At 53.9% G+C, this 115,343-nt stretch carries 104 protein-coding genes and 4 tRNA genes; 68 read left to right on the plus strand and 40 right to left on the minus strand.

Translation table 11 applies throughout. The features are described from left to right. Window positions 1-25: 25 nt before the first annotated feature. The 4 genes from MLE19_RS12705 to flgA form a co-directional block, all read right to left on the minus strand. Entirely contained in the window at window positions 26-766 is a 741-nt protein-coding gene (locus MLE19_RS12705) for an SDR family NAD(P)-dependent oxidoreductase (RefSeq protein WP_240718556.1), read from the minus strand. Window positions 767-836: 70 nt separating this feature from the next. After that, on the minus strand, window positions 837-1,286 hold the full coding sequence (locus MLE19_RS12710) for a flagella synthesis protein FlgN (RefSeq protein ID WP_240718557.1): 450 nt from the start codon (window positions 1,284-1,286) through the stop codon (window positions 837-839). A 12-nt stretch (window positions 1,287-1,298) separates the two neighbouring features. Further along, a complete protein-coding gene (flgM, locus tag MLE19_RS12715) occupies window positions 1,299-1,565 on the minus strand; it encodes a flagellar biosynthesis anti-sigma factor FlgM (protein WP_240718558.1) in 267 nt (88 codons plus the stop codon). A gap of 86 nt (window positions 1,566-1,651) precedes the next feature. Next, entirely contained in the window at window positions 1,652-2,251 is a 600-nt protein-coding gene (gene flgA, locus MLE19_RS12720) for a flagellar basal body P-ring formation chaperone FlgA (protein ID WP_276322440.1), read from the minus strand. Between the two features lie 314 nt (window positions 2,252-2,565). On the opposite strand from flgA, the gene flgB reads away from it, so the two are divergent. The 11 genes from flgB (at window position 2,566) to flgL (ending at window position 13,286) form a co-directional block, all read left to right on the plus strand. Next, window positions 2,566-3,000 (plus strand): flagellar basal body rod protein FlgB, encoded by a 435-nt coding sequence (gene flgB / locus MLE19_RS12725; protein ID WP_240718560.1) that lies wholly within the window; start codon window positions 2,566-2,568, stop codon window positions 2,998-3,000. Between the two features lie 32 nt (window positions 3,001-3,032). Then, window positions 3,033-3,443 carry a flagellar basal body rod protein FlgC gene (gene flgC, locus MLE19_RS12730; RefSeq protein WP_240718561.1) on the plus strand — a complete coding sequence of 137 codons (411 nt, stop codon included), beginning with the start codon at window positions 3,033-3,035 and terminating at the stop codon, window positions 3,441-3,443. Window positions 3,444-3,446: 3 nt separating this feature from the next. Continuing rightward, window positions 3,447-4,136, plus strand: coding sequence for a flagellar hook assembly protein FlgD (locus MLE19_RS12735; protein ID WP_240718562.1), 690 nt, complete (start codon window positions 3,447-3,449; stop codon window positions 4,134-4,136). Window positions 4,137-4,188: 52 nt separating this feature from the next. Then, window positions 4,189-5,421 carry a flagellar hook protein FlgE gene (gene flgE / locus MLE19_RS12740; RefSeq protein ID WP_240718563.1) on the plus strand — a complete coding sequence of 411 codons (1,233 nt, stop codon included), beginning with the start codon at window positions 4,189-4,191 and terminating at the stop codon, window positions 5,419-5,421. A gap of 31 nt (window positions 5,422-5,452) precedes the next feature. Beyond that, entirely contained in the window at window positions 5,453-6,211 is a 759-nt protein-coding gene (locus MLE19_RS12745; protein WP_240718564.1) for a flagellar basal body rod protein FlgF, read from the plus strand. Between the two features lie 50 nt (window positions 6,212-6,261). Beyond that, window positions 6,262-7,044: a flagellar basal-body rod protein FlgG gene (gene flgG / locus MLE19_RS12750; protein ID WP_240718565.1), complete on the plus strand. Its 783-nt coding sequence runs from the start codon at window positions 6,262-6,264 to the stop codon at window positions 7,042-7,044. Between the two features lie 37 nt (window positions 7,045-7,081). Further along, window positions 7,082-7,771, plus strand: coding sequence for a flagellar basal body L-ring protein FlgH (locus MLE19_RS12755; RefSeq protein WP_240718566.1), 690 nt, complete (start codon window positions 7,082-7,084; stop codon window positions 7,769-7,771). Between the two features lie 153 nt (window positions 7,772-7,924). After that, a complete protein-coding gene (locus tag MLE19_RS12760) occupies window positions 7,925-8,992 on the plus strand; it encodes a flagellar basal body P-ring protein FlgI (RefSeq protein WP_240718688.1) in 1,068 nt (355 codons plus the stop codon). Then, window positions 8,992-10,020 (plus strand): flagellar assembly peptidoglycan hydrolase FlgJ, encoded by a 1,029-nt coding sequence (gene flgJ, locus MLE19_RS12765; RefSeq protein ID WP_240718567.1) that lies wholly within the window; start codon window positions 8,992-8,994, stop codon window positions 10,018-10,020. Before MLE19_RS12760 ends, flgJ begins: the two co-directional genes overlap by 1 nt. A 73-nt stretch (window positions 10,021-10,093) precedes the next feature. Next, entirely contained in the window at window positions 10,094-12,025 is a 1,932-nt protein-coding gene (gene flgK, locus MLE19_RS12770; protein ID WP_240718568.1) for a flagellar hook-associated protein FlgK, read from the plus strand. A 16-nt stretch (window positions 12,026-12,041) separates the two neighbouring features. Then, window positions 12,042-13,286, plus strand: a complete 1,245-nt coding sequence (gene flgL / locus MLE19_RS12775) for a flagellar hook-associated protein FlgL (protein WP_240718569.1) — start codon at window positions 12,042-12,044, stop codon at window positions 13,284-13,286. A 62-nt stretch (window positions 13,287-13,348) separates the two neighbouring features. Here flgL and fliR read toward each other — a convergent pair whose 3' ends face one another. The 13 genes from fliR to fliF all read right to left on the minus strand — a co-directional run bounded on the left by fliR (window position 13,349) and on the right by fliF (window position 24,697). Beyond that, complete coding sequence (gene fliR / locus MLE19_RS12780; protein ID WP_240718570.1) at window positions 13,349-14,140, minus strand: flagellar biosynthetic protein FliR; 792 nt, start codon at window positions 14,138-14,140, stop codon at window positions 13,349-13,351. A gap of 4 nt (window positions 14,141-14,144) precedes the next feature. Next, a complete protein-coding gene (gene fliQ / locus MLE19_RS12785) occupies window positions 14,145-14,414 on the minus strand; it encodes a flagellar biosynthesis protein FliQ (protein ID WP_027958744.1) in 270 nt (89 codons plus the stop codon). A gap of 35 nt (window positions 14,415-14,449) precedes the next feature. Next, on the minus strand, window positions 14,450-15,211 hold the full coding sequence (gene fliP / locus MLE19_RS12790) for a flagellar type III secretion system pore protein FliP (RefSeq protein WP_240718689.1): 762 nt from the start codon (window positions 15,209-15,211) through the stop codon (window positions 14,450-14,452). A gap of 59 nt (window positions 15,212-15,270) precedes the next feature. Continuing rightward, the gene (fliO, locus tag MLE19_RS12795) at window positions 15,271-15,714 is read right to left on the minus strand and encodes a flagellar biosynthetic protein FliO (RefSeq protein ID WP_240718571.1); all 444 of its coding nucleotides are present in this window, start codon (window positions 15,712-15,714) and stop codon (window positions 15,271-15,273) included. Continuing rightward, the gene (gene fliN / locus MLE19_RS12800; RefSeq protein WP_240718572.1) at window positions 15,711-16,238 is read right to left on the minus strand and encodes a flagellar motor switch protein FliN; all 528 of its coding nucleotides are present in this window, start codon (window positions 16,236-16,238) and stop codon (window positions 15,711-15,713) included. The genes fliO and fliN overlap by 4 nt, the downstream gene beginning before the upstream one ends. Then, the gene (fliM, locus tag MLE19_RS12805; protein ID WP_240718573.1) at window positions 16,235-17,290 is read right to left on the minus strand and encodes a flagellar motor switch protein FliM; all 1,056 of its coding nucleotides are present in this window, start codon (window positions 17,288-17,290) and stop codon (window positions 16,235-16,237) included. The genes fliN and fliM overlap by 4 nt, the downstream gene beginning before the upstream one ends. A 21-nt stretch (window positions 17,291-17,311) precedes the next feature. Next, entirely contained in the window at window positions 17,312-17,788 is a 477-nt protein-coding gene (gene fliL / locus MLE19_RS12810) for a flagellar basal body-associated protein FliL (protein ID WP_240718574.1), read from the minus strand. 161 nt (window positions 17,789-17,949) lie between these two features. Continuing rightward, the gene (locus MLE19_RS12815; RefSeq protein ID WP_240718575.1) at window positions 17,950-19,269 is read right to left on the minus strand and encodes a flagellar hook-length control protein FliK; all 1,320 of its coding nucleotides are present in this window, start codon (window positions 19,267-19,269) and stop codon (window positions 17,950-17,952) included. A gap of 19 nt (window positions 19,270-19,288) precedes the next feature. Continuing rightward, entirely contained in the window at window positions 19,289-19,741 is a 453-nt protein-coding gene (gene fliJ / locus MLE19_RS12820) for a flagellar export protein FliJ (protein ID WP_240718576.1), read from the minus strand. Beyond that, entirely contained in the window at window positions 19,738-21,132 is a 1,395-nt protein-coding gene (gene fliI / locus MLE19_RS12825) for a flagellar protein export ATPase FliI (RefSeq protein WP_240718577.1), read from the minus strand. Before fliI ends, fliJ begins: the two co-directional genes overlap by 4 nt. An 11-nt stretch (window positions 21,133-21,143) precedes the next feature. Beyond that, the gene (locus MLE19_RS12830; protein WP_240718578.1) at window positions 21,144-21,917 is read right to left on the minus strand and encodes a flagellar assembly protein FliH; all 774 of its coding nucleotides are present in this window, start codon (window positions 21,915-21,917) and stop codon (window positions 21,144-21,146) included. After that, window positions 21,910-22,917 (minus strand): flagellar motor switch protein FliG, encoded by a 1,008-nt coding sequence (fliG, locus tag MLE19_RS12835; RefSeq protein ID WP_240718579.1) that lies wholly within the window; start codon window positions 22,915-22,917, stop codon window positions 21,910-21,912. Before fliG ends, MLE19_RS12830 begins: the two co-directional genes overlap by 8 nt. Continuing rightward, the gene (gene fliF / locus MLE19_RS12840) at window positions 22,910-24,697 is read right to left on the minus strand and encodes a flagellar basal-body MS-ring/collar protein FliF (RefSeq protein ID WP_240718580.1); all 1,788 of its coding nucleotides are present in this window, start codon (window positions 24,695-24,697) and stop codon (window positions 22,910-22,912) included. Before fliF ends, fliG begins: the two co-directional genes overlap by 8 nt. A 255-nt stretch (window positions 24,698-24,952) precedes the next feature. On the opposite strand from fliF, the gene fliE reads away from it, so the two are divergent. Continuing rightward, window positions 24,953-25,285, plus strand: a complete 333-nt coding sequence (gene fliE / locus MLE19_RS12845) for a flagellar hook-basal body complex protein FliE (protein ID WP_240718581.1) — start codon at window positions 24,953-24,955, stop codon at window positions 25,283-25,285. Between the two features lie 38 nt (window positions 25,286-25,323). On the opposite strand, the gene MLE19_RS12850 is transcribed toward fliE, so the two are convergent. Beyond that, window positions 25,324-25,689: a flagellar protein FlaG gene (locus tag MLE19_RS12850; protein ID WP_240718582.1), complete on the minus strand. Its 366-nt coding sequence runs from the start codon at window positions 25,687-25,689 to the stop codon at window positions 25,324-25,326. A gap of 248 nt (window positions 25,690-25,937) precedes the next feature. Between MLE19_RS12850 and MLE19_RS12855 the strand changes: the two genes are divergently transcribed. From MLE19_RS12855 to MLE19_RS12980, 26 genes are all read left to right on the plus strand, one after another. Next, window positions 25,938-27,626: an HD domain-containing phosphohydrolase gene (locus tag MLE19_RS12855; protein ID WP_240718583.1), complete on the plus strand. Its 1,689-nt coding sequence runs from the start codon at window positions 25,938-25,940 to the stop codon at window positions 27,624-27,626. Between the two features lie 220 nt (window positions 27,627-27,846). Then, on the plus strand, window positions 27,847-28,263 hold the full coding sequence (gene fliS, locus MLE19_RS12860; protein WP_240718584.1) for a flagellar export chaperone FliS: 417 nt from the start codon (window positions 27,847-27,849) through the stop codon (window positions 28,261-28,263). A 7-nt stretch (window positions 28,264-28,270) separates the two neighbouring features. Beyond that, complete coding sequence (gene fliT, locus MLE19_RS12865) at window positions 28,271-28,681, plus strand: flagellar protein FliT (RefSeq protein ID WP_240718585.1); 411 nt, start codon at window positions 28,271-28,273, stop codon at window positions 28,679-28,681. Further along, a complete protein-coding gene (locus tag MLE19_RS12870) occupies window positions 28,678-29,922 on the plus strand; it encodes a flagellar hook-length control protein FliK (RefSeq protein ID WP_240718586.1) in 1,245 nt (414 codons plus the stop codon). Before fliT ends, MLE19_RS12870 begins: the two co-directional genes overlap by 4 nt. Then, a complete protein-coding gene (locus MLE19_RS12875) occupies window positions 29,906-30,196 on the plus strand; it encodes an EscU/YscU/HrcU family type III secretion system export apparatus switch protein (RefSeq protein ID WP_240718587.1) in 291 nt (96 codons plus the stop codon). The genes MLE19_RS12870 and MLE19_RS12875 overlap by 17 nt, the downstream gene beginning before the upstream one ends. A 109-nt stretch (window positions 30,197-30,305) precedes the next feature. Next, window positions 30,306-30,638, plus strand: a complete 333-nt coding sequence (gene flhD, locus MLE19_RS12880) for a flagellar transcriptional regulator FlhD (RefSeq protein WP_240718588.1) — start codon at window positions 30,306-30,308, stop codon at window positions 30,636-30,638. Next, window positions 30,635-31,177 carry a flagellar transcriptional regulator FlhC gene (gene flhC / locus MLE19_RS12885; protein WP_240718589.1) on the plus strand — a complete coding sequence of 181 codons (543 nt, stop codon included), beginning with the start codon at window positions 30,635-30,637 and terminating at the stop codon, window positions 31,175-31,177. The genes flhD and flhC overlap by 4 nt, the downstream gene beginning before the upstream one ends. 252 nt (window positions 31,178-31,429) lie before the next feature. After that, window positions 31,430-32,299 (plus strand): flagellar motor stator protein MotA, encoded by an 870-nt coding sequence (gene motA, locus MLE19_RS12890; protein WP_240718590.1) that lies wholly within the window; start codon window positions 31,430-31,432, stop codon window positions 32,297-32,299. Further along, a complete protein-coding gene (motB, locus tag MLE19_RS12895; RefSeq protein WP_240718591.1) occupies window positions 32,296-33,243 on the plus strand; it encodes a flagellar motor protein MotB in 948 nt (315 codons plus the stop codon). The genes motA and motB overlap by 4 nt, the downstream gene beginning before the upstream one ends. Before the next feature lie 52 nt (window positions 33,244-33,295). Then, entirely contained in the window at window positions 33,296-35,365 is a 2,070-nt protein-coding gene (cheA, locus tag MLE19_RS12900) for a chemotaxis protein CheA (protein ID WP_240718592.1), read from the plus strand. Beyond that, window positions 35,362-35,859 (plus strand): chemotaxis protein CheW, encoded by a 498-nt coding sequence (gene cheW / locus MLE19_RS12905; RefSeq protein ID WP_240718593.1) that lies wholly within the window; start codon window positions 35,362-35,364, stop codon window positions 35,857-35,859. The genes cheA and cheW overlap by 4 nt, the downstream gene beginning before the upstream one ends. Window positions 35,860-36,240: 381 nt before the next feature. Beyond that, a complete protein-coding gene (locus MLE19_RS12910) occupies window positions 36,241-38,412 on the plus strand; it encodes a methyl-accepting chemotaxis protein (protein WP_240718594.1) in 2,172 nt (723 codons plus the stop codon). Continuing rightward, window positions 38,409-39,281, plus strand: coding sequence for a CheR family methyltransferase (locus MLE19_RS12915; RefSeq protein ID WP_240718595.1), 873 nt, complete (start codon window positions 38,409-38,411; stop codon window positions 39,279-39,281). The genes MLE19_RS12910 and MLE19_RS12915 overlap by 4 nt, the downstream gene beginning before the upstream one ends. Before the next feature lie 91 nt (window positions 39,282-39,372). Beyond that, the gene (locus MLE19_RS12920; protein WP_240718596.1) at window positions 39,373-40,434 is read left to right on the plus strand and encodes a protein-glutamate methylesterase/protein-glutamine glutaminase; all 1,062 of its coding nucleotides are present in this window, start codon (window positions 39,373-39,375) and stop codon (window positions 40,432-40,434) included. 81 nt (window positions 40,435-40,515) lie between these two features. Next, window positions 40,516-42,207 carry a methyl-accepting chemotaxis protein gene (locus MLE19_RS12925; protein WP_240718597.1) on the plus strand — a complete coding sequence of 564 codons (1,692 nt, stop codon included), beginning with the start codon at window positions 40,516-40,518 and terminating at the stop codon, window positions 42,205-42,207. A 69-nt stretch (window positions 42,208-42,276) separates the two neighbouring features. Beyond that, window positions 42,277-42,666, plus strand: coding sequence for a chemotaxis response regulator CheY (cheY, locus tag MLE19_RS12930; RefSeq protein ID WP_009097747.1), 390 nt, complete (start codon window positions 42,277-42,279; stop codon window positions 42,664-42,666). 42 nt (window positions 42,667-42,708) lie between these two features. Further along, window positions 42,709-43,404 (plus strand): protein phosphatase CheZ, encoded by a 696-nt coding sequence (gene cheZ / locus MLE19_RS12935; protein ID WP_240718598.1) that lies wholly within the window; start codon window positions 42,709-42,711, stop codon window positions 43,402-43,404. A 104-nt stretch (window positions 43,405-43,508) separates the two neighbouring features. Continuing rightward, a complete protein-coding gene (gene flhB, locus MLE19_RS12940; RefSeq protein WP_240718599.1) occupies window positions 43,509-44,675 on the plus strand; it encodes a flagellar biosynthesis protein FlhB in 1,167 nt (388 codons plus the stop codon). Then, a complete protein-coding gene (gene flhA, locus MLE19_RS12945; protein ID WP_240718600.1) occupies window positions 44,672-46,759 on the plus strand; it encodes a flagellar biosynthesis protein FlhA in 2,088 nt (695 codons plus the stop codon). The genes flhB and flhA overlap by 4 nt, the downstream gene beginning before the upstream one ends. 59 nt (window positions 46,760-46,818) lie before the next feature. Next, window positions 46,819-49,005: a flagellar biosynthesis protein FlhF gene (flhF, locus tag MLE19_RS12950; RefSeq protein ID WP_240718601.1), complete on the plus strand. Its 2,187-nt coding sequence runs from the start codon at window positions 46,819-46,821 to the stop codon at window positions 49,003-49,005. Next, a complete protein-coding gene (locus tag MLE19_RS12955) occupies window positions 49,002-49,568 on the plus strand; it encodes a hypothetical protein (protein ID WP_240718602.1) in 567 nt (188 codons plus the stop codon). The genes flhF and MLE19_RS12955 overlap by 4 nt, the downstream gene beginning before the upstream one ends. Before the next feature lie 25 nt (window positions 49,569-49,593). Continuing rightward, the gene (locus tag MLE19_RS12960; protein ID WP_240718603.1) at window positions 49,594-50,022 is read left to right on the plus strand and encodes a flagellar protein FlhE; all 429 of its coding nucleotides are present in this window, start codon (window positions 49,594-49,596) and stop codon (window positions 50,020-50,022) included. 26 nt (window positions 50,023-50,048) lie between these two features. Continuing rightward, on the plus strand, window positions 50,049-50,750 hold the full coding sequence (locus MLE19_RS12965) for an RNA polymerase sigma factor FliA (protein ID WP_240718604.1): 702 nt from the start codon (window positions 50,049-50,051) through the stop codon (window positions 50,748-50,750). A gap of 41 nt (window positions 50,751-50,791) precedes the next feature. Next, window positions 50,792-51,613: a motility protein A gene (locus MLE19_RS12970; protein WP_240718605.1), complete on the plus strand. Its 822-nt coding sequence runs from the start codon at window positions 50,792-50,794 to the stop codon at window positions 51,611-51,613. A 5-nt stretch (window positions 51,614-51,618) separates the two neighbouring features. After that, entirely contained in the window at window positions 51,619-52,290 is a 672-nt protein-coding gene (locus MLE19_RS12975; RefSeq protein WP_240718606.1) for an OmpA/MotB family protein, read from the plus strand. Window positions 52,291-52,318: 28 nt separating this feature from the next. Next, window positions 52,319-54,328: a sensor domain-containing diguanylate cyclase gene (locus MLE19_RS12980; protein ID WP_240718690.1), complete on the plus strand. Its 2,010-nt coding sequence runs from the start codon at window positions 52,319-52,321 to the stop codon at window positions 54,326-54,328. 13 nt (window positions 54,329-54,341) lie between these two features. Here the strand turns inward: MLE19_RS12980 and MLE19_RS12985 are convergent, their stop codons facing one another. After that, the gene (locus tag MLE19_RS12985; RefSeq protein ID WP_240718691.1) at window positions 54,342-54,869 is read right to left on the minus strand and encodes a hypothetical protein; all 528 of its coding nucleotides are present in this window, start codon (window positions 54,867-54,869) and stop codon (window positions 54,342-54,344) included. A 281-nt stretch (window positions 54,870-55,150) separates the two neighbouring features. On the opposite strand from MLE19_RS12985, the gene MLE19_RS12990 reads away from it, so the two are divergent. Next, on the plus strand, window positions 55,151-57,262 hold the full coding sequence (locus MLE19_RS12990) for an adenosylcobalamin-dependent ribonucleoside-diphosphate reductase (RefSeq protein WP_240718607.1): 2,112 nt from the start codon (window positions 55,151-55,153) through the stop codon (window positions 57,260-57,262). A gap of 59 nt (window positions 57,263-57,321) precedes the next feature. Continuing rightward, entirely contained in the window at window positions 57,322-58,101 is a 780-nt protein-coding gene (locus MLE19_RS12995; protein ID WP_240718608.1) for a ribonucleoside-diphosphate reductase, read from the plus strand. Between the two features lie 56 nt (window positions 58,102-58,157). Here the strand turns inward: MLE19_RS12995 and MLE19_RS13000 are convergent, their stop codons facing one another. Next, on the minus strand, window positions 58,158-58,901 hold the full coding sequence (locus MLE19_RS13000) for a Crp/Fnr family transcriptional regulator (protein ID WP_240718609.1): 744 nt from the start codon (window positions 58,899-58,901) through the stop codon (window positions 58,158-58,160). Window positions 58,902-59,060: 159 nt separating this feature from the next. After that, window positions 59,061-61,907 (minus strand): excinuclease ABC subunit UvrA, encoded by a 2,847-nt coding sequence (gene uvrA / locus MLE19_RS13005; protein WP_240718610.1) that lies wholly within the window; start codon window positions 61,905-61,907, stop codon window positions 59,061-59,063. Window positions 61,908-62,111: 204 nt separating this feature from the next. On the opposite strand from uvrA, the gene MLE19_RS13010 reads away from it, so the two are divergent. The 4 genes from MLE19_RS13010 (at window position 62,112) to MLE19_RS13025 (ending at window position 65,886) form a co-directional block, all read left to right on the plus strand. Continuing rightward, the gene (locus tag MLE19_RS13010) at window positions 62,112-63,491 is read left to right on the plus strand and encodes an MFS transporter (protein WP_240718611.1); all 1,380 of its coding nucleotides are present in this window, start codon (window positions 62,112-62,114) and stop codon (window positions 63,489-63,491) included. Between the two features lie 70 nt (window positions 63,492-63,561). Next, on the plus strand, window positions 63,562-64,200 hold the full coding sequence (locus tag MLE19_RS13015; protein ID WP_240718612.1) for a single-stranded DNA-binding protein: 639 nt from the start codon (window positions 63,562-63,564) through the stop codon (window positions 64,198-64,200). A gap of 52 nt (window positions 64,201-64,252) precedes the next feature. Then, window positions 64,253-65,143 (plus strand): sugar nucleotide-binding protein, encoded by an 891-nt coding sequence (locus MLE19_RS13020; protein WP_240718613.1) that lies wholly within the window; start codon window positions 64,253-64,255, stop codon window positions 65,141-65,143. Further along, a complete protein-coding gene (locus MLE19_RS13025; protein ID WP_240718614.1) occupies window positions 65,140-65,886 on the plus strand; it encodes a lysophospholipid acyltransferase family protein in 747 nt (248 codons plus the stop codon). Before MLE19_RS13020 ends, MLE19_RS13025 begins: the two co-directional genes overlap by 4 nt. Before the next feature lie 111 nt (window positions 65,887-65,997). Here the strand turns inward: MLE19_RS13025 and fabB are convergent, their stop codons facing one another. Further along, window positions 65,998-67,215, minus strand: a complete 1,218-nt coding sequence (gene fabB / locus MLE19_RS13030; protein WP_240718615.1) for a beta-ketoacyl-ACP synthase I — start codon at window positions 67,213-67,215, stop codon at window positions 65,998-66,000. A 13-nt stretch (window positions 67,216-67,228) separates the two neighbouring features. Then, on the minus strand, window positions 67,229-67,744 hold the full coding sequence (gene fabA / locus MLE19_RS13035; RefSeq protein WP_240718616.1) for a 3-hydroxyacyl-[acyl-carrier-protein] dehydratase FabA: 516 nt from the start codon (window positions 67,742-67,744) through the stop codon (window positions 67,229-67,231). Window positions 67,745-68,025: 281 nt separating this feature from the next. On the opposite strand from fabA, the gene MLE19_RS13040 reads away from it, so the two are divergent. Further along, window positions 68,026-69,867 (plus strand): putative bifunctional diguanylate cyclase/phosphodiesterase, encoded by a 1,842-nt coding sequence (locus MLE19_RS13040; protein ID WP_240718617.1) that lies wholly within the window; start codon window positions 68,026-68,028, stop codon window positions 69,865-69,867. 18 nt (window positions 69,868-69,885) lie between these two features. Here MLE19_RS13040 and MLE19_RS13045 read toward each other — a convergent pair whose 3' ends face one another. From MLE19_RS13045 to MLE19_RS13085, 9 genes are all read right to left on the minus strand, one after another. Further along, entirely contained in the window at window positions 69,886-70,401 is a 516-nt protein-coding gene (locus tag MLE19_RS13045; protein WP_240718618.1) for a DUF2878 family protein, read from the minus strand. Between the two features lies 1 nt (window position 70,402). Beyond that, window positions 70,403-71,671, minus strand: a complete 1,269-nt coding sequence (locus MLE19_RS13050; RefSeq protein WP_240718619.1) for a class I SAM-dependent methyltransferase — start codon at window positions 71,669-71,671, stop codon at window positions 70,403-70,405. Further along, window positions 71,668-72,432, minus strand: coding sequence for a DUF1365 domain-containing protein (locus MLE19_RS13055; protein WP_240718620.1), 765 nt, complete (start codon window positions 72,430-72,432; stop codon window positions 71,668-71,670). The genes MLE19_RS13050 and MLE19_RS13055 overlap by 4 nt, the downstream gene beginning before the upstream one ends. Next, window positions 72,429-73,796 carry an NAD(P)/FAD-dependent oxidoreductase gene (locus MLE19_RS13060; RefSeq protein ID WP_240718621.1) on the minus strand — a complete coding sequence of 456 codons (1,368 nt, stop codon included), beginning with the start codon at window positions 73,794-73,796 and terminating at the stop codon, window positions 72,429-72,431. Before MLE19_RS13060 ends, MLE19_RS13055 begins: the two co-directional genes overlap by 4 nt. Beyond that, window positions 73,793-74,578 (minus strand): SDR family NAD(P)-dependent oxidoreductase, encoded by a 786-nt coding sequence (locus MLE19_RS13065; RefSeq protein WP_240718622.1) that lies wholly within the window; start codon window positions 74,576-74,578, stop codon window positions 73,793-73,795. Before MLE19_RS13065 ends, MLE19_RS13060 begins: the two co-directional genes overlap by 4 nt. A gap of 64 nt (window positions 74,579-74,642) precedes the next feature. Further along, window positions 74,643-75,074, minus strand: coding sequence for a nuclear transport factor 2 family protein (locus MLE19_RS13070; RefSeq protein ID WP_240718623.1), 432 nt, complete (start codon window positions 75,072-75,074; stop codon window positions 74,643-74,645). 78 nt (window positions 75,075-75,152) lie between these two features. Next, a complete protein-coding gene (gene phrB / locus MLE19_RS13075; RefSeq protein ID WP_240718624.1) occupies window positions 75,153-76,565 on the minus strand; it encodes a deoxyribodipyrimidine photo-lyase in 1,413 nt (470 codons plus the stop codon). Window positions 76,566-76,659: 94 nt separating this feature from the next. Then, window positions 76,660-77,580, minus strand: coding sequence for a MerR family transcriptional regulator (locus MLE19_RS13080; RefSeq protein ID WP_240718625.1), 921 nt, complete (start codon window positions 77,578-77,580; stop codon window positions 76,660-76,662). A 208-nt stretch (window positions 77,581-77,788) separates the two neighbouring features. Then, window positions 77,789-78,850, minus strand: coding sequence for an NAD(P)/FAD-dependent oxidoreductase (locus tag MLE19_RS13085; RefSeq protein WP_240718626.1), 1,062 nt, complete (start codon window positions 78,848-78,850; stop codon window positions 77,789-77,791). 146 nt (window positions 78,851-78,996) lie between these two features. Here MLE19_RS13085 and MLE19_RS13090 point away from each other — a divergent pair, with 146 nt between their 5' ends. Further along, window positions 78,997-79,899 carry a TIGR01777 family oxidoreductase gene (locus MLE19_RS13090; protein WP_240718627.1) on the plus strand — a complete coding sequence of 301 codons (903 nt, stop codon included), beginning with the start codon at window positions 78,997-78,999 and terminating at the stop codon, window positions 79,897-79,899. Between the two features lie 9 nt (window positions 79,900-79,908). On the opposite strand, the gene rapA is transcribed toward MLE19_RS13090, so the two are convergent. Next, entirely contained in the window at window positions 79,909-82,854 is a 2,946-nt protein-coding gene (gene rapA / locus MLE19_RS13095) for an RNA polymerase-associated protein RapA (RefSeq protein ID WP_240718628.1), read from the minus strand. Between the two features lie 113 nt (window positions 82,855-82,967). Further along, on the minus strand, window positions 82,968-83,771 hold the full coding sequence (locus tag MLE19_RS13100) for a TlpA disulfide reductase family protein (protein ID WP_240718629.1): 804 nt from the start codon (window positions 83,769-83,771) through the stop codon (window positions 82,968-82,970). A 117-nt stretch (window positions 83,772-83,888) separates the two neighbouring features. Here MLE19_RS13100 and MLE19_RS13105 point away from each other — a divergent pair, with 117 nt between their 5' ends. The 3 genes from MLE19_RS13105 (at window position 83,889) to MLE19_RS13115 (ending at window position 87,016) form a co-directional block, all read left to right on the plus strand. Continuing rightward, a complete protein-coding gene (locus MLE19_RS13105) occupies window positions 83,889-84,131 on the plus strand; it encodes a hypothetical protein (RefSeq protein WP_240718630.1) in 243 nt (80 codons plus the stop codon). Further along, complete coding sequence (locus MLE19_RS13110; RefSeq protein WP_240718631.1) at window positions 84,118-85,665, plus strand: phospholipase D family protein; 1,548 nt, start codon at window positions 84,118-84,120, stop codon at window positions 85,663-85,665. The genes MLE19_RS13105 and MLE19_RS13110 overlap by 14 nt, the downstream gene beginning before the upstream one ends. Before the next feature lie 142 nt (window positions 85,666-85,807). After that, a complete protein-coding gene (locus MLE19_RS13115; protein WP_240718632.1) occupies window positions 85,808-87,016 on the plus strand; it encodes an ABC transporter substrate-binding protein in 1,209 nt (402 codons plus the stop codon). 260 nt (window positions 87,017-87,276) lie between these two features. Here MLE19_RS13115 and MLE19_RS13120 read toward each other — a convergent pair whose 3' ends face one another. The 6 genes from MLE19_RS13120 to typA all read right to left on the minus strand — a co-directional run bounded on the left by MLE19_RS13120 (window position 87,277) and on the right by typA (window position 94,805). Continuing rightward, complete coding sequence (locus MLE19_RS13120) at window positions 87,277-88,602, minus strand: branched-chain amino acid ABC transporter permease (RefSeq protein WP_240718633.1); 1,326 nt, start codon at window positions 88,600-88,602, stop codon at window positions 87,277-87,279. Further along, on the minus strand, window positions 88,602-89,606 hold the full coding sequence (locus tag MLE19_RS13125) for a branched-chain amino acid ABC transporter permease (protein WP_240718634.1): 1,005 nt from the start codon (window positions 89,604-89,606) through the stop codon (window positions 88,602-88,604). Before MLE19_RS13125 ends, MLE19_RS13120 begins: the two co-directional genes overlap by 1 nt. A gap of 16 nt (window positions 89,607-89,622) precedes the next feature. Next, the gene (locus MLE19_RS13130; protein WP_240718635.1) at window positions 89,623-90,342 is read right to left on the minus strand and encodes an ABC transporter ATP-binding protein; all 720 of its coding nucleotides are present in this window, start codon (window positions 90,340-90,342) and stop codon (window positions 89,623-89,625) included. Window positions 90,343-90,419: 77 nt separating this feature from the next. After that, a complete protein-coding gene (locus MLE19_RS13135; protein ID WP_240718636.1) occupies window positions 90,420-91,190 on the minus strand; it encodes an ABC transporter ATP-binding protein in 771 nt (256 codons plus the stop codon). A gap of 49 nt (window positions 91,191-91,239) precedes the next feature. Next, window positions 91,240-92,685 carry a sodium-dependent transporter gene (locus MLE19_RS13140; protein ID WP_240718637.1) on the minus strand — a complete coding sequence of 482 codons (1,446 nt, stop codon included), beginning with the start codon at window positions 92,683-92,685 and terminating at the stop codon, window positions 91,240-91,242. Between the two features lie 269 nt (window positions 92,686-92,954). After that, on the minus strand, window positions 92,955-94,805 hold the full coding sequence (gene typA, locus MLE19_RS13145) for a translational GTPase TypA (protein WP_240718638.1): 1,851 nt from the start codon (window positions 94,803-94,805) through the stop codon (window positions 92,955-92,957). A gap of 235 nt (window positions 94,806-95,040) precedes the next feature. Here typA and MLE19_RS13150 point away from each other — a divergent pair, with 235 nt between their 5' ends. The 19 genes from MLE19_RS13150 to rpsJ all read left to right on the plus strand — a co-directional run bounded on the left by MLE19_RS13150 (window position 95,041) and on the right by rpsJ (window position 115,184). After that, entirely contained in the window at window positions 95,041-96,036 is a 996-nt protein-coding gene (locus MLE19_RS13150) for a biotin--[acetyl-CoA-carboxylase] ligase (RefSeq protein WP_240718639.1), read from the plus strand. Then, window positions 96,033-96,872 (plus strand): type III pantothenate kinase, encoded by an 840-nt coding sequence (locus MLE19_RS13155; protein WP_240718640.1) that lies wholly within the window; start codon window positions 96,033-96,035, stop codon window positions 96,870-96,872. The genes MLE19_RS13150 and MLE19_RS13155 overlap by 4 nt, the downstream gene beginning before the upstream one ends. Window positions 96,873-97,023: 151 nt before the next feature. Then, window positions 97,024-97,107 (plus strand) — tRNA-Tyr (locus MLE19_RS13160). A 134-nt stretch (window positions 97,108-97,241) separates the two neighbouring features. Beyond that, a tRNA-Gly gene (locus MLE19_RS13165) sits at window positions 97,242-97,315 on the plus strand. 13 nt (window positions 97,316-97,328) lie between these two features. Beyond that, window positions 97,329-97,403 (plus strand) — tRNA-Thr (locus tag MLE19_RS13170). Window positions 97,404-97,637: 234 nt separating this feature from the next. Continuing rightward, window positions 97,638-97,713: transfer RNA gene (locus MLE19_RS13175), tRNA-Trp, on the plus strand. 73 nt (window positions 97,714-97,786) lie between these two features. Beyond that, entirely contained in the window at window positions 97,787-98,170 is a 384-nt protein-coding gene (gene secE / locus MLE19_RS13180) for a preprotein translocase subunit SecE (protein WP_008959179.1), read from the plus strand. Window positions 98,171-98,178: 8 nt separating this feature from the next. Beyond that, a complete protein-coding gene (nusG, locus tag MLE19_RS13185) occupies window positions 98,179-98,712 on the plus strand; it encodes a transcription termination/antitermination protein NusG (protein WP_101147119.1) in 534 nt (177 codons plus the stop codon). Between the two features lie 146 nt (window positions 98,713-98,858). Further along, window positions 98,859-99,290 carry a 50S ribosomal protein L11 gene (gene rplK, locus MLE19_RS13190; RefSeq protein WP_027958795.1) on the plus strand — a complete coding sequence of 144 codons (432 nt, stop codon included), beginning with the start codon at window positions 98,859-98,861 and terminating at the stop codon, window positions 99,288-99,290. Between the two features lie 2 nt (window positions 99,291-99,292). Beyond that, on the plus strand, window positions 99,293-99,985 hold the full coding sequence (gene rplA, locus MLE19_RS13195; protein ID WP_240718641.1) for a 50S ribosomal protein L1: 693 nt from the start codon (window positions 99,293-99,295) through the stop codon (window positions 99,983-99,985). Between the two features lie 325 nt (window positions 99,986-100,310). Further along, entirely contained in the window at window positions 100,311-100,817 is a 507-nt protein-coding gene (gene rplJ, locus MLE19_RS13200) for a 50S ribosomal protein L10 (RefSeq protein ID WP_240718642.1), read from the plus strand. Between the two features lie 112 nt (window positions 100,818-100,929). Next, on the plus strand, window positions 100,930-101,298 hold the full coding sequence (gene rplL, locus MLE19_RS13205; RefSeq protein ID WP_008959176.1) for a 50S ribosomal protein L7/L12: 369 nt from the start codon (window positions 100,930-100,932) through the stop codon (window positions 101,296-101,298). A 332-nt stretch (window positions 101,299-101,630) separates the two neighbouring features. After that, entirely contained in the window at window positions 101,631-105,707 is a 4,077-nt protein-coding gene (gene rpoB / locus MLE19_RS13210) for a DNA-directed RNA polymerase subunit beta (protein ID WP_240718643.1), read from the plus strand. 10 nt (window positions 105,708-105,717) lie between these two features. Continuing rightward, window positions 105,718-109,932: a DNA-directed RNA polymerase subunit beta' gene (rpoC, locus tag MLE19_RS13215; protein ID WP_240718644.1), complete on the plus strand. Its 4,215-nt coding sequence runs from the start codon at window positions 105,718-105,720 to the stop codon at window positions 109,930-109,932. Between the two features lie 211 nt (window positions 109,933-110,143). Further along, window positions 110,144-110,518 (plus strand): 30S ribosomal protein S12, encoded by a 375-nt coding sequence (gene rpsL, locus MLE19_RS13220; protein WP_008959173.1) that lies wholly within the window; start codon window positions 110,144-110,146, stop codon window positions 110,516-110,518. A gap of 162 nt (window positions 110,519-110,680) precedes the next feature. Further along, entirely contained in the window at window positions 110,681-111,151 is a 471-nt protein-coding gene (gene rpsG, locus MLE19_RS13225) for a 30S ribosomal protein S7 (RefSeq protein WP_008959172.1), read from the plus strand. Window positions 111,152-111,366: 215 nt separating this feature from the next. Beyond that, window positions 111,367-113,490 (plus strand): elongation factor G, encoded by a 2,124-nt coding sequence (gene fusA / locus MLE19_RS13230; protein WP_240718645.1) that lies wholly within the window; start codon window positions 111,367-111,369, stop codon window positions 113,488-113,490. Between the two features lie 29 nt (window positions 113,491-113,519). Continuing rightward, window positions 113,520-114,713, plus strand: coding sequence for an elongation factor Tu (gene tuf, locus MLE19_RS13235; RefSeq protein ID WP_101147113.1), 1,194 nt, complete (start codon window positions 113,520-113,522; stop codon window positions 114,711-114,713). Between the two features lie 159 nt (window positions 114,714-114,872). Next, window positions 114,873-115,184 carry a 30S ribosomal protein S10 gene (gene rpsJ / locus MLE19_RS13240; protein ID WP_007112007.1) on the plus strand — a complete coding sequence of 104 codons (312 nt, stop codon included), beginning with the start codon at window positions 114,873-114,875 and terminating at the stop codon, window positions 115,182-115,184. Window positions 115,185-115,343: the final 159 nt, after the last annotated feature.

Genomic DNA, 115,343 nt, shown 5'->3' on the forward strand with positions numbered 1-115,343 from the left:
TGAAAGAAAATATCTTACCTTTCACTTACCATTCGATAGGTTCGCCTGCCCAGTCCCAGAAGCTACCTGTATCGTCGGGTGTGCGCTTAGCTATGACCTTGATTAATTGTTCAGCAACAAAGCCGGTAGCGAATAGTTTCTCGGAGGGGACGCGGGCTTGAAACGGCTTTGATAGAGTGGTGTCAGTAGTGCCTGGGTGTAAACAGAGCACAATAGATTGCTTATTAAGTCTAGAGAGCTCAATGGCTGCCGTTTTCATCAGCATATTATGTGCAGCTTTACTGGCACGATAGCTGTACCAACCGCCATATCCATTGTCAGTGATAGACCCAACACGTGCGGAAAGAAAGGCAATAATGGCAGGATGCTTGCCTTGTAGGGATGGCTTTAGAGCGGCGAGTAGCAGGGCTGGAGTTGCCGCATTTATATGCATTACTTGAGCAAAGGCTGTTTCATCCAACTGCTCTAAGCGCTTTTCTGGCTGTACGCCCTGGGCCTCTTCATGAAGCAGCCCTATCGCATTAAAAAGCAGATGAACAGGTTGGCCATCTACTCTTTTACTAAGCGTTTCGCGCCCCGCGCTGGTAGTGATATCTGCCACTATCGTGTCGAGTTTGGGGTGTTCGAAAGCTATTGGGGAGCGGCTGACCGCAATCACATTCCCTGTTTGTGAGGCTGAAAGCAGGCTTTGCAGTATAGCGCTGCCAATCCCGCCGTTGGCGCCTGTCACAATGGCAATGAAGTTTTTAGGAAGATGAGGCAGCATTAAAACTCCAATAATGGACGATCTTGTCCTCATTGAAGCGCTTTGTACAGAGTTTGTCTATGATTGATTGTTAGGCAGAGGCGTTAATACGACCCGGCTGAGCGCTATTACGGCCATCGGGCTTGTAGAGTGTTTTTTCTGCAATTTGACGAATGTAATCAAGCATGGCCTGATTATGTTTCATTCGCACTGACAGCATTTGTCCCGTTAGCTCGTTCATGCGTGAAGCGCGCTCACTTTTTTCAAGTAAGCTTTCCCATGCTGTTTGACAGCCAGCATCCTGAGCTGCTGATCTAGCGCCGATCGCACCTTCATCATAACCGAGACGTGTTTGTACATTGCGTCGCACGGTTTCAATTCGCTCTAGCTCGGATAATATTGACTGCTTATCGAGTGCGATTTGAGTTAACGCATCACCGTCAATGTCGCCATGCGTCAAAAGGTTTTGCTCGTTGGACAACAGTGAAATCAACGCATCAAGGCGCTGCTGTTGGTCAGTAAGCAAAGATGCAAGGCTCATTTAAAGCGCCCCTTATAAATCTTTAAGATTGGCAATTAGACCCTCAGCAATTCGGTCTGCGCGCATTTCCAGCCGCCCTTCGCGAATAGCATCGCGGATCTCGTCAACTTTTGCGGTATCGATATCTTGAGACTCATCAATACTTGATTGACTTAGTTGGGTCGATTCACGTGCAGTACCGCCCGGTGTTGCTGGCGTTACGCTGTCAGCTTTTTGGGTTTCATCCCGCTGCTGAGTTTGGTTCGAGCGTAATAGCGAATTAATGTTATCAATTTTCACGTTGTCTGCCTCATCGTCAACGTCGATGCGCTTGGCGCTTAGTATAGTAACTATCGGCAGTGCTGGAGAGAACTTTAGGCGGTGAGCTAGAAATCCACTACTAAAATACCTTCGCTAGCAACGCGCGCTGTCATGATTTCCCGTGAACCGAAACGAACCCTTACTTGGTCACCAAGAGCACCGCTTTCCAGAGCTTCGCCTTCTCGTGAAACACGGAAAGCGGATCCTTGGGCTATGACAGTAACGCGCTGGCCGCGTTCAATTAGGTCAGGCGCTTGTAAGTACTGAGCCAAAAAAGCGCTGCCGCTACGAATTGAGCGTTGAGCTACTTTACCAACGATGTCCTCTTCCGCAGTCAATGCTTGAGCTGAAAGGTCGCCCAGGTTGCCACCCCGCTCGCTGAGCATGTTAGAGGTAATTAGCGTACCTCGCTCAATATCTCGTGCGGCCACCACATAATTGCCAATGACATCGATTTGAGCTTGTAAATAGCGGACTTGTCGACTGCCTTCACCGCATCGTACACCAACAGAAACTCTTCCCAAGGGGGCCTGATTCGCATTAGGTAAGAAAGGTTCTGGTTGAACGCATTCAGGTAAGTGCGGCGACGGGGGGCGAAGGTCAATGACGACTTCCTCGCCTAACGTCTGAGTTTCTTCATACAAAAATTGATGTACCTGCTGCATAAGGTAATCATCATTTGCATTGGCGTTATATGAAGCAGTTATGCCTGCAAAAATGATCAACACAGCCCAGAAAGGGTGTTGGCTTAGCTGAGTAAAGCGATTGCGTCGCATGGGATGAGGCCGCTTGCTGGGGAGCAAAGAAAGGAGAGTCATTAGAATAACCGCTCAACAAGTGTAACGAAAAGGTAGCAGTCGTATCACGCGAAATGCTGGTAGAAACGCCAGCTGTTCCATGCTTTAGGCTGACAGCTACGGACGTATTCTTCATCATCAACAAAATCCATTTTATTTTTTGCCTCAACGCGAGGGTCGGCATGATTGATCAACTGGAATCTGCCTTTAATTTTCACCAGCAGGCCGTGAGTTTACGACAATCACGACATGAAGTGTTGGCTGCTAATATCGCCAATGCCGATACGCCAAACTATAAAGCGCGTGATATTGATTTTGCTAGTGAGTTAAAAAAAGCAGTAGACGGTGCTCAGAGTGTATCGAGTAATGCCGGGGGTGGTCTCACACTGGCAAGAACCGCAGGAAGCCATATTGCTGGAGAAGGCCCTGCATGGCGCGGAACTGGCAATACAGATTTACTTTACCGCATCCCCGATCAGCCTAGTTTGGATGGTAATACGGTTGATATGGATCGTGAGCGCACGCAGTTTGCTGATAACGCAGTACGTTATCAGGCGGGGCTCACTATGCTCAACAGTCGTATTCAGGGGCTGAAAAACGCCATGCAGCCTGAATAACCTAGGCCTGATTCGTGAGGAGTTAACAAATTATGTCGATGTTTTCTGCGTTTGATATTGCCGCTTCGGCAATGAGCGCCCAATCTCAGCGAATGAACGTTACCGCTAGCAATATGGCGAATGCCGACAGCGTTGCCGGACCCGATGGTGAAACCTACCGGGCAAAACAGGTCATGTTTGAGACTCAGGCACAAGGCAATCGCTATGGCGTTGGCGGTGTACGAGTCACCGAAGTGGTGGAAGACGACTCACCACTGCGTATGGAATACATGCCTAACCATCCGGCAGCGGATGAGGAGGGCTACGTGGCAAAACCCAATGTTGAGCCCGTACATGAAATGGTCAATATGATTTCGGCCTCACGCTCCTATCAGGCCAACATTGAAGTCTTTAATACCAGTAAGCAAATGTTAATGCAGACGCTTTCGCTGGGTGAGGGGTAAACCATGAATATCGATACTAGCGTATTGAGTAACGTAAATGGCGGCGGCGCTAATGGTCTTTCCGCGCGTCAATCCGATGAGCTGCGTGAAAGCTTTATGACGCTGTTGATCACCCAGCTGCAGAACCAAGATCCGCTCAATCCGATGGAAAACTCGGAGATGACTTCGCAGCTAGCGCAGATCAATACAGTAAGCGGTATTGAAGAGTTAAATAGCACGCTGGAAGGCATTACTAGCCAAATGGATGCCAATCAAGCTCTGCAAGCGAGCGGCCTAATCGGCAAAGGCGTTATGGTGTCTGGTAAGGATATTTTAGTAGAGCAGGATGACGAAGGGAATTCCTATACGACGCCCTTTGGTATAGAGCTGACCCAACCTGCAGCGAATGTTAAAGCGACCATCGTGGGTGAAGGTGGTCAAGTCATTAAAACTCTTGACCTAGATGGACTAGATGAAGGTATTCAATCTTTCCAATGGGATGGAAAAAATGATCAGGGCGAATCGGTTGCCAGTGGCCGCTATTCGGTTCAATTAGAAGCGACTGACGCTGAAGGCGAAAAAATCGAATCTACAGCCTTGCAGTACGCCGTAGTAAACAGCGTTACGCCTAATGATAGCAGTGGCAGCGTTCGGCTGGATTTAGGCGCTATCTACGGCCAAATCAGCCTGAATGACGTTAAACAAATTCTTTAACTATTAATTAAAACCTGTATTTAATTAAACACAGCTTTCTTAGGGGAACAGCATGAGTTTTTCACAAGCACTCAGTGGTCTAAACGCTCAGCAGCAAAAATTAGGCGCCGTTGGTAATAACATTGCCAACTCGCAAACAGTCGGTTTTAAAAGTTCTAACGTACAGTTTGCCGATGTGTATGCTGAGTCCCGCATAGGGCTCGGTGTTCGCACCGCTGCCGTGCAGCAGAATTTTGGCCAAGGTAATGTTGAGTCAACTAACCGCAATATGGATTTGGCGATTTCGGGCGAAGGCTTCTTCCGTTTTCAACAGCCTAATGGCGAAGTGGGTTATTCGCGTAATGGCCAGTTGACCATGACGGCTGATGGACGCTTAGTGAATGCCCAGGGTGCCCAGATCATGGGTTATGGGGCCGATGCTGAGGGCAACGTACAGGCCGGTGGCAATGTTCAGCCGTTGAACGTTCCAGCGGGAGACTTGGCCGCTAATGCAACCACTGAACTAGCTGTATCTTTAAATTTGGATTCAGGACAGCCTGTTATTGGTGCTGCTTTTGATGCAAATAACGCCAATACCTATAACTACTCTACTAATGCAACCGTATTTGATTCACAAGGTAATGCACGGAACCTCTCTTTGTATTTTACCAAAACGGGCGAAAATCAGTGGGCCGTGAATGGGCGCATGTCGGGTGGGCCTGCTGATGGTAATACCTATGACGTTGGTCTAGGCACCTTATCATTTAATCAGAATGGTACATTAGCTACCGATGGTTCGGATGATGCTGTATTTGATGACGTTACTTTTCCGGCTGGTGAGTTTGGGGACGGCAACCCGTTCGAAGCGTTAAATATTGCAATGAGCTTTGAGGGCTCGACGCAATTTGCAAATGACTCAACCGTTAACGATACGACTCAAGACGGCTATACCTCTGGATCATTAGTTGGCGTCACCATCGAAAATGATGGAACCGTCATGCGTAACTACTCCAATGAACAGTCGCTTGCAGCAGGCCAGATAGCACTGGTTAGCTTCCGTAATCCTGAAGGATTGAAGCCTGAAGGCGATAACCTTTGGACCGCCACTGGTGCCTCAGGCCAAGAATTGGTAGGCGCAGCAGGTACGGGTCTGCGTGGCATGATTGAGGCGAGTGCCGTTGAAACCTCCAATGTCGATATGGCCCGTGAGCTAGTCGATATGATTGTTGCCCAGCGCGCGTATCAGGCTAACTCACAAACGATCAGTACTCAGGACGAGCTCCTGCAGACCATTATTAACCTTTAATAATCGGTCATTGGGTTAAGGAGTAAGTACCGTGGATCGAATGCTCTATACCGCCATGAGTGGTGCCAAGAACAGTATGGATCAACAGTCGGTGGTGAGTAATAACCTATCGAATGTCACTACTACTGGTTTTCGTGCGCAGCTACAGGCCGCTCGCTCCGTGCCCGTGCAGGGAGAAGCTTTGCTGGCCACGCGTACCTCAGCAGTGACCACCACGCCCGGCAGTGATTTCTCTCAAGGGCCTGTTGAATATACGGGGCGAACGCTTGATGTAGCTATGCAGGATGATGCATGGATGGCCGTCCAGGCTGATGACGGTACTGAAACGTATACACGGCGTGGCGACTTACAAATTGACAGTGATGGTGTTCTGCTTAATGTTGGGCGCCCTGTGATGGGTGAAGGTGGCCCTATCGCTATTCCCCAAGGCGCGCAAGTCTCCATCGGCGCTGATGGTACCATCAGCGCTATACCCGAGGGTGTAGGCCCAGAAGCATTGGTTGAGGTTGGCCGGATCAAGTTGGTGACACCTGTGGAAGGAGCGCTGACGCGCGGTGAGGATGCCCTTTTTCGTGCCCAACCGAATGAAGAAGGTGAGCCTGGCGCCCTGCCCGCTGACGAAAATGCCAAGCTAGTTAGCGGTGCGCTTGAAGGGAGTAACGTTAGCGCTGTTGATGCGATGGTCTCGATGATTGATGTTGCGCGCCGTTACGATATGCAGATGAAAGTGCTCAGTACCGCTGACGAAAATGCCCAGCGAGCCAATGGCATTCTTTCTATTCAAGGCTGATATTGGCCATTCATTGCTGATGATGCTCAGTCGGTAAAGGGAAACTATTCATGATTAAGTCGTTGTGGACAGCTAAAACTGGTTTGGAAGCTCAGCAAACCAAACTAGACGTGATTTCAAACAACCTGGCCAACGTTAGCACCAATGGTTTTAAGCGCTCACGGCCTGTATTTGAAGATTTGCTGTATCAAAATATGCGTCAACCAGGCGCGCAGAACAATATTCAGGATCGCCTGCCCTCTGGAATGCAGGTGGGTACCGGTGTGCGTGCTGTAGCCACTGAGCGCTTGCATACCCAGGGCGGGCTAGAGCAAACAGAAAATTCACGCGATCTAGCTATCAATGGCGAAGGTTTCTTTCAGGTGTTGATGCCAGACGGTACTACTGCTTACACCCGTGACGGTAGTTTCCAGTTGAATGAAAACGGCCAAATGGTAACTGCTAATGGTTATCCAGTAGAGCCTGCTATCTTTTTACCGGCTAACGCGCTGTCAGTAAATGTGGGTGAAGATGGCACGGTAAGCGTTCGCCAGCCAGGTATTGCGTTGGATAATGAAGTGGGACAAATCACTGTCAGTACCTTTATTAATCCAGCAGGCTTACAAAGTATTGGTGGCAATCTCTACCAAGAAACAGGCGCCTCAGGCGCACCAAATGAAAATATGCCGGGAATGAATGGTGCTGGACGTTTGTTTCAAGGCTATGTAGAAACCTCTAACGTCAATGTGGTTGAAGAAATGGTCAATATGATTCAGACCCAGCGAGCCTATGAAATTAATAGTAAAGCCGTATCAACTAGCGATGAAATGTTGGCGCGGTTGAGCCAGCTGTAACGATCGTTACTCATCAGGCTTACTTATAGGTTGCGTTATGCTGGAGTTGCACCACATGTCACGTCGTATTGCGCTAGCGGGTCTGGCGCTTCTAATACTGGTTATCGCCGGGTGTGCTCAAGTTCCAAGAGCCTCCGTGGTGGGTGAGCAGGAGCAGATCAGTATCGTTGATCGTCCTCCACCCATTCCCAATGGGTCTATTTATCAGGCAAGGCAGGGCTATCAACCGCTTTTTGAAGATCGGCGTCCACGCTCGATTGGCGATATTCTGACCATCGTCCTAGATGAAGAAGTTAGCGCGAGTAAAAATTCGCAATCTAATGCAGGTCGAAGTGGCAGCGCTAGCCTTGAATTGGCTCAACTGCCAGACATACTCGATGTACTCGCAGAGTATGGCTACGATATTGCCGGTGCAAATGACTTTACGGGCAGTGGTGGCTCGCAGGCCAACAACTCTTTTACCGGGACGATTACAGTATCGGTATTAGAAGTTATGAATAATGGCAACTTGCGGGTGCGGGGTGAAAAGCAGATTGCCATTAATCAGGGAACCGAATTTATCCGTTTTTCTGGTGTGGTTAATCCTCGCACCATTACCTCGCAAAATACTGTGCCATCTACTCAGGTGGCGGATGCGCGCATTGAGTATGTGGGCGATGGCTATATTAATGAAGCGCAGCACATGGGTTGGTTACAACGTTTCTTCCTAAACGTGTCGCCCTTTTAGTCCCATGTGGAGTGAACTATGACGAGGCTATTAATGGTAAGCCCTTCAAGCATGAGTCGTTCAATATCCCCGCGACTGCGGCCAGTGGTGATGCGTGTATATGGACTCCGTTCATTTACCACCTGGTTTCGCCAGTTGGGCGTGCTAGTACTAATGTGTTTGTTAGCCTTTCCCGCCCAGGCTGAGCGTATTCGCGAGCTGGCCAGTTTTGCCGGGGTACGGGATAACCAACTCGTAGGTTATGGGTTAGTGGTAGGGCTTGACAGCACGGGCGATCAGACGACACAAGCACCCTTCACCAGCCAAAGCCTGACCAATATGCTTTCCCAGCTTGGGGTGACCATACCGGCAGGCACCAATTTACAATTACGCAACGTGGCAGCTGTTATGGTTACAGCTGACCTGCCGCCGTTTTCAAGGCCAGGCCAGCGTTTGGATATTGTTGTTTCCTCAATCGCTAATGCGCGCAGTTTGCGGGGCGGTACACTCTTGATGACACCTTTAAAAGGTGCTGATGGCGATACCTATGCCATTGCCCAAGGCAACATGTTAGTTGGTGGGGCGGGTGCTCAGGCGGGGGGCAGTAGCGTACAAATTAATCAGCAGGCCTCAGGGCGGATCCCCAACGGTGCCTTGGTTGAAAGGGAAGTGCCACTCAATTTGGGGGGCAATGGGGGCATGCTAGAACTGCAGCTCAACGATTCTGATTTTGGCACTGTTCAGCGCATGGTGACGGCAATCAATAATGAGTTTGGTCAATCGGTTGCTTATGCACGTAATGGTCGAGTGATCGCCCTTGATGGTCCTACCGATGACAATGCGCGTGTCAACTTTATGGCCCGTATCGAAAATGTTCAGGTAACGCCCATGGATGCGCCTGCGCTTGTGGTTCTGAATTCACGAACCGGCTCCGTAGTGATGAATGGTGCGGTCACATTACGTCAGGCGGCAGTGGCACATGGTAGCCTATCGATTATGATCGATACTCAATTTGGCGTTAGTCAGCCTGCCCCCTTTGGCCAAGGTGAAACAGTGGTAGTGCCTGATGCGGATATCGAAATTGATCAGCAAGAGGCCTATTTACAAATTGTAGAAGGGGCGCAGCTTAACGAAGTGGTCAATGCATTGAATGCGTTAGGCGCTACACCGCAGGATTTAATGTCGATTTTGGAAGCATTAAGAGCATCAGGTTCACTGCGCGCTGAGTTGGAGGTCATTTAATGAGCGCTAATGACATGACCAGCCAGTTCGCCTTAGACATGAGCGGCTTTCAGCGGCTTCAGCACACTGCTCGGGTCGACCCGGAAGCGGGCGTACAAGGTGCTGCCCAGCAGTTTGAAGCGCTCTTTATTCAGATGATGATGAAGAGTATGCGTGATGCGACGCCTAGCTCAGAGCTAATGAACAGTAGCGCGACGGATACCTATCAATCGATGCTGGATCAACAGTGGTCGCAAGTGATGGCCTCGCGTGGAATGGGGCTTGCTGATGTCCTCGTCGAGCAACTTGAGCGCCAAGGTGCCATCTCAAAAACGCAACCAGATGCAGATCAAGAGCTGCAAGCATTGATAGCTGGCATTCCGCGTGGCACGCCACGGGTGCTCGATGAATCCTATGCGGCTAATTCAAATGCCATAGGAACAGAAAGACAGCAAGGCAGTGGTCGCTTCTTGTCCGAGCTAGAAGCCATTCGCCAAGGTGTGGAAGCTAGCATAAAAGTAGATGAACCAATACTGCCACAGCAAGGGCCAAACGCGTCGGGTCAGGTAGGCCAATTCATCCAAACACTTGCTGCACCGGCCCAGGCTGCCAGTAATAATACTGGTGTTCCTGCCGAGTTGATTTTAGCCCAAGCGGCGCTTGAAACAGGCTGGGGGCGGCACGAAATCGCCACTCCAAATGGTAATAATAGCCATAATTTATTTGGTATCAAAGCGGGTCGCCATTGGCAGGGCGAAACAACCGATATAGTGACTCATGAATATATCAATGGTCGACGTACACAGGTTGTCGATACTTTCCGAGTCTATGAGTCCTATGAGCATGCCTTTACCGACTACGCTGGCTTAATTGGTAATAATCCTCGCTATGCCGGTGTTGTCCAGGCGCCGAATGCCGAGCAAGCGGCACGCGAGCTGCAGCGGGGTGGATACGCCACGGATCCGCGCTATGCGGACAAGCTAGTGGCCGTAATGAAGACAATGGGTCCGATTAGTGCCGGGAGTAACTTCCTGGCAGATTCTCGCTAGCCCTTTCCTCAAGTTTTTCTGCGCAGTGCCGATAATTATAGAAGATATAGGTATCGGCCTAAGGAATTGAACCATGAGCATGTTTTCGATCGGGTTAAGCGGCCTTAATGCTGCGCAGAATGCCCTGAATACAAGCAGTAATAATATCAGTAATGTGTACACGCCCGGCTATAATCGTGAGCTTGCGCAGCTTGGCGAAGGTAGCTCTGGTAGTGGCGGCGTTAAGGTCAACGATATTGAAAGGCAATTCAATACCTACGTTGCCAATCAATTAAATAGCGCAAAGACGCAGTCGAGTGCATTAAATATTTACTATAATCAAGTAACGCAAATTGATAATCTGTTGGCAGACCGCGCAGCAGGCTTAGCGCCTCTCATGCAGGGTTTTTTCTCATCCTTAGAAGACTTGGCCAGTTCGCCATCTGATCCGGCGGCTCGTCAGGGCGTGCTGGGTACAGCTAATACGCTGAGCTCTCAGTTCCGCTCCTTCGATGGCTATCTGCAAGATATGCAGAGCAACATAAACAGCCAGATTAAAGATGAAATTACCCAAATCAATAATACTGCTCAGCAAATTGCAGGATTAAACAAAGAGATTTCTTTAGCGCGTGCGCGTACTGGCGAGGCCCCCAATAGCCTGCTAAACCAGCGTGATCATATGGTTTCCGAACTCAACGAGCGCATGGATCTTCGCCTGAATGTGCAGGATGGCAAAACTTATAACATCAGTTTGCCCAATGGTCAGCCGCTAGTCACAGGTACTAACTCATTTCAGTTGGAAGCGATGCAGGCCGATTATGACCCCCAGCGCACAGTGGTCGGATATCGCGATGGTGGTGGCAATTTAGTCCAATTAGACGAATCGACACTGACAGGTGGCTCATTAGGCGGACTGATGTCTTTTCGTTCAGAAACCTTAGATAAAACCCAGAACCAAATTGGTCAACTGGCGGTTTCTCTGTCCATGGCTTTTAACGAGCAGCACAAATTAGGCGTGGATTTGGACGGCGCACAGGGCGAAGACTTCTTTAATGTACGTACCCCACAAAGCTACGCCAATAGTAATAATACTGGTGATGCAGAGCTCTCGGTAGCTTTTGACGCTAACAGCATTGATCAGCTTAAAGCGACCGACTACACGGTACGCTTTGAGGCGGATGAGCCACAGATCTTTCGTAAAGATAGCGGTCAACAACTAGGAGCCGAGGATTTTACCTGGGATGGCGCAGAGAGCACGCTGTCATTTGGTGGTGTAATACTGAGCTTCAATGAACAACCGGATAATGGCGACAGTTTTGAAATCCAACCGGTGCGGCGTGCCGCTAATGGCATGGAAACCAACATTGCTGATGTAGATAAAATAGCCGCTGGTGACGCAGGATTTGACGGTGAAGAGGGTAGCCCGCTTAATTCATTTAAGAGTACGGGGAATTTAGATGTCAGCAACTTAAGTACTTCTCCAGTGGCTTTTTCTGAGAATAAGAAATATCAACTGGCGGTGGATTCAGAAGGTACGTTAACACTCACGCCTGCAGCAACGATCAGCGTTAACGGCGACCCCTTCGATCCGGCTGAAGATAAGTTGGCCGCTGGGGAGACGGTTGTTATTGATGGTATCAGTTTTACTCTTGATGAACTCCCAGACGAGGAGGCGACCCTAACTGTCACCCAAAATATCATAGCTGCCTCTGGCGATAACCGAAACGCCCTGGCGTTGCAAAACCTGCAAACTCAATCGATTGTTGGCGGTAGTGCTTCGGTAACTGGTGCCTACGCGTCGATAGTTAGTGATGTAGGTAACCGTACTAATATCACACAAGTTAACTTAGACGCTCGCCAAGGTCTCACGGATCAATTACGTGCGGTGCAGCAGTCAGAGTCAGGGGTTAATCTTGACGAAGAAGCCGCAAACTTGATTCGTTACCAACAATACTATCAGGCCAATGCGCGTGTGATTGACACCGCAGGAACGCTGATGGACACCATCTTGAACCTGCGCGGTTAATTCGGGAGCTTAAGTGATGCGTATTAGTACCGTTACCATGTTCGAGCAAAGCACGGCGTCTATGAATCGCCAGCAGAGTGACCTGATGAAGGTCAGTCAGCAGATAGCTAGCGGTCGACGCGTAGTGAATCCATCTGACGATCCGCAAGCAGCATCGCGGGCAGTTGGCGTTGATCAGGCCAAAGCGGTTACCGAGCAATATTCTGACGCACGGATTTCGGCGCGTAATTCGCTATCGCAGAGCGAGAGCATTTTAAACAGCGTTAGTGATGCAGTAACCAGTGCCAAAACTTTGTTGATCCAAGCATCAAGTGACACCTTAAGTGACGTGGATCGTGAATCAATCGCCAGCGAGCTCAAAGGCGTTTATGAAACGATGTTAGGCCAGGCTAATGCCACCGATGGCAATGGTCGGTATTTGTTTGGTGGTTATAAAGATAATGCGCCCCCGTTTGTTAAAGATGCCGAGGGCAACGTGCAGTATCAGGGCGATAGTAATACTCGCGAGCAACGCGTGGATGCCTCGCGGCTGCTGCCGGTTAACGATAATGGCGAGACTATCTTTAAGAGTGTTCCTAGTGGTGCTGGGTACGTAGCGGAAGCCAAGCGTGAAGATGGTTCTCTTAACGAGGGTAATGTGACGTTCGGAGGCCCGCAAATACGCGATGTAGGCGACGCAAACTATGGAGAAGACTTTCGTGTCACCTTTACAAGCGATAACGAATTCAATATTGAAACATTCGATGGTACGGACTGGAATGCTGTTCAAACAGATGTTTACACTGGCGATCAGGACGGCTCAGCTCAGCAGGTGAGCTACGCTGGCGTAACGCTTACTCTTCAAGGAGCGCCTGTCGCTGGCGATTCAATTCTTGCGTCGCAAGCGGGTAGTGATCAGCGTGAGCCTGATCTTTTCCGTACTATGGAAGAGGCTATCCGCGTATTGGAAAACCCTGCTGACACTGCCACCAAGAAAGCGGATCTGCGTAATACCCTAAACACGGCCATGCGCGATCTGGACAACAGCCTAGACAACGTACTGACCGTACGCGCCTCAGCAGGCGCTCGTTTGAATGAGCTTGATGTGATTGATGCGGTCGGTAGCAATCGTATGCTGAACTATGAACAGACGCTGTCTGATTTAGTCGACCTTGATTACGCCGAAGCTATCTCTGAGTACAGCTTGCGCCAAGTAGGCATGCAGGCGGCGCAAAAAGCGTTTGTCGATATTAAAGGTTTATCGCTGTTTAACTATATGTAAAAAACATTTAGTTCTTACACGATTTACGGAAATCCCCATGCTTCTTATAAAGCATGGGGATTTTAGGTTAAGGGGGCCATTGTTTCGATGAGAGTTTGGAGAAAATCCAATCCTTGAGTAAATAACCGCTGCAGAAATCGGCTGATGTCGGTCATTAGTACCATCATTAATATCAGCCCCACAATAAGAGAGGTAGGAAAGCCGATATTAAAAACCGTGAGCTGAGGAGCGGAGCGGTTCAGTATGCCCAGTGCCAGGTTAATCGTCAGCAGTGAGCCTACTAGAGGGAGTGCCAATAACATGCCGGAAGCAAAAATCGTCCCCCCATAGCGAGCTAGTAAAATAAACGCATCTGGGTTAAGTGTACCAATGCCGATGGGCAGCGTTTGGAAGCTCATAATCAACGTTTCAAGCACCATTAAATGGCCGTTCATCGCTAAAAACATGAGCAGTGTAATCATGTACAGAATACGCGATAGCACCATAATATTGGTGCCGCTCGAGGTATCAAAAAAGCTCGCAAATGCCAGGCCCATTTGCAGGCCGATAAAATCCCCCGCCGCTTGAACAACCGCAAACATAATGTGCATAACGAGACCCATTGCCAAGCCTATCAGGATCTGTTCGATTATAATCCCGACGCCCGCCCAGGACATGACGGCGATCTCTGGCATGGCCGGAAGAATGGGCGCAATCACAATGGCAACGAGGGCAGCAAGGCCCACTTTGGCTTGATTAGGAACACTGGAGTGTCCCCATAGGGGCGAAGCTGCCATAAAGGCAGTAATGCGAGCAAACGGCCACAAAAAAGCCACCAACCACCCTTGCAGCTGCGCGAAAGTGACTTCGACCATAACGCTACATCACCATGCTGGGGATGTTAGTAAATAGCCGGTGAGTAAAGTCGGTTATCAAACCAATCAGCCAAGGCCCAGCTAACACCAGAACGGCAAACACGGCCAGAATTTTAGGAATAAAGGTTAGCGTCATTTCATTTATCTGGGTCGCGGCTTGAAACAGGCTGATGATAAGTCCGGTAAACAGGGCCGCCAGCAGCATAGGGCCAGCAAGCAAAAGTGTTACACGCATGCCTTGGTAAGCAATGCTCATCACCATTTCGGGGGTCATAGCGAAATCCTCTGTGCCGTATAAAACGACGCGGCCTATATCATGTAAAAGCTTTCTGCCATTGAGCCAATAATAAGCTGCCAACCATCCACCAAAATGAACAGCATTAGCTTAAACGGCAAGGAGATAGTGATAGGGGGAACCATCATCATCCCCAGCGCCATAAGGGTACTCGCGACGACGAGATCGATGATCAAGAACGGAATAAAAATAGTAAAACCAATTTGAAAAGCGGTTTTCAGTTCGCTAGTAACAAAGGCAGGCAGCAAAACACGCATAGGCAACTCTTCTGGTCCTTGCATAGGGCCAACATCCGCCAAGCGAACGAACAGAGCCAAGTCCGGCTCCCGGGTTTGGGCAAGCATAAATTCTCGAAATGGATCTTGGGCAAGTAGCAAAAACTCTTCAAAATTAATCGTTTCGTTAGTTAGTGGTACCCAGGCATTGTCATATACTTGTGCTAGTACTGGCGACATAATAAAAAAAGTTAAAAATAGCGCGATTCCTAACAGTACTTGATTAGGCGGCGTAGCCTGTGTGCCCATTGCCGTACGCAGAAGGCTCAATACGATGATGATGCGGGTAAAGCTCGTCATCATCAGTAGCATGGAAGGTAAAAATGCTAACGAGCTTAGAAACAGCAGCGTTTGCAAAGAGAGCGACCACTGCTGCCCACCGTCGTCTAATGGCTGTGAAACAAACCCGGGTATTTGTTGAGCATGCGCTGGGAAAGCTATGAAGCAAACCACAATCGCGCAAATCAGCCATAGCCATCGCTGGCCATCGCGCTTAAACATAGAGTGCTTAGAAATAGGCTGCTGAATAGAACAGGGCCAAGAAAGGTGCATCCATTGCCTCATGGCGTCTGATGTGGATCGGAGGGAGGGGATGGCTCTTTACGCTTGCTAGCGGCTATCGCTTTGGATAGACGTCGTGCAAAGCGGGAAGATGAGGGAGAGGAAGCTATGGATTGGCGCTCTTCTGGCGCTGGACGTTCGTGTAGCTTAGTAATCCGCCCCCCTCCAACACCCACGACTAACCAAGTATCCTCCACTTCAACAATCACAATACGCTCACGATTGCCCACCGCCGTACTACCTACGATACGCAAATGGGCGCCATGGCGAGTGCTATGATTGCTCCACCGCTTTAAAAGCGCTGTACAGAGTAAGATAATTGCAATAACAAGTGCCAAGGCGGCCGCCGTCTTGCCAAGTACAGCCATCCCTATCAATGCTTCGCCACCATTACCTAGCGCATCTAAAGAGCCGTTCTGAGACGCCGTGGTTGTAACACTCATCGGTTCAATTTGTGGATACGTTCGGAAGGTGTGACAATTTCCGTAATGCGAATCCCATATTTATCTTCAATAACAACGACTTCCCCTTGGGCGATTAAGTAGCCATTAATTAAGATATCCATCGGCTCACCGGCGAGGCCTTCAAGCTCAATGACTGAGCCTTGCGCTAACTCAAGCAATTGTTTAATGGTTAGCTTGGTGCGACCTAATTCCACGGTGAGTTTCACCGGGATATCCATGATCATCTCAAGCTCACGCGCCTGCGAGGAACCGCTATCAGGGCTTAACGGGCGGAAAACATCATCACTCGCTACTTTGGCATCGGGCGCTTTAGATTCTGGCTCGGAAGCTGCCGCAGCCTCTTCGCTCTCTTCAGCCGCTTCCTGCTCTGCCATGGCGGCCGCCCACGGATCTTCCTCTTCGCTGGCAGCATCGGCACTGGAGGTGGTGTCTTCTTGCTCGGACATGGCATCCGCCCAATCGTCTTCAGAGACGTTCTGATTAGGCTTATTGGGATCAGTCATGCTTTGGATTCCTTGGCTTTCTGTCGCGTAGGCACTTTAACGAATTCTTTAGAAGATGCATTGTTCATAGCAGCATGGTCGATCAGATGTAATACCCTCAGCGCATGCTGCTTACGTTGACTGCCGTACTCACACTGCATAACGGGCACACCATCAACACTGGCAGTGATAGAGCTCGGGATGTCTAGTGGAAGTACGTCGCCTTTCTTCAACCCCATGACATGGGCGATGCGGCTAGGTATCTGAGCAAATTCTGCGATTAACTCTACTTCTGATTGGCGTAGCTCGCTAGCCATGCGGCGCGACCAGCTGCCATCTTGGTCGTGGTTGCTGTCATTGATCGGGTTGGCGAGTAGGTCACGCAACGGCTCGATCATGGCGTAAGGCATACATATCTGGAAATTGCTTGATAGGTTGCCAACTTCAATATTGAACTTAGTATTTACCACAATTTCATTGGGTGAATTGGTGATGTTGGCAAATTTGGACTGTACCTCTGAGCGCAAAAAGCTCACATCTAGTGGATAAACCACTTTCCACGCTTCTTGATAAGCATCGATAGCAAGATTCAGTAGGCGTTGGATAATACGCTGTTCAGTATTGGTAAATTCGCGACCATCTGATTTAGTGACAAAACGGCCATCACCACCAAAAAGGTTATCAACCACCATAAAAACGAGGTTAGGTGGGAAAACCACAAGCGCAGAACCCCGCAGTGGCTTCATTGACACAATATTTAAGTTGGTCGGTACGGGGACATTGCGAGAAAACTCGCTAAAGCTTTGATAGCGTACTGACTCTACTGTGATGTCGGCACTACGGCGTAACAGGTTAAACAGCCCGTTACGGAAGTAACGAGCGAAACGCTCATTAATGAAATCTAGCGCATGTAAGCGCTCACGAATCACGCGATGCTGGGTCGCCGGATCGTAAGCGCGGATGCGCGGTTCATCTTGTGGTTGGGAAGATGAAGACGATGGTTCATCGTCTCCGCTAACGCCCTTTAGCAGGGCATCAATTTCTTCCTGGGACAGTAGATCGTCCTGTGACATGAACGGCTCCAGTTCCCGAGGTTATTGCACAATAAATTCAGTGAATAAAACTTCACGCAAATCAAGCGGCGGCTGATTTTCCGTTAACGGCACGTTTAGGCGATCAACAATTGCCTGAGCAAGCTGCTGTTTACCTTCCGTTGAGGTCAGTTCATCTGCCTGCTTGCCGGATAGCAACATGAGCAAACGGCTACGCACTTGAGGCATATGCTCTTCAAGAATAGCTCTACTTTCATCGTTCCCGACGCGAAGGGTTACGCCTGTATAGAGCAAGCGTGAGCCATAGCTGTCATCGGCGAGATTGACGGTAAAGGGGTCAATACGCATAAAAATAGGCGGCTCACGCTCCATTGCTTGCTGTAACTCCGCGTTTTCTGTACTGCCATCACGCTGGTCGATAACCATATAAATAGCTGCCGCTGCGCCTGCTGACGACAGCAGTACCAAGATAATCATTATCCAGAGCAGCTTTTTAGACCCACCGCTTTTTTCTGCCATTTGCGATTCCTGTGAACTCCATGCGTATCACTAACAAAGCATTATGCCTAAAGCGCATGCTGGTGATGAAATGAACAGGCTCGTTTGGCAAGCCTATCTTTTGGTTTAGTTATCTGGTGTGCTCGGAACCAGAATAATCATATAAATCTTGCTGGCGATGATTAAGCGTAGAGATCGACCCGCCCGTCCATTATCAGAGGGCTGCTTTCAGAGTCTAGGGGAAGTGCTTCTCCCAGGGTCTCATCACCACCGTTACTGCGTGCCCCTGTGCCTCGGTTACCACCTGATTGAGCAAAAGCTTGCGCATTAGGGTTTTGTTGCTCGCCTACCGATGTTTCGCCTAACGAAACACCTTGCTCAGCCAACGCTTCCCTTAGTTGAGGTATTGCTTGTTCAAGTACTTGGCGAACCTGAGCATGGGCAGACAAAAAGTGTGCTTGTGCACCCTGCTCACCAAATTTGAGAGAGATAGAGAGTGGCCCTAGCTCGGCAGGGTTCAATTGCATTTGGACATGTTGTTCGCCCCCGCGCTGGGAAATTTGCACTAACTGCTGACCTAGTTGTTGTGGCCAGGCAGTACTGGTAAAGGGCGTTGATAAGGTAGCGGGTGTCGGCGAAACCGAAGGCGTAAACCCTTGTGCAGATGGCGCTGATGCTAGCGGGCCACTGCCAGTCGCTAGTGAGAATCCAGTAAGTAAGTGCTCGCCAGCCTGAGTTCCTTTAGGTGCTCCCTCCTGTGTCATTAGAGCCCCCATCAGAGCTTCGCTGCTGATCTGTGGCGCAGCGCCGACAGAAGTATTACCCTGAGCATACAAAGTATCAGGCTGTGCTTTTGGTGCTACCTGAGCCTCAATGGTGGGTGTGCTGGCACTGCTCAAGCGAACGTTATCTACAGGTAACGGTTGAGATTTCTGTTGCTGACTTACTACTACATGAAGCGCTGTAACAAGTTGCGCGGCTTCCGTTTGATTAATATCTAGATGTTGGGTGATGGCTTCAAGCAAAGCCGGGTTGATTGGTGTCGCAGTGCCGGTCTGTGTGTCGCCCTCGGCGAAAGATGCCATTAGAGCAAGGCGAGCGGCTATTTCGTCGAGAGGCGAATTACCCCCCTCGCTTAGCGTAGGCGTATTTAATCCGGCATCTGATGTCGGCGATTGGAGCTGTGCCAACAGTTCAGATAAATCACTCGCACTGACGTCAAGACCCAGTGCTTCTAGGGCAGCACTTAAACCCTCAACGTCTCCGCCTAATGCATCCGCTAAGAGGTCGCTGAGCGCTTCTTGCCCCAGCTGTGCTGGCTGTGAAGTCGTTTGTGGAGAACCCACCTCTCCAAGCATGGAGGCTGAGAAGCGTTGGGCATCAGAGGCTTGTAAAAGCGCCTGCTGAAAAAAACCGTTGGCTGAGTCTTGCCGGCTGAAGGTGCCTTGAGACTGTGTCTGAGGCGAACTTTGGCTGGCCGTAAGCAACTGGTGAATGTTCATATTCAGTTCCCTGGCACCGCTAATGCGGAGTGTCGTTATGCTGACGAGCCATGCGGCTCGTCACCAAATCATCGTTAGTTTTTTGTTCATGACGCTCGCTGCGGCGGTGCTCTTCTAACAGTCGACGCGACGCCAGTGTATCGTAGGAAGAGAGCTTGCGCTGCTCTTGTTGCCAGTTCTTTTGACTCTGCTGAACGCTTGCCTGCTGCGCTGCTAATGCTTGGCGGGCACGACTCAGCGCGGCATCTAAAGAGGCTAGAAACTGTTGATAATTGTACATGGTGGCAGGATCAATGCCGTCACTCATGGCCTTCTGCAAGCGCTCAGCGTACTCCGCTCGGTAGTTCAGCAGTGACTGTAGTTGAGCGGTAGTTTGTTGCTCTGTTTGTCTTTCTTGGGCCAGTACTTTGCCCGCTTGGTCGCGTGCGCCTCTGGCTAAGTCAGTTAGCATTTCGAGTTGCGATGTACTCATGTGCGCCCTCCAACCAGCGAGTGCAGCGCTTGGCGAGACTCTGCAAGCGTTGCGCTCTCATTAATATTTTGCTGTAGAAAACGTTCAAGAGAGGGGAAGCGGTTTACCGCTTCGTCTAGCTGCGGGTCGTGGCCTGGGCTGTAGGCTCCGACGCTGATAAGGTCACGGTTACGCTGATAGCGCGAAAATAGCTGCTTGAAGGCTCGCGCCTCCTGAAGCTGTTCCGTTGAGGTAATAGAGGTCATTGCCCGGCTGATAGACGCTTCAATATCGATTGCCGGATAATGACCGGCTTCCGCTAATGCTCTTGATAGCACAATGTGTCCATCTAGGATGGCGCGAGCAGCATCCGCAATAGGATCCTGTTGATCATCACCTTCAGTAAGCACGGTATAAAAAGCCGTTATGGAACCACCTCCACGTTCAGCGTTACCTGCGCGCTCGACTAAGCTTGGAAGCTTGGCAAACACTGATGGTGGATAGCCTTTGGTGGCGGGTGGCTCACCAATGGCCAGGGCAATTTCCCGCTGGGCCATGGCATAGCGAGTCAGTGAATCCATAATCAATAAGACATTGCGACCCTCATCGCGGAAGCCTTCCGCCAAACGGGTCGCATAAGCAGCGCCCTGCAAGCGTTGCAGTGGGGATGTATCGGCGGGTGCCGCAACCACAACGGCACGCCTTCGACCCTCAGGCCCTAAAATATTATCGATAAAGTCCTGTACTTCCCGGCCCCGCTCACCAATCAAGCCAACTACAATCACATCGGCCTTGGTATAGCGTGCCATCATGCCCAACAATACCGATTTACCCACCCCAGAGCCTGCAAAAAGACCCATCCGCTGCCCTCGACCCACGCTAAGCAACGCATTGATAGCGCGTATGCCAACATCAATTTGTGCCTCAATAGGCGCGCGCGAAAGTGGGTTAAGAGAGGGCGTGCTGAGTGTCGCACGCGGGATTTCTTCGATATTTTCGCGGTCGTCAAGCGGGTTGCCGTTACCATCAAGCACACGGCCAAGCAAACCTTCGCCCATGGGGAAACGTCGTGCACTGTTGCTGCCGCCTTCATCCAATGGAGATACGCGTGCGCCAGGCATGAGTCCTGAAACTTCTTCCAGCGGCATCAAAAACAATTTGTCTCCGGCAAAGCCAACCACCTCGGCTTCCGCATGCTTGTCGCTATCGGCTAGCCGTCCATCACTACCGGGCAGTTCAATTCGGCATGCGCTACCAACGGCTACCCGCAAACCAACCACCTCTATCACCATGCCCGTCGCACGAATGACGCGGCCGCTATTGCGGTAGCGTGGCAAATGGCTGACGCGTTGTTGCGTGCGTCGCACTGCCTTACTCCAGCGATGTCGATGGGGACAGGTGGTATCTGCCATAGCGTATCCGCCTAGGATGAAGGTACGTTAGAAGTGGCTGGTGAATTAATGCCGCGTTTGCGCAATTGAGCTTGAATAGCCTGCCAGCGGCTTTCAAAAGTAGCGTCAATTTCGCCCTGAGCGCTGGTCACACGGCAGCCGCCACGGGCCAGCTGATCATCAGGCTGCAGTTTCCAGTTGGCCGCCCTAAGCTCATTGCCTAAGTGCTCCTCAACCAAGGTGTGATCATGTGGATTGAGCCAAAGGCGTTGTTGACCCACTAAAGGCGGCTCGGTATGCAGCAGCTCGCGCACAATCGCTAAAATCTGCTCAGGCGTTTCATGAAGTGCATCGCCGGCAAGCTGTTTGCCGGTCGCTAGGGCTAGCTCAACAAGGTCGTGAGCGATGGTGTCATCAATACGTTCCAGCGCATCAGAAAACTGTTTACTGAGTGTTTGCAGCGGCGTAACGGTTAAGCGTATTTGCTCTTGTAATTCCAGGTGTGACTTTTCGGCGGCTTCTGCTAAGCCTTTTTCCATTCCCTCTTCATGGCCCTTCTGAAAGCCTGCTTTATAGCCTTCTTCTTCAGCCTGTAGACGAATGCGATCATGGAGTTCCTGGCGCTCACTCTCTTCACGCTGGCGCGCGAGCTCAGCCGCTTTTTGGGCCGCGTGCACCTTGCGCTGATGTGCCGTGGGCACATCGCGTTCAGCAGTGTGCTCACTGGGCTTAGTCGCTAACTCATCCATTTGCCAGCGGCGCCAATCGCCATGGCGATCAAATTTGGGCGAGTGAGTATTAGACATACTCGTCATCTCCGCCCGCCAGAACGATTTCACCTGAATCGGCTAAACGACGCACGACCTGCAAAATTGCTTTCTGCTCGGTCTCAACTTGAGAGACGCGAATAGGGCCTCGGGCTTCCATGTCTTCACGGACTAAGTCCGCGGCGCGCTGGGACATATTGCGCAAGAATTTGTCCACCAAAGCGTCCTGAGCGCCTTTAAGCGCCACCACCAGCGAGTTGGTGTCGACTTCTTGAAGCACCATCTGAATAGCACGGTTGTCGAGGTCGAGTAGATTCTCGAACAAGAACATTTCGTCGATGATTTTCTGCGCCAAGTCTTCGCTGTGAGCTCGCACAGTCTCGATAGCGGTCTCCTCTTGGGAGGAATTCATCAAGTTGAGGATCTCTGCCGCGGTTCTAACGCCGCCCATTTTGCTGCGCTTGAGATTCTGGCCATCCAGCATGCTGGTGAGCACTTCAGTCAGCTCTTGCAGGGCGGCGGGCTGAACGCCGCTGAACGTAGCGATACGAAGCACCACGTCATTTCGCAGTTTCTCTTCAAATAGTTCCAGAATATCAGACGCTTGATGGCGATCCAGGTGAACCAGGATCGTCGCAATGATTTGCGGGTGTTCGTCGCGGATGAGCTCAGACACCATGGAGGCTTCCATGAGGTTGAGAGCGTCGATACCCGAGTTGTTACCCGTAGTCTCAAGAATATCTTCAATCAGGCTCGTCGCGCGCTCGCTGCCCAGTGCTTTCGTCAATACCGAGCGGATATGGTCACTTGAGTTAAGGTTTAGCGCTACAAAATCTTCGGTCTCTTTATGGAATGCTTCGAGCACCGCTTTCATGTCGTCATGGGAGACCTGATTTAGCTTGGCCATTTCCATACTAATTTCTTGCACTTCGCTGGCACCAAGGTATTTAAAGACTTCAGCGGCGCTGTCTTCGTCGAGTGCAAGCAATAAGATAGCGCTCTTGCGAGCCCCACTCATTTCAGCAATTGAACTACTCATTAGCATTCATCCAGCTACGAATGATCATCGCGACCATGCGGGGATCTTCCTGAGCCATTTCACGCAGGTCATTGAGGTTATGCTCATATAGCGAAGTTTTACGCCGACGCTTCGGCTTAGCGTAAGTCTCATCGCTATCGTCAGCAGAATCTTCGCCCGCTTCGTCATCCTCCTCGCCGCCCACGCTGGCTGCGAGGGTGCCACCAGGCATTGCTGTGGCCATGACAGGTGTTTGTGTATAGCGCTTAATCAAGGGGCGCAAAATCAGCAGATAGAGCAATAAGATGGCCAGTGCAACCAGCAGGTAACGACCTGCATTGGCGGCCATTGAAAGGGTGCTGGGTTGCTGCCACCACTCAACGTCAGCGGTTTCATCGATGCTGCGCGCGAAGGGCGAATTGACAACTTCAACTTCGTCACCGCGAAGCTGGGAGAAGCCCATTGCCTGACGAACCAGGCGCTCAATTTGCGCAACTTCAACGTCCGTTAGGGCGACTTCAACCCACTCGCCTTCGTCATTCATTTCTGTGCGGTAGTTCACTACCACCGCTGCGGATAAGCGTTCTATCTGACCAAGCCGATGCTGAACATGCTCAATACTGCGATCGACTTCGTAGTTGATAACATCGTCTTGGCGCAAGTTACGTAGCGCTTCGGGGGGCACGTCCTCTTGCTGCCCATCGACTTCCTCACCCTCTGGTTGATTGATGGGGGAGGGCAGGGTGCCTGGTGGTGTATTACTTAACGCGCCTGGAATGCCTGTGGCCAGCGGATCTTCGCCATCAAACGCTAGGCTCAGCTGGCGGCTGCGCACGGCTGCTTCGTTAGGCGGCTGATTAGGGCCGTAACGTTCAGAAGTTTGTTCGCGACGAGAGAAGTCTATTTGCGCTGCGACTTGGGCACGTACGTTATCACGACCTAAAATGGGCGTTAAAATATGCTCAATGCGCTGTTGATAAGAGCGCTCTACCTCAGTGATATATTCAAGCTGTGAACCATCCAGATCATTTCCGCTGCTTGTTTCAGCAGACAGTAAGCGTCCATCTTGATTAACAACGGTGACGTCTTCAGCGGCAAGGTCTGGAACACTGCCTGAAACCATGTGGACAATGGCGCTAACTTGTCCTTCGCCCAATACGCGCCCAGGTAGAAGGGTCAGTACAACAGAGGCTTTTGCTGGCTCACGATCGCGAATAAACACCGAAGGCTTGGCCATAGAGAGATGCACTCTTACGCCTTCCACCGGCCCCAGCGATTCAATTGAGCGGGCAAGTTCGCCTTCCAGGCCGCGCTGGTAATTAATTTGCTCAGCAAATTGGCTAATACCAAACGCTTGGCTATCCATGAGCTCTAGCCCTAGATTGCCGCCGCGTGGCAGCCCCTGTTCAGCGAGTTGCAGGCGCAGGGTATGGACTTGGTCACTAGGAACCATTAATGCCTGTCCACCCTCGCTGAACTGATAGGGGATGCCGCGGGTATCCAGCTCATTGATGATACTACCGCCATCGCTTTCGCTCAGATTGCTGTAAAGCACGCGATATTCAGGGCTGCTTGCCCACATAAAGAGTGCCGCCACAATCGCAATTGAGGCAGCTCCAGCGATAAGTAACGCCACAAGTGGATTGCCACGCAGCTGCTTCAGCGTTCGCTCGAAAGTCGAGCCGCTGGTGGTGTCGCGTTCGGCATTTCCACTACCTGTGCTTCCACTAATATTTCCACTGCGGGGAGCGGCTTGATTCGTACTGTTTTGACGGCCTGCCGTTGCACCGGTTTCGCTCATGCGACCCTCCAAAGGGGCAGGCAAAACTGGCGTCGGCCCAGGCGCATCACCAAAGAAGGCATAGGCTATATCCGTCAATCGCGGTTATCCGCCAAAAAGATGAGGCGGAATTGTGATGAACGCCATTATCCGGTGGCTAGTCGAGCCTAAAGGAGAGATAAGCTTCGCTTTTCATGCGTATTTGTCCGTATGAGGTAATTCACTTCGGTGTTAGGCTTTTTGCATTAGTTCTTTTTTGCGATTTGAGGTAGGCGTATGAGCACCCCCGCGATACAGGCTGCGCTTCAGCAAATGCAAGGCTTGGCAACTCAGGCAGCATCCACGCAGCCCCTTAGTGGCGCTCAGGCCTCAGCAGCGGCAGGTCAAGGTGGATTTGGTGGCGAGCTACAGGCCTCTATTCAGCGCATCAACCGGCTTCAGCAGACGGCCAACAGCCAGGCAATGGCGTTTCAGGCAGGCGACCCTAATTTACAGTTGAATGATGTAATGGTCGATATGCAGAAAGCCAGCGTTGCTTTTCAAATGGGGCTTCAGGTACGCAATCGCTTGGTGTCTGCATATCGTGATGTTATGAACATGCAAGTGTAATTACTGAGTCTGCTCGGTACGGTTTTCTGCTGCGGTTCTTAGACTTCCAAGGAAATAATTTGCCCTTGCATTTCTTCTAATCGCTCAGCAATTTTTAGGACTTCCTCTACGGGAATTTGACGTATTACTTCTCCAGACTCTCGATCTATTACCCGTGTAATTACCCGTGATGACTCTTCACTTAGCTCAAACTCCAAACCTCTTGGTCGCATAGCCTCGTTAATGCGCTGAATGGGTTCGATGAGTTCGCCTGGAGAGGCTTCTCGTTCTTCTTTGTCTACATTTTTAAGCTGCGTGTTTGTCGGTGCTAGCTGGGCCAGCGTGCTTTCTAGTCGCTGCCTTGGGTTTAAGTTGGTAAGGGTCGAAGCTATCGGTGAAGTGGCTTCTGTGGGTAGTGAGCTCATTGCGCATTCCTCTTAAAAAGTCAGCTTTGGCAACCCGTTATGGTGCAATAGCGAGAAATGGCGGCCTTAGCTCGGATGTTTGCATATCAATATACGACTCTAAACTTTTATCGGCATGGCAAAGAAAAACTTTATGCTATGTCAGTATAGGGTTGTGGGCCTTTGTGCATACGCCCCGCTGTTGGCATCTGATATGCTTCTGCGCTTTGCGGTGAATGAGTTAACGCATAAGAGAAAGTGAGGCAAGAATGGCAGCGCAGCAGGATGAGTTTGAAACAATAGCAAACACAACAGTGATCGAGTCTCTGCTGAACACGTTAATCGAATCAGGTGGAGTGTCGCTCTGCCTTGACGCGGCTGATGCGCGACCAGAGCCGATTGTATTGATGGAGCAACATTTAGAACAAACCTTGGTGATGGATCTCTCTTCGGTTGACTATTTGCTTCACCATTTGCAGGGGGGCGCTGCTTTTTACCTGCGCGGGCAGGCTCAGGGGAAAGTGGTTCAAACCCCGCTTCTCTATCTAACTGAAACGCGCCATGCCGGTGGGCGTTTTTTATGTTGTAGCGATTACCCTTTGACGTTAGACGTTCTTCAGCGCCGTGAATCCTTTCGCGCTGAGCTACGTATGGGCATGGTAGTGGCGGCTGGTTTGTGTGGCGGAGATGCCGAGGCGGCCGGTGAGCTGAAAGATCTTTCCCAGGACGGCTGCCGACTTGAGCTACCGTTGGCAGCGAGTGGCCTGTTGGCGGAAGCTTCTGCTCCCTTGAAGTTGGTATTTACCTTCCCCGATGGTACTTATTTTGAAGTGCTTGGCCATGCTCGCCATCAAAAAGCAGATGCGGAGCGGCATTTGCTACGCGTCGGTTTTAATTTCGTGGAGTGCAGTGCGGATCAAGAGCGGCAGATTTGGTATTTTGTGTGTGAAATTGAGCGTGAAGCCGCGCGTTATGATAAAGAGTCGCAAAGTGAGCGTAAGCCCTCCCCGCTGTTTGCATTACCCAATAAGCACTCGGGCGCGAGCGAGCTACTTGGTCGCCGAGATGTAAAGCGCTATGCAACACCGATGGCGCGTCGGCTAGTAAAAGTCGCCGCCTATTTGGATGCCCAGCTTCTTTCACTGCAGCAAGGTAGTGATATCGATGGTCGTCAACTCTCTCTTTATGCTGATCGAATATTAGAGCTTCATGAAGAGGATCGTGAAGCATTGTTATTCGCCTCTCGCTGCTTATCTCCCGAGCCTTTAATCGTGCGCCACGGTATTGCGGTGGCCATACATTTACTTGATTTTGTGGGTGCCAGTATGCCGCGCGATTTACGCAAAGCGATTGTTGCCAGCGGCCTCATTCATGATCTTGGCAAGGCATTGGTGCCTCAGGTGCTGTTTAAAGCACCGCATTTTGAGGCGAGTCATCGAGTGGCGATTAGCGAGCATGTGCAATTATTGATAGATCGCTTACAAAACTGTCAATGGCTGTCAGTAGGTATTGTTCAGGCCGTTATTGGTGGCATTAATGAGCGCATGGACGGCAGCGGTTATCCTGGCGGCTTGAGTGGGGCGGATCTCAATGAACTCGCTAAGGCAAGTGCTGTTGTGGATGTAGTTGAGGCAATGCGGCGTGATCGGATTGATCGTCCTGCTAAAACTGCCCAGCAAATTTATCGCCATTTATTGCAGCATCCGCATCAATTCGATATGCGCTGGATCAAGCGCTATATCGAGCATTTCAAGGGTTTGCCGGTGGGTTCGCTGGCACGGTTTTCTAGTCAGCAGCAGGGCTGGGTATTACGTATAGATGCGAAGGGCAACCCCACCGAGGTATTGCTTGCGCCTCAAGCTGAGCCCCCGATGCGTGACAATGTGGGCGCAGTGGTGAGAAATAGCATCACTGAGCGGCTGGGGCGATCGGTGGGTGAGGTTGCTGTGTCTACTTGATATAGCCGCACTAGCGCTTGAGCCTACAAGGTAGTGGGAAGTAATAGACATTCTCTGTTGCCCCCGTAAGACGTGGTAAAAAAAGAGTTGCGAGTCGTTAAAGTCGCTCAGGCTTGCGCCGATATATAACAACAGTAGCGTTTAGTTCGCTGTTATTTATCTTTTATTTTCGTGGTTCATCGCTTTTGGCGACAACCAAACCACGTACAGGAGTCCGTTTATGACTTACTCTCGCGGTAGCGCCGCCTATGGGCGTGGAGCTAACGCTTATGCGCGTGTCGGCGTAGAAAGCGGAGTGATGTCGGCAGACCCGCATCAGCTTATTGTGATGTTGTTTGACGGTGCTAAGGCCTCTATTCGTGCTGCCCGCATTCATATGCAGGCTGGCAATGTTGCGGAGAAAGGCAAGTCGATATCAAAAGCGCTTAATATCGTTAATAACGGTCTCGCAGCTGCCCTTGATCGGGATAAAGGGGGAGAAATTGCCGAGCGCCTATCATCGCTTTATGACTATATTGCACGCCTGTTGTTGGCAGCTAATTTGCGCAACGATGAAGAGAGCTTAAATCAGGCTGAGAGTTTGCTTGAGGATATTGGCTCAGCGTGGCGTGATATTGGTCAGCAGCAGAGCGCGTGAGGCAATAATGTCAGCTTCTACAACAGCTCGTGATCCAAATGCTCAGAATACGCTACTTGATCGCTACGAAACGCTATTGAGCAGCGTTATACATATGCACGAGCTTGCCAATACTGAGCAGTGGGCTGAGCTCATTGATCAGCGCACCAACTATGTCGTGTTGGTAGAGGAGCTGCGTGAGTTAGATGCGACAGTCGTGCTGGAATCCGCTGCCCGGCAACGTAAAGCTGAGTTACTTGAGAGTATTCTTGAGCACGATGTCGAAATTCGGCGCCGCTTGGTAGCTCGCCGGGATGAGTTGGGGAAACTCATAGGGGTGTCGCAACGTCAGCGAGACTTGCACCGCGCGTATGCCCCCCAGCAAGGCGCTGGTGTTCCCTATGCCGCAGATGATACTGATGCTTCGAGGTCGTCGTGAGCGGAATCACGCCTCTCATTGATACGCTGTTACACCAAGTATTGGGGCGACAGGGTGAGGTGTCGCTACAGCGGGCGTTAGACCAGCCGGTTAAGCCTATTCCGCCAGGGGAAGGGCCTCGCGCTGTGATGGGTGATGCGCGTTTGGATGGGCGAGCGTCACCGTTAAATGATTTAAAGCGCTTGCCTCTCCCCCTTGGTGGTGAAAGAGCGCTACCACGCGGTGAGCCACTGTCGACTCCCCCTGGATCCACCCAAACCCATTTTAGCCCCGCCGCACGAACTATTGCTGACGTGCTACTGCGTTTTCCAGCCCCTCCCTCGGTCATGCGACCCGAAGCGGCCCTTATCACCAGCCAGGAAGCACCTGGAGTCAGTGCCGTTGCAACCCGACTGGAGGCGAGTATCCGCGACAGCGGGTTGTTTTACGAGGCGCATTTAAAGCGTTGGTTTCAAGGTGAGGGTACCCGCCAGCAATTAATGAATGAGCCACAGATGCAGCCTGGGCCGCGCCCGTTGGCGCCATTGGTACCCGTTGGGCTGGGTGTTGCAAATACGCTAACAGGATCAGCCCCATTGATCACGCCTGGGGGGCAGCTGGCGGGGCAGGGGATGACCATTCTGCCAAATCTGCCGTTGGTACCTATAACGCATGAAAATGGCTTGGCTCCACGACAAGGTTTAGTGGCAGCAGTTCCACTTACCAGCTCACCCACTGGTACGGCGCCTGCTGCTACGCCTAGCTCAGCGCCTGAGAGTGTTCAAGCGAAAGCTGAACTGAGCCATGCAAGAGAAATGACAGAGCTGTTGGCCAATAGGCCAACGCGCGACATTGTGCATGAAAGCCTTCAGAGCTTAGTTCGCCAGCAGCTTGAAATGCTGGTAATGCCTACTATTCGCTGGGAGGGCGATGTTTGGGCAGGTATTTTTATGGCCTTAGTGATTAATTTGCCTGCGCGCGAAGAGGGACAAGAGAATAAGCAACAGGATGGTGAGCCGGAGGGCGGGTGGCGCTCTGATATGCAGTTAGATGTTCCCAGTTTGGGTTCATTTAACGCATCGCTATGGCTCTATCGAAATGTATTGAGTATTGATTTCACCACGGAAAGCGCCGCGGCTTATCAAAGGATTGATTCAGGATTGCCCGCACTAGAGAAGCGGCTAAGTGCCTTGGATCTTCAGAAAGTGCAACTGCGTGCACGCTTTATTGAAGCGGAGGCTGCCCATGGCTACGCCGGGTGAGCGTCGTCGTCAAGCTGTTGCATTAGCTTATCAAGAGAACGACCGCGCGCCTCGCGTCGTGGCAAAAGGGTATGGCGAACTAGCCGAGCGAATGATGGCAGAAGCTCAACGCCAGGGGATTTATGTGCACGATGCGCCAGAACTAGTGGCGCTTTTAATGCAGCTTGATTTAGATGCTGAAATCCCTGCAGGGCTCTACCAAATAGTCGCAGAACTGCTGGTGTGGGTATTCGAGTTGTCAGAAGAAGGTCTAAATCATCGTGAAATGCCTTAGTAGCCAATTACAGACGTTGTATGCAACCATGAGGTTAGGTAATAAAAAGTCATTAATGGCGCCAGTATAATGGTCACAATGTCGCGCCTGAGTCGTTTAATGGGACATCATGAGTCAAACCAACTTTCTCGATGAAATTCAGGAAATAAATTTAGCTTATTTGCTTCTGGCGCAGCGCTTGCTTGATGAAGATCGCGAGGCCGCCATGTTTCGCCTGAAAATAGATAGCGATGTGGCCGAGCTCATTGTGTCACTCAACGCACGTCAGCTAACCAAACTGGCACGCACTAGCCAGCTACTGTGCCGGTTCAGCCAAACGAGTGCCGAGCGCCTGCGTCAGCTCACAGACAATCCACGTGATCAAGGCTTGGCTGGGCTTCATGCATCGCTGCTGCTAGCGAGTGAGCCGTTTGAGCCAATGCCGTCAGGGGAGGTTAAGTGAGCCAGAAAAGCTTGGTCGATGAAATGCACCAAGTGCAGCTGGCCATCGAGCTGATTGAGCTAGGGGCGCGCTTGCAGGTGCTGGAAACAGAGACTGAATTAAGCCGCACGCGGTTAATTAAATTGTATAAAGAGGTGCGCGGCATGTCGCCGCCCAAGGGGATGCTGCCTTTCTCCACTGATTGGTTTATTACCTGGCTCCCGAATGTTCATTCGTCACTGTTTTACAATATTTACGTAAGCCTAAAAAAGACGGCAGGCTGTGAGCGAATTGATGCCTTTGTTAAAGCATATCGGCTTTATGACGAGCAAATGTCGTTGGAAAAGGTGGAGCCGGTGCTGGGGTTAACACGCGCCTGGACCTTAGTGCGGTTTTTTGAAAGTGATTTGCTGCAGCTCAATCAATGCACGCGTTGCAGTGGCCAATTTGTGGCTCATGCCCATAGTCCTGCTCAGTACTACGTTTGTGGAATATGTCAGCCACCTTCACGGGCAGGTAAAACGCGCAAAGCTCAGCAAGAGAATAGTGAAAAAATGTAACACCATCAGCATTCACGCGCCTGTTAGCTACCATTAGGGTATAAATAGAGTTAGTGAGTGCTTAACACTAAAATATGAGTGTAACGGCGTAGATAGCCGCAAAAGCCAGTGATACTTTTTCATTAAACGTCAACTTAGCCCTAGTATGATAGGGCTAAATTGTGCTTGGGATGGAACATCTCTTAAACATCAGATCTGGTGGCTAAGTTTTGGTTCCCTTACTTAATACTGAATACCGCAAGGACCTTGCTTGTGCTGATACCTCTAGGCTATGTGATCGTATTGCTTTCCGTGTTTGGTGGCTATGTGCTGGCAGGGGGCAGCTTGGGCCCTCTTTACCAACCGCTGGAGCTACTCATCATTGGCGGCGCAGGTGTAGGCGCGTTTATCGCGGCTAACAATGGCAAAGCGATTAAAGCAACGTTTAAAATTCTGCCCCGACTCAAGCGGGCAAAAAAATACGATAAAGCACTTTATATGGAGCTCATGGCGCTGCAGTACAAGCTACTGTCGAAAATCCGTCGTGAGGGTATGTTGGGCATCGAGCGCGATATTGATAACCCGCAAGAGAGCCCTCTGTTTCAAGAGCACCCTACGGTATTGGCTGATCCTCATATCATGAATTTCCTAACGGACTACCTGCGCCTGATGGTTAGCGGCGGGATGGAGCCAATGGAAATCGATGAGCTAATGCTGCATGAAATTGAAGTCTTCGAGCAAGAAGCCCATGTTCCCATTGATGCCATTGCCAAAGTGGGCGATGCGATGCCGGCCTTCGGCATTGTTGCAGCGGTCATGGGGGTGGTCAAAACGCTTACGTATGCGGACGCTTCACCCAGTCAGATGGGGGAAATGATTGCTCATGCCCTGGTGGGTACCTTTCTAGGTATTTTGTTGGGCTATGGTTTTGTCAGCCCTCTGGCAAGTTATATCGAACGGCAGGCTAAAGAAGCCGAAAAAATGCTCCAGTGTATTCGCATTACACTGCTCGCGAGCTTGCACGGTTACGCGCCGCAGTTGGCCGTTGAGTTTGGCCGTAAGGCACTCTTTGCTGCCGAGCGCCCGAGCTTTATTGAGCTTGAAGAGTATGTGAGAGATGCCAAAAAGGGCGGTAATGCATGAGTAAGGGTGGTGACAAGCGCCCAATTGTCATTCGGCGCAAAAAAGTCGTTCATGCTCACCACGGTGGCGCTTGGAAAATTGCCCTAGCGGATTTCATGACCGCTCTAATGGCCTTCTTTTTAGTGCTCTGGATTTTAAGTATTGCCAGCGAAGAAGAGCGACGTGGTGTAGCCGAGTACTTCAGTACACCGCTTGTTAACGCTATTACGGGTGGGGATCGGTCGGGTAGCACTAGCGCGATCCCTGGCGGCGGGCCTGACCCCACCCATAGCGATGGCGAGCGGGCGCGTATCGATACAATGCAACGCACTCGCCCAAGCATGCAGGAGCGAAACTTCTTTAGGAATTTGCAAGAGCGTATCGAGCGGGCCATCGAGCGAGATCCCGAGCTTCGCCAACTGCGCAACCAGATGCGTTTTGACTTGACCCGCGAAGGGCTTCGCATACAGCTACTAGATACCGATCAGCGCCCCATGTTTGAGCTGGGTAGCGATCAAGTCGCGCCTTACATGCGCAGCCTGTTACGTACGATCGCACCACTTCTGAACGAGCTACCCAATGAATTGAGCATTAGTGGACATACTGACAGCGTGCCCTATGCAGGAGGGTATCGCGGCTACAGTAACTGGGAACTCTCCAATGATCGCGCCAACGCATCGCGTCGCGAGCTTATCGCGGGCGGGTTTGATCCAGGTCAATTACTACGCGTATCAGGCTTTGCAGACCGCGTGCTGTTGCCTGAGACTGATCCGACCGACCCCATTAATCGCCGTATAGAGCTAGTAGTGCTGCTGCCTGAGATAGCTGAAGCGATTCGTAATCCAGCCATTACGGGGCCGGAGGTTTCACTGCCAGATGCTTCAACTGAAGGGTTAGAAGCTTCAACCGAAGCGCAAATTGAATCAATACAACAAGACGAGCCACAGGCACAAAATCCAGAGTGACCTGAGCCTGTCATAGACTTTCATAAAAGCGACGTTAAGGGTGGAGCGGTGAATGGATATAGCGGATTTTTTTGACACCTTTTTTGAAGAAGCAGAAGAGCTGCTGTCGGATATGGAGCAGCACTTGTTGGAGCTGGATGTAGATGATCCAGACAGTGAGCAGCTCAATGCTATTTTCCGTGCCGCCCACTCAATCAAAGGGGGCGCGGGCACCTTTGGTTTTGTCGTGTTACAGAAAACCACGCATATTTTGGAAAACCTTCTCGATTACGCACGTAAGGGTGAACTGACGCTGCGCGCCGACCTCGTGGATACCTTTTTAGAGGCTAAAGACATCATGCATGAGCAACTCGATGCCTACCGCAGCGAAGAGGAGCCAAACCAAGAAGCATTTGAGCGCATTTGCCAAACGCTGCAACAAATTGCTTTAGATGAAATTGGTCAACAGTTAGACGGGCCGGCTACTCCTGCCGCAGTCGCCAAGACTTCATCAGCGCCTGCTTCCAAGACAGAAGAGGAAGAGCACGCAGCCGATGGGCATCTGCTGGTAGCGCTACTAAATGTCGACGACAAAGACCGTATCTTGCTGGTTGAAGAGTTAGAGCAACTAGGCGAAGTGCAGTCTCAATCGGGCGACGCAAAGCGTTACGAGGTAATCCTCAAAAGTAGTGATAGTGCAGACGATATTGAAGCGGTTATGTGCTTTATTATCGAGCCAGATCAGATTGAGATTAAGACCATTGAGGGGGGTGCTGCAGTTGAGCCAGCTAGCCCCGAGTCAGATGTGTCAGCGCCTGCTGCCCAAGCACCTACAGAAAATGCGACCGCCAAGCCAGCTCCAGCAAAGTCGGCCAGCAAAGAGAAGCCTAAAAAAGCGGTTGCTGAGTCGTCATCAATCCGAGTTTCTGTAGACAAGGTTGATCAAATTATCAACTTGGTGGGTGAGCTGATCATCACCCAGTCGATGCTGGATCAAACGGTTAGCGATTTAGAAGATCAGTCTGTTAGCAATAGCTCATTGCAAAATGGCATGAGCCTGCTTCAGCGTAATGCGCGTGATCTCCAAGAAGCGGTCATGTCGATTCGTATGATTCCCATGGAGTTTGTATTCAGTCGCTTTCCTCGAGTTGTGCGCGACACTGCCGGTAAACTGGGCAAAGAGATTGAGCTGATTACCGAAGGCAAGTCGACTGAGCTTGATAAGAGTTTGGTTGAACGGATCACCGACCCATTAACGCACCTTGTGCGTAATAGCCTGGATCACGGTGTTGAAATGCCGGATGTGCGCGAAGCTATTGGCAAACCGCGTGTGGGTAAATTAACACTATCAGCGCGCCATCAGGGCGGCAATATTTTGATTGAAGTGCGCGATGACGGTGCCGGAATGGATCGTGACCGTTTGCTCGCCAAAGCACGTGAAAACGGCCTCAACGTCTCTGAAACCATGTCGGATGAAGATGTTTTCCAGCTTATCTTTGCCCCAGGTTTCTCAACCGCCAAAGAAGTGACTGATGTTTCCGGTCGAGGCGTGGGCATGGATGTTGTCAAGCGCAACATTCAAAGCATGGGCGGGCGTGTCGAGATCCAGTCGAAGCTAGGCGAAGGTACCAATACACGTATTGTGCTGCCGCTGACGCTGGCTATTTTGGATGGCATGTCCATTAAGGTAGGCGGCGAGACATTTATTCTTCCCCTTTCCACGGTACTTGAATCGCTCCAGCCCTCTAAAGACGATATGTACGCAATGGCGGGTGACGATGTCGTCATCAAGGTGCGCGACGAATATCTCCCCGTTATCGCCATTCATGAAGTGCTGGATGTTGCCAATGCAATTACCGACCCAACCAAAAGCATCGCCGTTATTGTGCAGGGCGAAGGTCGTCGTTATGCCATGTTAGTAGACGAACTGATCGGGCAACAGCAGGTCGTGGTCAAGAATTTGGAAGACAATTACCGCAAAGTGCCGGGCATCTCGGCCGCTACTATTTTAGGGGACGGCAGCGTTGCGTTAATTCTGGATATTACCGGTTTACACCGTTTAAGCCGGTACAAAAAAGAAGCAGGGAAAAAAGTAGTGAACAATCAAAACTTTAAATTTTACAAGGAGGCCGAGCCGTCATGAGTCAAGCCAACAGTGGGGCGGTACTCGCCGCAGAAGCGGAAAACCGTGAGTTCTTAGTGTTCTCTTTAGGTGAAGAAGAGTACGCCATTGATATTTTGAAAGTGCAGGAAATTCGTGGGTACGAAAACGTAACCCGGATTGCCAATGCACCTGATTTTATCAAAGGGGTCACCAACCTACGTGGCGTTATTGTGCCGATCGTTGATTTGCGCATTAAATTTCACCTAGAGAACGTCGAATACGGCGGCCAGACGGTCGTGATTGTGGTCAATGTCGCAGATCGCGTCGTCGGCATAGTGGTAGATGGCGTTTCCGATGTGATGACGTTGACCCCTGATCAGATTAAACCGGCACCGGAATTTGGCGTCACGCTCTCGTCTGATTTTCTAAGCGGTTTAGGCAGCCTAGATGATCGCATGTTGGTATTGGTAGATATCGACAAACTGCTGACCAGCGAAGAGATGGCGCTAGTCGACAGTACCAGCAGTCACTAAGACGTAAAGCGCATGGCATAGGGAGCATGCCAGATTTGGTCTATCGAATAATGCATTCGCGCGCTACGGAAAATGCTCGCGAGTGCGGGTTGTGCGTCAGGCTGAACAGAGTACGTAAGACTTGATGGTCTCCGTGCAGCAACCTGCTCAGTTGATCCAGCAGGCGGTGTGTTTACGCGAGGTGTTGGAGCGCTTCCGCGTTGCTGCATCGTTAACCTCTCGCGCTTTGCCTTCATCCTCTTTGGCGCTCTCAGCAGCTAATCGATCCCACGCCGTTAATAAGCCATCAATGGAACCAACCGAATAGTGGGCGGCATTTAATTTGCCTAGTAGGGGTGGGCACGCTCGCTGTGAATAATAAAACACTAAAAAAGGTAGAACATGCGTAATAACCAGCCAGTCTCTCAGCGTGAAATTGAGCTCAAAGAGGATGATTTCTTAGTCTCGCGTACCGATACCAAAGGCCGCATTACGTATGCGAACCCTGCCTTTATCGATATTAGTGGGTTTGAACACGCCGAGCTGATTGGCGCACCGCATAACCTAATACGTCACCCCGATATGCCGCCCGCAGCCTTTGAAAACCTCTGGCAAACCGTGCAGACGGGTGAAACATGGCGCGGGCTGGTTAAAAATCGCTGCAAAAACGGTGACCACTACTGGGTGGATGCTAGCGTGACGCCGATTATCGAAGAGGAGCAAGTGCTGGGTTATACCTCGGTGCGCGTTCAAGCCTCGCGAGATGCCATTGAGCAGGCCGAGCGGGCGTACGCTGACCTACGAGAAGGCCGCAATAAGCGGCTCTACTTAGATAAAGGGCGCTTACGGCAGAAAGGCGTATTTAATCGTTTAACTCGGGTTCGTCTCGATACCATTCGTGCAAAATTGGTCGGTATGATTGTGGTGGCGGGTGTACTGCTACTCATCAGTGGTGGCTTAGGGCTATATGGTCTAAACGCCTCGGGAGAGCGCCTCAGCCAGCTAAATAATGATGGTCTACGCGACGTTATTCGTTTACAGCAAATCGACCAAACTATCGCCCAAACGCGTCAGGCGATGATTGAACCTGAGCGTATGGAGCTGATCAATCAGCGCTTTGAAATGGGGGAGAGTATTGAGGAAAGCGCTGCCGAAATCTCTACTGTGTGGCAGGAGTATTACGCTCGCGAGGTGAATACGGGAGAGCTTACCGACGAGTTTGATCAACAATTACAGGCATTTTTGCAAAATGGTATGGCTCAAGCAGCCAACGTTCTGCAGGCCGAAGAAACCTATCAAGCCTTTACAGGCTTGGATGCCGTGATCAGCGTAATGACCAACGATGGCCGCGCTCTATCGGAAATGGTTAACCAACTGATTGCCCAGAAGCAGCAGGCGGCGGAAGCGATGGCCGTTGATGCTCAACAGGGGCAAACCGCTATGCTGGGCGCCCAAGCGGTGGTGCTTGGGGTGGGTTTGTTGCTGCTCATTTTGATCGGTGTGGTGACGCTGCGGGCGATTGTGCGCCCGTTAAAAAGTGCGGCACGTTTTACGTTACAAATTGCGGGCGGCAACCTGGCGACTAAAGTGCCCCCGCGGCGGCGCGATGAAGTGGGCCAACTAATGGACTCGCTTAACACCATGCGCAAAAGCCTCAGCAGTATCATCGCCGACGTAAAAGGTGGCATTGATGTCGTCACCCCGGCAGCCCGGGACATCGCCAGTGGTAACGAAGAGCTATCGTCGCGTACCGAGCAACAAGCGGCCTCATTGCAGCAGACCGCTTCCAGCATGGAAGAAATGACCTCAACCGTGCGCCAAAACAGCGAAAACGCTCAAGAAGCCCGCCGTTTAGCCGATAACAATGCTATTCAGGTAACGAGTACAGGCGAGCTGATGGCGCAACTGGTCGACAGCATGCAACGGATTACCCAAAGCTCTCAGCAGATGGCCGATATTATCAACGTGATCGACTCAATAGCGTTTCAGACCAATATTCTGGCGCTGAATGCTTCGGTAGAAGCGGCACGGGCAGGCGAGCATGGACGTGGTTTCGCCGTGGTCGCGGAAGAAGTGCGTAATCTTGCCGGTCGCAGCGCGGGGGCTGCACAAGAAATCCGTGGCTTGATTGATGGCTCTAACCGTGAAGTAAGTGCGGGGGCAAGCTTGGTAGCCAAAGCCGAAGCTGCAATCAGCGAAGTAGCCGAAGCTGCGCGTAGCGTGACGCAAATCATGCATGAGATTTCGGCCGCCTCCGAAGAGCAAAGTAATGGGATTACCCAGGTCAACCAAGCAGTAGCCGAAATGGACCAAGCTACCCAGCGTAATGCATTACGTGTCCAAGAGACTGCTCGTGCGGCGGTCTCTTTAGAGAAACAGGCGGTGTTATTAGCGCTATCGGTAGAAGCATTTCGCTTAAACAGCAGCGGCGCTTTACGCCCGCCTGCAGCAACGCTTTCCAAAAGCGTTGCGCAGATGCCTGTGACGCAAACTGTTCAACCGCGTAGTGCAACGTCGCTTAATTCGCCCGTTAAACGGCAAACAGCCTCAGTAGAGGAGTGGGAAGCGTTTTGACCGAACAACGAGAACGGGTGGCAGATACTGGCCAGTGGGCCTCCAGTAATCAGATCGAACGTGATCTGATACTCACTGATGCCGATTTTACGCGTATCCGCGAACTGATTTATCAGCGCGCCGGGATTGTGCTGGCGGAACATAAGCGCGAAATGGTCTACAGCCGCCTTGCGAAGCGGCTGCGTCACCATGGCATGACGCGCTTTACCGATTATCTGGTGCGCTTGGAGCGCCAGCCCGAGGCCAAAGAGTGGGAGGCGTTCACCAATGCGCTCACCACCAATCTGACGGCTTTTTTTCGTGAAGCGCACCATTTTCCGCTGCTGGCTGACCACATAAAGAACAAGCAAGAGCCGGTGACGATCTGGTGTTCGGCGGCTTCCACTGGGGAAGAGCCTTACTCACTGGCCATGACGCTATTGGAAACGTTAGGCGCGAAAGCATCGCAAGCCAAGGTGATTGCCACCGATATTGATACCGATGCCTTAGCCCGGGCCCGCGCGGGGGTATACCCCCTTGAGCAGGTGCGCAAACTTGATGAGGCACGAGTAAAACGGTTTTTTCAGAAAGGTACCGGTAATCATGCGGGATTTGCACGAGTGCGGCCCGAAGTATCGGCCCTCGTCGAATTTCTGCCGCTTAACCTGCTGGCGCCGCAATGGCCAATTAAGGGCGCTTTTGATGCGGTATTTTGCCGGAATATCATGATTTATTTTGATAAAGATACTCAGTCGAAAATTCTTAAGCGATTTGCGCCATTGATGAAGCCGGATGGACTGCTGTTTGCCGGCCATTCAGAAAACTTCTCGTACATCAGTGATGCTTTCAAACTACGTGGCCAGACCGTCTATACCCTGGCAAAGAAATGAACAATTGTCGTGTCTTTATGATCGCTTTAGGCGCTGTGGCTCCAGCGGTTGCAATCACACATCAGGCGTCTACAGCAATAGGAGGCGTGCTTTGAGCGCAGCCAAGATCAAAGTACTGTGTGTCGATGATTCGGCGCTAATTCGCGATTTGTTAACGGAAATTATTAACTCCCAGCCTGATATGGAAGTCGTTGCCGTCGCGCCTGACCCCATCGCCGCCAGGGATTTGATCAAGCAGCACAATCCAGATGTGTTGACCCTTGATGTCGAAATGCCACGCATGGACGGCCTGGATTTTCTCGAACGCTTAATGCGCTTGCGTCCCATGCCAGTGTTGATGGTGTCATCGCTGACCCAAAGCGGTTCGGAAATTACCCTGCGTGCGCTTGAGCTTGGCGCACTGGATTTTGTCGCCAAGCCGAGCCTCGGCATTCGTAATGGCATGATGGAGTATGCCGACGAGATTGCCGAAAAATTACGCGCCGCAGCACGCTCACGGCCGCGACAGGCGCGGAATAAAAATACCCCGCCGCCGGCAGCTTTGAAAGCACCGCTCGTTTCGAGTGAGAAGCTGATTATTATTGGTGCGTCCACTGGTGGTACCGAAGCGATTCGGGCAGTGCTTGAGCCCTTGCCGGCTAACGCCCCGGCGATTTTGATTACCCAGCATATGCCCGGTGGTTTTACGCGTTCGTTTGCCGAGCGGTTAGATCGGCTGTGCCGGATTACCGTGAAAGAGGCGACCGATGGAGAGCGGATTCTGCCCGGACACGCTTACATTGCCCCCGGTGATCAGCACCTAAAATTAGCGCGCAGTGGTGCTAACTATGTGGCACGACTAGACAGCGGCCCACCGGTCAATCGCCACCGACCCTCGGTAGACGTGCTGTTTCACTCGGCGGCTCAGCACGCAGGCAAAAATTCCATTGGCGTGATACTGACAGGTATGGGCAAGGACGGTGCGGCGGGGCTGCTTGAGATGCGCCAGGCGGGCGCCCCCACGATTGCGCAGAATGAACAAACGTGTGTGGTTTTCGGTATGCCCCGTGAAGCTATTGCGGTAGGTGGTGCGGTGGAAGTGGTCGCGTTAGATGACATTCCCTCGCGCATGATGGCGCTGATCGCAGCCTCCGGCCGCGCGCAGCGTGTATAGCGCAATTCATCAGAACTTAGCTTAAACACTAGTGCAAAGCGCTAGGAATAAAAAACTTAATAAGCTTACAAGGGAACTCCAATGAATCGTTTACTGCGCAATATGAGTATTCAAGCTGCTGTGGTGGCGGCGCTTGCCTGTTTTGTCGCCCTGATTTTAGTGATTGCGGGGTTGAGTGTTGTCGCTGATCGCAATGCGCAAAATAACTTGGCAACGCTAAGCGGTATTAGTGATTCGCAGTTAAATGAGATTAACCGCGCAGATTCACTGTTAAACCAGGCCATGCTGGCGATGGAGACTGCTTCAAACTACCTGATGGTCGGCCAGACTCAGCAGTCCAACGCCCAGGTCGATGTCGCCGCTGACCGTATTGAGCGTGCCGAGCAACGCTTTGAACGTTATGTCGAGACTCCACGTACACCTGCAGGAGAAGCGCTAGGAAACGCCCTCATTGAAGACTTCCGAACCGTGCTGGGGCTGGTTAAACAGCAGCATGAAACCTTTGAATATATGGATCTCACCCGCTACAACAACCTACGTGATGAGTTGGTTGAGCCCTTGGGTAGTTTGGCTACCAGCATGACCGCGTTCGTGACCTACGGTTTCCAACGAGTAGATACCATTCGCACGGATGCAGCGGCTCAGGGCAACCTGTTCACGATGATCAATGCGGGGGTCGTGATTTTTGCCCTGCTGGTGACATTGGTGATTTACGTGGGCCTGCGCCGCACGGTGATTACGCCGCTAAGAGGCGCTATCCAGCGGCTGGATGCCATTGCAGAGGCTGATCTAACGAACCCACTGCCGGAGGCGGGTAAAAACGAAATTGGCCGTCTGTTTGGTGCCATGGGCACTATGCAGCAGAACCTAACTAATATCGTGAGCCGGGTGCGTGAAGGCAGTAACGAGATTCACCACGGTACCCGTGAGATTGCCAGTGGCAACGCCGATTTATCATCGCGCACCGAACAGCAGGCTGCGTCGATTCAAGAAACCGCCGCCAGCATGGAAGAGATGACCGCGACGGTAAAACAGAATGCTGATAACGCTCGCCAAGCCAGTACCCTAGCAGCCGACGCCTCCACCACTGCTGAGCGTGGCGGCCAAGTGGTTGCACAGGTGGTTCAGACCATGCACGGTATTTCGACGAGCTCGAAAAAAGTTGCCGACATTACCAGCGTTATCGATTCGATTGCCTTTCAAACCAATATTTTGGCCCTCAATGCCTCGGTAGAAGCGGCGCGTGCTGGCGAGCAAGGCCGTGGCTTTGCGGTCGTGGCAGGAGAAGTGCGTAATCTCGCCAGCCGCAGTGCCGATGCTGCCAAAGAGATTAAAACCCTGATTGATGCCTCGGTAACCCAGATTCAACAAGGCTCCACTCTGGTTGAGCAGGCGGGCACTACGATGTCAGATGTGGTCACCGCGGTGCGCCGTGTCACCGATATCATGGATGAAATTTCTGCGGCCTCACAGGAGCAGAGCGACGGCATTGAACAGGTTAGCCAAGCCGTTGGCCAAATGGATCAAGTCACCCAACAAAACGCCGCACTGGTGCAAGAAGCGTCGGCCGCTGCGTCCTCGTTGGAAGAACAAGCCAATCGCTTGGAGCAGGCGGTCGCCGTCTTCAAGCTGTTGGGTGTGCAGGCAGCGTCCCATCAGGCGCTACCGTCTGCGTCTTCGACCTCTCACGTAATGCCTGCCCCCAGGGCCGACCAGCAAGCTCGTCGACCCGCTGCGCAGCGTAGCGACCATGAAGAGTGGGAAGAGTTTTAAGGCAGCATTTTAACCCCTGACTGTACTTTCCAGTCACCCCTGTGCCATGTACTGACGAGAGGATGACCGATGGCAGATAAGAATATGAGTTTCCTGGTTGTAGATGACTTTCCCACTATGCGTCGGATCGTGCGTAGTCTGCTTAAGGAGCTGGGCTTCACCAATGTAGATGAAGCAGAAGATGGGCAAGACGCGCTCAACAAGCTGCGGGCTGGCAATTTCGAGTTTGTGGTATCCGATTGGAATATGCCGAACCTGGATGGCCTGGAGATGCTCAAGGAGATCCGTCAGGATGAGGCCTTAAAAGGCCTTCCTGTGCTGATGGTGACCGCCGAAGCAAAAAAAGAAAATATCATTGCGGCCGCTCAAGCGGGCGCTAACGGCTATGTCGTCAAGCCGTTCACTGCCGCTACCCTGGAAGAGAAGCTCAATAAGATCTTCGATAAAATGGGTAAATAAAGCGGCTAGGCCTGTGTGCCTGGTTAACGAGGAGACAACATAATGAGTCAGAATGAGCAGTCCGGTTCTGCCCAGCTGTCTGAAGAAGCCGCTGAAGACCTTATTCATCGTATCGGTAAGTTAACGCGCATGCTGCGTGAGAACATGCGTGAGCTGGGGCTGGACAAAGAGATTGAAAAAGCGGCAGAAGCCATTCCTGATGCTCGCGACCGCTTGCACTATGTCGCGACCATGACGGAACAGGCGGCAGACCGAGCGCTTAATGCGATTGATCGTGCCCAGCCGCTTCAGGATCAGTTGGCAGATCGTGCCAGCGCTTTGGACAAACGCTGGGCCGAATGGTTTGAAGCCCCCAAAGAGCTGGATGAAGCCAAGGCGCTGGTCGTCGAGACACGAAGCTATCTCAGCGACGTGCCCGATATGACCTCAGCGACCAACAAAGAGCTGATGGAAATCATGATGGCCCAGGACTTCCAAGACCTGACAGGCCAAGTGATTAAGAAGATGATGGACGTGATCCAAGAGATCGAACATCAGTTGGTGCAGGTGCTTATTGAAAATGCTCCGGGTGCCCATGCACGAGAAACGATGCAGCGCAAGGCCGAGGATCAGTGGAAAAGCGACAATGCACGGCGCAACGAAGAGCTTTTGAATGGGCCACAAGTAAGGGACAATGCGCCTGATATCGTCACTGGGCAGGATCAGGTTGACGATTTATTGGACGAATTAGGCTTTTAAAGTGTGTAGTTAAACGCCCTACGGGCATGCGAACACGCCATTCAGCCGTCCCTTTGGACGGCTGAATACGTGATAAGCTCCGCTTCACCTGGCCGGATAACCGTATGGCAGATAACGATAGCGACCAGGAAAAGACCGAAGAGGCCACCCCCAAGCGGCTAAGCAAAGCCCGTGAAGAGGGGCAGGTGCCTCGTTCCCGCGAGTTAAATACGTTTTTATTACTGTTAGGTGGCGTGATTGGTTTGTGGAGCATGGGTAAAATGCTTTATGACCAATTGGGCACGGTGATGGAGCAGGCCTTCCTCTTTGAGCGTCGCCAGGCATTCGAAAGCACACCCATGCTGGTCAACGCGCTGGATCTTGGCCAGCGTACGCTTTTCGCTATGACGCCGCTTTTTTTACTGTTAGCCGTTATCGCATTAGTGGCGCCGGGACTGCTGGGAGGGTGGCTGATATCAGGTAAATCGATGCAGCCCAAGTTTTCCAAGCTGAACCCCATAAAAGGCGTCAAGCGTATTTTCTCCACTCAGGCATTGGTGGAGTTAGCAAAAGCGATTGCCAAGTCGGTACTGGTTGGGGGCGTGGCTGCTCTATTTTTGTATTACAACATTGGCAAATTTATGGCGCTGATGGATCAGCCTATCCAGCAAGCGCTGTCAAATGCGTTGCGTATGGCGGCTCAGGCGGCGGGGCTGATGGTGTTGGTTTTAATCGTGGTCATTTTGATCGATGTTCCTTTCCAGCTTTGGGACAATGCCAAGAAGCTGCGCATGAGCCAGGAAGAGGTCAAGCGCGAGCACAAAGAGACGGAAGGCGACCCGCATGTGAAAGCGCGCATCCGCCAGCAACAGCAGGCTATGGCGCGTGGCAGGATGATGAGTAAAGTGCCCCAGGCGGACGTGATCATAACCAACCCGACCCACTACGCCATCGCTTTGGTTTACCAGGAGGGCAGCATGGGTGCCCCACGGTTAGTGGCAAAAGGCGCTGATGCGGTGGCCGCACGTATTCGGGAGGTTGGCGAAGAGGCCGGCGTTCCGCGATTGCAGGCAGCGCCATTGGCGCGTGCGCTGTATCATCACGTGGATCTAGACGCAGAGGTGCCCGCCGAACTGTATACCGCAGTGGCGGAAGTCATGGCCTGGGCCTACCGTCTCAAGCAAGTAGCACAACAAGGAGGCGAGGTGCCGCCAACCCCTGATAACCTGCCGGTTCCCCCGGAAATGGAAAGCCCCGAGCCAAGCGCCGGTGGTAATGAGGCGCAACCATGAAAGGCTTAAGCCAAATGATCGGTAAGCGCGACTGGATGGGCGATGTGCGCATGAAGCTGCTGGTCGGGCCTCTGCTCATCCTGATGATTTTGGGCATGATGATTGTGCCCTTGCCGCCTTTTGCGCTCGATCTGCTGTTCACCTTCAATATCGCGCTGGCCATCATGGTGCTAATGGTCAGCATGTTTACTCGTAAGCCGCTGGATTTTGCAGCGTTTCCAGCCGTATTGCTATTCACCACACTGCTGCGCCTCTCGCTCAATGTTGCTTCCACTCGCGTGGTGTTAATGGAGGGCCACCAAGGCGGTGCATCTGCGGGTAAGGTCATTGAAGCGTTTGGGGCGTTCCTGGTCGGCGGTAATTTCGCTGTGGGCCTAGTGGTTTTCCTTATTCTCGTCATCATCAATTTTATGGTGATTACCAAAGGTGCCGGGCGTATTGCCGAGGTCGGCGCGCGCTTCACGCTGGATGCGATGCCCGGTAAGCAAATGGCCATTGATGCCGACCTTAACGCCGGTTTGATCGGCGAAGAGGATGCCAAAAAGCGTCGCGCTGAAGTCGCTCAAGAAGCGGATTTTTTCGGCTCGATGGACGGCGCGAGCAAGTTCGTCCGTGGTGATGCCATTGCCGGTTTGGTCATTATGGTGGTCAATATCATCGGCGGGCTGATGATTGGTATGCTGCAGCACGATATGGGATTTGCCGCTGCGGGCAAGACCTATATGTTGCTAGCGATCGGTGACGGTCTGGTCGCGCAAATACCGGCCCTGGTGATTTCAACCGCGGCGGGTGTCACGGTATCTCGGGTAAGTACTGATACAGACGAGGATATTGGCCAGCAAATGCTCAGCCAGCTCTTCGTTAACCCTCAAGTACTGATTTTGGCTGCCGTGGTGATGGGCCTGCTGGGCATGGTGCCCGGTATGCCCAATTTCGTATTTTTGCTATTCACCGCCCTGTTGGCCGGTTTGGCGTGGTTCCTTATGCGCCAAAAAGAGCAGGCCTTGGTTAAAGACGAAGTTGCCGCTGCCCCCGTACCCTTACAAGAGACCCCCGAAGCCAGTTGGGAAGATGTACAGCTGGTCGATACGCTTGGTCTGGAAGTGGGGCACCGCTTAATACCGCTGGTCGACTCGCGTCAAAAAGGAGAGCTGCTGGGGCGTATTAAGAGTGTGCGTAAAAAGTTTGCTCAAGAAGTGGGTTTCTTACCGCCGGTAGTGCACATCCGCGATAACTTGGAACTCCCCCCCAACGCCTACGTCCTTTCCATGAAAGGGGCTGAAATTGGTCGTGCGGAGGCCCAACCGGGTAAGTGGCTGGCGATCAATCCAGGGCAGGTCTCAGGCGAATTGCAGGGCACCCATACCCAGGATCCCGCCTTTGGGTTGCCCGCTGTTTGGATTGACAGCAATCAGCGTGAACATGCTCAGGTCTACGGCTACACCGTGGTGGATGCCAGCACGGTTATTGCCACCCATTTGAATCATCTACTGCACCGACATTCGCCTGAAATGCTGGGGCGTCAGGAAGTGCAGAAGTTGCTAGATAAAATGGGCGATGACCAAAAAGCCCTGGTGGAAGAAGTGATTCCCAAGGCGATTTCACTGACGGTATTGCAGCGTATATTGCAAAACCTGCTTGACGAAGATGTCTCTATTCGGGATATGCGCACTATTCTGGACACCCTGGCGGAGTACGCCACTCAGCAAAAAGATCCTAACGAGCTGACGGCGCTGGTGCGGGTCTCGCTTGGCCGTGCGATTGTCCAGCAGTGGTTTGCCGGGCAAGAGACCCTCAATGTGATGGGTCTGGATGCCCAGTTGGAACAAGTGCTGGTGCAGGCAATGAATGGCAACGGTGCGATGGAGCCTGGGTTGGCAGAGACCCTGATGACCCAAGCGCAGCAGGCTTTAGAGCGACATGAGAGCTCCGGCGAGCCACCGGTGCTTGTCGTGCAGCACTCGTTGCGAGCAGTATTGTCGCGTTTCTTACGCCGTCGTTTACGCCATATGTCCGTGCTGTCCCAGGCAGAGATTCCCGATGACCGCACGCTAAAAGTGACCACCGTGGTCGGCGGACGTTGATACTCATATGCCGTGATAGGCTAGCGTCATCCATTTCCAGCATAGGCAAAGGGTAAGTCATGAGCGTTAGACGTTTCGTGGGAGCCAATAGTCGTGATGTGATGCGCCAAGTGCGCGAGGCGCTCGGTGAAGATGCCCTGATTGTCGCTAACCGGCGTACCGAAGGGGGCGTTGAAATCTTGGCCATGGCGGATGAAGCCATCGACCATTTTGAGCCCTCACCTGAACCAACTCCCCCCGAAACGCCGGTAGTTTCTCCGGCGCAAGACCCGATGCAGGCGATGAGCGAGCGCTTACTGCAAGAAATGCAGGATATGCGCGCGCTGTTGGCCAGCAACCAATCGTCTAATGCCGCTTCTGCGCCCCAGCAGGCAGCGGCAACGGGCACCGTCGCGCAGCTGCGCCAACTGCTATGGAGTGTCGGCTTTGGCAATGAGCTCGCCGATGAGCTGCTGGCAGGGTTGCCTGAGCCGTTAAAAGCACTGAGCGGAGATAGCGAAGCACCGATGCAGTGGCTGCGTCAGCAGTTAATGGAGCGTCTGTGTGTACTGAGTGATGAAGCAAGCTTCTTCGATCAAACCGGCATTGTCGCCCTAGTGGGGCCAACGGGAGTGGGTAAAACGACCACCACCGCTAAGCTGGCGGCACGTTTTGTCATGCGCCATGGCACACGCCCGGTGGCGCTGGTGACGACTGACAGTTTCCGGATCGGAGCCCATGAGCAGCTACGCATCTATGCGCGCCTACTGGACACACCCATGTATGCGCTGGACGCCGAACAACCCATTGATGACCTGCTGGGTCGCTTGCAGGGCAAACAGTGGGTCATTATCGACACGGTAGGCATGAGCCAGCGTGATCAGCGAGTGATAGAGCAGATTGCTCACCTTCAAGGCGGGCGCTCGCGGGTGCGTCTGGTGCTACTGCTCAATGCCGCCAGCCAGCCTGAAACCCTGGAAGAGGTTGTTTTGCGTTACCGCCAGGCCGCGCGTGCGGCGGGCGCAGAGTTAGATGACTGCATTATTACTAAACAGGATGAAGCGGGCCGCCTGGCACCCGTGCTCGACATTGTCATGCGCCATGGGATGCGCGTGCTGTTTGGTTCCAATGGTCAGCAGGTTCCTGAAGATATGGCCATTGCTGCCCCGGCGGCACTCGTTGATCAAGCACTAAGTACCGCAATGCCGCAGCGTGAACGAGCACAAAGTGCCGACACCCCCATGGAGATGCCGCGCTGGTCGCGGGATGTGCTGGGGCAAGGGCGACGTTTGTCATCGCTAATGGCACGACTGCGGCAGCGCGTGACAGGGTTTGCCGAATTAGAAGCGGTCTGGGATCTAGCCTCACTGCCAAGCCGTGTTCAGGGCGAGCGTTTGGACGCACTGCTCGCTGCCTATCCAGCGGCGGATACCACCTTAGGTATGGCATGGTCAGCGCGGCGTAATGAGCGCGGCTGCGACTGGGCAATGCCAGACATAGGTCTTGACAGTGATGGCGCCTGGCTGGCGCTACCTTGGCTGCAGCATCGCCACGCCGCAGGATGGCAGCCGCGCTTAGCCGCGCTGTCGGCATCAAGCGGTGTAGCGGTGCACTTGCTTCCGCGCTTTCCCGAGCCCGATGCCCTGGTGTGGCTGGAAGCCCAGCACTTGACCTGGGTCAGCCAAGTAGCCCCCAGTCATCGGATACTCTTTCACCACGAGCGGCAAACCATTCGCCAATTATTTAGCGACAGTGTGCTGACGCATCATGTTGGCCTACGTTTTCGTGGCCAATCCGTGCAACTATGGACTGCCTACGCCGAAGTGGAAGACGCGTCTGGCTGTGCTCTGCTCGCTTGGTACGGGGAAGTTCGTGACCCAGAAAGTGCCAAAGTGGTAGCACGGCGCTATTGGCTTACCCCGGCTCGGCTGGGAGCAGAGGTGCTCTCGCTATTGGTAACGCAGCTGCAAAGCGACGGATTATCAGCGTTGACGCGGCGCGCCTGGCAGCAGTTAAAAGAGGCCGACAGCGGTGATCTAAACGCCGAGGTGCGCCTGCTCATGGCCAGCGGCATGGCGTCAGTCGTAGGGCATCTCGATGTCGCTGATGATGAGGGAGCGCAGACGCTGCGCGGGGATCTACTCAACTTATCGGGCACCAGCCGTCGTCGTCGCGATACCGGCATGCTTGATGCGCTGGTCTATGCGTTTATGGCGCGGGATGCGATTCGCCAAATGGGCAGTGTCAGTCGAGAGGGTGTGGCGTGAGCGACCAAGATCAAGCATCGGGCCTGCGCAAGTGGGCAAGTTTGCAGCGCCAGCAGCAAGAAGCGGAGGAAGGGATTGATGTGGCAGCGGCAGAGCATGTGCCTGAACCCCCTTTGCCGCCATTAACGCCAGAAGTAGCGCTCGCGGAGCAGCCTGAGGCGCAAGCCCCGCCAAAGCCCAAAATTCCGCTTATGGTGGTCGGGCTGCCGGGTAGTGGTGCAGCCCAGGTGAGCAGGGTCAAAGCACGCCTGGGTCAGTGGTCTTCGTTAGGCCGAAACTGGGCCGGTGAGCCTGATGATTGGAGCATACACATCGCAATGGCTGAAACGTCTGACCTTGCTGAGTTGTGCAATCAATACAACCGCTGGGCGCTATGGATCAGCAGTGATGCCGATGACTTTGCCGCCATGTACCGGACATTGCGGCAGCTTCATGAACGGGGTGGCCCACGCCGTTTACTGGCGCTTCACGAGCCGCATTTGCCGCGGCAGGGGTTACTTGATAACTTGCGTGGAGCCGCCGAGTACTACTTAAATATGGAACTACTGGTACTTGCACGATGAGCGTACTCCGCCGAGGGGACCAAGCATGCTAAGCTGGCTATTAAGAGGCTCCCATTCGCAGGTTGCGCTACTGCTAATCGGATTGCTACTGACGGGATTAACGGCGAGTGCCCAGGCAGCCAGCGGTAGTTGGAGCACCCAGATACCAGGGTTGATGGTGGCGATGAGTGATCGGGCAAGCGCGAGTCAAACCGCGGCCCCACCCGCCGTCGCTAACCTTAAGCACGGGCAGCTTGGGCGTATTCAATGGCAGTTTCAATATCCTCCTGGCGCTCTGTTAAACGCCTGGTTGTGCCATCCCGAGCAGTGCGTTGCGTTAACCGGTATGCGGGGCTCTACTACTGCATTAGCAGGGCAGACGGCCGATGAGCCACTGCATTTTCGCTTTGCCTTACGCCCAGGCCAGCGGCCGGTTCGTGTGCAGGGGCTGCAAATGATTGTGAACTATCAGTGAAGGCTGTATAGCCGCGAGGCGAGAGCATGTACACAGCACAAGGCAGGATCAAACAGAGTGAGCTGTTGACGCAATACATGCCACTGGTGCGACGTCAGGCCTTGACGCTTCAGGTCCGTTTGCCAGCCAGCATTGAGCTCGATGACCTTATTCAAGCAGGCATGGTAGGGCTCTTAGAAGCGCTGGGTCGCTTTGATGCTACTCAAGGCGCGACATTTGCAACCTTTGCCAGCCAGCGTATTCGTGGCGCGATGATGGACGAGCTGCGCACCCGCGACTGGCTGCCACGAAGTGTGCGGCGTTCAGCGCGAGCGGTAGACAGTGCCGTTCGTCAATTAGAGCAACAGCTGGGTAGGGCGCCGGAAGAGAACGAAATTGCTCTCCATCTTGATATGCCATTGAGTGAGTATCAACAGCTCCTCAATGACACCAACAGTGGTCAGCTGCTGCCCTTTGAAGAGTTAGTCGCGGATGGCGGTGAACCGGTGAGTAATGAGCTGAGTAATTCACCGTTTGAGCAATTGCTCGATGGCCAGCAGCGGCAAACGCTGATTGACGCGATCGAAGCGCTACCCGAGCGAGAAAAACTGCTGATGGCGCTGTATTACCAAGAAGAGCTCAACCTCAAGGAAGTAGGCGCTGTGTTGGGCGTAACGGAATCACGCGTTTCTCAACTGCACAGCCAAGCCGTGAGTCGCTTACGCGCGCGCTTACACGACTCCGCATAACACCTCTTGTTTACTCACTTGTGACCGGCAAGGAGCCGTGGATGAACCCTTCGACGTTAATAGGCATATTTGCCAGCATCCTGCTGCTGGTGAGCGTGCTGTTTTTTACCGCAGAGTCCCCCGAAAGCTTTATCAATTTACCGGGGTTAGCCATTGTGGTGACCGGTACGTTAGCGGCCACCTTCATCAGCTACCCGCTAAAAGAAGTGCTTCGCGTTGTGCGTCTGGTGGGTTTGGTATTCCGGCGTGAAAATACCTATATGCGTGACGATATCCGCGAGCTGGTGGACATGTCGCGGCTATGGTTTAAAGGTGATGTGCGCGCGGTTGAGCGTGAGCTGGAGCATACGCGCAATCCGTTTCTGCGCACCGGTATTCAGTTGGTGATTGCCAACACCAAAGAAGACGAAATTTTTGACATGTTGCGCTGGCGCATTGCTCGCCTGAAAGCGCGGGAGCATGCGGAAGCACAAATATTTCGCACCATGGCCACCTATGCCCCGGCGTTTGGCATGATCGGTACGTTGGTGGGGCTAGTGAATATGCTGGAGGTGATGGATGCGGGTGACCTGCAGGTGATTGGCCCCCGCATGGCGGTGGCCCTGCTAACCACCTTCTATGGCATTTTACTCGCCAACTTAGTGTTTAAGCCGATTGCGGTGAAGCTAGAGCGCCGCACCGAAGAGCGATTGATTACCATGAACATGGTATTGGAAGGTATCTCACTGATTACCAAACGTCGCTTGCCCTCGTTTATTGAAGAAACCCTTAACTCTTTCGTGGCTAATTACCACGATGAAATTCGCGATAATAGCGTAAAGCCAAGGCCTGACGTATCGGTGAGTTCGGCAGCGAAGAGATAGCCACCATGTTAGACCGTGATACACGCCATGCGTTGGAAATACCGGCCTCGGCGGGTGAGGGCGATGAAGGCTGGTTAACCAGCTATCTTGATGTGCTGACACTGCTTATCACGCTCTTTGTGCTACTGCTTTCACTCACGCCACCGGGCGGCGGTGAAGCTGCGGATACTGCTTTCATGCGTTCAGCAAGCGCTGTATCATCACTGCCGCTAGCGTCTCTGGCCACGGGTATACAGCCTCGCCATGAAGGGTTACAGCCGCAGTTTGCTGGGCTGAATATTCCCGGTGTGAGCGTCTCGCAAGGTCGCGAAGGTGTCACGCTGAGAATTGATACCAGCCTGTTATTTGCCAGCGGCCAAGCAGTATTGACGTCTCAGGGGCGTAGTGTGGTTGAGCGTCTTATGGATGTGCTCACCCGTTTTGACGGGCAGATTTCTGTAGAAGGCCATACTGATAGCGTGCCCATTTCGACAGACCGCTTCCCGTCTAACTGGGAGCTTTCATCAGCGCGGGCTATCGCCGTCGTACGCCATTTAGAAAGCCAAGGGTTCAATATTTCTCGTATGCGGGCCGTCGGCTATGCTGATACCCAACCCATGGAACCGAACGCAACCGCGGATGGCCGAGCTGCCAACCGGCGCGTAGAGCTGTTGCTCAGGCAGCAGGTCGAAGGGTGAATAGATTGTCGAGGCTACGCCTGTGCCCATGTTCCGCCCGTTATTGCAGTCGTTTGGTGCACTGCTGGTATTGGATGCTGATTGCCGTCGTATTCAAGCTACCAGCACAAATTTAGCCTGCTTGACCGGCATTGAACTCCCTGAAAACGGGGAGCTAAGTCTTGCCTGTGCGTTGGGCAAACGCCTTAGCCAGCGGGTGCGTCGCGAGCTTCAGGGGCAGCAGCGCCTCCCCGGTCCGTTGGCGTTTATTCGTCCTAAACACAGCAGCGTGCGTTTTCAACTGCATGCTTACCGGGTAGATGAGCAAGTCATTGTCGAGATTGAGCCACTTAATCCCCTCGGGAAGCGTCGCCTACTGGGTACGGTGAACGAGCGATTGATGCATTTGGCAGAAGCGACCCATCAGGAGGAGCTGCTCGACTCCTTAGTCAATGCTATTCAACAGCTCACCGGTCATGATCGCGTCAGCGTGTGCCATTTCGATAGTGATTGGCATGGCTTGATCGTAGCCGAAGCGCTGGGCGAGCGGCTGCCTTCGCTACTGGGGCAGCGCTTTCCCGCCAGTGACTTTCCGATCACGTTGCGCCGAAGCTATGAAAATCATCCCGTGCGGTTGATTGAAGACGTTAATGCTCCCCCTGAAATGCTGATGCCCGCTTTTTCTGCTATACCCCTAAGCGGCAGTTTTTTACGTGCTCCGGCGCCAGAAAGGCAGCGCTATCTTAAGCGCTTGGGTGTGAGTAGCTCGCTGAGCTTGGCAATGCAGGGCGATACTGGCCTGTGGGGGCTAGTATTTTGCCACTCGGCAACCCCGCATTCAGTCGAGCCACCGGTACGCGATGCCGTTCGCACCTTGGTGCAAATGGCCACACAGCGCATGCTGCTACTGCGGGCGCGTCAAGAAGCACGCTACTTACAGCGCGTACAAGATAGCCTGGTGCTGAGTACACGGGCACGCAGTGAGCCGCAGAGCCCCCAGCGCCTACTTCATGAACAGGCGGCCACCTGGATGAAGTTGTTTCGTGCCCATGGCATTGTGCTCTGGGTGAATGGCGGCGCTTATCAAGCTGGCGTGACGCCCTCACCGGAAGCGATAAGTCAGTTTGTTTTACGGCTTGAGAGAGCCCACGTGCATAGCGGCCCCTGGTGCACGCGCGAGCTCGCCAAAGAGCCGTTAACCTGCTCGTTAGCCATGCCCGAACAGTGTGGCGCCTTGGCAGTACCGCTGTCGATGAACGCTACCCAGCGCGCGTGGTTGATACTCTTTCGTCCAGAGCAGGTCGAAACGCTATATTGGGCGATGCAACCTTCAGCTAATCCTCTACCTGCGTCGATAGTGACCCCGTCGGTTGCTTGGTATGAAGAGGTGGTGGGCAAAAGTGAAGCTTGGCAGCGGGTTGAGCGCTTAGCGGCGGTCGATTTGGGAGAAGACCTAACGTTGGCCATTTCGGCCTATGAAATTAGTTCACTGAATATGCATCTGGAGCGCGAGCGTAAAGCCCTTGCTGAAGCGAACCAGCGGCTAGAGCAGTTAGCGCATTTTGATCCATTAACCAAAGTGTGGAACCGCTACCGCATTGAAGAAGCGATTAATGCCGAACTAGTGGCTGCAAAGCGCTATGCAGCTGCCTTTGCCTTGCTGCTTTTTGATGTAGATAACTTTAAGCAGATCAACGATTCCTATGGCCATAGCGTAGGTGATGATGTGCTGGTGGCCCTAGCGCGTCTGGTGGAGAGCTCTTTGCGTGGCTGTGACCACCTTGGCCGCTGGGGTGGAGAGGAGTTTATTGTGCTGGCCACTCACTCCGACGTTGATGCTGCCGTTGGTTTAGCCGAGCGGCTGCGCTCGCTGGTAGCAGAGCTGCACATTGCGGGCCTTGAGCAAGCAGTAACAGTGAGTATCGGTGTTGCCGTTTGGCAGCCGGGTGACAGCTGTAAAACCCTCATATCGCGGGCAGACGACGCTATGTACCGTGCAAAGCATGGTGGGCGCAACCGCGTTGAAATGGCGCTTGAGCCCATGGCGCCGACTCACTAAAGCGCTGTTTTCACTACTGCTGTGCTTCGTCGCCTTCACATTTAACCAGCATTCGGGCAATCGCCGCATCGGCCCCTTGTAGGCTAAAGGTCATATACCAAGGCTCGCGTTCCTGCTGATCAAAGCCGAGAAACAGCTGTTCGCCCTGACGCATATCCGCCATCAGCGTTGCTAGGTCGCTGAGGTAAAAATGCGCATAAAAACCATCATCGCCGCGTTCCGTAATAAACTCCGCCATGGTGTCAATGATGGGCTGCTCGTCAATGCGCAGCCGGGCGGGTACCAGTTTGACCGCACGGCTCTCGCCTTGCTGCTGCTCTAGCGTCACCCGCATCTCCAGCCAGGGTAAATCGCATACCCCAGGGCTGGCGTTCAGGCTAAGCGTGGCGTCTGAATAGCTGTGGGTTTCCACCGCACGATAATGCTCCTCGTTGCCAAGCGAAAGCGTCATTGATTGCCAATGATCGTGGGAAGCCATGTCCTCGGTATTAAACGTGGCAGCGTTAATCATCGGTGTAACGGCCATCAAGGGGGCTGCCATCACCACAGCGGCTAAGGAGAGCAAACGGAAACGCTGGAGGCGAAGTGCAGTCATGATCAGGGCCATCTACTAAAACCAATAGGCGATTAACATAAAATCCAGTCTATAGCGTCTTGCAGAAAGGCAAAAGAGTAACGCGCTGATTTTCCTATATATGGTAGAAAAAAGTAAAAAAAGCGCCTCATATGGTGGGAAGTCAAGTCTATACTTCCCTCCGATGCTACGTATAATCGCTACGATTTAAGCGCTATATTCACCCTGTTGTGAAGGAGTTTTGCGACATGAGCACCGCTGCCAAGGCTATGAAGACCTCTAATGATGTCCCGATGCAGGCGCCCTCGCGGGAGATTTGGGATGCTAAATATCGCCTTAAGGATCGTCATAGCCAACCCGTCGATCAGGACGTCGGTGCTTCGTTTGAACGTGTCGCACGCGCGCTCGCAGCGGTGGAGGGTGACAAAGCCGAAGAGTGGCTACCAAAGTTTCGCTGGGCGCTGGAAAATGGCGCTATTCCTGCTGGTCGTATTCTCTCCAACGCGGGAGCTGAGGCTTATAAGCCAGCGGTGAGCCTCATTAACTGCACCGTCTCGCGCACGATTCGCGACTCCATGCGCGATATTCTCGACTCAGTGGTCGATGCGGGCATGACGCTGAAATCCGGCGCTGGCATCGGCTATGACTTCTCGACGCTACGCCACAAAGGCGCGTTCGTCTTCGGCGCTGGCGCTGGCACCAATGGCCCGCTGGCGTTTATGGATATCTACGACAAGATGTGTTTCACCGTGGCCTCTGCCGGTGGCCGCCGTGGCGCCCAAATGGGTACCTTCGATGTGGGCCACCCGGATGTGCGTGAATTTATCCAGGCTAAGCGCGAAGCGGGGCGCCTGCGTCAGTTTAACCTTAGCCTGCTGATCACCGATGAGTTCATGGAAGCGGTCAAGAACAATACCGACTGGCCGCTGGCCTTTCCGCTCCACCCGGGTGAAAAAGACGACGTTAAGCCGGAAGATCTACTCTACCGCGACTGGCCGGTAGTCGAAGAGGGTTACACGGTGGATGCCGAAGGCCGCGTCGCCTGTCGCATCGTTGAAGTGATCAAGGCGCGGGAGTTGTGGGACACCATTATGTCCTCCACCTACGACTATGCCGAGCCGGGCTTTATTCTGATCGATCAGGTTAACCGCATGAACAATAACTGGTTCTGCGAAGATATCCGTGCCACCAACCCCTGTGGCGAGCAGCCGCTGCCGCCGGAAGGCGCCTGCCTGCTGGGGTCTGTCAACCTAACCAAGTTTGTGATTGACCCCTTCGGCACCGAGCCGCGCTTTGACTGGGAGCGCTACCGTAAAGTGGTGGCGATCTTTACCCGCATGCTCGACAACGTGGTCGAGATTGCCGGTTTGCCGCTGCCTCAGCAACAGCGCGAAATCGAAGCTAAGCGCCGCCACGGCATGGGTTTTTTGGGTCTGGGGTCAACGCTCACCATGCTCAAAATCCCCTACGGCTCCAAGCAGTCGCTGGTGTTCACCGATGAAGTCAGCCGTCATTTAGCTATTGAGGGCTGGAAGCAGGCGCTGGAGCTCTCCCAAGAGAAAGGCATGGCGCCAGTGCTTGAGCAGGAGCACACCATTACCCCTAAAATGCTGCGTGAACGCCCACAGCTGGCCAAAGATGGCTACGAAGTGGGCGATCAAGTGCCTGGGCGCATTCTGCACGCCCGTTACAGCCAATATATGGCCCAAGTGGCCGAGCTTGAGCCAGAGCTTGTAGCGCAACTGGCCGAGCATGGTGCGCGCTTTACCCACCACAGCTCGATCGCACCAACTGGCACTATCAGCCTGTCGATGGGTAACAACGCCTCTAACGGCATTGAACCTTCGTTCTCGCACCGCTACTTTCGCAATATTATCCAGTCGGGCAAAAAGACCAAAGAGCAGGTCGAGGTAGTCTCTTTTGAGTTAGCGGCGTACCGCCACTTTATCGCCGCCGACGCTGTGGACAGCGACCTACCGGATTACTTTGTGACCGCCGATGCTATTTCACCGGAACAGCACGTGGCCGTTCAGGCGGCTGCCCAGCACTGGGTCGATTCGGCAATCTCGAAAACGGTCAATGTGCCCACCGATTTCCCCTTTGAGCAGTTTCAGGATCTCTATCTGCAGGCTTATGAAAGCCGCTTGAAAGGCTGCACGACCTTCCGCTTTAACCCGGAAGCCTTCCAGGGCGTACTGGTGCGCGAAGATGATCTTAAAAACACCACCTACGTCTTTGAGCTGGAAAATGGCGAAACCCTGGAACTGACCGGGGATGAGAAGGTGGTTTATGACGGCGAAGAGCACAACGCTGCCAACCTGTTTGATGGCTTGAAAGAAGGCACCTACGGCAAATGGTGATGCCGCGCTTAGCGCCACTATTCACTAACGCACACCTTTGCTAAACGGAGAGATATCCCATGGCTGTTGAAATTACCTCCAAAATTGTCGGTTACCGTATCAAGCAGCAGGCACCGGCTGTACCTGCCCCTGAGCTACAGGATGAAAACCCGCTGACGGTGCGCATTCCGTCACGCCCAGAAGGCACTCTGGAAGCCGTATCGGAGAAGATTTCGTACGTGGGGGCGGAAGGGCGCAAGAAAGTCTACCTGCTAGTGTCATTCATGCCGGTGGAAGGCGTGATTGGCGGCAAACGCGTTGTGATTGAGCGTCCGGTAGAATTCTTTTTCCCGTCAGGACAGCTCTCCAGCGAGCACCAGTGGATCACCGCGACCATGCGCAGCCTCTCACTGGCCGCGCGAGGTGGTTACGTCACCCAGGCGGTGGCGGATCTGCGTAAGGTGGCGTGGGACAAAGGGCTGGTACGTTGTGGCATGAACCGCTGGAACAAGCCGATGTTCCACGATTCAGAAGTGGCGGCCATCGCCTGGTCTATCCAGCAGATTCTCTACCGCCGCGGCTTTCTGGATCGGGACGGTAATCAAGTGCCTGTGGAGCAGTTAGTCGAGCGCTACGCCCACCGCATGACCCACGGCCATGCTTGGCAGCCTGATGAGGAAGCCACTGAGGTTGAAACGGGTGCAGTTGAGGCTATTGGCGGTGAGCATTCAGCGCCAAAAAAGCCTGAAAGCAGCGGCCCAGCCACGGTGGGTAACTGCCCCGAATGCCGCGGTGAGCTGATTATGATGGATGGCTGCCCTACCTGCTATGCAGGCTGTGGCTGGTCAAAATGTGGTTAGGTTGAGTTAAGGCTCTGTCTAAGTATGGCCGTGTGCTTGATAGCACGCGGCCATTTTTATGCAGACTCGCCTAATAGAGGGCGGACGTTATCGGTGAGATAGCAGTCGTCAAATTGCCCTTCGGCACTGAGCGCTTTTAAGTCCGGTATCGTCAGGTGATGGCGGTCTCGAAACACCAAGCCATTTTCGCTAAGTGCCGTAAAGGTACGGCTCACGTGTACCGGACTCAGCCCCAGCACATCGGCCAGCTGCTCCTGGGAGAGCGGTAGGCGGAATTGATTGGTAAGGTCCGGATTGGTTTGACGCAGTCGCAGATACATCTCGTAAAGAAAATGGGCCATTTTCTGACGGGCGCTACGTCTGGCCAAGGTGACCAACCGCTCGGTCATGAGCGCCTGCTGTCGGCTACCAATGGCAAACATTACCGAGGTAAGTGGCAGCGACTGGCGGAATATCTCGAGCATGCGTTTATGCGGAAAGTGGCATATCACTCCGTCATCGATCATACGCACGTTCTCAAGGCGCTGTGAGAAGGCAAATTCGCGTAGTCCAATGATGTCACCTGGCAAAAATACTTCCAGAATTTGCCGATCACCGTTTTCCAGATGACGGTAGGAGTAGGCCCAGCCACTTTTTAGCGTGCAGAACTCATTGGCTGGAGCGCCCATTTCCCAAAGTAGCGTACCCGATTTTATATCGGATGGGCTCTCTTCCAGCGAAAGGAGTAGTTTTTTCTCATCCTCAGTCAGTGAGCAGTAGTGGCTGAAGTGTTTGATAATACAGCTTTTTTCTTCATTCATGATGTATTCCTCTAGCGAGGCTTGCATAAGACTGCTAATGATTATCTGGCCGGTACTATAAACAATCTGGCTGCGTGCTGCTTTGCCAAAAAGTATTAACGAGTGTGATTAGTTCGGTTGAGGGTGAGCAACTGTGCCCACCCTTCGAACGAATAGGCATCAGCGCTTCGTTGCGCGATTGCCTCTCGCTAGTAGTGGCGCTAAGAAGCGGCCAGTATGCGAGACGTCCTGTTTGGCGATCTGTTCTGGCGTGCCCTCGGCGATGATCTGCCCGCCACCCGAGCCCCCTTCGGGGCCGAGATCGACAATCCAGTCGGCGGTTTTGATCACATCCAAATTGTGCTCAATGACCACAATGGTGTTGCCATGATCACGCAGGCGATGGAGTACCGTCAGCAGCTGGCGAATATCTTCAAAGTGCAGGCCGGTGGTCGGCTCATCAAGAATATACAGTGTTTTGCCGGTATCGCGTTTGGCTAATTCACGAGCCAGCTTGACTCGCTGCGCTTCACCGCCCGAAAGCGTGGTAGCACTCTGACCCAGACGGATGTAGGAGAGCCCCACATCCAGCAGGGTTTGCAAGCGACGAGCAATAGCGGGTACCGGACTGAAAAACTCCAGCGCATCCTCCACCGTCATGGCCAGCACTTCGTGGATCGTTTTGCCTTTGTAGTGAATATCTAAGGTTTCACGGTTATAGCGCTTGCCCTTACACACATCGCATGGCACGTAGATATCCGGTAGAAAGTGCATCTCCACCTTAATCATGCCTTCGCCCTGGCACGCCTCACAGCGCCCACCTTTAACGTTAAAGCTAAAGCGGCCGGGCTTGTAGCCCCGTGACCGCGCTTCTTGGGTGCCGGCAAACAGCTCGCGAATCGGGGTGAAAATACCCGTATAGGTGGCCGGGTTGGAGCGCGGCGTGCGCCCAATCGGACTCTGATCTATATCGATGACTTTATCGAGCTGATCGAGTCCTTCGATTTTCTCATAGGGAGCAGCGGTCAGCGTGGTCGCGCGGTTTAATTCGCGAGCCGCAATCGGCATTAGCGTGCCGTTGATCAACGTCGATTTACCCGAGCCGGAGACACCGGTAATGGCGATAAACAGCCCCAGTGGCAGGCTAAGCGTTACGTTTTGCAGGTTGTTACCGGTAGCACCGCGTACCACCAGCTGCTTTTCAGGGTTACCGGGAATGCGGTAGGGAGGCACGGCGATTTCCCGCGTGCCAGAAAGGTACTGTCCGGTCAGCGAGTCGGGGTTGTCCATCACGTCCTGGGGTGTGCCCTGAGCGACAATTTCACCACCGTGAACGCCTGCGCCAGGGCCGATATCCAATACGTGGTCGGCGGCGCGAATGGCGTCTTCATCGTGCTCAACCACGATCACGGTATTGCCCAAATCGCGCAGCCGCTCAAGGGTTTTTAGCAGTCGGTCGTTATCGCGCTGGTGCAAGCCAATCGACGGCTCATCAAGGATATACATCACCCCGACAAGGCCGGCACCAATCTGATTGGCTAGGCGGATACGCTGGGCTTCACCGCCGGAGAGTGTATCGGCACTGCGCTCCAGATTGAGATAGTCCAGCCCCACATTAACCAGAAACTCTAAGCGCGCATGGATCTCGTGGACGATTTTATCGGCGATCTCACCTTTGCGCCCCGGTAGGCTTAGATCGGCAAAATAGCGCCACGCTTCGCCAATCGGGAAGCGCACGATCTCGGCTATATTGTGATCATCCACGTAAACATGGCGCGACTCTTTACGCAGTCGCGAGCCGTTACAGGTGGCGCAGGGCTGCACGGCGATGTATTTGACCAAATCATCGCGCACCATGTTGGATTCGGTTTCCCGATAGCGGCGCTGCATATTGGGCAACACGCCTTCGAAAGTGTGCTCGCGGGTCACTTTCCGCCCCCGGTCACCCACGTAAACAAACGGAATCTGCTCGTCGCCGCTGCCGTTTAAGATCACCTCCCGCTCATGGCGGGCAAGCTCCTGCCAGGGCGTTTCCAGTTCAAAGCGGTAGTGCTTGGCCAGCGCCTGGAGCTGGGTAAAGTAGTAGATGTTGCGCCGATCCCAGCCTTTGATTACGCCTTCCGCCAGGGAGAGTTCCGGGTGGCTGATCAGCTTGTCGGGGTCGAAGTACTGCTGCACGCCTAACCCGTCACAGGTTGGGCAGGCGCCCGCCGGGTTGTTGAACGAGAACATCCGCGGCTCAAGTTCCGCCAGCGAGTAGCCGCACACCGGGCAGGCAAAGCGCGATGAGAAGGCTATGTCGTCTCGCTCGCCGTCCATAAAGTGAATCATGGCGGTGCCATCAGCGAGGTTCAGCGCCGTTTCAAAGGACTCTGCCAAACGCTGGGCAAGGTCATCGCGTACTTTGAAACGGTCGACCACCACGCTGATATCGTGTTTTTTGCGCTTATCCAGCGGAGCGATGTCATCCAGTTCCAGCACTTGGCCGTCGATCAACGCGCGCACAAAGCCCTGAGCACGCAGCTCTGCTAACAGCTGCAGGTGTTCACCTTTGCGCCCTTTGATTACCGGTGCCAGCAGCATCAGCTTGGTGCCTTCGGCAAGGTTCATCACCTGGTCGACCATTTGTGAGATCGTCTGGGCTTCAAGGTCTTCGCCATGCTCTGGGCAGCGGGGCGTGCCTGCACGGGCGAACAGCAGGCGCAGGTAGTCATAAATTTCGGTGATGGTGCCCACGGTCGAGCGCGGGTTGTGGGAAGTAGACTTCTGCTCAATAGAGATCGCAGGTGACAGCCCTTCAATGTGATCCACATCGGGCTTTTCCATCATCGACAGGAATTGGCGCGCATAGGTGGAGAGCGATTCCACGTAGCGGCGCTGCCCCTCGGCGTAAAGAGTATCGAACGCTAATGACGATTTACCCGAGCCTGATAGGCCGGTAATCACAATCAACTTGTTACGGGGCAGTTCCACATCGATCTGCTTGAGGTTGTGGGTGCGGGCACCCCTGACCAGAATGCTGTCCATCAACACCTCGAATCGCGCGGCAAAAGCGTGATTATACGTTTGTCTGACCCCTCCCGGCAAAACCGCTTTAATAACCTGCGTCAACTCGCGACGTTTCCAGCGTCAGTTCAAACCGCTAGAATAGGGGGCTGTCTCAAGTCGTTACGCATATTCACCGCATGCTTATCCACCACATTTTTATTTTTCACCATACGCTGGGGCATTATGCGCAAGGTTTCCGCACTATTGCTGGCCTCTGAACGTCGAGCGATCAGCGGTCTGGCCGGACTTTATGCGTCTCGCATGCTGGGTCTATTTATGGTGCTGCCCGTGTTGGCGCTGTATGCCGACACGCTGGATGGGGCCACGCCACTGCTGGTGGGCGTTGCGTTAGGTATCTATGGTTTAACCCAGGCAACGCTGCAAATTCCGTTTGGCTTACTCTCTGATCGTATTGGGCGTAAGCGGGTGATTGCCATGGGGCTGGTGATTTTTGCACTTGGCAGCGTCGTTGCCGCGCTCTCTGACAGCATTGCTGGAGTAATCGCTGGTCGAGCGTTACAGGGAGGCGGTGCGGTGGCGGCCGCTATCATGGCGCTGCTGGCGGATCAAACCCGTGAGGAAATTCGCACCGTCGCGATGGCGACCATTGGGCTTTCGATTGGCGTATCGTTTGCCATCGCCATGGTGCTGGGGCCATGGCTGGCTGCTTGGGCGGGGCTAGCCGGGGTGTTCTGGTTTACTGCCCTACTGACGCTGGTAGGGTTGCTGGTACTATGGCGCTGGGTGCCTGCCGCGCCGCGGCGGCGTCGCCACCGTGATGTGGGCATGGATCGTCAGCAGTTCAAAAGCGTGATCACCCGCCCCGATTTATGGCGGCTGGATCTGTCGATTTTTGCCCTGCACTTAGTGCTGATGGCGATATTTGTGGCGGTACCTTTTCGTTTGCTAAACGCAGGTGTGGCCATTGAGTATCATGGACTGGCGTATCTTGGCATTATGGCGCTATCGTTTGTGGCTATGGTGCCGCTGATTATTGTTGCCGAGAAGCAGCAGCGCATGCGGCTGATGTGCCTGATGGCGATTGGCTCTATTGTGATTAGTTTAGCGGGTCTGGGGCTACCATTATCGCCAGGTTATTGGCTGTTCGTTTGGCTGTTTGTGTTCTTCACAGGCTTTAACCTGTTGGAGGCGACACTGCCTTCCATGCTCAGTAAACTGGCCCCGGCGGGCGCGAAAGGTACCGCCATGGGGGTGTACTCCACCAGCCAATTTTTAGGGGCTTTTTTAGGCGGTACGCTGGGTGGTCTGTTGGCGCATTATGGCGGGCTCAACGCGGTCTTTATCGGCTGTGCCGTACTTGCGCTGTGCTGGTGGATTGCTATGTGGCGGATGCCCTCACCACCACCGCTCTCCAGTGAAGTAGTGGCACTGCACGAGACTCAGGCAGATGCGCTTGATCTATTAATGGAACATTTAGCCGATGTTGTCGGCGTCGAAGACGTAATGGTGGTGCCAGAAGAGCGTTTGGTCTATTTAAAAGTGAACCGCCAACAGCTTGATCAGGCAGCGTTGACGAGGCTAATGGCACCACCAAAATCTTAATCTAGCGAGGCCGTAACACGGGGCTTGGCTGGCAATTAATCCTATGTGACACCTATTAAAGGAGCGCCTTATGGCTCGCGGCATTAACAAGGTCATTTTGATTGGCAACCTCGGGCAGGATCCAGAGGTGCGTTTCACCCCCAGCGGCACCGCCGTGGCCAACCTAAACCTGGCGACGACTGATACCTGGATGGATCGCCAAAGCGGTCAGCGCCAAGAGCGTACCGAATGGCATCGCGTGGTGATGTTCAATAAAACCGCCGAAATCGCTCAGCAGTACCTGAAAAAAGGCTCCAAAGTCTATATTGAAGGGCGCTTGCAAACCCGTAAGTGGCAGGATCAGAACGGCCAGGATCGTTACTCGACAGAAATCGTCGCTAACGATATGCAGATGCTTGACGGACGTAGCGGTGACTTCCAGGGCGGTGGCGCTCCGCAAAATAATTATGACCAAAATTCTGCGCCTCAGCACGCTCCAGCGCAGAACTATCCTACTCAGAACAATCCTGCTCAGAACAGCCCCGCTCAGAATAGTCAGGGCGGCGGTTATCCTCAGCAGGGCGGCCAGAACCCACAGCAGGCACCTCGTCCCCCGCAGCCAGCGCCGCAGCAGGGCAACCAAGCTCCGCCGCCTAACCAGCAGAACAGCAGCTATGGTGCGCCAGATCCGGGTAACTTCGACGACTTCGATGATGAGATTCCATTTTGAAGGTATTCATCAATGAGCCACTAAGGGCAGGGTGTGACAAGGAGAGGCTGTCTTGAAGCTGCTGATATTGGATGCCGGACACTGCTTAAGCTTGGCACTGGCCCGGGAAGCAAGCCGTCGCGCCGATACAGAATTAGTCATTGAACAAGGGGCGACCATTACCCCGTCTCGGCTGACAGCAATTGCGCCTGACGCTGTGATTATTCCACCGTTGGCACACCCCTTAAACATGGCGCCTGCGGATGTTACCGCCCATGCTGATGCGGTAGACATCTGTTTGGACGCCTGTCTATCCCAAGACGTAGCGTTAGTATGGTGTGTCTCTGATCAGCTTTACGAAGACGGTTTGGAAGTCCCCATTGATGAGCATGTGGTGCCAGCGCCGCGGGATGACAGCTTGCGCCGTCTGGTACAAACCGGTGATCGTATCCGTGCGGAGTCTCAGCGCCATTTGATTGTGCGCCTAGGTCCGCTGTTTGCGCTGGAAGGCAGTCATGCTTGGCTCAATGAGATCATCGATAGCTTAGTGCTCGGGAAGGCGGTGCGTGCCGCAGAGGATGTGATTTTTTGCCCGACCTCAGCGGATGCTGTTGCTATGGCACTGATCGGTATGTTGCAGCAGCAGGCCAGTGGTGCTGACGCGTGGGGCGCTTATCATTTGGCTGGAACTGAGCCGGTTAGCGCCTTTACGTTCACCTCTATGGTACGTACTCAGCTGTTAACGCATCTTGAAGGGCGTGGAGAGCAAGTCTCTCTTGGTGAGGTGCAGCCGCTTAAACATCATCATGATGCCAAGCTGCGACGCGTTTTAAATTGTCGTCGGGTGTTAGATGTCTTTGGTGTCCATCAGAAACCGTGGCGATTAGAGGCGGGACGTATGTTGGATGCGTGGTGTTTAACCCGTGACCATAACCGTGTCAGCGATACAGGAGCGTCGGCTTGATAAATGTGGTTCGCAGCCTGGTGTTTTATGTCGGCTACTTTTTAGCCATGCTGATGATTGGCATCCTGTTTCTACCCATTGCGCCGTTTCTCCCGCTGTCTGGCCGCTACCGCTTACTCAATTTGTATAACTACTTTTTGATGGTGTGGTTTCGTATCGCCTGTGGCGTGCGCTATGACATTCAAGGTAGAGAAAACCTGCCCAGCGGTCCCTGTGTGATTCAGGCCAATCATCAGTGTGAGTGGGAAACGGTGTTTCTGCAGGTGATGAAGCCTCCCGTATGTACCGTGCTGAAACGCGAGTTGCTGCGCCTACCAATCTTTGGCTGGGGGTTGCGTTTGCTACGCCCGATCAGTTTAGATCGCTCCAAACCGGCGCGGGCGATGAAGCAGGTGCTGACTCAAGGCGTGGAGCGTCTCGGTACCGGTATGTCTGTGCTAATTTTTCCGGAAGGTACGCGGGTAGATCCAGGCATCCGTAAGCGATATAACAAAAGTGGCAGCGTGGTGGCGTGTCGTGCGGGAGTGCCTGTCTTACCGGTGGCCCATAATGCTGGTGAACGCTGGCCTGGACGCCACTGGGTTAAACGGCCAGGCGTTCTGCGTGTGCGCATTGGTAAGCCTATTGAGACGGCGGGACGCATGCCGGATGAGGTGCTTGCGGAAGTAGAAGTGTGGATAGAAGCGCAGTTACAGGAAATTTCGGAGGTGCCGCGGCCTACCCTTAGTTCTAGTTCACGTTAGAGCGTACTTCTGTTTGGTTACACATCTGCTTGGTCCACCTTTAATGTTAAACGACAATGGCGCCCAGAGGGCGCCATTGTCGTTGTCATCATGCCTGCGCTGTTAACAGCGTTAGTCGTTAAAGCGCTGGAAGACTAAACACGCATTGGTGCCACCAAAACCGAAGCTGTTCGACAAGGCGCGCTCTATCGTTACGCCATCGCGGCATTCTGTAACGATGTCAAAACCTTCGGCCTGATCATCCAGATCGGTGATATTTGCTGAAGCGGCTACAAAATTGTGCTGCATCATCAGTAGCGAATAGATCGCTTCTTGTACACCCGTGGCCCCTAGAGAGTGACCAGTGAGCGATTTAGTCGAGCTCATGGCGGGCGTTGTATTACCGAACACTTCGCGTATTGCTTTTAGCTCGGCAACATCGCCCACAGGCGTAGAAGTGCCGTGGGTATTGATGTAGTCAATCTTACCTTCAACGGTGGCCATCGCTTGGCGCATACAGCGCATTGCGCCTTCTCCCGAAGGTGCGACCATGTCGTGGCCATCAGAAGTCGCGCCGTAACCCACCAGTTCGCCATAAATCTTGGCACCGCGCGCTTTAGCGTGTTCAAGCTCTTCTAACACCAGCATGCCGCCACCACCTGCAATAACGAAGCCGTCGCGGGCCTTGTCATATGGGCGCGAGGCCTGTGCAGGGTTGTCGTTATAGTGGGTAGAGAGCGCGCCCATGGCATCAAACAAGCAAGAGAGAGTCCAGTGCTCCTCTTCACCGCCACCGGCAAACACCACGTCTTGCTTATTTAGCTGAATTTGCTCCATCGCACTACCGATACAGTGCGCCGAGGTGGCACAGGCAGAAGAGATAGAGTAATTGATGCCTTTAATTTTGAACGGCGTTGCCAGGCAAGCTGACACAGTACTGCCCATAGTGCGGGTAACGCGGTAAGGGCCAACGCGGCGCAGGCCTTTTTCACGCAACACATCGGCGGCTTCAACCTGGTTTGCGCTTGAAGCACCGCCAGAGCCAGCAATAAGCCCCGTTCGTTCGTTGGAGACCTGCTCCTCAGAGAGCCCGGCATCTTCAATGGCTTGAGCCATAGAGACATAGGCGTAGGCAGCAGCATCGCCCATAAAACGGCGCAGTTTCCGGTCAATGAGTGCGTCAAGGTCTATATCGACGCTGCCCGCCACATGGCTACGGAAGCCACGCTCGGCATACTCTTCCTTAAAACGAATACCGCTACGCCCAGTTTTGAGCGCGTCCAGGACCTGTCGTTGGTCGTTGCCAAGGCAAGATACAATGCCAAGGCCGGTGACTACCACTCGTCGCATGGGAGCCTCCTGTTCAGAAATTCGCAGTGGAGGTAAATAGGCCAACACGCAGATCATTAGCCTGATAAATGTCGCGTCCGTCGACAGAAACTGTTCCGTCGGCGATACCCAAAATGAGGCGTCGGGTAATAATACGCTTAATATTAATACTATAGGTCACTTTCTGAGCATCCGGCAGGATCTGTCCGCTGAACTTGACCTCGCCGCAGCCAAGTGCACGGCCACGACCTGGATGGCCTAGCCAGCCTAAATAGAACCCAACGAGTTGCCACATGGCATCTAGGCCTAAGCAGCCAGGCATGACAGGGTCGCCAGGAAAGTGGCAATCAAAGAACCACAAGTCAGAGCTGATATCCAGCTCGGCGATCAGTTCGCCCTTGCCATGCTCTCCGCCCTCTTCATGAATATGCTTAATACGGTCAAGCATGAGCATGTTAGGAGCCGGGAGCTGAGCATTACCGGGGCCGAATAGCTCGCCGCGCGAGCAGGCCAGCAGTTCATCGCGATCAAAGGAGTGTTGCTTGGTCACTGAATCGTTCCGAATATCGAATTGGTTGTTGGGCTAGTCTACTTCCCGAAACCGCTGAATGCACGTAAGAGGCTATTTATCGCATATAACTACAGAATTGGTCGTAGTTGCCGATAGCATTAGAGCGGGCATGTCAGGGTGATTTAACATCCATTATGCACAACAAACGTTCTGTTGACGTAATATGCGTATTAAAACACTGTTTATGGGCGGCATAATCAGCATGGCACCTCACGCTAATTTTTAGCTGGATTAATTTGTATAGGGTATAGCGAAACGCCATGTGGCTTCCTGTTTCTCTTAATCGTCCGTTGGTATGGGTTGCGCTTGCGGCACTACCTGCCTGCGTATGGATTCCAGATCCTGTGCTGCGCTTAGTCGCGTCAGCCTTTGTCATGTTGGGTTTATGGGATGCCTGGAACCAAGTCCGTCAGCAGCGTTTGCGGTTACGGTTAACCCAAGATGCGCTAGGGCTTGCGAGCGATGCTATGGTGATAAGCGATGCGCAAAATCGCATTATCGCTGTTAACCCTGCGTTTACTGAAATTACAGGCTACGCCAGTCAGGAAGTGATCGGCATTAAATTAGACACCCTGGCGGCACCACGCCACGATAAGGCTTTCTATCAAACCTTCTGGAGTACGCTAAAAAGTACCGGGCGTTGGGAAGGCGAGATGTGGAACCGCCGTAAGCATGGTGATGAATACCCTGAGTGGCTAAAAGTACGCGCGGTAACCGAGAAGCGAGGGAAAATCACCCACTTCATCAATTTATTCACCGATATTTCGGCGCAAAAGGCGCGTGAAAATGATTTGCGTCGAATTGGCTACGAAGATCCATTAACCGGTCTGCCTAATCGTCGTCGCCTTCACGACCTGCTTGCGTCCCGGTTGCGCCACATACGCGCTGGCGAAAGCCTGGATATGGCACTAGTGGATATTGACGACTTAAAATCGGTTAACGATAGCTTGGGGGTCGAGCAGGGTGATCGCTTACTCGCGCGCTTTGCTCAGCGGCTTACCAGCTATATGGCGGGAAGCATTGTCGGCCGATTGGGTGGCGATGAGTTTATGGTAGTGCGTACCACAACCTTTGACGATCATGACAAGTGGGTTGCGTCTCTGCGCGAGCATATGGGCCGCCCGTTTGAAATAGATGACCACCCATTACGCTTAGGGCTGACAATCGGTAGCTGTCGAGTGCCTGAAGATGGTAACGATTCAGGGGTGCTCTTCCAGCGCCTAGAGTCAGCACTTTATAGCGCCAAACGATTGGGACGTAACCATAGCCAGCGTTTTCGACCCGCGCTGGACAAGCAGGACAACCCTCAATTAGCGCTGGTCAGCGATTTACGTGCGGCGCTCATTTCTGGGGACCAGTTAGAACTACACTTTCAAACCCAGAATGAGCCTAGCAGCGGAGAAATAGTCGGCATGGAAGCACTGCTGCGCTGGCGTCATCCACAGGATGGTATGATTTCACCCGGCGACTTTATTCCGCTGGCGGAGCGTCACGGTTTAATGACTCAGCTAGGTGCCTGGGTCATCGAAAAAGCCTGTGCCCAGCAGTCGCATTGGCGTAATAGCGCCATGCCAAAACTAACGATCTGGGTCAATATCTCGGCGCTGCAGCTGTTTCAAGGCGATCTGGAAAGCCAGCTAGCGTCTTGCTTAAAGCGCTACCAGCTGACCCCTTCCCAGATTGGCTTAGAGTTAACCGAATCGGTGCTTTTAGACGAGCGAGCGGGCGAAATGAGGCCACGCTTGCAAGGGCTACGCGACCAAGGCTTCGCGATTGCGATTGATGATTTTGGCACTGGCTACTCATCGCTAGGCTACTTGAAGCGCTTGCCGGTTGATAAAATCAAACTCGATCGCGCTTTCATCAAAGAACTACCTCATGACCAAGCAGATGCCGCCATCGTTAAAGCCGTATTGGCGATGGCAAAAGGCATGGGGCTTGAGGTGATAGCAGAAGGCGTGGAGACAAAAGAGCAGTGCCAGTTTTTGATAGATGCTGGTTGCAAGAGTGTTCAAGGGTTCTACTTTTCGAGACCGCTGCCTGCCGTTGAGTTAGAAAAGCGTCTGGTACCTGAGCCTCTTACCCATCCCGCTGCGCCATAAGTATCATTTCTAAGGGCTTTACTGGGTATGTCGTTTAGAAATCCGAAGATAATAGAGGCTAATGCCGCCACATAGCACTGCCCAAATTAAACTCTGTACAGGGAGCAACCAGGCCGCAAGGCTAACCTCCGACAACAGCGCACCGCCATAGTAAGACAGTGGGCCACTAACTGCTCCACATAGCGCGGCTATCAGCGGATAGCGCCATAGCCATGCAAGTGAGTGATAAACCAGCGTGGCAAATAGTGGCCATAGCATCCATAGCCATAGGGGTAACAGCCCCAACACCAGTGTTTGGCCATTAAAATCAAAACCGCCCAGCAGATGTAAACCGCCATCAATCACCAAACCAAGCAGTGCAAACCCTGCAATAAACCGCCACTCTCCGGACAAAGCGCAGCGCCATAGATGCCAGGCTAACAAGCCACCGCCTGCAAGCGCGGCAACGCCTGAACCGCCTACTACGCATAACAGCCAGCCAGCTTCAAAACGCAGAGCATTTAACAGCAGTGTCTGCCACGAGCGTGATGCCATTCTAGAGCGCGCCCGTAAGAGGAGTCGGTTTCGCCGCCGGTTTCGCCAGCAGTAAGTGGCAAGTGCCGATAGAGCGCTCGATAAAGCCACCCTCGCAGTAGCATAAATAGTAGCGCCACATGCGAATAAAGCGCTCGTCATATCCTAGCTTGCGAATTTGCTCAAGGCTGGCTTCAAAGCGGTGTCGCCACTCACGTAGGGTGCGCGCATAGTGAGGGCCAATTTCGTCTAAAGCGACCACGTTCAGCGACGTTTTGCGCATAACGCTGCTTAACATAGCGTGGTGCGAGGGTAGAAAACCGCCCGGAAAAATGTAGCGCTTGATAAAGTCCATGTCGCGCTTAGCTTCTTCAAAGCGCTGATCACGAATAGTGATGGCTTGTAACATGGCCTGTCCATCGTCGGTCAACAGGCTATCGAGTTTAGTGAGGTAAGTGTCGAGATACTGATGCCCAACTGCCTCGATCATTTCGACTGAAATGAGTCGATCATAGTGGCCGGTTAATTCACGATAATCCTGCTTGAGCAGGGTGATGCGATCCTCCAGCCCCTCTTCTTTAATACGCTGGGCAGTATGGGCGTGCTGCTCATCTGAAATGGTCGTTGTCGTGACACGGCAGCCGCGAGTTTTCGCCGCATGAATCGCCAGACCACCCCAGCCAGTGCCAATTTCTAACAGATGATGCTGGGGCTGAACGTCGAGCTTCTCGAGCATCAAATCAAGCTTATAGGTTGACGCTTCTTCCAAGCTTGCTTCCGGGTAGGGGAAAACAGCGCTTGAATACATCCAGTGATGGCGATCAAGAAATGTTGAAAAAAGGTCATTACCAATATCGTAGTGGGCGGCGATATTGCGCTTAGAGCCATTCAGGCTGTTGCGTTGAAAACGGTAGGCGGCACCCAGGAGCCAACGGGCAAGCCGGGCGCTGCCGTTCTCCATTTTCCCATTTACATGCTCAAGGTTTGAAGCGAACAGCCGCACCAGCGCGACGAGGTCATCGGCATCCCAATCGCCATCCATATAAGACTCGGCCGCGCCAACGGTACCGCCAAAGGCAAGCCTCTTCCAGGCGCGTGAGTGGCGTATCACTACCGTTACTTGCAACGGGCCTTCTTGCCCTAGGTGATGGCATTGATTGCCCTCAATCAGGGTGATGCGGCCGCCGCGAAAGGTATCCAGCTGCGCCATTAGGCGAGGTTTCAGCCATTTGGTTAAACGGTTTTGCGCCACTGGCTGAAGGTTCGGGGGCGTGGAACGCAGGGTCGTCACTTTGAAGTCTCCTTGCGCTTGGGGTGGTTATACACGGGGACGCGCTTAAGCCACAGGCGAAGCGCTTCAAAATGAATACCCGCAATGGTTTTCAGGCTCATCCACGGTTGGCGAGCCAAGGTTTTGAGCAGCGCGCCGCGGGTGGCGGGTGAGGCCTCAAGGGTTAATGTGGCATCAAAATGGCACTGCTGATCCTGCCAGTTTTCCATATGTAGAAAGAGCTTTTCGCCGGGGGCGTTAAACTTCCAGCGGTAGGTCATTTCCATGGGATTAAACGGCGAGACATGAAGATCTTTATCAAAGTGCGCCTGATGGCTATGGCGCGAAGGGTCTACAGCAGAGGCATAACGTGTCCGCTCACGCCAAGGCATGTTAGTCACTTCGCTCAATACCGCAGCCAACCTGCCCAGGTGGTCGTAAGCGTAGTAAACGGAGATAGGGTTAAACATGCAGCCTAACGTGCGTAGCTGGGTCAGTACGCAAATACGACCATTGGGAGTACTGCCCAACTGACGAACAAGCTCTTCGCGCACGGCGGTTTTAAGCGGCCGGTCGGTTGGGCCCAGATAATCTTCGCGCCGAAAACGCGCCAACGCAGGTCGGCGAGCACTAAACCCAGGCACCTTGTCGAATAGGTCGGGTAGTTCATCCAGATCCAGCCACGCCATCCATACCTGATAACTAAAGGCGTGTGTTTTGGGCGTGAATCGCCGGTGGCGTAAAGTGCCGCGATAGATACGCGAGCGCGGTGTAGCAATCATCCCAGCCCCTCGACGCCTTGGGTCGTTAGCAGCTCGTGGGCAGGTAGCGCGGAAGGCGCTTCAGACGGTGGGGCGGCTTCATCGCACCCCAACGCCTGGGCCACCCTAAGCGCACTCCACACGCCATCTTCGTGGAAACCGTTACGCCAATAGGCGCCGCAGAAATGAGTGCGGTGAGCTATCGACGATATCTCTGCGTGGCGTGCTTGAGCCGCTTGACCCGCCAAGGTGAACTGAGGATGCGCGTAGGTATAACGCCCCAGTACCTTGCTTGGGTCGATGCTCGCGCTGTCATTCAGGGTGACGCAAAAGGTGGTGTCGCTCTCTATTCGCTGGAGGATGTTCATGTCGTAAGTGACTGATACCCGCGCTCCACTATCACGCTGATCCAGGCGGTAGTTCCAGCTCGCCCAGGCGCGCTTGCGACGCGGCAGCAGGGCGGTGTCGGTATGCAGTACCACTTCATTATCCTGATACGGCATGGCGCTAAGCACCTCTGTCTCGACATCGATGGCATCGCCCAGCAGTGCTAGTGCCTGATCGGCGTGACAGGCCAGCACTACTTGGTCAAAGTGATGCGTACCGGAGGGCGTGGTAATAGTGACACCCGTGCTGTTACGGCTAATCTGCGTAACAGGTGTATTAAGGTGAATACGCGACGCGTAAGGAGCCGTTAAGTTGGGGATATAGCTTTTGGAACCGCCCACCAGGGTGTACCACTGCGGACGATGATTAACCGATAACAGGCCGTGATTACGAAAAAAACGCACGAAAAATGCCAGCGGAAAGGCGCGTAAATCGCTAATGCTGGCCGACCAAATAGCGGCCCCCATGGGCAGTAAGTAGCGCTGTTGGAAATCGCGGTTGTAGTGGTTCTGGTCTAGGTACTCACCCAAGGTCATGTGCTCGGGCAGCTCTTTGCTCTCAAGCGCGCGAGTAGCCTGCTTGTTAAAGCGTAGGATATCCCGCAGCAGTCGATAAAAAGAGGGATTAAAAAAATTGCGCCGCTGGGCAAACAGTGACCCAAGCGTATGCCCGTTATACTCAAAGTCCCGCGCAGTCTCATGGACCGAGAAGCTCATCTCTGTCGCTTGGGAAGCGACGCCGAGAGTGGCCATCAAGCGCTGAAAGTGCGGGTAGGTCCAGTCGTTAAAGACAATAAAGCCGGTATCAATAGCGTACGGCTGCCCCTCAACGGTGACATCCATGGTGGCAGTGTGACCGCCAAGCCGCGAGTCCGACTCAAATAGCGTGACTTCATGCTGTGCAGAGAGATACCAGCCAGCGGCCATGCCGCTGATGCCGCTGCCAACAATGGCTATACGATGCGATGCCCCTGTGCTTTTTGATACCAGGGTACTCATGATGACTCCTTCTGAGCACGGGTCATGCGCAGGCCAATCTGACGGCGCAAGGCAGGAGGCAAAATACCCAGCAATTTGACCAAGTAGGTAAAGCGACGAGGGAAATGGATATCCAATCGTCCTTTTATCAGGCCTGCGATAATCGCATCCGCCGCTTGCTCGGCGGTAACCTGCATAGGCATGGGGAAGTCGTTACGCTCGGTGAGCGGTGTTTTTACAAAACCAGGATGAATAATGCTGACATCAATGCCTTCCTGATCAAGATCCAGGCGCAGTGACTCAAAAAAGTAGCTAACTGCGGCTTTAGAGGCGCCATAGGCCTCAGCGCGGGGCAGCGATAAATAAGCCGAGGCGCTGGAGGTGGCGGCTAACCGGGCAGGTAAACCCTCTTTACGCGCTTCGCGTAGCAGGGGCAGGGCAGCTTCGACGCCGTACAGGGTGCCGAATAAATTAGGTTTAAAAACCCGCTCTACTAAATCCATATCGAACTGCTGAGCGTCGAGATATTCGCAGGTGCCCGCGTTAAACAGCGCTAAATCCAACGCCCCTAAGCGCTCGCGAAGAGCGTCACCCGCCTTGAGCACCGCTGCACGGTCACTGATATCCAGGGGAAGGGGGTAGGCATGGGGATGGCCTTGGCATAGTGCTTCGAGTGCCTCAGCGTTACGAGCGCTAAGCACAACGTGGTGACCTTGGGCGATGAGCTTACGCGCCAGGGCCTCACCAATACCTGACGTGGCACCGGTTAACCAAATGCGTTGGGGCGTTTTCCATGTACTCATCAAACCTCCTAGTGCGCCCCGCCGTGGTGTTAAAGCCATGATGGTAAAACCAGGGTGTTAAAACCTAGGCAAGGCGGTTTTTTAACCAGCGAATGATGCTGCCCATCAGCGGAATGTGTTCGTAGAGCATGGCGCCAGCATCGAAGTAGTCACGATGGCGCTCAACGCGTCCATCGGCTGCAAAGGTTAGTGCGCTACAACCTTCAACCCTTACAGGTTTTCCTCCTGCCAAACGTGGATGAATGAAGGTCATTGTCCAGGTAACAAACGCTTGCTGACCCTGTACTTGCCGAGTGTGATAAACGAATTGGCACTCTTCGACATTTTCATACATGGTTGAAAAATAACGCGCTAACGTCTCGCGACCTTCAATGTGGTGCAGCGGGTCGCTGAAAACAATATTTTCAGTATATACCTCGTATAGCTTTTCTGTACAGGTATTGTCTAGTTTATTGAAAAAGGTGCAGAACGTCTCCAGCGCCGCAGGCTCATCCATGACTGACTCCCTCTTGGCTTAGTGAAAATAAGGGTTTAGTGGAAATGATAAAAAATAATACTTGGATGACAGGGATCACTATTTAGATAGCGATTTGAACGCCTCCAGCGCGCGCAGGCGGGCTGCTTTGTGATCGACAATGGGCGCCGGGTACTTTACATCGGTGAGTAGGTCTTGCGGCGGCGCATGTCGCGCTTTCGCGGGAAGCTCCGCAAGCTCGGGCAGCCAGTGGGCGATAAACTCACTATCAGCATCAAAGCGGGTGGACTGGGTAGTGGGGTTAAAGATGCGAAAATACGGCGCGGCATCGGTACCCGTAGAGGCGGCCCACTGCCAGCCGCCGTTGTTGGCACAGAACTCACCGTCGACCAGGTGGCGCATAAAAAAGGTCTCGCCACGCCGCCAGTCAATCAGCAGGTGCTTGCTTAAGAACATTGCCGTTACCATGCGTAAGCGGTTATGCATCCAGCCAGTGGTGACTAACTGGCGCATGGCGGCATCCACAATGGGATAGCCTGTACGCCCCTCACACCAGGCTTGAAAGCCTTCCTCGTCGTCACGCCACGCTAATTGTTTAGTGTGCTCCTGGAAGGGCTGATAGCGGCACACCTGGGGAAAGCCCACCGCAACGTGCTGATAAAATTCGCGCCATACCAGTTCGTTGACCCAGGTGGTCAGGCCTAAATCACCATCACCTAAATGACCGCCATTCTCCGCCATCACCGCTTGCAAGCACTGACGGTGGGAGATCATGCCTAATGCCAGATACGGTGAAAGCTCGCTGGTACCGCGTACCTTGGGCAAATCACGCTGCGCTTTATAGTGTCGGCCCCGAAAGCGTAAGAAACGCGCTAAATTATCCGCCGCAGGACTTTCACCGGCTGGCCATAGGCGACCATCGATCGGCGTACTATCGAGTTCGGGCAGAGCAGGCAATGGATCGCTTTTAATATCCAGGGCGGTTTGCACCTTGGGCGTATCCCGCAGGGCCAACTGATCAGCACTGACCTGCTTGTGCCAAGCGTTGGAAAACGGTGTGAAAACGCCGTAGTAATCACCTTTGCCGGTTAACAGGCTGCCGGGGGCAAATGCCACGGCATCATGGTAGCCATGGGCGGCAATACCAGCCTGCTTAAACGCGTTTTGCACGGACTGGTCCCGCTGGCGCTCATTGAGGGCGTACTCATAGTTAAAGTGTAACTGGTCAACACCATGTTCCCGTGCGATCTCAAGTAGTGTGTCCGGTGCTTGGTCATAGCGCTCTATGTCGCGATGAAGCAGCGGAATATTCAAACCGTTCAGGGCTGCCTTAACGGCGGCAACACCGCGAGCCCAAAAGTCCAGCTTGTTGGCGCCGTGCCCGTGCTCTTGCCACTGGGGGATGCTGCGCAAAAAGACCGCTATGACAGGACCTTTAGCCGCGGCGGCGGCCAGCGCGGTGTTATCGTCAATGCGCAGGTCACTGCGCAGCCAAATTAACTGCCGTTTCATAGGCTCTCCTGTTATAGGGGGGCTCCGGGGCTCCTGCGGCGCAAAAAAATGGCCGGTCGCCAGAGAGCGAACGGCCAGGGTAGGCGCGTGCGGGTCAGAGTACGCCAGACTCGCGTAACAGCGGTCGCAGGCGAGCAATCGCCTGGGGCAGATCATCGCCGAGCATGTGTACCGGGCCATCGCGCAGGTCTGCTTCGCGTAGGCGAGCTACTTCGCCACATACGCCAATCGGTACGTTTAGCGTCGCTGCTGCCTTGGGCAGCGCTTGGTGAATATAGCTATCACTTTCGCGCTGACCACTGGATAGCAGCACCATCGATGAGTGTAACCGCGCGACTGCCTGAGGGAGATCCTCAAGGGGCAGTGAGTGGTCCAGCATCTGTACCCGGTAGCCCTGCTCGCTGGCCATCAGTGCCGACATCAACACCCAAAGCGGGCCGGGGTCGTCGGGCATGGCGTTGAGCAGAATCAGCGGGCCCCGGGTAGCTTGGTTGGCATAATGCAAGCGGATACCCACTTGGCTGCGCAAAAACGCTTCCAACGTACGGCGAACAAGCTGATCTGCCTGAATGGCCCACTTCGCTTCAAGGCTTAAAATCACCGGTTGCCACAGCTCATTAATAGCAATGCTGAGCGGATAGAGCGCTAGGCTCTGGTGATAAAACGTTTCCAGTTTGGGGAGGTCTAGGGCTTCGATAATGGCTTGCAGTTGCTGGCGCTGGCTAGCCCAGTCGCCCGCATCGGGCGTGGGCGTCTCAATTGTTTCTGGCTGGTCAAGCAAGTCGGCGACTTGACTGACCGGCACACCACGATTGAGCCACTGCAAAATGCGTTCGATGCGGGTGATATCGTCTTGAGCGTAAAGCCGGTGACCTTTCGGTGTGCGCTGGGGGCGTATTAATCCGTAACGTCGTTCCCAGGCGCGCAGTGTGACCGAATTAACGCCCGTCAAACGAGACACTTCGCGTATCGGATAGAGTGGCGTATCGGGTGGGTGGGTCGCCTTGAGACTCATGGGCGCCAGTACCTCTTGGTTAACTGCAGCCAGGGGCTGCAGGGGACTGTCATTGTTCGCCGTGGCGAAGGTGTAGCATGTTCCATGTAAAAGTTGCCTGATAAAGAGCTGAACATTAGCACGATACTGTATGCCCATTTGTACAACTTGTCGCTACTCGGTACAACCTTTATAAGAATGCTTCTTAGCCAGTAAAACATTCTAACAATTAGACCGACCGACCTATTAGTGCTTCTCCCAGGCCGTGTCCAGAAAGCCATGCATCTTCTACGCGCCCTCCACGAAAGCTATCGCCGCATAAGGCTAGGCCGTTTTCACTGTATAAATATGCATGTTCAGAAGAGGACGCTGGCTGTGCATAACGCCACCGATGAGCGCCTATTTCAATCAGGTTAGGTAACGCTGTTGAGGTGGGGAGAATCCTTTTCAGCGCGGCTACTAGTTGCTCAGCGACTTCATCCGCGGATAGTTCTAAATGCGCTTCGCTCCAGTCGAGATGGGCTAGCAGGCTGAGGCTCTCAGGCTGAGCTTCACGCCCTGGTTTGGTTTGATTACGTGACACGATGTTAAGCACTTGGCGTGGGGAGTGGTGCGCTATTCGCACCATTTGCCAGTCTGGTTCCACGCCGGGTATTGCCGGAATGGGGCCGTCAAAAATGGCCCATCCCGCCCAGCAGGCACGCTGTTTCCGCGTTTGGCACGCTGCCGCCAAGTTATCGTCCCAAGCCGCCACAAGCTTATGGGCTTGAGGCGGTGGTGCGCTAATCACGACCCGATCATATGGCCCAAAACTAATGCCGGCAGCGTCGACTAACTGCCATCCCATGTGCGCGCGTTGGAGCCTAACGATAGAGGTGTCGGCATGCAGTGAGACACGGGGTAGTGCCGTCAGTGAGTCAGCTAGATGGCGGGTTAAGGCGCTCATTCTGGGGGCGCCGGTGAAGCGCATTTGGCCATCATTGTGCGCCTGCCAGCCATTTGGACTAGCCTGATAGGTGCGTGTTGGCCAAGGGGCTAGGCAGCCGACAGCGAGCCATTCATCGACGGCGCGTTGGAAAACGGGGTCACGCACGCTGAATGCCTGGGCACCTAAATCGAGTGTTGCGAGTGGCCTACGCTTACTCGACATGCGACCTCCAGGGCCGCGGGCTTTATCAAATAGTGTGACGCTAGCGCCGCAGTTTGCTAGTACCTGCCCACATGCGAGTCCTGAGATACCTGCCCCGATAATGGCGATCGAGTGATGAGCAGTAAGCGGCAGTGTAGCCATGATCCCTCGCGGCGTTTAACAGCGTGTTAGGTGAATTAAACAGGCGGTCTATCGTAGCAGTTTTGTATAAATATCGTACAATTTAGTTATCGATTAATTTACCTGCCAAACGGATACCCAGCAATGCCATCCACAGGAGTATTTCCATGCGCGTACTAGTGACCGGAGGCAGTGGTTTTGTCGGCCAGCGGCTTTGCCAGCAATTGATTGAGCGGGGCCACGAGGTGCAGGTGGTTTCCCGTAGCCCTCATCAAGTACGCAGCCGCTTACCCAGCGACTGTGATATACGCGATAGCGCCCAAGCATTTATAGAATCGCCGCCGGATGCGTTAATTAACCTAGCCGGTGAGCCCATTGCGGCCAAGCGGTGGAGCGAGGAGCAGAAAGCTAAACTGATTAATTCCCGTGTGGCGGCGACCCAGCAGCTGGTGGCGCTGTGCGAACAGCTAAAAGCCAACGGTCAGCCGCTGCCAAAAGTCATCGTGTCGGGCTCTGCCATGGGCTACTACGGCGATCAGGGCAAGCGCGTGGTGACCGAAGAGACCATGCCTAACGATGAGTTCGCCCATCGTCTTTGCAAGCAGTGGGAAGCTGCCGCTAAACCCATAGAGGCACTGGGGGTGCGTTTAGCGATTTTGCGTACGGGGTTGGTGTTAGAGGCGGGCGGCGGCACTCTGCAGAAGATGCTACCGCCATTTAAGTTAGGGTTAGGCGGTCGTTTTGGCAGTGGCGAGCAGTTTATGCCGTGGATTCATCGCGACGATTTGGTCGCGGCGATCCTGTTTCTTATCGATCAAGAGGGTTTGAGCGGCGCCTTCAATGGCAGCGCCCCGCATCCGGTGACCAATGCCACCTTTACTAAAACCCTGGCCAGTCATCTCAATCGCCCGGCCATTTTTCCGGTACCCGCTTTTGTGCTGAAAGCGGGCTTCGGAGAAATGTCGCGGCTACTGCTGACCGGGGCTGATATGCGCCCCGCGCGCCTTGAGGCAGCTGGATTTACATTTCAGTATCCAACCCTGAACAAGGCGCTTAAGGCCATTCTTTAGCGCTGATGATTAACGGTCAGCATCGACGGTGATAATCACCCGCACTGAGTCCAGCCGCAGGCGGGTGTTCTCAATGGCTTCACTGAGCGCCTGGCGCTCGTTTTTCAGGGCGTCGATCTCTGCGCCGCGTACGGCAGGGTTGTGCTCCGCCAGCGCGGTTAAACGGGCAATCTCAGCATCCAGTTGGGCGCGCATGCGCGCCTCAGCATTTTCGACAATACTGGGCAGCTGTCGCTCGGCTTCACCCTCACCCTGAGTCAGCAGCTCGCGCAGTTGGTCGTGGCGGCTCTTGATCAAATCCCGGGCCAGAGATTTGTTGACCTTCTGAAGGTTTTTGCCCAAACCGGTGAAGGAGATCTTGCTGGTCAGGTTGGCACCAGACTCATCCAGCAGCAGTCGCACCGCGGTGGGCGGCAAGAAGCGGTTAAGGTGCAGCTTTTTGGGCGCCGGGCAGTGGGTGCGGAACACCAGCTCGGCCATCAAGCGACCGCTGGGGATGGCGTCGTGGCGCAGCAGGGCGAGCGCCGAATTACCCATGGTGCCGTCCAGTACGCGGCCCATCATTTCACGCAGCAGCGGATGCTCCCAGGAGAGCCGCTGCACATCGTCACGGGCCAGCGCCTGGGCGCGGCTGTAGGTGGCGGTAAAGCCCTCTTCACCTTTCACCAAGCCTGGCAAGCCATCCAGCATATGTTGGCTGGGCTGCAGGTGCATGAGCCCTTTGCCGATCTCCTGGCTCTCTACCCCAAAAATGTCCAGCGCCCGTTCAAGGTAGCGCGGCAGGGCGACGTCATCATCAAGCTCGCGCACCGCGTCGATCACCTTTTGTGCGCGTGCGGGGCGGCAGGCGTTGAGTTCCAGCAACCGGTTGCGGCCCGCATCGTGTTCCGCCAGTTTGGCGCTAAACAGGGTTCGGGTTTCGGCGATGATCTCTTCAAGCGCTTCATCATCCAGCAGGGCGTCAGCCAGGGCGTCGCCAAAGGCATCAAACAGGTCGTTGCCGACGCCGTGGGGGGCGCTGAACGCATCCATACCTTCGTGGTACCAGCGCAGCAGGCGCTCGCCGGGGCTGCCTTCAAAGGTGGGGATATGCAGCTCAATCGCATGGAGTTGGCCAATACGATCCAGGCGGCCAATGCGCTGTTCGAGCTGATCCGGGTGCTGGGGCATATCGAACATCACCAGGTGGCGGCAGAACTGGAAGTTGCGCCCCTCTGAGCCAATTTCCGAGCACACCAGCACCTGTACGCCCTCATCCTCATCGGCAAAAGCCGCCGCCGCGCGGTCACGCTCTATCAGGGAGAGGTCTTCGTGGAACACCGGCGCATGGTAGCCGCCCAGCACCCGTAGTCCTTCAGCAAGGCCTTCAGCAGTTTCCCGGTGGTGGGCAATGACCAGCACTTTCTCGTTGGCAAAACCGTTCTCGCCATCGTCGCTAAGCTTTTCCAGCAGCCAGTTAACTCTCGGGTCGATGTGCCACCAGTCTTCGCCGTTGAGCGGATCATTACTCATCTCGCGATAAGCCGCATCGGGATAGATCAGCACATCGGGGTGATCCATGCCGGTCTCGATCAGCAGTTCGTCGAGGTAGTCGTCGTCACGCTCTAAGCGGCGAACCACTCGGCGGTAGGCCGAGGGCAGGGCTAGTGGCACTAAATTTAAGCGCCGTTCGGGAAAGCCCCCAACATGGCGGCGGCTGTTACGGAACATCACCCGGCCTGTGCCGTGGCGGTCAAGCAGCGCTTCGCTTAATTGGGCTCGAGCATTGTCTTGCTGCTCTTTGCTCGCCTCCTCATTACACAGCGTGGCCAGCAGTGCCTGGCTGTCGCGGTCATCCGCCACGGCGGAAACGTGAGCGCTAGCATCAGGGTTGCCGGGCAGTGCCTCCAGCGCATCAATGGCGCGGGCCACGTCGGTGTAGTGGCTCTCTTCGGCCTTGAAGCGTTCCAGGTCGTGGTAGCGCTCGCCATCCAGCAATCGCAGGCGGGCAAAGTGGCTCTTGATGCCCATCTGTTCGGGGGTGGCAGTGAGCAGCAGCAGGCCGGGAATCACGGTCGAAAGCTGCTCAACGCAGCGGTAGCCGGGGCCGCTGCCCTCTTCGCTCCAGTCCAGGTGGTGCGCTTCATCCACAATCAGCAGGTCGAACTGGCTGGCCAGTGCCTGCTCCTGACGTTGCGGGTTGGCAAATAGCCAGCCCTGGCTGGCTAACACCAGCTGAGCGCTCTCAAAGGGGTTTTCGCTGCCGTGAGCCTGGCTCTGGGTTTCATCCAGCAGCGAAACGTTAAGCGAGAAGCGCCGCAGTAGCTCGACCAGCCACTGATGCGTGAGGCTGTCGGGCACCAGAATCAGCGCCCGCTCAACGCGGCCGTTGAGCAGCAGACGGTGCAAAATCAGGCCGGCTTCGATGGTTTTACCCAGGCCCACTTCATCCGCCAACAGAACCCGGGGCGCATGGCGGTTGGCGACTTCATTGGCAATGTAAAGCTGGTGAGGTATCAGGTCGATACGCGGCCCGGAAAAGCCCAGCGCGCTGTGCTGCTCAATACGTTGATAGTGGTGCAGGGTACGAAAGCGCAAATCAAACCAGTCATTACGATCGACTTGGCCGGTGAGTAAGCGGTCGCGGGCCTGGTCGAACTGCATGGTATCGGCGAGTTTGGCCTCGGGCAGTTCGCGCAGATTACCCTCGCTATCTTCACCGATATAGGTAATCAGGCCATCGGATTCTTTGCTGTCATCAACCACCATCTGCCAGCCGTCGGCAGAGAGTACGCGGTCGCCGCTGCCAAACATAACGCGGGTAAGCGGGGCCTGGCGGGTATTGTAGGTACGGGTTTCCTGACTGGCACTGAACAAAATGGTAACGCTACGGGCGTCGCAGTTAAGCACGGTGCCGAGCCCAAGCTCAGCTTCGCCGTCGCTAATCCAGCGTTGGCCGGGAGAAAAATCGCTCATGATGCCTCGGAGGAGTCTGCAAAACGGGTCGACTGCCGCCGGAGGGGAGCACCGGCAGCAACAGGGCGGGGGATTCTAACGCAAAGCAGCGGGGGGATTAAGGTGTATCGGCATCAATCTTGTAACCAGCGATCCAGATGGGCGCGGGTAAGTTCGCCCACATGCACATCTAAGGTATTTCCCTGGTCATCAAATAGCACCGTAGTGGGCAGACCCGGTGCTTTGAAAAGGGCCATCAACTGTTGGCCGGGGTCGCGCAGCGCATAGCGAAACTCGAGCTGCTGCTCATCCAGGTAGCGCACCATGGGCAGTAGGTCTTCACCCTGATTAGCGACCACGACACTAACGCCATCGCGCTGGGCCGCCTCTTCAAGCAACGGCATCTCACGCAGACAGGGCGGGCACCAGGTGGCCCACAAATTAACGATAATCAGATCACCGCCTTCGATGAGCGATGGCAAATGTACCGGGTTGCCCTCTACATCTTCCAAGGTGACCTCGGGCAGGGCGTCAACCGCGAACGCTTTACCAAGCGGTGCCAAGGTGACCAGTACCAGCCATAGACTGGAAGCGGCGATCAGCAAGGCCAACGCACCGCCCATGGCGAGCAGATGCGCACGTAGCGTCCAGGCCGTCCATATTAACCCTGCAGCCATGCCCCAAAGGCCGTGATAGCCGGGCTGCCATACCTTTAACGCTTCCAGTGGTACCGCGCTGTAACTGTCTAGATTGAGCAGAATATAGCCGACCCGTGCGCCCACTAGCCAAATAACGATCAGTCCGGTAAACCAGCGCTGCTGGGCTGGGCGCGGCAGCCCTAATAAAAACCGCGCAGCGAGTAAAAGCAGCAGTGCGCAGCCAACGGCATAAAGGCGGGGCAGCGAAATCAGTAGCGGGCCGAGAGCAATGGCGTTCATGGATTTCCAGTTCAGGTTTTTAACTTAGGTTTTTTAACTTCGGTTTCCAGTTAAGCATGCTGTGAAGCAGGTACACTGGGAGACCATATCATGCGAGCTGAAAATTACGGAGACGTTATGCCCCCACCCGCTTTTGATAGGCTGCGCGCGCTAGCGATCGGCTCCCAAGCGATTGGCTTAATACTGATTATTACCCTAGAAACCATCATGGGGGACGGTGCGCGCCCTTGGCAGGGTGTTGTACTGGCCGCCATGCTGGTCACTGCGCTAACGATTGCGCTGGTGCGACTATACCGGCGTAATCTCGCCCGCAAGCGTTGGGCAGAGCGCCTGGATGACCATGACCATGACGATGCCTAATGCCAAGGGTTGGCGTCAATGGTTGAGCATAGTGACGCTGTGCAGCCTGTTGGTGGGGTGTACCCACGCGGTGGTTCGCGAACATCACACTGCGCTCGCGCCATCAGAAGCGCGTAATACGTGGTTGGGCAGCCAAGCGCATCAGGCGTTAGCAGAGCAGTCAGACCCCGACGGGTTCGCGCTCCTGGCCGATGGTAAAGACGCCTTCTCTGCACGGGTGGGCTTGATTCGCCAAGCCCAGCGGGAGCTAGATATTCAAACCTATCTACTGGGCGATGGCCAAACCACGCGGTTGATCTTGGCGCAGCTGATTAAAGCGGCGGAAGAGGGCGTCCGGGTGCGCCTGCTGGTCGACGATATCGGCGCCATTGGCCAGGGCGACCGCTTGGCAGCACTGGCGAGTCATCCGGGGATTTATGTGCGGGTGTACAACCCGTTAGCGATGGGCCGTGGTCATATGCTCACCCGCATTCTGGCATCCGTGGTGGATCCTGCCCAACAGCATCGGCGCATGCATAACAAGCTTTGGGTGGCGGATAATAGCGTCGCCATCGTGGGTGGGCGGAATTTGGGCGATGAATATTTTGATGCCAACGACTCGCGCAATTTCGCCGATTTGGACTTTGTCACCATTGGTGACGTTGTGCCAGCGCTGTCGGATAGTTTTGACCTGTATTGGAATCACGGCCTGTCGCAGCCCATTGAACGCTATCACGCGGTGGAAGAGGGTGCCTGGCAGACGCTGAACACGGAGCTTGAGAATTGGCTGGATAACAATGCCGACTCGGAATATTTTACCGAACTGCGCCGCCAGCCGCGCAGCGCACCGCCTTGGCAAACCCTGCACTGGGGCGAAGGGCTGGCGATGTGGGATACCCCTGGCAAGCTGTCATCTGCCACGCCTGAGTGGCGAGACACTCTGCTGGGTGATTTAACCGCTGCTGCCCCACTTAATCAGCACTTGGTCATTATCTCAGCCTACTTCGTGCCTACCGAGCAAGGGGTGCAGCGCTTGACCGAGTTGGCCGACCAGGGTGTCACCGTCGAAATTATTACCAACTCACTCGAATCCACCGATGCCGCCGTGGTGCACGGTGCTTACGCGCCCTGGCGTGAAGAGCTGTTATCCCACGGAGTGGCGCTTTTTGAGCTGCGCCCAGAGCAAGAAGCAGGCGCGGATGATGATATGCGAGTGCCCGGGGCCTCTGCTTCGGCGCTACATATTAAGGCGTTACGCTTTGACGACCAGCTATTTGTCGGCTCGTTTAACGTTGACCCTCGCTCCATCTACTGGAATACAGAAGTGGGTGTGCTGGCGCGCAGCGAGTCGCTGATGCAGGCATTTAACGAGTTAGTGGCGTTAGGCCGAGACCCATCGCTGAGCTATCGTGTGGAACTCACACCCCAGGGCGAATTGAACTGGCACTTGGAGCGCGATGGTGAAATGCACGTTTTAACTGCTGAGCCTGGGAGTGTTTGGCGCCATTTCAACGCCTGGTTGAGCCACACGCTCAAGTTTGAGCGTTGGCTGTAGCGCATTTTGCGAAGTAGCGTTAGAAACTGGTGCTTGTGTTTTTGGCGTTCCAGTTCCAGATTAATAGCAGCCTTAACGATTGTCCGCTGGGGCACACTAAAAAATTGAACAACCTCTTACGATACTGGGAGCGACAAATAATATGATCAATAAGCGCGCATTAGCCACCGCTGTGGCGGCCTCAACCCTGGCAATGACTGGATTAGCACAGGCAGAGGTCAAAGTTGGCTTCTTGGGCGGCTTTACCGGGGGAATTGAAAGTTTAACACCACCGATTTTTGAAGGTGCCCAACTGGCCGTTGAGCAGATCAATGAGCAAGGTGGGATTCTAGACGGCCAAACGCTGGTAATGCCATCTGGCGATACCACCTGCTCCGATGCCTCGGCCGCTTCTAACGCCGCTGACCGTATGGTGAACTCTGAGAACGTGACAGCGATTGTCGGTGCCCTATGTACGGGTGCCACGATTGCGGCTGCGAACAACGCGGCCATTCCTGGTGGTGTATTGATGGTCTCGCCCGCGTCTACCGCCCCAGCGGTATCCGAGCTGGACGATAACGACCTTGTTTTCCGCACCGTGCCCTCAGATGCTTTCCAGGGGGAAATGCTGGCTAAGCTGCTGCTCGAAAAAGGCATCGATGCCGTGGCGGTGACTTACGTTAATAACGATTATGGCCAAGGCCTTTCTGACGCTTTTAGCACTGCCTTTGAAGCGGGCGGCGGTGAAATTGCCGAAAATCTTGCCCACGAAGATAACCGGGCGGATTATCGATCTGAGTTAGGCTCTCTCTCGGTGAGTGGCGTGGAGACCCTCGTCGTACTGGCCTATGCCGATACCTCCGGTCAGACCGTACTGCGTCAAGCCTATGAAAGCGGCATGTTTACCCAATACGTAGGGGCTGATGGCATGGTCGGCGACAGCTTGATCAATGCGATTGGTGCAGATGTGCTGGATGGCATGATCGCTACTCGCCCCGGCAGTCCTGATCTGCCCGGCACCGATATCTTCATCGAAGCCGCTGAAGCTGCTGAGTTAGACCCAAGCGCAGTATTTGCCGCCCAAGCCTACGACGCCGCCTTCCTGATTGCGCTAGCTATCGAGCAGAACGGCAGTGCTGATCGTGAAGGGCTTTCTGACGCACTGCGCAACGTTTCCAGCGCCCCGGGCGAAGTGATTCTGCCCGGCGAGTGGGAAAAAGCGGTTGAGTTGATTGCGGCCGGCACCGAGATTAATTATGAAGGCGCTTCCGGCTCACATGAGTTCGATGATAACGGCGACGTGCCTGGCGTGGTGGTCGAGATGGCTGTCGAGGACGGGACCTTTACCAGCAAAGGTCAGGTTGATCTTTAAGCGGAAATTGTAATTAGTTTGGCCAGCTTGAGCTGAGGGCGGAATCAATCCGTAGCGGGGGTCTTTCGCCAGGGCCGGAAATTGTTCCTTCCTTTTCCGGCATTTCCGCCATCCATGGCGGTCAGATGGCGAAAGTAGCGCCCATGGATGGGTTCACAGCGCCCCCGCCTAGGGTTGTTCCGACCGACTAGTGGCACTAAACACAACAATGCCCGACTGTTATCAGCCGGGCATTTTTTATAGGCCATCCGTTGAGAGCATCAGCCGTGGCTTTTGATCTTCTCGGGTAGTAGCCCTTTGGGTGCGAAGCGCAGCACCATGGTGATCAGCAGGCCAATCACCAGCACCCGTGCCTGTAAAGCGCGGCTATCCATATTGCCGGGGGCATCCCAGCCGAAAGCGCCTTCGCCAAAGGACACCGCTAACTGCATTAAGAACAGCGCCAGGGGCTCAGACATAATCCAGATGATATACACCGCCACCGCGCCAAAAATGGTGCCCAGGTTATTGCCCGGCCCGCCAAGTATCACCATTACCAACACCAGGAAGGTATGGTTGAGCGGCAGGTAGCCTTGAGGGTCGAAGAGGCTGTTGAATGTGCCCAGTATGCCGCCGCCTAAGCCCATCAGAATGCAGCCCAGCACGAAGATTTCCAGACGCCGTTTATTGATGTCTTTCCCCATGGCCGCAGCGGAAACTTCGTTATCGCGAATCGCCCGAATCATACGGCCCCATGGGGCGTTGTAGGCGCGATTGAGCAGAAAGAAGATCACTGCAATGATCACCGCGGTAAACGAAAGGTAGATAGCCCGCGAGAGCGTGAAACCTAATTCGGCAGGCCCCGGTGTGGGCCAGGGTAGCGGGGAAACCGTGGCAGTGCCGCGGGTCAACCAGTCAGAGTTTTTCAAAAATGCTTTGATAATTTCAGCAATGCCCAGGGTGGCAATGGCCAGATAGTCGCTGCGTAACCCCAAACAGATATGACCAATAAAGTAGCCAACGCCGCCCGCCAAGGCGCCCCCGACAATCCAGCCAATCCAGGGCGGCAAGCCTAGCCCGCCGACAAAACCTGCCTGGTTTTCAATCGCATCAGTGACCTCACGCAACTGGCTAATCACCACCAGATAAAGCACGACGCCTAATACCACTGCGATAAACGTACGCAGGGGCTTGGGTACGCCCAGTCGATCCAGCTTACTGGCGCCAACGATCAACAGGATAGCGGCAGCGCCATACAGCAACACGCGGCCAAACTCACCGGGCAGCGCGGAGCCCCAAAAGGCATCGTTGACCGGCACGCTAAAGAACATTGCACAGAAGCCGCCTAGAGCGACAAATCCCATTACCCCCGCGTTGAACTGCCCTGCGTAGCCCCACTGAATGGTTAAGCCCAGTGCCAGTATGGCGTAACAAGCGGCTTCAACGAGCATTCGGGTGCTATAGGCTGCTCCCATGATGGCGTAAACCGCTAAAATAGCCACCAGCAGCACACCAAACAGAATTAGCTCGCGCAGCGGGAAGCGGCGCGCTTGAGTAGCATCTTTTGGTGTGTAGTCCGGGTTGCGTGTTTTTGCTGAATCGCTCATTAGATCACCTTGCCCTTAAAGAGACCGGTGGGACGCCACACCAGAATGGCTACCAGAATGAAAAACGGCACCACAATTTTGTATTCGGTGCCCACAAAGGCGAGGTTCGACGGTAGCTCTAGCCAGGCGGGCAAGCTATCGCTGAAAGGGCGCAACAGCACGTTCCAGTTAAACACCGCCAGGGTTTCGGCAAAGCCGACCACAAAACCACCAGCGATGGCGCCATAAGGGTGGCCAACGCCGCCGACAATGGCGGCGGCAAAAATGGGCAGCAGCAGGAAGAAGCTCAAGTCGGGCTTGAAGGTAACATCCAGCGAGAGCAGCGTTCCAGCAATCGCCGCCAACGCCCCGGCAATCATCCAGGTCACCGCCACAATGGTATTGGTATTGATCCCTGATGCCTGGGCCAGCTCAGGGTTATCCGACATAGCGCGCATTGCCTTGCCCAACCGCGAGCGGTTAAGGAACAGGTGGAGTGCGACCACCGCCAACAGAGTAATCACAAACAGATAAATCTGCGGTTCGGTAATCACAATCGGCGCGCGGGCGCCCTCGAAAGGCAGCGCCAGGCGAAAAATCTCCTTGCGATCGTCCACGTAAAGGCTCTGCCCGCCAGTGCCTGAAAACAGGCGAATCAAGCCCTGCAGAATCAACGTGACACCGAGCGAGCCAATCACCAATACAATGGGCTTGACCCCGTGGGCGCGCAGCGGTTTATAGAAGGTCTTGTCGATGCCTACGGCTAAGGCGGCGGTGAGAAGCATCGCCAGTGGCAGCATCAACACTGCGGTAGGCACGCCGATGCTGGCGCCTGCTGCCGGAAACAGTGTTGTCAGCAGTAGCACCATAAAGGCACCGAAGGTCATCATGTCGGCATGGGCAAAGTGAGCAAAGCGCATAATGCTGAAAATCAGCGTTACCCCGATCGCACCAATGGCATAAATGGAGCCGCTGACGCTGCCAGCGATCACCACATTATTAATAAAAAAAGCCAGTTCGTTCACACGTTTCTCCCTGGGGCTAGCCGCCCAAAAAGCTTTTGGCGACATCGGGGTCGGCGAGCAGTGCCGCCCCGGTGTCGTTAAAGCGGTTTTGGCCAGCGGCCAGCACAAAGCCTTTATCGGCGATCGCGAGTGCCTGTTTGGCGTTCTGTTCCACCATCAAAATACCCACGCCAGCGGCGTTGATCTGTTTGACGCGGTCGAATATTTCATTCATGTAGAGCGGCGATAGCCCGGCGGTGGGTTCATCGAGCAACAGCAAGCTCGGTTCAGCCATTAGCGCACGTCCCATTGCGACCATCTGGCGCTGCCCACCGGAAAGCTCTCCGGCGGGCTGACGGCGTTTTTCATACAGAGGGGGGAAAAACTCATACACCTGAGCCAGCATACGCTTAACGTTCTGCGGCTTTAAAAACGCGCCCATCTCCAGGTTCTCCTGCACCGAAAGACTGGGAAAAACGTTCTTCTCCTGGGGCACGAAGCCCATGCCGCGCTGAACCAACTGGTTAGGGGGTAAGTTTTGAATCGGCTGTCCGTTAAGCAGTATCTCGCCCTGATTAACGCGCAGCAGGCCAAAGACTGCTTTTAGCATGGTGGACTTGCCAGCCCCGTTAGGGCCAACGATTACCCCGACCTCATCGGCCTCCAGCGTCATGTTTACCCCGTTAAGGATATTCATGCCGCCATAGCCGCCATGCACATCGCGTGCGTCGATTAATGGCCTGGTTGTTGATGACATAAGCAAAGTTTCTCAGCAAGGTCGCTTACTTAAAGCGATATCATTGTAGTCATTGGTAGGTAGCGGAAACGTCACACTTAAGCGGCATCGGTGCCAAAGTAGGCCTCAATAACCTCGGGGTTGTTCTGGATTTCGTTGATATGTCCCTCCACCATCACGCTGCCCTGGGCTAGCACAATCACCGGGTCGCAGAGGCGGGCAATCATCTCCATATCGTGCTCAATCACTAAAAAGGTGTAACCCATCTCACGGTTGAGCCGCTCAATATTACCGATCAAATCGCCCAGCAGCGTGCGGTTCACCCCGGCCGCGATCTCATCGAGCAGCACCACTTTGGCATCGGTCATCATAGTGCGGCCAAGCTCTAGAAGCTTTTTTTGACCACCGGATAAATTGCCTGCCAGTTCATTGCGAACATGGTGTAGGCCAACAAAGTCGATCACCTCCAGGGCACGACGACGCACCTCTGCCTCTTCCCGACGCACCGCGCCTGGCTTTAACCAAGCGCTGAAAAGGCTTTCACCGGCTTGCTTGGGCGGTACCATCATCAGGTTTTCCAGCGCGCTCATCTGGCTAAATTCGTGGGCAATCTGGAAGGTTCGCAGCAGCCCTTTGTGGAACCGCTGATCGGCACTGAGTGAGGTGATGTCCTCACCATCCAGCAGTACGTGACCGCTATCGGGGGTCAGCGAGCCGGCAATCAGGTTGAACAGCGTCGATTTGCCCGCACCGTTAGGGCCAATCATGCCGGTGATCGAGCCTTTCTCTACTTGAATAGAGCAGTCGTTAATCACCTGTAAGCCGCCGAATGCTTTGTTGACTCGCTGTACTTCAATAAGAGGGGTCATGGTGTCTCCACGCGATACAGGCGGCTAAAAAGCCGCCTGCGTACTGTTGTTAAGTTGTTTGTCGTGGTTTTTTGAGCCACCGCTGGCTGGCAGCAAACGCGCCGATAATCAGCAGTGCGCCAACGGTGGGGATAAGATAGCCCTCCACCTGGGGGATAGTACGTAAAAACACAAAAGCGACAGCAGCGGGTGCCACAAAGCGTACCAGGAAACGCCAGACCTTAAACCAGGTGACGTTGCTGCCCAGCTCTTTCATCACCTCGCTCTGGGTCAACGCCCAGCCAGCAAACAGGGCAATCAATAGCCCGCCAACCGGCATGAATATGTTGGTTAGTAGCTCGATGAAGTCAAAGGCAGTGCGTCCAAACAGGGTGTGAAAAATCGTTCCCTCGGCCCAGATGTTAAAGCTGACGACCGTCAATAGGCCCATTGCCCAGGCGGCAATCACCATAATAGTAACGGCCTGTGGGCGAGTCATATCAAAGCGCTCGACCAGGAAAGCGGCAACCGGCTCGATTAGCGAAATAGAGGAGCTGATGGCGGCGCCCAATACCAGGATAAAGAACACGCCGCCGACTAGCGCGCCAAATGGCATTTCGGCAAATGCCAGCGGCAGGGTGACAAACATCAGCCCAGGGCCTTGGCCGGTTTCTAACCCAGCGCCAAATACCAGGGCAAAAATGGCCAAGCCAGCGACCATCGCCACGGCGGTATCGACGATAGCCACGGCAAAGGCGGTTCGGGTCAGCGATACATCGCTGGGCATATAGGCGCCGTAAGCCATAATGGCCCCCATGCCCAAGCTCAACGTAAAGAACGACTGCCCCATGGCCTGTAACCAGCCCTCAAGGCTAAGGTCGGCGATATTGAAGGTAAACAGGAAGTTAGCCGCAGCACCTACATCGCCGTTGATAACGCCATAGGCCAGAACCACGAGCAGAATGACAAACAGCGCGGGCATCATGATCCGTAGCCCCGATTCGATGCCTTTATGGATTCCCATGCCGACGATCAAGGCCGACGCGGCAATGAAAATAGTGTGGTAGAGCGTCATCAGGCCGGGCGCCGCTAGCAGGGCATCGAAGCCATCGCTGATGGTTTGCGCATCAGCCCCCACCAACGAACCGGTCAGCATTAGCCCGGTATAATGGATCGCCCAACCGGCGATGACCGAATAGAAGCTTAAGATCAGAAACGCCGATGCTGCGCCCAGCCAGCCGATCGTTTCCCAGGCCCGTGAGGTGCCGTGGGTTTTGGTGAGATGCCGCATGCCCATAATCGGACTTTGTCGGCTGTTGCGCCCCAGCATGATCTCGGCAATTAGAATCGGGATGCCGACCGCGAAGATGGTCAGCGCGTACACCAAAATAAAGGCGCCGCCGCCGTTTTCACCGGTTAGGTAAGGAAATCGCCACAGATTGCCTAAGCCGACGGCGGAGCCAACCGCCGCAAGGAGAAAGGTACCTTTATGCGTCCAGACGTTTTGACCGCTCATGGGTAAGAGTGTCCGTGTTTGGGTGCAGGATGGGGTAGTATCCAAACACCTGTATGAATATAGAGATGCCAGCGTGCCTTGGACGCGCTGAATTTAACGTTACTGTGCGATAGAACGCGTCACCTTTCCAGCGTATTAGCGTTTAGGCTGCGTTAAGGGGGCTCTATTGGCAAGGAGGGTAACGTTAGGGACTAATATAAGCGTAGAAGTGAGAAAGCAAAAAAAACCCGCTTTCGCGGGTTTTTGGGGTGCTCATGGTGATGAGCGTATTACTTCTTGCTAAAACGCTTACGCTCGGTCTCTTTCAACAGCTTTTTACGCAGGCGGATGTGCACCGGCGTGACTTCGACAAGCTCGTCGGAGTCAAGGAACTCGATGGCCTGCTCCAGGGAGAACTTAACCGGAGGCGTTAATACGATGTTTTCATCGTTACCGGTGGAGCGCATGTTGTCGAGCTTCTTGCCTTTAGTGGGGTTAACCACCATATCGTTAGCGCGGTTGTTGATACCGATCAGCATGCCTTCGTAGACTTCCGTGGCGTGATCGATAATCAGCTTGCCGCGCTCTTGCAGTGCATACAGGGCGTAGGCAAGGGCTTTACCGTCAACCATTGAGACCAATACGCCGTTACGACGCTCAATAGAGGCTTCAGGCTTCAGCGGGCCGTAGTGATCAAAACGGCTGGTCAGGATGCCGGTACCGGAGGTCAGGGTTAAAAACTGGCCACGGAAACCGATCAAACCACGTGCAGGGATGATGAAGTCCAGGCGAACCCGTCCTTTACCGTCCGGCAGCATGTTGGTCATTTCACCTTTACGGTAGCCAAGCTCTTCCATGATCGAGCCTTGATGCTGCTCTTCACAGTCGATGATGACCTCTTCGTAAGGCTCCTGCTTCTCACCGTCAATCTCTTTGATGATGACTTCTGGGCGGCCTACCGCCAGCTCAAAGCCTTCACGACGCATGGTTTCGATCAACACCGACAAGTGCAGTTCGCCACGGCCAGAAACCTTGAACTTCTCAGGGGTTTCGCCCTGTTCAACGCGCAGCGCCACGTTGTGGATCAGCTCTTGCTCAAGGCGATCCTTGATATTACGGCTGGTCACAAACTTGCCGTCTTTACCGGCGAACGGTGAGTCGTTGACCTGGAAGGTCATCGAAACAGTCGGCTCGTCGACAGACAGCGGCGGCAGTGCTTGGACGTTGGCCGGATCGCATAACGTGTCAGAAATCGACAGGTCATCAATGCCGGTGATGCAGACGATATCGCCGGCCGTCGCTTCATCGGTTTGCACCCGGTCAAGGCCCATATGGGTCATGACCTGGCCGATTTTGCCTTTGCGCACATTGCCATCAACGCCGATCACCGAAACCTGCTGGTTTGGTTTAACCGCGCCGCGTTTGATGCGGCCCAGGCCGATAACGCCAACGTAGCTGTTGTAATCCAGTGCGGAGATCTGCATCTGAAAAGGACCATTGAGCTCAACCTGAGGCGGCTCAACGATATCGACGATAGCCTGGAACATGGGATCCATGTTGTCAGCCAGCTCTTCAGGATCCATACCGGCAATGCCGTTGAGGGCAGAGCAGTAAATGATCGGGAAATCGAGCTGTTCGTCGGAAGCGCCCAGGTTGTCGAACAGATCAAAAATCTGGTCGATAACCCAGTCAGGGCGGGCGCCAGGACGGTCAATTTTGTTGACCACCACGATCGGCCTCAGGCCTTGGGCGAAAGCTTTTTGGGTCACAAAGCGAGTTTGTGGCATCGGACCATCGACGGCGTCTACTAACAGTAGCACCGAATCGACCATCGACATTACGCGCTCAACTTCACCGCCGAAATCGGCGTGCCCAGGTGTATCCACAATGTTGATGTGGTAACCGTTACCATGGCTATCTTGCCACTGAATGGCCGTATTCTTGGCCAAAATGGTAATGCCACGCTCTTTTTCCTGGTCATTAGAGTCCATGATGCGCTCTTGACCTTCTGCCTTACGGTCAAGCGTGCCGGACTGGCTCAGGAGTTTGTCGACCAGAGTGGTTTTGCCATGGTCAACGTGGGCTATGATCGCGACGTTGCGCAGGTTATTAACCGCGCTGGAGTTTTGCTGGTTTTGCATGCTGAGAGAGAACTCTTGTGAACACCCGTTTGTCCACGGGTCGGAAAATGCGGGTCGCAAGGGCTGGCAATTTGCCGACCATCTTGGCTCAGGGCTTGCGTCCAATAGTCATTCTACCATGTCGAAGGCTTCGCTGATATTACCGGAGCGCTTATCGACCTTGGTCGCGCCCCGGAAAGTTTTCGCAGCGAACCTTCATCCGCTAGAATAGCGCTTTTCCCATTGGGGCAGGAGCATGACCATCGGCAACCTGATGCGTTTGTTAAGCGATGGCGAGGTTCACTCTGGCGAGCAGCTGGGTGAAACGCTGGGTATTTCTCGTGCTGCGGTGTGGAAGCAGTTAAAAAAGTTGGAAGCGCTGGGCGTCGAATTGGTGGCCGTCAAAGGACGTGGCTATCGATTGGCGCAAAGGCTGGAGCCTTTGGAAGGCGCTAAAATTGTCGAGCGCTTGCCGGCTCAGGCACGCCATCACCTAACACGCCTGTTTGTTGAAGATCAGCTACCCTCCAGCAATGAGTACGTGCGTCAGCGCTTTGAGCAGGGCGCGGGGCATGGGGAAGTATGCTTGGTCGAGCTGCAAACGGCGGGGCGTGGCAGGCGTGGGCGTGTCTGGACCACTCCATGGGGGCAGAGTCTGATGCTCTCGTTAGGCTGGCGTTTTGAGTCAGGCGTGGCGGTGCTAGAGGGTTTGAGTCTTGCCGTTGGGGTGGTGGTGTCACAGGTGCTAGAAGAGCATGGCGTGGCACCTAAGCTAAAGTGGCCGAACGATATTCTGCTCTCTGAGCAGGGCGATGCCGAGGGTGATGAGCTGGGTAAACTGGCCGGTATTCTGATAGAAGTGACTGGGGATGCGGCAGGCCCCTGCGAGGTGGTCATTGGTATGGGCATGAATCTGTGGCTGCCCGCAGGCCAACGAGCTGCCATTGATCAGCCTGTGGCAGCGCTTTTTGAGCGACTGCCGGATATTTCGCGAAATCAGCTGGCGTCAGATGTGGTGGCGGGGCTATTGGCAATGCTGGCTGACTTTGAGCAGCATGGCTTTGGTGCCTGGCGGGGGGCGTGGAATCAGCGTCACGCCTATGCTGGGCAGCCAATAAGAGTGATTCAAGGGCAGCAGGCCAGCGATGCTATCGCCGGAGACGTAGATGAGAGTGGTAACCTTTGGGTTACCGAAAATGGTCACTCGCGACGCCTAGCCGGCGGTGAGATTAGCGTGCGCAGGCGTTTATGATTCTGGATCTTGATATCGGCAACACGCTGTCTAAATGGCGGCTCAAGGATGCCGAGAGTAGCGAGATAAGATCGCGAGGGGCGGTGTGGACGCGCGAAGAGTGGCGACCTGGGGCCGATATTCCCGATCTTGATGTTGTCGAAGCGGTGCGTATATCAAGCGTTGCCAGGGCAGCCGTGCTGGAAGAGACGGTGGCTTTGTTGCGCCGCCGGGTGCGTCATGTCCATGTGGCGCACTCTACCCATGAGGCGCTTGGCGTGGTTAATGGCTACGAAGAGCCGGGGCGCCTAGGCGTTGACCGCTGGATGGGGGCGCTGGCCGGCTATCAGCTGGCAGGCGGCTGTTGTGCGGTAGATTGCGGAAGCGCCATTACAATTGATTTTGTGCTGCCCGGTGGGGCGCATCTTGGCGGCTTTATCATCCCAGGCCTACGGCTGATGAAGGAGAGCTTAAAGCTCGGTACCCGCAATGTGGCTATCGACCCTGAAAGCGAGGCCGACGAGCTGCTAGAGCCAGGCCGACGCACCGTTGATGCGGTTAATCACGGTATTTATATGGCCGCTGTGAGTGCGATTAACCGCATTTACAGCGAAGTGTGCGATCAAGAGGGTGTGGCACTGCCGATGTTGTTGACAGGCGGTGATGCACGGGTTGTTTCGCGAGGCGTGCAGGTGCCTCATGCGGTGTGGCCAGATATGGTTTATGGCGGTTTGGAGGCGTGCTTTCCAATGACCTTTGCAGAGCGTGCGGGTAAGATGTCAGGCGCACCGCGAGTGCCTGAGCCCGTGTCGCTAGAAAAGATTCGTGCGGGACTTGCATTCTCAATGCTGCTTTGACAGAATGCAGCGCGTTCGAAGGCGAGCCATACGCGTCTCGCGGTGTTGAAAGTGCTGATATTCAGAGCGTTGTTAAGCTAAGCTTTTCATAGCTATAACGATTATCAGGCTTGACACGTTTTTGAAGGCTGGCATAATATGCCGCCACGTTGGAGAGATTCCCGAGTGGCCAAAGGGAGCAGACTGTAAATCTGCCGCGAAAGCTTCGAAGGTTCGAATCCTTCTCTCTCCACCAAAATTAAGCTGCAGCGATTTAGTCGGTGCAGCTGAATGAAAAGCCGGTAGCGGGCATTGTCTACGATTTATAGCTTGGTAAAAGTAAATGGCTATAAGGCGGCGCGTAGCGGATTGTCATTCAAGACAGGTTCTGCGGGCGTAGTTCAACGGTAGAACCTCAGCCTTCCAAGCTGATGGTGCGGGTTCGATTCCCGCCGCCCGCTCCAGTTGATGTGTTTAGCTCATGTAGCTCAGGGGTAGAGCACACCCTTGGTAAGGGTGAGGTCGACGGTTCAATTCCGTCCATGAGCTCCATATTGCAGATAAAGCGAGCGAAGCTCGCTTTTTTTGTCTCTGCGGTCAGGTGGCTTGAGTAGCGTCTGAGCGTAAAGAAGGGGTTGTCAGAAGTGGCTTTCTTCGCTACCATGGCGCCCGCTGTTGTATAGGCGATTGAAAAAGACGCTTATCGATAGATGTAGGATGTAGATAATTGTTGTAAAGAATAGTTGTTGTAAAGAATAGTTGTTGTAAAAATCAGTACGACGATACAGGCCAGTAGCTCAATTGGCAGAGCAGCGGTCTCCAAAACCGCAGGTTGGGGGTTCGATTCCCTCCTGGCCTGCCAACCTTCCCCAGGTTGGTATGTCTTTTTCCAGAATTCTTTTATCGTTCGCCGCACCCTGAGGAGTCTCGTTTTTATGAAGCCTGGTTCTGTAAAACATGGCGCCGAGGTGCAACAGACGCGCCATGACGGGCTCAAATGGGCGGCGGTCGTGGCGCTGCTTGTCGTTGCAGTCGTTGGTAATACCTATTTCGCCGATATTGGCCTGCTCTACCGCGTGCTTGGTGTGGTGGTGTTGTGCGTGATTGCGGGTTTGATCGCGCTGACCACTACCAAGGGTCGTGATTTAGTAGAGCTTGCCAGAAGCGCCAAGAAAGAGATTCAGCGCGTTGTATGGCCGACCCGTGCCGAAACCATCCAAACCACTGCCATCGTGCTGGTGGCGGTTCTGGTGGTGGGGCTGATGCTGTGGTTGATCGACACTCTTCTTGGCTGGGCGATGTCCGGCGTCATTGGTTAGGAGTTTTCATGTCCAAACGTTGGTACGTCGTTCACGCTTATTCTGGCTTTGAAAAGCATGTTATGCGCTCCTTGATTGAGCGTGTAAAAATGTATGGTATGGAAGATCGTTTCGGCGAAATTCTGGTGCCGACAGAAGAAGTCGTCGAGATGCGTGACGGCAAGCGACGCAAGAGCGAGCGTAAGTTCTATCCTGGCTATGTGCTGGTCGAGATGGAAATGGCCGACGAAACATGGCATCTCGTTAATGAAACGCCGCGTGTAATGGGCTTTATCGGCGGTACGAAAGAGAAGCCGGCGCCGATTACGTCACGCGAAGCAGATGCTATTTTGTTACGTGTTAAAGATGGTACTGACAAGCCGCGGCCTAAAACGATGTTTGAGCCGGGTCAGTCAGTACGCGTTGTCGATGGGCCGTTTGCAGATTTCAATGGCGTTGTCGAAGAAGTGAATTATGAAAAAAGTCGCCTGCAGGTCAGCGTGCTGATCTTCGGGCGCTCTACGCCTGTTGAGTTAGAGTTTTCTCAGGTTGAGAAAGAGTAACGGGTGAGTAGTAAATAGTTAGTAGTGAGCAGTAAGTCGTGAATGGAAGTAAGCGGTAAGTTTTAATTCGTGTGAAATGGCTTGTTTAGCTGTTTCGCTAGGACCGGGGAGCCTTCGGGCGCTACTACCCAACTGGAGTGTTAAAGATGGCCAAGAAAGTACAGGCTTATATCAAACTGCAGGTTGCTGCAGGTAAAGCCAATCCAAGTCCGCCGGTAGGCCCAGCGCTGGGTCAGCACGGCGTGAACATCATGGAATTCTGTAAGGCGTTCAACGCCGCGACTCAAGAAATTGAGCCGGGCCTGCCGACGCCAGTCGTGATCACTGTCTACTCTGACCGTAGCTTCACGTTTGTTACCAAGACACCGCCTGCTGCCGTGCTGCTGAAAAAAGCTGCTGGTATCAAGTCCGGTTCTGGTGAGCCGAATAAGAAGAAGGTTGGTACCGTGACGCGTGAACAGCTTGAAGAGATCGCTAAAGCTAAAGAGCCTGATTTAACGGCTGCGAATCTCGATGCCGCTGTGCGCACCATTGCTGGCAGCGCTCGCAGCATGGGCCTAAACGTGGAGGGTCTCTGATCATGGCTAAACTATCTAAGCGTGCGAAAGTTATTCGCGAAAAAGTAGACGCTACTAAATCTTACTCTATTGAAGAAGCGGTCGCGCTGCTCTCCGAGCTGTCGACTGTTAAATTCAAAGAGTCGGTCGATGTTGCTATCAACCTAGGCGTTGACCCGCGTAAATCTGACCAAGTTGTGCGTGGCGCTACCGTCATGCCTAACGGTACAGGTAAAGATGTACGCGTTGCGGTCTTCACCCAAGGTGCCAATGCCGATGCCGCGAAAGAAGCCGGTGCCGACATCGTGGGTATGGATGACTTAGCTGAGCAAGTGAAAAAAGGCGTGATGGATTTTGACGTCGTTATCGCTTCGCCAGACGCCATGCGCGTTGTTGGTCAGCTGGGTCAGATTCTTGGTCCGCGCGGCCTGATGCCTAACCCGAAAGTTGGCACCGTAACGCCTGATGTGGCGACTGCGGTTAAAAACGCCAAAGCGGGTCAGGTGCGTTTCCGTACCGACAAAAACGGCATCATCCACACTACCCTGGGTAAAGTGGATTTTGACGTAGCAGCAATTAATGGCAACCTGGAAGCCCTGGTTGCAGACCTTAAGCGCCTCAAGCCGAGCGCGTCTAAAGGCATTTACTTCAAAAAAATGACTCTGTCCACTACTATGGGCCCGGGTTTAACAATCGATCACTCTGCTTTCGCATAAGCGAGTTATCGTTGGTTTTTTTGTAGGAAACGAGCAAGAACTTTGCGGTCCCCCGTTTGGTTATGAACACTGGCCGGGGCATCGTCAAAGACCGCAGGTGCCGCGCTTAGTATGTACACTTAGTGTTGTGTATATACAGGGGCGGCTTAATTGCCTCATAAGCGCCTGCGCAGATGGTGTGGCCGCCAGTTGGTTAAGCTTGAAAGCTTTCTGGTGAGCACCATCCCCAAGGCTTTCCGCATTGCAGATCGTTTTGCAATTAAGGGCGGAAAGAGATGGTAACCACCGGAACCTTCTTGGGTTCCGGCACGAAGGAGTGATCACTGTGCCACTAGCACTTGAAGGCAAGAAAGCGATTGTTGCCGAGGTCAGTGAAGCGGCCAAGGGCGCACTCTCCGTCGTAGTTGCTGATTCTCGCGGCGTTACGGTTGGTAAAATGACCGATCTGCGCAAGCAAGCGCGTGAGAATGGTGTAGAGCTGCGTGTTGTACGTAATACGCTGGCTCGCCGCGCTCTCGAAGGCACTCAGTGGGAGTGTCTAAACGATAGCTTCGTTGGTCCTACGTTGTTGGCTTTCTCAACTGATCATCCGGGCGCTGCCGCTCGTCTGTTCAAAGAGTTTGCTAAAACGAACAAGGACTTCGAAGTAAAAGCGTTGGCCTACGAAGGTGAGCTGATTCCGGCTGCTGACATCGACCGTCTGGCAACCCTACCGACTTACGACGAAGCAATTGCCAAGTTGATGTCGGTAATGAAAGAAGCCTCCGCTGGCAAGCTGGTTCGTACTCTGGCCGCACTGCGCGACCAGAAGCAAGAAGCAGAAGCTGCTTAAGCAGCGTTTCTTGCAGGTGGCGTGAACGATTTCATCGATACGCTGCCTGAACCGAGCAATGAATCCTGAGTCCTCGGCTGACCGAGACTCCCGCAAAGTTAGGAATGAAACAATGGCACTGTCTAAAGACGATATCATCAATGCTGTAGCCGACATGTCCGTCATGGAAGTTGTCGAGCTTATCGAAGCAATGGAAGAGAAATTCGGCGTTTCTGCCGCGGCTGCCGTAATGGCTGGCCCGGCTGCTGGCGGCGAAGTAGCTGAAGAGCAGACTGAATTTGACGTTGTTCTGACCGCTGCTGGCGACAAGAAAGTTAACGTGATCAAAGCAGTACGTGAGATCACCGGCCTTGGCTTGAAAGAAGCTAAAGGTGCTGTTGACGGCGCTCCGGCGACCATCAAAGAAGGTCTGTCTAAGGACGACGCTGAAGCAGCTAAAGCTAAGCTGGAAGAAGCGGGCGCAACCGTCGAGCTCAAGTAATTCTTGTGCGGACGGCTTTACGCGCTGCGTAAGCTTCCACGGCTGGCGGCGGGATATCCCGCTGCCGGCCTTTTTCTGTTGTAACTGATGTTGAACAGTAGCTGATATTGAACAACAGCAGGGCCGCTCATTGTCAGAGCAGCTACGACAGAAACGGAAAAGCGTTATTGAAGATGGCGTTATTGAAGATAGTGTTATCGACGACTGAGTTATCGAACTAGATTTTCGACGGCGAGCTACCGATTTAGGAGCTTGCTGTCTGCGTCTGACGAAGCTCGCAGGGCAGATGACCACGCATCGGTCACCCATGGTGAACAAGCTGGGGAATACAGATGGCTTACTCATATACTGAGAAAAAACGCATCCGCAAGGATTTCGGCAAACTGCCCCAAGTGATGGATGTGCCTTACTTGCTGGCGATCCAGCTTGATTCCTATTACGACTTCCTCCAGCAAGATCGTTCGCCCGACGAGCGTCACGAAGTCGGTCTGCACGCGGCCTTCAAGTCCGTGTTTCCGATTGAGAGCTTCTCCGGCAATGCAGCGCTTGAGTATGTTAGCTACCGCTTCGGCACGCCGGCGTTCGATGTTAAGGAGTGCCAGCTACGCGGCGTGACTTACTCCGCACCGCTGCGCGTTAAGGTTCGCTTGATCATCTATGATCGCGACTCCTCGAACAAAGCAATCAAAGATATCAAAGAGCAGGAAGTCTACATGGGGGAAATCCCCCTAATGACCGAGAACGGTACCTTTGTTATTAACGGTACTGAGCGGGTTATTGTTTCCCAGCTCCACCGCTCACCCGGTGTGTTCTTCGATCATGACAAGGGTAAGAGCCACTCTTCCGGTAAACTGCTCTACTCAGCCCGCGTTATTCCTTACCGTGGCTCCTGGTTAGACTTTGAGTTTGACCCTAAAGACAACGTCTTTGTACGTATTGACCGTCGCCGCAAACTGCCGGCTTCGGTATTGATGCGTGCGCTGGGTATGAACACCGAAGAGATTCTTGCTGAGTTCTTTGAAACCAGCGTGTTCCACATTGAGAAATCCGGTTTCTCTGTGGAGCTGGTGCCGTCGCGTCTGCGCGGCGAGACCGCCACCTTTGATATTAAAGATGGCAACGGTGAGACCATTGTTGAAGAGGGTCGTCGGATCACCCAGAAGCACATTCGCCAGCTTGAAAAAGCCGGCCTTGAGCGTCTGGACGTACCGATGGAGTACCTGTTCGGCAAAACACTGGCAAAAGATCAAATCGACTCTAAAACAGGCGAGTTGATCTGCCCGTGCAACACCGAGATCACCCCTGAAGTGCTTGAGCGTATGGCCCAGGGTGGCATTACTCTGGTGGAAACGCTCTACACCAACGACCTTGACTGCGGTTCATTCATCTCCGACACCTTGAAGCTGGATGCGACTAATTCAGCGCTTGAAGCGTTGGTTGAAATCTATCGCATGATGCGCCCCGGCGAGCCGCCCACCAAAGAGTCTGCCGAGACGCTATTTAATAACCTGTTCTTCTCTGAGGACCGCTACGACCTGTCGGGCGTTGGCCGCATGAAGTTCAACCGCCGCCTGCGTCGTGATACCGACACCGGCTCCGGCGTGCTGGATCGCAAAGACATCCTGGATGTGCTGCGCGAGCTGATCAATATCCGTAACGGCTTCGGTGACGTGGACGATATTGATCACCTGGGTAACCGTCGTATTCGCTGCGTAGGCGAAATGGCTGAAAACCAGTTCCGCGTTGGCCTGGTGCGCGTAGAACGCGCGGTCAAAGAGCGTCTCTCCATGGCAGAGAGCGAAGGCCTGATGCCCCAAGACTTGATCAACGCCAAGCCCGTTGCGGCGGCGGTGAAAGAGTTCTTTGGCTCCAGCCAGCTTTCTCAGTTTATGGATCAGAACAACCCGCTTTCGGAAGTTACCCACAAGCGTCGTGTGTCCGCACTCGGCCCCGGTGGTTTGACCCGTGAGCGTGCTGGCTTCGAAGTACGTGACGTACACGCCACGCACTATGGGCGCCTATGCCCGATCGAAACGCCGGAAGGCCCGAACATCGGTCTGATCAATTCACTGGCGACTTACAGCCACACTAACAGCTACGGCTTCTTAGAAACGCCGTACCGTAAAGTGGTTGACCGCCAGTTGACGGATGACATCGTTCACCTTTCGGCGATTGAAGAGGGCGACTTTGTAATCGCTCAGGCGTCGGCAGCGGTAGATGAGTCCAACAAACTGAGCGATGACCTGGTTCAGGTACGTCACCGCGGCGAAACGACCTTTATGCGTCCTGAGCAAGTGACGCTGATGGACGTATCACCACGTCAGGTCGTATCGGTAGCGGCGGCATTGATTCCGTTCCTTGAGCACGATGATGCTAACCGCGCCTTGATGGGTTCTAACATGCAGCGTCAGGCAGTACCGACCCTGCGTGCCGAGAAGCCGCTGGTAGGTACTGGCATGGAGCGCTTTGTTGCCCGTGACTCCGGTGTCTGTGCAGTAGCGCGTCGCGGTGGTTTGATTGACTCCGTTGATGCACGTCGTGTGGTGGTACGGGTTAATGAAGATGAAATCATCGGCGGTGAAGCCGGGGTTGATATCTACAACCTGACCAAGTACACCCGCTCGAACCAGAACACCTGCATGAACCAGCGCCCCATCGTACGGCCTGGCGATAACGTGGCGCGTGGCGATATTCTCGCCGACGGCCCGTCTGTCGATATGGGTGATCTGGCGCTCGGCCAGAACATGCGCATCGCCTTTATGCCCTGGAACGGTTACAACTTCGAGGACTCGATCCTGCTTTCCGAGCGGGTAGTTCAAGAAGACCGTTTCACTACGATCCACATTCAGGAACTGACCTGTGTGTCGCGTGACACCAAGTTAGGCTCTGAAGAGATCACCTCCGATATCCCGAACGTGGGTGAGTCTGCACTCTCCAAGCTGGATGAAGCGGGCGTGGTTTATATCGGTGCTGAAGTTGGCCCCGGCGACATTCTGGTCGGTAAAGTGACACCCAAGGGTGAAACCCAGTTGACGCCCGAAGAGAAGCTATTGCGTGCCATCTTCGGTGAGAAAGCGTCTGACGTTAAAGACACCTCGCTGCGTGCCCCGACCGGCATGAAAGGTACGGTCATCGACGTTCAGGTGTTTACCCGTGACGGCGTTGATAAAGACTCTCGGGCGCTATCCATTGAGCGTACGCAGCTCGATGAAGTGCGTAAGGATCTCCAGGAGACCTACCGTATTGCTGAAGACGCCACGTTTGAGCGCCTAAAGCGTACCCTTGATGGTCAGGCCGTTAATGGCGGACCGAACCTCAAGAAAGGCGATGTGCTCGACGAAGCCTACCTGGATGAATTGCCGCGTCAGCAGTGGTTCAAACTGCGCATGCAGGATGAGTCTTACAATGAGCTACTGGCTCAGGCCGACGAACAGCTTGAAAACCGTCGTAAAGAGATGGACGAGCGCTTTGAAGATAAGAAGCGCAAGCTGACCCAGGGCGATGATCTTGCGCCGGGCGTGCTGAAAATCGTTAAAGTCTACATGGCGGTTAAGCGTCGTATTCAGCCGGGCGACAAGATGGCTGGCCGTCACGGTAACAAAGGTGTTATCTCGGCGATCATGCCGATCGAAGATATGCCGTTTGACGAGAAGGGCGAGCCGGTTGACGTGGTGCTTAACCCGCTGGGCGTACCGTCGCGTATGAACGTTGGTCAGATTTTGGAAACCCACTTGGGTATGGCCGCTCGCGGCCTGGGTGTCAAAATCGAAGCCATGCTGCGTGATGCACGCGGTCAGCAAGTCGCTGAGATTCGTGACTTCTTGGGTCAGGTGTACAACACGCCTGGCACTCGCATTGAGGATCTCGACTCCTTAACTGACGATGAAGTCATCGCCTTGGCGAAGAACCTTAAAGCAGGTGTGCCGATGGCCACGCCGGTGTTTGACGGTGCCAAAGAGCACGAAATCAAGCACCTGTTGAAGCTGGCGGATATCCCCGAGTCGGGTCAGATGGCCCTATTCGATGGCCGTACCGGTGACGCCTTTGATCGTCCGGTTACCGTCGGCTACATGTACATGCTGAAGCTTAACCACTTGGTAGACGACAAGATGCACGCGCGTTCTACCGGTTCTTACTCGCTGGTTACCCAGCAGCCCTTGGGTGGTAAGGCGCAATTCGGTGGTCAGCGCTTCGGTGAGATGGAAGTGTGGGCGTTGGAAGCATACGGCGCCGCTTACACGCTACAAGAGATGCTCACCGTCAAGTCGGACGACGTCGAAGGCCGCACCAAGATGTATAAAAACATCGTGGATGGCGACCACACCATGCAGGCAGGCATGCCGGAATCCTTCAACGTACTCGTGAAGGAAATCCGCTCGCTGGGCATCGATATCGAGTTAGAGAGCTAGGAGCCGTCACATGAAAGATTTGGTGAAAGTACTCAAATCGCAGTCTCAGTCCGAAGAGTTTGACGCGATCAAGATTACCCTCGCGTCGCCGGACATGATTCGCTCCTGGTCGTTTGGCGAGGTGAAGAAGCCTGAGACCATCAACTACCGTACCTTTAAGCCGGAGCGGGATGGTCTGTTCTGCGCCAAGATTTTTGGCCCGGTAAAAGATTACGAGTGCTTGTGCGGCAAATATAAGCGCATGAAGCACCGCGGTATTATCTGCGAGAAGTGTGGCGTTGAAGTAACCAAAGCCGCCGTGCGCCGTGAGCGCATGGGGCACATTGAGCTGGCCTCACCGGTCGCGCATATCTGGTTCCTGAAATCGCTGCCGTCTCGTATCGGCATGTTCCTCGATATGACCCTGCGTGATATCGAGCGCGTGCTCTATTTTGAAAGCTTTGTCGTTATCGACCCAGGCATGACTACGCTTGAACGTGGTCAGCTGTTGAACGACGAGCAGTACTTTGAAGCACTTGAAGAGTTCGGCGACGACTTCGATGCCCGCATGGGTGCCGAAGCTGTTCAAGAACTGCTCAAAGACATCGATCTGGAAGAAGAGATTAACCACCTGCGTGAAGAGATTCCGCAGACTAACTCTGAAACCAAGATCAAGAAGCTGTCTAAGCGCTTGAAGCTGCTTGAAGCGTTCTACCATTCTGGCAATGCGCCGGCGTGGATGGTCATGGAAGTGCTGCCCGTGCTGCCGCCGGATCTTCGTCCGCTGGTACCGCTTGACGGTGGGCGCTTTGCGACCTCTGATTTGAACGACCTTTATCGTCGTGTGATCAACCGTAACAATCGCTTGAAGCGTCTGCTTGATCTTAATGCGCCTGACATCATCGTGCGCAACGAGAAGCGTATGCTGCAGGAAGCGGTCGATGCACTGCTGGATAACGGTCGCCGCGGTCGTGCGATCACGGGCTCTAACAAGCGCCCGCTGAAATCACTTGCCGACATGATCAAAGGTAAGCAGGGCCGTTTCCGTCAGAACTTATTGGGTAAGCGCGTTGACTACTCAGGCCGTTCGGTTATTACCGTTGGTCCGACCCTTCGCCTGCACCAGTGTGGTCTGCCGAAGAAAATGGCGCTTGAGCTGTTCAAGCCGTTTATCTACTCCAAGCTGCAGTCGCTGGGCTATGCCTCAACGATTAAAGCTGCCAAGAAGATGGTTGAGCGCGAACTGCCGGAAGTGTGGGACATTCTGGCGGATGTTATTCGCGAACACCCGGTACTGCTGAACCGTGCGCCGACGCTTCACCGTTTGGGCATCCAGGCGTTTGAGCCGCTGTTGATCGAAGGCAAAGCGATCCAGCTGCACCCGCTGGTATGTGCCGCCTACAACGCCGACTTTGACGGTGACCAGATGGCGGTACACGTACCGCTGACCCTGGAAGCGCAGCTTGAAGCCCGTGCGCTGATGATGGCGACCAACAACGTACTGTCGCCAGCCAACGGCGAGCCGATCATCGTACCGTCGCAAGACGTTGTTCTGGGTCTGTACTACATGACCCGCGAAAAGATCAACGCCAAAGGCGAAGGCATGGTGTTCTCTGATCTTAATGAGGTCGAGCGCGCCTTCGGTACTCAGTCTGTATCGCTTCACGCCCGCGTGAAAGTGCGTTTGGACGAGATCGACGTTGAAGAAGAGACCGGCGAGCGTAGCTTCCACCGCCGTATTTATGACACCACGGTCGGTCGTGCACTGCTGTTCCGCATTCTGCCTGAAGGTGTACCCTTCGAGCTGATTGATCAGCCGATGAAGAAGAAGGCGATCTCCAGCCTGATCAACGAAGTTTACCGTCGTGCGGGTCTTAAGCCGACCGTCATCTTCGCGGATCAGCTGATGTATACCGGTTTCCGTCTTGCAACGTGGTCGGGCGCCTCTATCGGTGTTAACGACTTCGTTATTCCCGAAGCGAAAACGGAAATTGTTGACGCGGCGGAAGCGGAAGTTAAAGAGATCGAAGACCAGTTCTCTTCTGGCCTGGTAACCGCAGGTGAGAAGTACAACAAGGTTATCGATATCTGGTCCAAGGCTAACGACAAAGTCGCCAAGGCAATGATGGTCGGTATCTCGAAAGAGACCGTTATCGATCGTGATGGCAACGAGGTTGAGCAGGATTCGTTCAACAGCGTCTTCATCATGGCCGACTCCGGTGCTCGTGGTTCTGCTGCCCAGATTCGTCAGCTTGCCGGTATGCGTGGTCTGATGGCCAAGCCGGATGGCTCGATCATCGAAACGCCGATCGTCGCCAACTTCCGTGAAGGTCTGAACGTACTTCAGTACTTCATCTCGACCCACGGTGCACGTAAAGGTCTTGCGGATACGGCCCTGAAAACTGCCAACTCCGGTTACCTGACGCGCCGTCTGGTCGACGTAGCACAAGATTTGGTTATCACTGAAGTCGATTGTGGTACCGAAAATGGCCTGACACTGCACCCGATCATCGAAGGCGGCGACATTATTGTACCACTTTCCCAGCGCGTGCTAGGCCGCGTCGTAGCCCAGGATGTTATCCATCCGGGCACTGGTGAAGTGCAGCTCGCTAAAGGTACTCTGCTGGATGAGAAGTGGTGTGCAGAGCTCGATACCATGGGTGTCGACGAAATCATCGTGCGCTCCACCATTACCTGTGAAACAGCCCACGGCGTGTGTGCCTCGTGTTACGGCCGTGACTTGGCGCGTGGCCATCAGGTCAACATCGGTGAAGCTGTCGGCGTTATCGCCGCACAGTCCATCGGTGAGCCGGGTACCCAGCTGACCATGCGTACGTTCCACATCGGTGGTGCAGCATCGCGTTCTTCTGCAGTCGACAGCGTACAGGTTAAGCACGGCGGTAAAGTTCGCCTGCACAACATCAAGCATGTAGAGCGTGCTGACGGCAAACTGGTCGTCGTATCGCGTTCAAGCGCGCTGGCAGTGGCTGATGATCATGGCCGTGAGCGTGAGTACTACAAGCTGCCTTACGGTGCTGAGCTCTCGGTACGTGACGGTGATGTCGTAGATGCTGGTTCGATTGTCGCCAAATGGGATCCGCATACCCATCCGATCGTTGCTGAAGTAGAAGGTAAGGCACAGTTCATCGATCTTGACGAAGGTGTCACCATGCACCGTAGCGTCGACGAGATGACTGGTCTCTCCTCTATCGAGGTTATCGAATCTGCTGCTCGCCCCATGGCTGGTCGCGACAAGCGTCCGATGGTCATGCTGCAGGATAGCGCAGGTGAGTACGTCTCTGTTTCTGGCTCGAATACGCCAGTACAGTACCTGCTGCCGGGCAACTCCATTATCTCTGTAGATGATGGTGTTACCATCGGTGTCGGTGAAGTGGTTGCGCGTATTCCTGTTGAAGCATCGGCGAACAAAGATATCACCGGTGGTCTGCCGCGGGTTGCTGACTTGTTCGAGGCGCGTAAGCCGAAAGAGTCCTCTATCCTGGCGGAAATTAGCGGCGTCGTTAGCTTTGGTAAAGAGACCAAAGGCAAGCGTCGTCTAATGATTACCCCAGAATCAGGCGATCCGTTTGAAGCCTTGATTCCGAAGTGGCGTCAAATCGCCGTTTTCGAAGGCGAGACCGTCGAGAAGGGCGAGGTGATTTCTGATGGCCCAAGCAATCCTCACGACATCCTGCGTTTATTGGGTGTTGAGGAACTGGCCAAGTACATCACTGCCGAAGTGCAAGACGTTTATCGCCTACAGGGCGTAGGCATCAATGACAAGCACATTGAAGTGATTGTGCGTCAGATGCTGCGTAAGGTAGAGCTTACTGATTCAGGCGACTCTGATTTCATCACCGGCGATCAAGCTGAGCTAGTTCGCGTGCTGGAACAGAACGAACGTCTTGAAAAAGAGAAGAAATTCCCAGCCAAGTATCAGCGCATGCTACTGGGTATCACCAAGGCCAGCCTGGCCACCGAGTCGTTCATCTCTGCGGCCTCCTTCCAGGAGACTACCCGCGTCTTGACCGAAGCGGCGGTAACTGGCAAGCGCGATTACCTGCGCGGCCTGAAAGAGAACGTCGTAGTGGGTCGACTGATACCGGCAGGTACTGGCTTGACTCACCACGCAGAGCGTCGTCGCAAGCGCGAAGACGTTGAGCAACTGTTCAACCCCTCGGCAACCGAGGTAGAGCAGGAGCTAGGTGCTCAGTTGACCGCTCTCGATTCTGATGATGAGCTGTAGAGCTGGCACCCAAAGTAGTAGTGAAAATAGTAAGTAAAACGAATAGCTGACCTGAAAAGCGTCACCTTGCCGGTAAAACCGCCGGCAAGGCTTGACGAAACCTAGGGTCAGCCTTTAGAATGCGCAGCCTTTAACAGTGGGGTGGGTGCGCCCGCATCCGCTGCCCGTACTTGTTAAAAGGCAAGGCAACCATTGGAGTCAGCTAAACACCATGGCAACGATTAATCAGCTAGTGCGCAAGCCGCGCAAGCGCCCCGTCACCAAAAGTGACGTGCCAGCGCTGCAGGCCTGTCCGCAAAAACGCGGCGTATGTACGCGCGTTTACACCACCACCCCGAAGAAGCCTAACTCGGCCCTGCGTAAGGTTTGCCGTGTGCGCCTGACGAATGGCTTTGAAGTCTCTTCTTATATCGGTGGTGAAGGTCACAACCTTCAAGAACACTCTGTCGTTTTGATTCGCGGCGGCCGTGTAAAGGATTTGCCAGGTGTGCGTTATCACACCGTTCGTGGCGCCCTTGACACCTCCGGCGTACAAAACCGTCGTCAGGGTCGTTCTAAATACGGTACTAAGCGTCCTAAGTCCTAAGGGCTGGGGTGCTGTACAGCACGGCCACGTTAGTTGGGCGTGTTGAGTAACGATTATCACGAATTTGACGGTCTGATAAGAGTAAGGTCGGGCGGCACTTGCCTTAGGGTAAGTAGCAGGAGTCTCGGGTTTACCTGAAAGATCCTTAATTGAGGGCTTATCATGCCTAGAAGAAGAGTAGTAGCTAAACGCGACATCCTGCCGGATCCTAAGTTCGGAAGTGAGCGTCTGGCGAAGTTCATGAACCACCTGATGGTCAGCGGCAAGAAGTCCATAGCTGAGCGTATCGTCTACGGTGCGCTGGACAAGGTTGCCGAGCGTAGTAAAGAAGATCCGCTGGAGATCTTCGACAAAGCGCTGGAAGCTATCCAGCCAATGGTCGAAGTGAAGTCGCGCCGTGTAGGTGGTGCGACCTATCAGGTGCCGGTTGAAGTACGTCCGTCTCGTCGCCAAGCGCTAGCCATGCGTTGGCTGGTAGACGCGGCGCGTCGTCGCGGTGAGAAAACCATGGTGCAGCGTCTAGCGGGTGAAATGCTGGATGCCGCTGAAGGTAAAGGTTCTGCCGTTAAGAAGCGCGAAGACGTGCATCGCATGGCAGAAGCCAATAAGGCCTTCTCGCACTACCGTTTCTAAGGTACGCGTATCTAAAATCGGCGTTTCTAAGTACGGCGTTTTTAAGTATGGCTTTAGGGTTTTTATATGCACGTTGTTCAGCATGGCGAAGTGTTTGCTGAGTCGCTCTGTTGTAATACCTAACCGCTACCCTGTTAGGGTGGCGGCGGTCGCATAAGCCTCGCTTGCATACGTCGCTAAATTAACGAGCATCGCCAACAAACGGGAGTTTCACCGTGGCACGCAAGACTCCACTAAATCGCTACCGTAATATCGGTATCGTCGCTCACGTTGACGCGGGTAAAACCACGACGACTGAGCGTGTACTGTTCTATACCGGCCTTTCCCACAAAGTGGGTGAAGTACACGACGGTGCTGCGACCATGGACTGGATGGAGCAGGAGCAGGAGCGTGGTATTACTATCACCTCAGCTGCAACTACCTGTTTCTGGCAGGGCATGAACAAGCAGTTTCCTGAGCACCGTATCAACATTATCGATACCCCGGGGCACGTTGACTTCACTATCGAAGTTGAACGTTCGCTGCGCGTACTCGATGGTGCGGTTGTCGTACTGTGCGGCTCTTCCGGCGTTCAGCCGCAGACCGAAACGGTATGGCGCCAGGCTAACAAGTACGAAGTTCCACGTATGGTCTTTGTCAACAAGATGGACCGTACCGGCGCTGACTTCTTCATGGTCGTTGAGCAGTTGAAAGAGCGCCTAGGTGCCAAAGCTGTGCCGATCCAGATTAACTGGGGTACAGAAGAGGACTTTAAAGGCGTTATCGACCTTATTCAGATGAAAGCTATCCTGTGGGATGAAGAAAGTCTGGGTATGACCTATGACCTCGTGGATATTCCTGCTGAGCTACAAGAAACAGCAGAAAAGTACCGCGAAGAGATGGTCGAAGCAGCTGCCGAAGGCTCTGATGAGCTGATGGAGAAGTATCTTGAAGGCGGCGAGCTAACCATCGAAGAGATCAAGGCTGGTTTGCGTGCGCGCACCCTGGCTAACGATATCGTTCTGGTCACCTGTGGTTCTGCGTTTAAGAACAAAGGTGTTCAGGCAGTGCTGGATGGCGTTATCGAATTCATGCCGTCGCCGACAGAAGTTAAGGCGATCGAAGGTGAGTTGGATGATAAAGACGGCACCGTCGATACGCGTGTGGCAGATGACAGTGCACCGTTCGCGGCGCTGGCATTTAAAATTGCTACCGACCCCTTCGTTGGTACACTGACGTTTATTCGCGTCTACTCGGGCGTTCTTAAATCTGGCGACGGCGTATATAACTCCGTTAAACAGAAGAAAGAGCGTGTTGGCCGTATCGTTCAGATGCACGCCAACTCTCGCGAAGAGATCAAAGAGGTACTGGCTGGCGACATCGCTGCCTGTATCGGTCTGAAGGATGTCACCACCGGTGATACGCTGTGCGATATCGACAACAAAATTGTTCTCGAGCGCATGGAGTTCCCGGATCCGGTTATCTCTGTAGCCGTTGAGCCTAAGTCTAAGGCTGACCAGGAGAAGATGGGTGTCGCTCTGGGCAAACTTGCTCAAGAAGATCCCTCGTTCCAGGTTAAGACCGACGAAGAGACCGGCCAGACGATTATTTCTGGTATGGGTGAGCTACACCTGGATATTCTCGTTGATCGTATGCGTCGCGAGTTTAAGGTTGAAGCTAACATCGGTAAGCCGCAGGTTGCTTATCGCGAAACGATTCGCGGCAGCATCGAGCAAGAAGGCAAGTTCGTACGTCAGTCAGGTGGTCGTGGTCAGTACGGTCACGTATGGCTCCGTATCGAGCCGCTGACTAAAGAAGAGAAGGGTGAAGGCGAAGACGAAATCTTCTTCAAATTCAACTCTGAAATCGTGGGTGGTGCGGTTCCTAAGGAATACGTTCCCGCGGTTGAGAAGGGTGCTTACGAGCAGCTCAAAAACGGTGTCATCGCGGGTTACCCGATGATTGACGTTAAAGTGTCGCTGTTCGATGGCTCCTTCCACGACGTAGACTCCAACGAGACTGCGTTTAAGATTGCTTCTTCTATGGCAGTTAAAGAAGGTGCCAGGAAGGCCAAGGCCGTGCTGCTGGAGCCGGTGATGAAGGTCGAAATCGTGACCCCCGAGGAATTTATGGGCGACGTCATGGGCGACCTGAGCCGTCGTCGCGGCTTGGTGCAGGGCATGGATGACTCCTCTTCTGGTAAAGTCATTCGTGCAACGGTGCCGCTGGGCGAGATGTTCGGTTATGCAACCGATCTGCGCTCACAAACCCAGGGCCGTGCGAGCTACTCTATGGAGTTCTCGAAGTACGACGAGGCGCCCTCCAGCGTCGTTGAAGCCGTCATCAATCAAAACGGTTAACCGTTAGCTAACGTAAAGAGGTTATAGCAGTGGCTAAGGAAAAATTTGAACGTTCCAAACCGCACGTCAACGTCGGCACCATTGGTCACGTCGACCACGGTAAAACGACTCTGACTGCGGCCCTAACCCGCGTGTCTGCTGAGGTTTTCGGCGGCGACTGGCGTGAGTTTGATACCATCGATAACGCTCCTGAAGAGCGCGAGCGCGGTATCACCATCGCTACTTCTCACGTGGAATATCAGTCTGAAGAGCGTCACTACGCTCACGTTGACTGCCCAGGACACGCTGACTACGTCAAGAACATGATCACCGGTGCTGCGCAGATGGACGGCGCAATCCTGGTATGTTCTGCCGCAGACGGCCCGATGCCGCAAACTCGCGAGCACATCCTGCTGTCTCGTCAGGTTGGCGTACCGTTCATCGTTGTGTTCCTGAACAAAGCGGACATGGTCGATGACGAAGAGCTGCTCGAGCTGGTAGAAATGGAAGTTCGTGAACTTCTAGACCAGTACGACTTCCCGGGTGACGACACGCCGATCATCACTGGTTCTGCGCTGATGGCGTTGAACGGTGAAGATGAGAACGGCATGGGTACTACCGCCGTTGCTAATCTGATCAAAGCTCTGGATGAGTACATTCCTGAGCCGGAGCGTGCTATCGACCAGCCGTTCCTGATGCCGATCGAAGACGTGTTCTCTATCTCTGGCCGCGGTACTGTTGTTACCGGTCGTGTAGAGCGCGGCATCGTCAAAGCGGGCGAAGAAGTGGAAATCGTGGGTATCCGCGACACCACCAAAACGATCGTTACCGGTGTTGAAATGTTCCGTAAGCTGCTCGACGAAGGTCGTGCTGGTGAGAACGTTGGCGCCCTGCTGCGTGGTACTAAGCGTGATGACGTCGAGCGTGGTCAAGTATTGGCCAAGCCGGGCACCATCAACCCGCACACTACCTTCGAAGCAGAAGTTTACGTACTGTCCAAAGAAGAGGGTGGTCGTCACACGCCTTTCTTCAAGGGCTACCGTCCGCAGTTCTACTTCCGTACCACTGACGTAACAGGTACCTGTGAACTGCCGGAGGGCGTTGAAATGGTCATGCCGGGTGACAACGTTCAGATGGTTGTTACCTTGATCGCTCCGATCGCAATGGACGAAGGTTTGCGCTTCGCTATTCGTGAAGGCGGCCGTACTGTCGGTGCTGGCGTTGTGGCCAAGATCGTCAAGTAAGCTACTTGCTTGAGTGATGAAGGGGGCTCTGATGAGCCCCCTTTTCTGCGCACCATCAGCAAATGTTTGACATGGGCTTATGGCGTGCCTATAATGCGCATCCTTTGAATGCGTGGGTAGACGGCTCGCGCCGTCGACATCCATTGGAGTTTAGGGCAAATGCAGAACCAAAAGATTCGCATTCGGTTGAAAGCTTTCGACCATCGCCTGATCGATCAGTCCACAGCGGAGATCGTTGAAACCGCTAAGCGTACTGGTGCTCAGGTTCGTGGACCGATTCCGCTGCCAACCAATCGCGAGCGTTACACCATTCTGATCTCGCCGCACGTCAACAAAGATGCGCGTGACCAGTATGAGATTCGTACGCACAAGCGTGTGCTCGACATTGTTGAGCCGACCGAGAAAACTGTTGATGCTTTGATGAAACTTGATCTCGCCGCAGGCGTTGACGTGCAAATCAAGCTCAACTAATTACACTAGTCACTTCGCGGCCCAGCGCTCATCGCTTGTAATGACAAGCTAGTATGAGCAGCAGCCGCCGCGCCGTGAGGCGCCATACAATGTGCTAGTGGAATGCTCTGGAAAGGGCAGCCATAGCGGGTGATAGCCCCGTACACTATAGGAGACTGA

Origin of the sequence: Vreelandella neptunia (assembly GCF_022489065.1) — a bacterium.
Lineage (GTDB): Bacteria > Pseudomonadota > Gammaproteobacteria > Pseudomonadales > Halomonadaceae > Vreelandella > Vreelandella neptunia_A.

Excerpts from the sequence above, each read along its gene's own strand:
- fabB (WP_240718615.1), bottom strand. The coding sequence starts at position 67,215 with ATGCGACGAGTGGTAGTCACCGGCCTTGGCATTGTATCTTGCCTTGGC.
- uvrA (WP_240718610.1), bottom strand. The coding sequence starts at position 61,907 with ATGGACAGCATTCTGGTCAGGGGTGCCCGCACCCACAACCTCAAGCAG.
- MLE19_RS12830 (WP_240718578.1), bottom strand. The coding sequence starts at position 21,917 with ATGTCTAATACTCACTCGCCCAAATTTGATCGCCATGGCGATTGGCGC.
- MLE19_RS13080 (WP_240718625.1), bottom strand. The coding sequence starts at position 77,580 with ATGAGTCTCAAGGCGACCCACCCACCCGATACGCCACTCTATCCGATA.
- fliM (WP_240718573.1), bottom strand. The coding sequence starts at position 17,290 with ATGTCACAGGACGATCTACTGTCCCAGGAAGAAATTGATGCCCTGCTA.
- MLE19_RS12910 (WP_240718594.1), top strand. The coding sequence starts at position 36,241 with ATGCGTAATAACCAGCCAGTCTCTCAGCGTGAAATTGAGCTCAAAGAG.
- MLE19_RS13130 (WP_240718635.1), bottom strand. The coding sequence starts at position 90,342 with ATGTCATCAACAACCAGGCCATTAATCGACGCACGCGATGTGCATGGC.
- flgE (WP_240718563.1), top strand. The coding sequence starts at position 4,189 with ATGAGTTTTTCACAAGCACTCAGTGGTCTAAACGCTCAGCAGCAAAAA.
- MLE19_RS13000 (WP_240718609.1), bottom strand. The coding sequence starts at position 58,901 with ATGAATGAAGAAAAAAGCTGTATTATCAAACACTTCAGCCACTACTGC.
- MLE19_RS13150 (WP_240718639.1), top strand. The coding sequence starts at position 95,041 with ATGACCATCGGCAACCTGATGCGTTTGTTAAGCGATGGCGAGGTTCAC.
- flgG (WP_240718565.1), top strand. The coding sequence starts at position 6,262 with ATGATTAAGTCGTTGTGGACAGCTAAAACTGGTTTGGAAGCTCAGCAA.
- flgC (WP_240718561.1), top strand. The coding sequence starts at position 3,033 with ATGTCGATGTTTTCTGCGTTTGATATTGCCGCTTCGGCAATGAGCGCC.
- cheY (WP_009097747.1), top strand. The coding sequence starts at position 42,277 with ATGGCAGATAAGAATATGAGTTTCCTGGTTGTAGATGACTTTCCCACT.
- cheZ (WP_240718598.1), top strand. The coding sequence starts at position 42,709 with ATGAGTCAGAATGAGCAGTCCGGTTCTGCCCAGCTGTCTGAAGAAGCC.
- rplA (WP_240718641.1), top strand. The coding sequence starts at position 99,293 with ATGGCTAAACTATCTAAGCGTGCGAAAGTTATTCGCGAAAAAGTAGAC.
- typA (WP_240718638.1), bottom strand. The coding sequence starts at position 94,805 with ATGCAAAACCAGCAAAACTCCAGCGCGGTTAATAACCTGCGCAACGTC.
- rplL (WP_008959176.1), top strand. The coding sequence starts at position 100,930 with ATGGCACTGTCTAAAGACGATATCATCAATGCTGTAGCCGACATGTCC.
- fliP (WP_240718689.1), bottom strand. The coding sequence starts at position 15,211 with ATGTTTAAGCGCGATGGCCAGCGATGGCTATGGCTGATTTGCGCGATT.
- MLE19_RS13110 (WP_240718631.1), top strand. The coding sequence starts at position 84,118 with ATGACGATGCCTAATGCCAAGGGTTGGCGTCAATGGTTGAGCATAGTG.
- MLE19_RS12755 (WP_240718566.1), top strand. The coding sequence starts at position 7,082 with ATGCTGGAGTTGCACCACATGTCACGTCGTATTGCGCTAGCGGGTCTG.
- fliQ (WP_027958744.1), bottom strand. The coding sequence starts at position 14,414 with ATGACCCCCGAAATGGTGATGAGCATTGCTTACCAAGGCATGCGTGTA.
- phrB (WP_240718624.1), bottom strand. The coding sequence starts at position 76,565 with ATGAAACGGCAGTTAATTTGGCTGCGCAGTGACCTGCGCATTGACGAT.
- MLE19_RS13140 (WP_240718637.1), bottom strand. The coding sequence starts at position 92,685 with ATGAGCGGTCAAAACGTCTGGACGCATAAAGGTACCTTTCTCCTTGCG.
- rapA (WP_240718628.1), bottom strand. The coding sequence starts at position 82,854 with ATGAGCGATTTTTCTCCCGGCCAACGCTGGATTAGCGACGGCGAAGCT.
- MLE19_RS12855 (WP_240718583.1), top strand. The coding sequence starts at position 25,938 with ATGGCAGCGCAGCAGGATGAGTTTGAAACAATAGCAAACACAACAGTG.
- cheW (WP_240718593.1), top strand. The coding sequence starts at position 35,362 with ATGAGTCAAGCCAACAGTGGGGCGGTACTCGCCGCAGAAGCGGAAAAC.
- MLE19_RS13120 (WP_240718633.1), bottom strand. The coding sequence starts at position 88,602 with ATGAGCGATTCAGCAAAAACACGCAACCCGGACTACACACCAAAAGAT.
- MLE19_RS12995 (WP_240718608.1), top strand. The coding sequence starts at position 57,322 with ATGGCTGTTGAAATTACCTCCAAAATTGTCGGTTACCGTATCAAGCAG.
- flhB (WP_240718599.1), top strand. The coding sequence starts at position 43,509 with ATGGCAGATAACGATAGCGACCAGGAAAAGACCGAAGAGGCCACCCCC.
- flgJ (WP_240718567.1), top strand. The coding sequence starts at position 8,992 with ATGAGCGCTAATGACATGACCAGCCAGTTCGCCTTAGACATGAGCGGC.
- flgA (WP_276322440.1), bottom strand. The coding sequence starts at position 2,251 with ATGCAGCAGGTACATCAATTTTTGTATGAAGAAACTCAGACGTTAGGC.
- MLE19_RS12960 (WP_240718603.1), top strand. The coding sequence starts at position 49,594 with ATGCTAAGCTGGCTATTAAGAGGCTCCCATTCGCAGGTTGCGCTACTG.
- secE (WP_008959179.1), top strand. The coding sequence starts at position 97,787 with ATGAAGCCTGGTTCTGTAAAACATGGCGCCGAGGTGCAACAGACGCGC.
- MLE19_RS12705 (WP_240718556.1), bottom strand. The coding sequence starts at position 766 with ATGCTGCCTCATCTTCCTAAAAACTTCATTGCCATTGTGACAGGCGCC.
- MLE19_RS13010 (WP_240718611.1), top strand. The coding sequence starts at position 62,112 with ATGCGCAAGGTTTCCGCACTATTGCTGGCCTCTGAACGTCGAGCGATC.
- flgB (WP_240718560.1), top strand. The coding sequence starts at position 2,566 with ATGATTGATCAACTGGAATCTGCCTTTAATTTTCACCAGCAGGCCGTG.
- MLE19_RS12760 (WP_240718688.1), top strand. The coding sequence starts at position 7,925 with ATGTGTTTGTTAGCCTTTCCCGCCCAGGCTGAGCGTATTCGCGAGCTG.
- MLE19_RS13105 (WP_240718630.1), top strand. The coding sequence starts at position 83,889 with ATGCCCCCACCCGCTTTTGATAGGCTGCGCGCGCTAGCGATCGGCTCC.
- MLE19_RS13100 (WP_240718629.1), bottom strand. The coding sequence starts at position 83,771 with ATGAACGCCATTGCTCTCGGCCCGCTACTGATTTCGCTGCCCCGCCTT.
- fliJ (WP_240718576.1), bottom strand. The coding sequence starts at position 19,741 with ATGAGTACATCGCAACTCGAAATGCTAACTGACTTAGCCAGAGGCGCA.
- rplK (WP_027958795.1), top strand. The coding sequence starts at position 98,859 with ATGGCCAAGAAAGTACAGGCTTATATCAAACTGCAGGTTGCTGCAGGT.
- MLE19_RS13135 (WP_240718636.1), bottom strand. The coding sequence starts at position 91,190 with ATGACCCCTCTTATTGAAGTACAGCGAGTCAACAAAGCATTCGGCGGC.
- MLE19_RS13055 (WP_240718620.1), bottom strand. The coding sequence starts at position 72,432 with ATGATTGCTACACCGCGCTCGCGTATCTATCGCGGCACTTTACGCCAC.
- nusG (WP_101147119.1), top strand. The coding sequence starts at position 98,179 with ATGTCCAAACGTTGGTACGTCGTTCACGCTTATTCTGGCTTTGAAAAG.
- MLE19_RS12735 (WP_240718562.1), top strand. The coding sequence starts at position 3,447 with ATGAATATCGATACTAGCGTATTGAGTAACGTAAATGGCGGCGGCGCT.
- flhF (WP_240718601.1), top strand. The coding sequence starts at position 46,819 with ATGAGCGTTAGACGTTTCGTGGGAGCCAATAGTCGTGATGTGATGCGC.
- MLE19_RS12975 (WP_240718606.1), top strand. The coding sequence starts at position 51,619 with ATGTTAGACCGTGATACACGCCATGCGTTGGAAATACCGGCCTCGGCG.
- MLE19_RS12980 (WP_240718690.1), top strand. The coding sequence starts at position 52,319 with ATGTTCCGCCCGTTATTGCAGTCGTTTGGTGCACTGCTGGTATTGGAT.
- motB (WP_240718591.1), top strand. The coding sequence starts at position 32,296 with ATGAGTAAGGGTGGTGACAAGCGCCCAATTGTCATTCGGCGCAAAAAA.
- MLE19_RS12875 (WP_240718587.1), top strand. The coding sequence starts at position 29,906 with ATGGCTACGCCGGGTGAGCGTCGTCGTCAAGCTGTTGCATTAGCTTAT.
- cheA (WP_240718592.1), top strand. The coding sequence starts at position 33,296 with ATGGATATAGCGGATTTTTTTGACACCTTTTTTGAAGAAGCAGAAGAG.
- MLE19_RS12985 (WP_240718691.1), bottom strand. The coding sequence starts at position 54,869 with ATGGCAGCCCCCTTGATGGCCGTTACACCGATGATTAACGCTGCCACG.
- fliO (WP_240718571.1), bottom strand. The coding sequence starts at position 15,714 with ATGAGTGTTACAACCACGGCGTCTCAGAACGGCTCTTTAGATGCGCTA.
- MLE19_RS13115 (WP_240718632.1), top strand. The coding sequence starts at position 85,808 with ATGATCAATAAGCGCGCATTAGCCACCGCTGTGGCGGCCTCAACCCTG.
- rpsG (WP_008959172.1), top strand. The coding sequence starts at position 110,681 with ATGCCTAGAAGAAGAGTAGTAGCTAAACGCGACATCCTGCCGGATCCT.
- flgK (WP_240718568.1), top strand. The coding sequence starts at position 10,094 with ATGAGCATGTTTTCGATCGGGTTAAGCGGCCTTAATGCTGCGCAGAAT.
- fliG (WP_240718579.1), bottom strand. The coding sequence starts at position 22,917 with ATGAGTAGTTCAATTGCTGAAATGAGTGGGGCTCGCAAGAGCGCTATC.
- MLE19_RS13085 (WP_240718626.1), bottom strand. The coding sequence starts at position 78,850 with ATGGCTACACTGCCGCTTACTGCTCATCACTCGATCGCCATTATCGGG.
- MLE19_RS13015 (WP_240718612.1), top strand. The coding sequence starts at position 63,562 with ATGGCTCGCGGCATTAACAAGGTCATTTTGATTGGCAACCTCGGGCAG.
- fliT (WP_240718585.1), top strand. The coding sequence starts at position 28,271 with ATGTCAGCTTCTACAACAGCTCGTGATCCAAATGCTCAGAATACGCTA.
- MLE19_RS12970 (WP_240718605.1), top strand. The coding sequence starts at position 50,792 with ATGAACCCTTCGACGTTAATAGGCATATTTGCCAGCATCCTGCTGCTG.
- rpsJ (WP_007112007.1), top strand. The coding sequence starts at position 114,873 with ATGCAGAACCAAAAGATTCGCATTCGGTTGAAAGCTTTCGACCATCGC.
- rpoB (WP_240718643.1), top strand. The coding sequence starts at position 101,631 with ATGGCTTACTCATATACTGAGAAAAAACGCATCCGCAAGGATTTCGGC.
- fliN (WP_240718572.1), bottom strand. The coding sequence starts at position 16,238 with ATGACTGATCCCAATAAGCCTAATCAGAACGTCTCTGAAGACGATTGG.
- MLE19_RS13065 (WP_240718622.1), bottom strand. The coding sequence starts at position 74,578 with ATGAGTACATGGAAAACGCCCCAACGCATTTGGTTAACCGGTGCCACG.
- flhA (WP_240718600.1), top strand. The coding sequence starts at position 44,672 with ATGAAAGGCTTAAGCCAAATGATCGGTAAGCGCGACTGGATGGGCGAT.
- fliL (WP_240718574.1), bottom strand. The coding sequence starts at position 17,788 with ATGGCAGAAAAAAGCGGTGGGTCTAAAAAGCTGCTCTGGATAATGATT.
- MLE19_RS12925 (WP_240718597.1), top strand. The coding sequence starts at position 40,516 with ATGAATCGTTTACTGCGCAATATGAGTATTCAAGCTGCTGTGGTGGCG.
- fliS (WP_240718584.1), top strand. The coding sequence starts at position 27,847 with ATGACTTACTCTCGCGGTAGCGCCGCCTATGGGCGTGGAGCTAACGCT.
- MLE19_RS12990 (WP_240718607.1), top strand. The coding sequence starts at position 55,151 with ATGAGCACCGCTGCCAAGGCTATGAAGACCTCTAATGATGTCCCGATG.
- fliI (WP_240718577.1), bottom strand. The coding sequence starts at position 21,132 with ATGGCAGATACCACCTGTCCCCATCGACATCGCTGGAGTAAGGCAGTG.
- rpsL (WP_008959173.1), top strand. The coding sequence starts at position 110,144 with ATGGCAACGATTAATCAGCTAGTGCGCAAGCCGCGCAAGCGCCCCGTC.
- flgL (WP_240718569.1), top strand. The coding sequence starts at position 12,042 with ATGCGTATTAGTACCGTTACCATGTTCGAGCAAAGCACGGCGTCTATG.
- MLE19_RS13040 (WP_240718617.1), top strand. The coding sequence starts at position 68,026 with ATGTGGCTTCCTGTTTCTCTTAATCGTCCGTTGGTATGGGTTGCGCTT.
- MLE19_RS13090 (WP_240718627.1), top strand. The coding sequence starts at position 78,997 with ATGCGCGTACTAGTGACCGGAGGCAGTGGTTTTGTCGGCCAGCGGCTT.
- MLE19_RS12710 (WP_240718557.1), bottom strand. The coding sequence starts at position 1,286 with ATGAGCCTTGCATCTTTGCTTACTGACCAACAGCAGCGCCTTGATGCG.
- MLE19_RS13060 (WP_240718621.1), bottom strand. The coding sequence starts at position 73,796 with ATGAGTACCCTGGTATCAAAAAGCACAGGGGCATCGCATCGTATAGCC.
- MLE19_RS13155 (WP_240718640.1), top strand. The coding sequence starts at position 96,033 with ATGATTCTGGATCTTGATATCGGCAACACGCTGTCTAAATGGCGGCTC.
- fliR (WP_240718570.1), bottom strand. The coding sequence starts at position 14,140 with ATGGTCGAAGTCACTTTCGCGCAGCTGCAAGGGTGGTTGGTGGCTTTT.
- MLE19_RS12965 (WP_240718604.1), top strand. The coding sequence starts at position 50,049 with ATGTACACAGCACAAGGCAGGATCAAACAGAGTGAGCTGTTGACGCAA.
- flhD (WP_240718588.1), top strand. The coding sequence starts at position 30,306 with ATGAGTCAAACCAACTTTCTCGATGAAATTCAGGAAATAAATTTAGCT.
- MLE19_RS12815 (WP_240718575.1), bottom strand. The coding sequence starts at position 19,269 with ATGAACATTCACCAGTTGCTTACGGCCAGCCAAAGTTCGCCTCAGACA.
- MLE19_RS13070 (WP_240718623.1), bottom strand. The coding sequence starts at position 75,074 with ATGGATGAGCCTGCGGCGCTGGAGACGTTCTGCACCTTTTTCAATAAA.
- rpoC (WP_240718644.1), top strand. The coding sequence starts at position 105,718 with ATGAAAGATTTGGTGAAAGTACTCAAATCGCAGTCTCAGTCCGAAGAG.
- fliF (WP_240718580.1), bottom strand. The coding sequence starts at position 24,697 with ATGAGCGAAACCGGTGCAACGGCAGGCCGTCAAAACAGTACGAATCAA.
- MLE19_RS12850 (WP_240718582.1), bottom strand. The coding sequence starts at position 25,689 with ATGAGCTCACTACCCACAGAAGCCACTTCACCGATAGCTTCGACCCTT.
- MLE19_RS13045 (WP_240718618.1), bottom strand. The coding sequence starts at position 70,401 with ATGGCATCACGCTCGTGGCAGACACTGCTGTTAAATGCTCTGCGTTTT.
- fliE (WP_240718581.1), top strand. The coding sequence starts at position 24,953 with ATGAGCACCCCCGCGATACAGGCTGCGCTTCAGCAAATGCAAGGCTTG.